Consider the following 115,343-nt stretch of genomic DNA (forward strand, 5'->3'; position numbering starts at 1 on the left):
CGGCTGCGCAGCGGGTGCGGGGGCGGGGGCGGGAGCTGGTGCGGGCGCGGGAGCCGGAGCGGCGGCGGGCGCGGGAGCGGCGGCCGGGGCAGCGGCCGAGCCGGGCTCGTCGATGACACCCAGTTCGCCACCGACCTCGACGACGTCGTCCTCGTGCGCGACGATCTTGGTGAGGACACCGGCGATGGGCGAGGGGATCTCGGTGTCCACCTTGTCGGTCGACACTTCGAGCAGCGGCTCGTCGACGGCGACCGTGTCCCCTTCCTGCTTCAGCCACCTGGTGACAGTTCCCTCGGTCACGCTCTCACCAAGCGCTGGCATCTGGACTGAGAAGGTCATGTCCGTTGACTCCTATAACTGCTCGACGGGTCACAACAGTCTGTCTTCCGGTGGGCATCGGCCACGGATTGCGCGGCAGACACCCTGTGCCACCGAACCCTGCGATGGCACCGGAGCTCCTGTGGTTCTTGTTCCGGTTCACCATCCTTGCACTCGCCGCTGTGCCTTGCGGCACAGGGCTGGCCCTGTTCGCTGCTGGCACTATGGAAAGGCCGGTTCGATTCGGTTCCGGTGTGTGGCAAGGAGGCGGGCCCCGATGGGTGTGCTCGATCGTTTTCGCCGGTCGGTTTCGCGTTACGGCGGGATCGACGCGACGGACGCGCGGTATCTGCAGGAGTGGGTTCGTGCTCACAACGGCGTCGAGGCGTTCGTTGAACCGCGCACGACTGTGAGTGATGTCACTGTCGTCCTGGTCGCCGCTGATGGGGAGTGGACCCGCCGCCGGGTCGGCGAGAGCGGCGCCCGGCACCTGTCGCCGTGGTTGCAGATCCCGGTCTACGACGCCCGCCGGACCGGGTATCCGCAGCGGATGCGCGACCACGACGCCCGCCGCCGCATCGAGCAGCGACGGGCGCGGGAACGCGAATTGTTGGAGTAGCGGCCGCTATCGGCCCGCGATGTCCTCGAGGACGGCGATCAGCGTGCGGACCGGAACGCCGGTGCCGCCCTTGCCGATGTAGCCGAACGCGCCACCGGTGTTGTAGGCCGGTCCGGCGACGTCCAGGTGCGCCCACTGCACGTCGGCGGGCACGAACTCCTTGAGGAACAACCCCGCCGACAGCATGCCGCCCCAACGATGCGGCGCCACATTGGCCAGGTCGGCGATGGACGAGTTCAGGTCACCGCGCAGTTCGGCGGGCAGCGGCATCGGCCAGGCGTTCTCGCCGACGCCCTGCGAGATGCGCGCGACCCGGTCGCGGAATTCGTCGGTACCCATCACGCCGGGCGTGCGGGTGCCCAGGGCCACCATCTGCGCGCCGGTGAGCGTGGCGACGTCGATGAGGTAGCCGGGGTCGTCCTGGCTCGCGCGCACGATGGCGTCGGCCAGGATCAGCCGGCCCTCGGCGTCGGTGTTGAGCACCTCGACGGTGGTGCCGCCGTATTGGGTGAGCACGTCACCGGGTCGCTGCGCGGTGTCCGACGGCATGTTCTCGGCCATCGGCACGGTCGCGATCACCGACAGCGGCAGGTTGAGCCGGGCGGCCAGCAGGACGGTGGCGACCACGGCGGCGGCGCCGGCCATGTCCGAGGTCATGTGGTCCATGTTCGCGGCCGGCTTGATCGAGATACCGCCGGTGTCGAACGTGATTCCCTTGCCGATCAACGCGACTCGCGGGTTCTCGGCGCCACCGGAGTAGCTGATCCGCACCAGCCGGGGCGGCCGCGAGGAGCCCTTACCGACACCGAGAATGCCGCCGAAACCCTGTGCGGCCAGCTCGTTTTCGTCGAGCACCTCGACCTCGAGGCCGGCCGCTTCGGCCAACGACCGTGCGCGGTCGGCGAATTCGGCGGGAAACAGGTGGCTGGGCGGGGTGTTGACGAAATCGCGTGCGGTGGCGACGGCTTCGGCGATCGCTTGCGCGCGGAACAGGTCCTCCTCACCGAAAGCCGGGTCCGGGACCAGCAATTCGACGCGGCGCAGCGGCTGCTCGGCCGGCTTCGGCGCCGACTTACCGGACTTGAACTCGGTGAAGGTGTAGGCACCCAGATAGAAACCTTCCGCCGCGGCACCGAGATCCAGCCCGGACAGCGTGCTGACCGCGAGACCGGTCCCGCTCAGCGCGCGCCCGGCGGCACCGGCGGAGCGCCGGATCTGTTCGGCGTCGACCGCGTCCGGCGCGCCCAGCCCGACCGCGAGCACGCTGCTCGCACCCAGTCCCGTGGGGCCGGGGAGCCGAGTCAGCTCCTCGCCCTTGCCTTTCGCGCCGACCGCCCGCAGCTGCGACTCCAGTACCGCGCGCGCGTCCGCGGACAGCACGTCCTCGAAGTCGGTCTCGCCGGCCAGGGCCGGGCCGGGGACGATCGCGGGCCCGTCGTCGGTGGTGACGATGCCCACCACCAGCACATCGGTATCCGCCCCGATATCGACGGTGCGAGCCAGTTCCGGTCCGAGCGAGCGATCTGCGACAGCTGTCATGGCGAACAGGCTAACTCCCGCCGGATACAGTGTTGCGGGTGAGCGACGCGAATCTCCTCCAGGGTCCGATCCACGACGTGCACGTCGAGCTGGGTGCGACCTTCGCACCGTTCGGGGGCTGGAGCATGCCGGTGTCCTACGCCGGCACCGTCGGCGAGCACGCCGCCGTCCGGACCGCCGTCGGCCTGTTCGACGTCAGCCATCTGGGCAAGGCGTCGGTGCGCGGCCCGGGCGCGGCCGCGTTCGTGAACTCGGCGCTGACCAACGATCTGAACCGGATCCGGCCCGGCAAGGCGCAGTACACGCTGTGCTGCACGCCCGAGGGCGGTGTGATCGACGACCTGATCGCCTACTACGTCTCCGACGACGAGATCTTCCTGGTGCCCAACGCCGCCAACACCGCGGCCGTGGTCGCCGAACTGCAGAAGGCGGCGCCCGAGGGGATCACCGTCACCGACGAGCACCGGGAGTTCGCGGTGTTCGCGGTGCAGGGCCCGAAGTCGACGGAGGTGCTCGCCGCGCTGGACCTGCCCACCGACATGGAGTACATGGCCTACGCCGACGCCGAGTGGGCGGGCCGCCCGGTCCGGGTGTGCCGCACCGGCTACACCGGTGAGCACGGCTACGAACTGTTGCCGCGCTGGGCGGACGCCGAGGCGCTGTTCCGCGCCCTGCTCGACCCGCTGCGGGCAGTCGGCGGTGAACCGGCCGGTCTCGGCGCCCGCGACACCCTGCGCACCGAGATGGGCTACCCGCTGCACGGGCACGAGCTGTCCACCGAGATCTCGCCGCTGCAGGCGCGGGTCGGCTGGGCGGTCGGCTGGAAGAAGCCCGAGTTCTGGGGCAAGGCCGCCTTGGACGCGGAGAAGGCGGCGGGCCCCCGCCGTCAGCTGCTGGGTTTGAAGGCGATCGACCGCGGTGTGCTGCGGCAGGGGCAAACCGTCCTGCTGGGTGACCGTGCGGTGGGGGAGACCACCTCGGGCACGTTCTCGCCCACGCTGAAGGTCGGCATCGCGCTGGCGCTGCTGGACACCGACGCCGGACTCGAGCCGGGCGCCGAGGTCGCCGTCGACGTCCGCGGCCGCCGCTTGCGCGCCGAGGTGGTCAAGCCGCCGTTCGTGACGGCCCACACGGGGTAAGGACCCGGCCTGACCGGGACTCCGGGACCTGATGTGGCCCGCCGGCACTACCCGGCACACCGGGAACAGCGCCCAGCGACGGGGCTGTTCCCGCCCTCGACCGGCGCGGACTACGATCTGGGCATGACCGTTGCTGCCCAGTTCGCCCGCATTCCGCATCCCGCGCCCACCTCGGCTGCGCGGCGGGAAGAGATTCTGAGCGCGCCCGGGTTCGGCCGGTTCTTCACCGACCACATGGTGTCGGTCGACTACGCCGACGGCGAGTGGCGGGACCCGCGGGTCGAGCCGTACGGGCCGCTGACCATGGACCCGTCGACCATGGTGCTGCACTACGGCCAGGCCATCTTCGAGGGCCTCAAGGCGTACCGGCAGGGCGACGGCAGCATCGCCACGTTCCGGGCGGACGCGAACGCGGCCCGCTTCCAGCGGTCGGCCCGCCGGCTGGCCATGGCCGAACTGCCGCAGGAGATGTTCGTCGAGTCGATCCGCCAGCTGCTGCTGGCCGACGGCGACTGGGTGCCCGCGGCCGGCGGCGAGGAGTCGCTGTACCTGCGCCCGTTCCTGTTCGCCACCGAGGCCGGTCTCGGCGTGCGTCCGGCCGGTAAGTACCGCTATCTGCTGCTGGGTTCGCCTGCGGGAGCGTACTTCTCGGGTGGCGCCAAGCCGGTGACGGTGTGGCTGTCCACCGAGTTCGTGCGTGCGGCGCCCGGCGGCACCGGTGAGGCGAAGGTGGCCGGCAACTACGCCGCCTCGCTGCTGGCCCAACAGCGCGCCACCGAGAACGGCTGCGACCAGGTGATGTGGCTGGACGCCTGCGAGCGTCGCTACATCGAGGAGATGGGTACCAACAACCTGTTCTTCGTCTTCGGTTCCGGTTCCGGCGCCCGCCTGGTGACCCCGGAACTGTCGGGTTCGCTGCTGCCCGGCATCACCCGCGACTCGCTGATCACCCTGGCCGCGGACGCCGGTTACGAGGTGGAGGAGCGCAAGATCTCGGTCGACGAACTGCGGTCCGGCGCCGAATCCGGTGAAATCACCGAGGTTTTCGGTTGCGGCACCGCGGCCGTGGTGATCCCGGTGGGCACGATCCGCGACGCCGACGGCGATTTCACCATCGGCGGCGGTGAGCCGGGCGAGGTGACGATGGCGCTGCGCGAGACGTTGACCGGTATCCAGCGCGGCACCTTCTCCGACAACCACGGCTGGATGCACACGGTCGCCTGACTCCGCTTCCGGTGGCGCGGTCGCCGTCGGTCGGCCGGGACACCTCCGGGCCGGCACCGCGAGTGCGATGGCCGCCCGGATCCACTGGTCCCTCAGTCGGTTTCGAGGGCGCGGGCCGCATCCTGTTGCAGATCGCGGTAGGACTCCTTGCCGACGCTGACGGTCACGCTGTAGACGGTGCCGCCGGTGAAGGTTCCCGGGCCCCGATACTGCTGGGAGACGGTGTCGTCACTGCCGTAGCCGACGGTCAGACCGGCGCCGGACAGCCCGAAAGTGCCGGTCTGGGCGCGCATCGGGCCGGTGGCGACCGCCTTGTCGTCGACGTAGAGCGTTGTGGTGCCGAGGGATTCGCCGTTCGGGCCGAGCTTGTCGGCCTTGACGAATTCCATACCCAGGGTGTGCTTACCGGCCGGCAACGGCGGTGAGACGAAATCCTGTTCGGGCGGGATGCCGAGGAAGTTGTAAACGTAGTGCAGCACACCGTCTTTGACGAACAACGCATGGCCGCCGAACCGTGAGCCGTGTGCGAAGATCACGCCCTGCGCCTGCGGGGTGAGATCGACCTCGGCGACGATCCGGTAGGACTTGCCGCGGATGTTCACCGCGACGGCCTCGGGTACGGGTGCGGCATCCGGGTAGTAGACGTAGGTGTCGCGGGGCGGTTCCGGATTCGGCCGCTCGACGGACAGCAGTTCTACCGCGGTGCGATCGTCGAGGGGGAGGACGAAGTTGTCCCGGGCCTCCTCGTTCCAGGCGCCGATGAGCTCCTTCAGCTTGCCGGGATGCTGATCGGCGAGGTTCTCCGATTCCGAACGGTCCTCGTCGACGTGATACAGCTCCCACTCGTCCTGGTCGAAATGGCCTTTGTCGCTGATCGGTGCGTGCAGCGCCGAGGCCCGCCAGCCGTTCTCCCAGATGCCGCGGGTGCCCAGCATCTCGTAGTACTGACGCTTGCGGGTGGTGGGTGCGTCGGCGTTGTCGAAGCTGTAGCGCATGGAGACGCCGTTGAGCGGGTACTGCTTGATGCCGCGGTATTCCTTCGGCATTTCCAGCCCGATGACGTCGAGAATGGTGGGTGTGATGTCGATCGCGTGGTGGTATTGGTGCCGGATCTGACCCTTGGCCTTGATTCCTTTGGGCCAGTGGATGATCAGCGGGTCGCAGGTGCCGCCGGAGTACTCCGAGTAACGTTTGAACATCTTGAACGGGGTGGAGAAGGCCACCGCCCACCCAGTCGGATAGTGGTTGTAGGTGGCGGGGGTTCCCAATTGGTCGAGCAGCGCCATGTTCTCGGCGAGATTGTCGGGATAGCCGTTGAAGAACTTGTTCTCGTTCACCGAGCCGTTCGGTGAGCCCTCGCCGGAGGCGCCGTTGTCGGCGCAGTAGAAGATGATGGTGTTGTCCATCTGGCCGGTTTGTTCGAGATAGTCGATGATGCGCCCGATCTGCGCGTCGGTGTATTCGGAGAATCCGGCGAATACCTCGGCCATGCGGGAGAACAAGCGCTTCTCGTCGGCATTGAGGGTGTTCCACGGCCGTACCGCATCCGCGGGCACCGCCACATCCGCGGGTAACGGGTTGATCGGGGTCAGGGGTGTGCCCTTGGGCATGATGCCCTTGTCGATCATGCGGGTCAGCACCCACTCGCGGTAGGCCTCGTAGCCGTCGTCGAACTTGCCCTTGTACTTGTCGGCCCACTCCGTAGGAACCTGGTGCGGAGCGTGATTCGCGCCCGGGCAGAACCACATGTACCAGGGCTTGGACGGATTGGTCGAGCGCTGGTCGCGCAGCATCCGAAGTGCGTTGTCGGCCAAGTCCTTCGACAGGTGGTAGCCCTGTTCCGGGCTGTACGGCTGCTCGATGAACCGGTTGTCCTCGACCAGGGCCGGGTACCACTGGTTGGTTTCGCCACCGAGGAAACCGTAGAAGCGGTCGTACCCCTTCTGCAGCGGCCACTCCGACCTGCTGCCGCCACTGGAGACGTCCTCGACGGGCACGTTGTGGTCCTTGCCGAGCCAGAACGTGCTGTAGCCGTTGTCCTGCAGCACCTGCCCGATCGTGGCGCACTGGGCGGGCAGCCGCGCGGCCGAACCGGGGAATCCGGTGGAGCCCTCGGTGATCGACGCGAACCGGTTGACGTGATGATTGCGGCCCGTCAGGAAGCACGACCGCGTGGGCGAGCACAGCGCGGTGGTGTGCCATTGGGTATAGGTGAGGCCATTGTCGGCCAGTTTCTGGGCAATCGGCATGTTGATCCGGCCGCCGTACGGGGACCATGACGCAAGGCCGGTGTCGTCGTAGAGAATCACCAGGACGTTGGGCGCGCCGTCGGGAGCTTTCTTCAGCTCGAACGGTTTCCAGTCCTGCTTCGAGTCGCGGACGTCGAGTTCGATCTTGCCGTCGAAGCCGTCGTTGATTCCGGTGCCGTATCCGGGCGGCCGGTCGCCGCCGGAGTTGCCGCATGCGGCCAGCGCGGGTGCGGCGGCCGCCGCACCGGCGCCCGCGGCTGCCATACCCCGCAGCATGCCGCGCCGGGTGAGCCCGCGTTTGGGCGCGGGGTCGAATTGCGGTTCCCGGGTGTTCCCCTCTTCTTCGGTCGGCGTCATTCCCGCAGGCTAGGCGCGATTCGGCGCGATTCGGGCATGCCACACCGGTCGGACGCGTGCTCGCTGCGGCATCACACCGGTCGGGCGGGCGCGGCAACGGGGTCATAGATCACCTGCTGCGCCGACGCCGGGACGGGCAGCAGGTCGGTGGCCGCGATCGCGTCTTCGAATTCACTCGAGACAGGTCAGTCCGCCGACGTCGACAACGACCTCGCGTTCGACGGGCGATTCGGCCGACGGTCAGTCGGCGGTGACGCAGCGAAAGCCGAGATGGCCGGTGGCGGTGTCCTCGGTCTGGCTCTGGCGGGCGGCCGGGCGGTAGCGCAGGCAGTAGTTCGGGGCGCACAGGTAGGAACCGCCCTTGATCACGCGGCGGGGAAACCGTTCGCCGGAGTTGCCTGGCGCACAACAACTTCCGGCGGGCTTCGCGTGGTCCGGACGGAACGGGTCGCGCGTCCACTCCCAGACGTTGCCCGCCATATCGAACAGCCCGAAACCGTTGGGCGGATAGGTGCCGACCTTCGTCGTCCCCGGCAGTGCGGCCTGCCCCCGGCCCGGCACGAACTCCCACGGGAACCGGCCCAGCCAGGTGTTGGCCATCCGGCGCCCGCGCGGAGTGAACTCGTCACCCCAGGTGAAGATCGCGCCGTGCAGCCCGCCGCGGGCCGCGAACTCCCACTGCGCCTCGCTCGGCAGCTGCTTCCCGGCCCAGGCGGCGTAGGCGGCGGCATCCGCGTAGGCGACCTGGGTCACCGGATGATGGGTCCGCCCTTCGAGATTCGTGCCCGGGCCGCCCGGGTGCCGCCAGCTCGCACCCGGGACGTAGGACCACCACCGCTGCCAATCGTCGAGCGGGACCGGCGTGGACGGCGGGGTGAAGACCAGTGCGCCCGGTACCAGGGCCGCCGGGTCCGCACCGGGATAGTCCGCCGGATCCAGCGGCCGCTCGGCGACCGTCACGTACCCGGTGTCGCGGACGAACCGCTGGAAGGCGATAGTCGTGACCGGATGGGTGTCGATCCAGAACGGATCCACAGCCACCGCGTGCACCGGCCGCTCCTCGGGGAAGAAATCCGCCGACCCCATCGCGAACTCCCCGCCGGGCACGCGCGCCATGTTCTTGCGCGATGTCGCGATACTCGCCACCACCGGGACCTCCTGCCTCACCGACCGGATGCGCCCAGTTCAGGGCCGGGCCACCGTACTACGTCGATCGGCGCCGGGCCGTGCGTGACATCGCGGTATCTCGCACAGCTGTCTCGGGTCCGTGATACCGGCGGGTCGGTGGCGGTCCGGTGTCGTGGTCGGCCGCGACCCGGTCGTCAACAGCGCAGGCCCGACGGTCGCCGAAATGCGATCCGCCGGTCGCAGGGCGGATTCGTGCGCTGTGTGGGACTGCGTCGGTGTTAGGCTGCCACGACTCTGGCAATCGTTCGGCAATTGATTTGCGAGGAGGTCGGGTGTCCACGGTCGGGCCGATTCTCACTCACGCGCTGGCGGTCGCTGTCTATCCGTGGGCGTTGATCGTGGTCGCGATGCTGTTGACCGAGCCGGGCGGCCGAGCACGCAGTTCCGCGTTCGTGGCGGGGTGGACGGCCGGTGTCGCGGCCCTGCTGGCGGTGCTGATCGTGGTCAACGCGCTGTTCGGAGCCAATCGGCACGGGGAGCCCGCCGAGTGGGTCGGCTGGGTGAAGCTCGGCCTCGGCGTCGGGATCTTCGCCATGGCGGCAGCGCAGGCCAGGAAGATGCCCGCGGCGGTGCGGGGTGAGCTGCCGCCGCCGGGCTGGATGGCCGAGCTGCCGTCGCTGTCGCCGCGCGGTTGTGCCCGGCTCGGGGTGCGGCTGGTCCTGGGGAACCCGAAGAACGTCAGTCAGATCCTGATCGGTGCGGTGACCATCGCGTCGCTCACGCCCGGCGGCGGCGCGCGACTCAGTGCGGCCGTTGTCTTCGTGATCATCGCTTCGCTGTGTGTACTGGTACCGCTAGTGGTCCGGAGCAGCAGTGCCGACGGAAATGTCGATACGTTGAATACGTGGCGCGACTGGGTGTCGCGCAATAATCCGGCAATCATGTTCGTCCTGCTGTCGCTGCTCGGTGCGAAATCGGTGGGTGACGGCATCGCTCAGTTGACCTAGCGGCTGCCCGGCAGCGGTGGGAATCGAGGAATCGATGACGAATTCTGGTGTGCGGGAAAGCCTGTCGAAATCCGTAGCGGCCGCGCGCGCGAAACTCGGCCGCCCGCGCCGGATCGACCTCGTCGCCGGCGCCGTCACCGGGCTGTTCAGCATTCCCGAGGGCATGGCCTACGCGTCCATCGCCGGATTCGACCCGGTGGCCGGTCTGTACGCGGGCATCGTGCCCGCGGTCGTCGGCTCCCTGTTCACACCCACCGTCCTGATGATCACCACACTCACCAGCGCCATCGCCCTCACCTCCCGTTCGGTGCTCGGCGACGCCGGACTCGATGTGCTGCAGCCGGGCAACGTCTCGGCGCTGTGCCTGGTGGTGGGGATCCTGATGCTGGTGCTGGCCCTGATCCGGGCCGGGGTGGTGCTGAGTTTCGTATCCAACGCCGTCATGACCGGGTTCTCCACCGGGATCGCGCTGTCCATCATCACCGGGGTGTTCAAGGACGCCACCGGATACAAGCCGCCCGCGCACAACAAACTCGCGCAGGTCTGGCAGTGGCTCACCGGGATCGGGCACTGGGACCGCGACGCCACCCTCGTCGCGATCGCCACCGTGGTGGTCTGGGCGGCGGCGCGGACCGTGCGGCGGCTGGAACCGCTGGCGCTGCTGGTCTCGCTGGTCGTGGTGACCCTGGTCGCCACCCTGAGCGGCATCGACGTCGAGACCGTGCGCGGTATCGCCCATATCCCGGCCGCGCTCCCGGGTATCTCCACCCCCAACTGGTCGGCGATCCCGCATCTGTTCGGCGGCGGCCTGGCGGTCGCGATGGTGGCGCTGGCGCAGGGCGCGGGAGTGGCGCCGTCCATGCCGAATCCGGACGGCAGCCGCTCGAATGTGAACGGCGAGTTCGCCGCTCAGGGTTTGGCGAACGTGAGCGCGGGCCTGTTCAGTTCGATGCCGGTCGGTGGTTCGCTCTCGCGCACCGGGGTGGCGGCCTCGGTCGGCGCCCGGACCCGGTGGGCCGGAATCGTTTCCGGGCCCGTGCTGGCGATCGCGGTGCTGCTGGGCGGTTCGCTGGCGGAGAAGATCCCGATGCCGGTGATCGGCGGGCTGGTCATGGTGATCGGCCTGGAACTGATCACCGGCAAGATCGGCGACATCCGGTTGATCCTGCAGTCGTCAAAGCTGTCCGCGCTGGCCATGATCGTGACCTTCCTCGCCACTACGACCATGCCGCTGCACGAGGCGATCGTGCTGGGCGCGCTGCTGTCGCTGCTGCTGTACTGCGTGCAGTCGGCCCGCCGCGACGAACTCACCGCGCTGACCCGCGTCGACGGGGCCTGGCAGCGGGAACCGGTGCCCGCCGCCTTCACCCCGGAACAGGTTGTCGTCGTGGACTATTCGGGTCAGGGGTTCTTCGCCGAATCGTCTCGCCTGCAGGGCGAGTTCCCCGACCCGGCGACCGGGCACCGTGCGGTGCTGATCCTGGTGCTGTCGGGCAACCCGGTGCCGGGAACCTCACTGCTGAAACAGTTCCGGCGTTACGAGACGAAACTGCGCGACGCCGGCGGGCACATGATCGTCGCCGGGGTCGCCCCGGGCACCGCGAAGTGGTTGCGGCGCACCGGTTTCGCCGACCGGGTCCCGATCGTGCCCGAAACCCCGGTCGTACTGGGCGGACTCGACACCGCGATGACCCAGGCCCGGGAGTGGCTGGACCGGCCGCCGGTCAGCCGGGCATGAGCGCGTGCCACTGGTCCAGGGTCCGCGGACGCAGCACATAGTTCTGCGCGCGCACGGAATCCAGTGGGGCGGAAGGCTCCTCGGAGTACCAGTGGCCGGGGAAGACCACCGGGTTGCCGGGCAGGTCGGCCAGGTTGCGCAGGCTGCGGAACATCGCCTCGGAGTCGCCGCCCGGGAAGTCGGTGCGGCCGCAGCCGTCGATGAACAGGGTGTCGCCGGCGACGAGCCGGTCGCCGACCAGGAAGCACTGGCTGCCGGGTGTGTGGCCGGGGGTGTGCAGCAGTTCCACGTCGACCGCGCCGACCGACACCACGTCACCGTGGTCGTGGCCGGTCAGCAGGCTGGGTTCGATGCCGGTCACGTTCGCCACCCAGGGCACTTCCTCGCGCTGCACATGCACCGGGACATCGACGCGCTCGAGCAGTTCCCGCACACCCTTCAAGGTGAATCCGAGCATCGAACCGCCCACATGATCGGGGTGATGGTGGGTGGCCAGCACACCCGCGACGCGCATCCCGTCGGCCTCGGCCAGATCCACCAGATCGCCTGCGGCATAAGCGGGGTCGACGAGCAGGCACTCACCGGACTCCCGGTCGCCGATCAGGTACGCGAAGTTGCGCATCTGCGTGGCGATCGGATCGCCGACGGCCCAGTCCCGGCCGGCCAGCAGTTGTCGGAAGTAGAGACGCTCTGAACCCATCCCCACACTCTAGAGGGGAACGTGTTGCGCGCCATGCCCGGCGCGAGCCGGCCGGGCGGGTGCTGCCCGCCCGGCCGAAACGGATCAGCCCAGCACCGCGGCGAGGTCGGCGGCGGCCTGCGGGCCGTAGGCGGCACCCAGGCGCGTCAGCGCCTCCTCGCGGTCCAGGCTCCAGTCCTGCGGGCCCAGGCTCTCCAGCACCAGCACCGCGATCAGCGAACCCAGCTGCGCGGACCGCTCCAGGCTCAGGCCCGAGGTGTGCGCGGACAGGAACCCGGCACGGAAACCGTCGCCGACCCCGGTCGGGTCCACCTTGCCGGTCTCCGGCACCACCTCGACCTGCAGTTCCACGCCGTCGGCGTCGGTGATGTGCACGCCCTTCTTGCCCAGTGTCGTCACCCGGATGCCGACCATGCGGCCGATCTGCTCGGCGCTCAGGCCGGTCTTCTCCCGCAGCAGGCCCCACTCGTACTCGTTGGTGAACAGGTACGCGGCGCCGTCGATGAGTTCACGCGCCTGGTCGCCGTCCAACCACGCCAGCTGTTGCGACGGGTCGGCCGCGAACGCGATGCCGTGCTCGCGGCACTCGCGGGTGTGGCGCAGCATGGCCTCCGGGTCGTTCGCGCCGATCAGCACCAGGTCGACGCCGTTCGCGGCGGCCAGTTCGGCGATCGAGATCTCGCGGGCCTCGCTCATCGCGCCCGGGTAGAACGAGGCGATCTGCGCCATCGTCGTATCAGTGGTGCACACGAAGCGGGCGGTGTGCGCGGTCTCCGACACCCGGACCGTCGAGCAGTTCACGCCGCTGGTCTCGAGCCACTCGCGGTAGTCGGTGAAGTCGCGCCCGACCGCGCCCACCAGCAGCGGATTGCGGCGCAGCAGGCCCAGCGCGTAGGCGATGTTGCCGGCGACGCCGCCGCGGCGGATCTCCAGGTCCTCGACGAGGAAGCTCAGCGACACGTGCTGGAGCTGGTCGGGCAGCAGCACCTCGGAGAACTTGCCCGGAAAGCGCATCAGATGGTCGGTCGCAATGGAAGCGGACACTGCGATGGTCACGCGGATTCCTTCGGGTCGAGCGCCGGGCGGTGCCCGATCACTCGGGTGGGTCCGGCAGGGCGGAGGCGACGGTCGGACACACGAAACCAGTTGCCGGTAACGCGTGGCGGGAGCAAGTCCGGCCCGTCCGCAGCGTGGTTACTGCGGATTCGACGTTACGCGACAACTGGTTCGGGATGTGGCCGAGCCGCCAGGTGGCGGCCCGGGCACGTTGGAGACAGTGGCGCCTGAAGTCGGTCAGCGGGCGCGTGTAACCACGCGGGCCGCCCGGTCAGGCGCGATGGAAACTGTCAGTTGAAGCTGTCGCCGCAGGCGCAGGAGCCGGTGGCGTTCGGGTTGTCGATGGTGAAACCCTGCTTCTCGATGGTGTCGACGAAGTCGATCGATGCACCCTGCACGTACGGCGCGCTCATCCGGTCGACGGCCAGCTTCACGCCGCCGAAGTCGACGACGAGGTCACCGTCGAGGCTGCGGTCGTCGAAGTACAGCTGGTAGCGCAGGCCGGCACAGCCACCGGGCTGGACCGCGATGCGCAGCGCCAGGTCGTCGCGACCTTCCTGGTCGAGCAGTGCCTTGGCCTTCGCCGACGCGGCATCGGTCATGGTGACGCCGTGGGTGGTGGTCTCGTTCTGCACAGTCATGAAGTCTCCTCGGGGACCGATGTTCAACCCGTGACCAGCGCACGGCTCCACAGCCGTCAACGTACCGTCACAGGGTGGCTATTCCCATACTGCCACTGTGGTGTGCATCGCGGACCTCAGGGGACCGAGATCGAGCGGACCGGGCATGGGAAACAGTGGGTGACAGCGGGCCGAACACCGATGCTGTGACTGCCGCCACGCACCGACCGCGACCACGGGTTTCCCAGGTGGCCTTCGATCGAATAGCCTGCTCGGCGTGAAGTTCCTCCGCCGCGGCGAAGCCACCGAGACCGCCGCCACTCCGGCAGCCGACGCCAAGGGTTCCGACGTGGCCGGGCCGACCGCCGGCAAGGGCCGCCCGACTCCGAAGCGTCGCGACGCCCAGGGCAAGCGTCGCGGCCCGGTCGCGCCGGCCCCGAAGACCGCCCGTGAGGCCCGCGAACGCCGCCGGGCGCTCAAGGGCAGCAAGGCCGACCGCAGGGAGTCCGCGGCCGACCGGCGCGCCGCCGCCGCCGACCGTCGCGCCCGCATGCTGGCCGGTGAGGACAAGTTCCTGCTGCCGCGCGACCGCGGACCGGTCCGCGCCTATGTGCGTGACCTGGTCGACGCCCGGCGCAACCTGGTCGGCCTGTTCATGCCGCTGGCGCTGGTGCTGATCCTCACCATGTTCCTGACGCCGGCGGTGCAGGCCTACATCACCCTGGGCATGCTGGTGATGATGGCGTTCATGGTCACCGAGGGCGTGCTGCTCGGCCGGATCGTCAACAAGCGGGTCCGCGAGCGCTACCCCGACCACACCGATTCGGCGATGTCGCTGGGCTGGTACGCGTTCGTCCGCGCCTCTCAGATCCGCCGCATGCGCGCGCCGAAGCCGCAGGTCTCCCCGGGTGACTCGGTGTAGAGCACACGCCTGACGCGCCGAACGCCCGGCCGGATGTTCCGGTGGGGCGTTCGTGCGTTTGTGGACAGTCGGATCGAGACTGCCGAAGAGCCGACTGGGCCGCACGATCGGTGCCCTGACGTCGCCTCGGTCGCTTTCGGTCTTGCGGTGGTTGAAGTCCGGACAGCTGGATCCGGCGTGACACGGCGACCGCTTCGGTGAACGTCGCGATCGTCACTGGCCGGTCGAGCGGCGTCGACGAACGCCCCGGCCGTCCGGCGGTGAACGGGAACCAGTGGGCCTTCACGATTCGTGGCGGGCGGCCATCGCGCGCAGTTCCGCGCTGACGCGGGGTGCGTCGGGATCGTGCGGGCTCGCGATGCGGGGTCCCAGCCAGGCGGCGGCGGTGAGCAGCAGGATCAGGGTTACGGCAAACATGGCAGTAATTCTTCGACCATCGAATTGCCGCCGAAAGTGGCAGCACTGACGTTGTTCGTCAAGATTCCGCCACGTAGACTTCCGGCATGCTGTCGAAGGTCGCGGTCGTGTGTAGCGACAACCTCGCCATGTTCGAATTCGGTGTCGTCTGTGAGGTTTTCGGCCTCGACCGCAGCGACGTCGGGCTGCCGGTCTTCGACTTCCGGGTGTGCGGCGCCGAACCGGGACGACCACTTCGGTCCAGCACCCCGGGGATCACCGTGACCCCGGAGCACGGACTCGACGAACTGGCCGGGGCCGACCTGGTCGCGATCCCCGCGTTCCCGTACCGCGGCGACGACCCGGATCAACGGCTGGTCGACGCGGTCCGGGCTGCCTACGAAGGCGGTGCCACCGTGCTGACCGTGTGCTCCGGCGCCTTCCTGGCCGGCGCGGCCGGGCTGCTGGACGGCCGCACCTGCACCACCCACTGGCGCTACACCGACATCCTCGCGCGGCTGTACCCCGCGGCGACCGTCGACCCGGACGTCCTGTTCGTCGACGCCGGCCGGTTGATCACCAGCGCCGGCACCGCCGCCGGGATCGACGCCTGCCTGCACCTGGTCCGCCGCGAACTGGGCAGCGAGATCGCCAACGCCATCGCCCGCCGCATGGTCGTGCCACCGCAGCGTGACGGCGGCCAGCGCCAGTTCATCGAACGCCCGGTCGCCGACAGCGAGGCCACCAGCCTGGGCGCCACCCTCGCCTGGATGACCGAACACCTGGACCGCGCCCACACCGTGGACGAACTCGCCGCCCGCGCCACCATGTCCGCCCGCACCTTCGCCCGCCGCTTCGTCGCCGAGACCGGCACCACCCCGGGCAAATGGCTGACCACCCAGCGCATCCACCTGGCCCGCCAACTCCTGGAAGACACCACCCTCGACCTGGAGTCCGTGGCCACCCGCTCCGGATTCGGCTCCGCCGCCCTCCTCCGCCACCACTTCCAACGCCAGGTCGGCCTGGCCCCCACCGCCTACCGACGCCGATTCGGGGGATGAGCCGCGGCGGTACCCGGCCGCTGTCGGCGTTCACCGGCTCGGGCTGTGCGTTGCGGACTCGGCGCCGTGACCTTCGCGCGAGCATTTCCGGCGCCAGGTCGGCCTGGCCCCCACCGCCTACCGACGCCGATTCGGGGGATGAGCCGCGGCGGTACCCGGCCGCTGTCGGCGTTCACCGGCTCGGGCTGTGCGTTGCGGACTCGGCGCCGTGACCTTCGCGCCAGGTCGGCCTGGCCCCCACCGCCTACCGACGCCGATTCGGGGGATGAGCCGCGGCGGTACCCGGCCGCTGTCGGCGTTCACCGGCTCGGGCTGTGCGTTGCGGACTCGGCGCCGTGACCTTCGCGCGAGCATTTCCGGCGCCAGGTCGGCCTGGCCCCCACCGCCTACCCACCCCGATTCGGGGGATGAATCCGGTGCGGGCAGACCCGGGCGTCGATACCGGTGGAGGCGGGTGATTGGTACCGTTCTCGCGTGTTGAACGATGCTGCGGGGCGGCCGATGCGGACCTTGGTACTCGGGGGGATCCGGTCCGGGAAGTCGGCGTTCGCCGAGAAGCTGGCCGCGAAGGGTGGCGCGGTGCGCTACGTCGCGACCGCGGTCCTCGACCCCGCCGACGCCGACTTCACCGAACGTGTTGCGGCGCACCGGGTCCGCCGACCCGGCGTCTGGAACGTGGTGGAGGGCGACCCGGTGGCGGTGCTGGCCGAGCGCGCGCCCGTCACCCTGATCGACGATCTGGGCACCTGGCTGACCGCCCGGATCGACGCGCGCGGCGCCTGGGAGCTGCCCCGCGGCACGGTCAAGCCCGACGCCGACGACCTGGTCGCGGCCGTGGCCGGATATCGCGACCGGCTGGTGATCGTGACCCCCGAGGTCGGGCTGGGCGTCCTGCCCGCGACCCGCTCCGGGCGGCTGTTCGCCGACGAGATCGGCGAACTCAATCAGCGGCTCGCCGAGATCTGCGACGAGGTCGTCCTGGTCGTGGCCGGCCTGCCGACCCGCATCAAGCCGGAGGCCTTCGCGGCGGGATCGGTCGGCACCAGTGCCGCGACGGCCGCGGCCGGGAGTGCGGCGGGTCTGGCGGCCGGAGTGAGTTCCGGTGCCGCGGATGTTTCGGCGCTCGCCGCGTCCGATTCGGCTGCTGCGGCAGCGGGGTCGGCCGCTGCGCAGGCGGTCAGCGCCGCGGGCCTGGCGGCTGGCGTCAGTTCCGGCGCCGCGGATGTTTCGGCGCTCGCCGCATCCGATTCGGCTGCTGCGCAGGCGGTCAGCGCTGCGGGCCTGGCGGCCGCCGCAAGTTCCGGGGCCGCGGATGTTTCGGCGCTCGCCGCGTCCGATTCGGCTGCGGGGCAAGCGGTGTCGCCCACTGCTGCCGAGGCGGTGTCCCAGCCGGGGGCGGCTGCAGCGCTGGCCGCGGGCGTAGGTTCCGGTGCCGCAGATCTTTCAGCGGCTGCCGAGTCGGATTCCGGTGCTGCGCGGGCAGGATCGTCTGCCAGTCCCTTCTGGACCACCTCTGCCGCACCGGTTTTCGGTGCCGTGCCCGCCCCGAACGCTCAGGTGCTGGCGCAGGCCAAGGAGCGGCAGCTGCAGCTGACCAAGCCGCCGGGGGCGCTGGGCCGGCTCGAGGACCTCGGCAACTGGGTGGCCGCATGCCAGGGGGTGTGCCCGCCCAAGCAGTTCGAGCGCGCCCGGGTCGTCGTGTTCGCCGGTGACCACGGGATCGCGCGGTACGGCGTCTCGGCGTTTCCGAGCGAGGTGACTGTCCAGATGGTCGCCAACTTCCTGCACGGCGGGGCCGCGATCAACGTGCTGGCCGGGCTGGCCGGCGCCACCGTGCGCGTCGCCGACATCGCCGTCGACGGCGACACCGACCCCTCCGTATCCCACTACAAGATTCGCCGTTCCAGCGGCGCCATCGACCGCGAGGACGCGCTGTCGCAGGCCGAGGTCGAGGCCGCGCTGGCCGCCGGCCGGGCCATCGCCGACGAGGAGGTCGACAGCGGCGCCGACCTGCTCGTCGCCGGTGACATGGGAATCGGGAACACCACTCCCGCAACGGTTCTCGTCGCGGGCCTGACCGACACCGAACCGGTGCGCGCGGTCGGGCGCGGTACCGGCGTCGACGACGCCGGCTGGATGCGCAAGACCGCCGCGATCCGCGACGCCATGTGGCGCGCCCGGCCGCACCGCAAGGACCCGGTCGCCCTGCTCCGCGTCGCCGGCGGCGCCGACTTCGCCGCCATGGCCGGCTATCTCGCGCAAGCCGCCGCCCGCCGCACCCCGGTGATCCTCGACGGCCTCATCGTCACCGCCGCCGCCTTGGTCGCCGAGATGCTGTCCCCGGGCGCCAAGGCCTGGTGGGTCGCCGGCCACCGCTCCGCCGAACCCGCCCACGAGCTGGCCCTCACCAAGCTGGGCCTGACCCCGCTGATCGAGCTGAACATGCGCCTCGGCGAAGGCTCGGGCGCCGTCACCGCCCTACCCGTCCTCCGCGGCGCCGTCGCCGCGCTCGCCGACATGGCCACCTTCGCCGACGCGGGCGTCAGCACCGCCGAGGAGGCCGACGCTCGCTGATCGCGACTGTCGCCGACGTGGGTGTCGGCTCTGCGCAGGAGTGGTCATCGACCACCGAAATCTGTGGGTAAGGGACCACCGTTCCGCGGGTTGTCGGGCCGTGGCCGCTCTCGAGTGGTCGGCGGCCGCCTATGGTGAACTGGCTGTGCGGAGCTCGGGCCTCAGCTCAGGTGTCGGCCGCGCTCGGGTGCGGGCGTGGCGCATGGTGTCGGCGTGGATCGGGCGGAAAGGTTGGGATGGACGCGATTCGCCTGGTGCTCTCGTGGCTGACCGTGTTGCCGGTGCGCGGGCCCGACCGTGTGGACCGCGGGTCGGCCGGGCGGGCGATCGCGCTTGCGCCGGTGGCCGGGATCCTGCTCGGGGCGATCGCGACGGGCCTGCTGTGGTCGGCGGTCGGCGCGGGGACGACCCCTGCCGTTGCGGGTCTGGTGACGGTGGGCGCGTCGGCGCTGCTCACTCGGGGGATGCACCTGGACGGGCTCGCCGACACCCTGGACGGGCTGGGCAGCTACGGGCCGCCAGAACGGGCGCGCGAGATCATGAAGAGCGGTGGGGCGGGCCCGTTCGGGGTGGCGGCGCTGATCTTCGCGGTCACGATCCAGGCGTTCGCGTTCGCGGCGCTGGCCGGCGAACATCGTTGGCTCGCAGTCGGTCTCGCGGTGGTGGTGGGGCGGGTCGCAGTCGTGTGGTCGTGCCGCCGGGGAATCGAGCCCGCGCCGGGGGCGGGATTCGGTGCGCTCGTGGCCGGAACTCAGTCGCCGGTCGCCGGCGTGGTCTGGACCGTACTCGCGCTGGCCGCGGCATTGCTCGTGACCTGGTGGGCGCCGGTGGCGGTTCTGGTCGCCCTGGCTGTCGCCGAGGTGCTCACCCGGCATTGTGTCCGGCGGTTCGGCGGGCTCAACGGGGACGTGCTGGGTGCGGTGCTGGAGGTGACGGTCACGGTCAGCGCGGTCGTCTGGACCCTGGACGGCTGAGGTGGGACCGTCTCGGGCTACCTGAACCGACACGGCTGCAATATGTTCGGAGCATGACTTCCGACGAGTGGTTCGACGAGATCGCGGCCCGGCTCGCCCCGCAGGGTGTGGTGGCCGGAAAGGTGTTCGGCAAGCGTGCGTTGAAGGCGGACAGCAAGGCATTCGCCTGTCTGAAGGGTGACCTGCTGGCCTTCCGTCTGGGCGCGGGCAGCCCCGAACACACAGCGGCGCTGGCTGTTCCGGGCGCTGAACTGTTCCTCCCGGCCGACAACGACCGGCCGTTCAAGGACTGGGTGGCGGTCCCGGTCGCGGCGGCGGACAGCTGGCCACGGTGGGCCGACGCGGCGCTCGCCGCCCTGCACGGGTGATCCGCCGGACTCCGGAGCCTTCGCGCGGTCTCGCGATCGCGGCGGCCGTCGGCCGCACGGACTCCACCCGGTCGCCCGATCCGGCCGGGTGCAGCGTTATCCGTCCGCGCGGCGCCGGGTCAACGTGAACGTGTCCACGGCCTTCAGCTCACCGGAGGCGTCCGTAGGTACGGCGTAGTAGGTGGCCTTCATGGTGGTGTTGCCGCCGCGGACGCCGGGGTCGACGTCGAAGCAGCAGAAGCCGTAGGAATGGTCGGCGTCCTTGAAGGCGGACCAGGGGGCGTCCTCCAGGACGTAGTTCGGGGTCTTCTTGCCGGTGGCGGGGTCGACGGCGCCGACGGAAGTGATCACCCGGCAGTGGTCGCCGGGGAAGAGGAGCATGTTGGAGGGGGCCGAGGTGCCGCCACCGCCGATCACCAGATGCACTGTGCCCTTGGTGGTGTCGATGGTGGTGCGGTCGGTGTTGGCGGGCTTCGGGGTGAGCGTGTCGGTGCCGAGGACGCCGCGGACCGGATGCGAGCGCTCGTAATGGTGTTCGTGCCCGCACAGCACCAAGTCGACGCCGTACTTGTCGAACAACGGCAGCCAGTCCTGCCGGATCCCCAGGTCGGCGCCGTTGGCCTTGTCGGCGCTGGAGATCGCGACCTGATGCATGAACACCACGATCCAGTCGATCTCGCGGTCGGCGCGGGCCCGCGCCAATTCGGCTTCCAGCCAGCGCTTCTGGGCGCCGCCGGAGTAGCCGTGCACGTAGCTGTTGCCGCCGTCCTGCAGGCAGATGTCGTCGTTGGCGACCGCGATCACCCGTACGCCGCCCGCCGTGAACGAGTACCACAGGCCGCGGGCCAGGTCCTCGGCCCCGGAATCCGGTACCGCGAAATAGGTTTGGAAGGCGGCGTATCCGATCGGCCCGTTGCCGCGCTCGTTCTCGTGGTTGCCGGGTGCGGGCATCCACGGCCGGTAGCGGGCGGAGCGAGAGTTGTTGGCCCACCAGTCGTTCCAGCTGCGGATGCGGTCGGTGGCGAGGTTGGCGTAGCAGAGGTCGCCGTTGACCAGGTTGAACAGCGGGGCCATCCGCTCGACCCCGGTGGTGACGTCGCCGGCGAAGGGGGAGCCGAGGTTGTCGTTGACGTATTTGCCGTTGTCCAGCTTGCCCACGGTCGGCGTCCCCTGGTCGCCGAAGCTGGTGAACCGGAACTTCGCCCGCCCGGCGGGCGCGGTGCGGATGGTGCCCAGTTCCGGTGGCGCCCCGTCGTGCCCGGCCGCGTACACGTAGTCGCTGTCGGGCGCCAGGCCGCGCAAGCGCGCGTGATGCACCTGGACCTCGTTCTTGCTCGCGGCATCGGTGTAGGTGCGGGTCTCGGCGGTCACCGTGCTGCCGAACCCTGAGGTCGAAAGGCCGTAGCGCACAGCCGGATTGCGCACCGACCCGGTGGTGTGCCAGCTGACCACGACCTCGCGGGCCGCGTCGGCTCCGAACTGCAGGTGCAGCCCGGCCACCCGCGGCGCCGCGGACCGGTCCGGCCCGGTGACCAGCTCCGCGGACCGCGGCCAGGCCGCCGCACCGTCGCCGGTACCCCGCACCGCCGCCGTCGCACCCGCGCCCACGGCGAGCCCGGCCACCGCCGCACCCGCCGCGCCGCCGAACAGCGCCCGCCGGCTCACCCCCGGCGGGGGCGCGCTCGTGCTGTCCGATTCCGGGTTCTCGGTCATTGCTGCACGCTATGCCGAGCGCATGCCGCCCTCGCGACAACACGGCGAACACCGGGTGAATTGGGTTCAGGAGCGCCGGTCGTAGCACTGGACCGGCCGCCGAGCTGACGGAAACCCGCGGAAGGTGCTCCGACCTCCGCCGCCTGGACGGCGGCCGCTCGTCGAATCCGTTGTCCGGCAACAGGACACCTATAGGTCGGCACCCGGCCCGATACGAATCTGCCGACGGCTCACAGCCGTCGGCAGGAATCGTGGTGCTGCGGGCGCTACAGCCGCACCGGATACGTGGGCTGCGCGATTTCCGGCTTGATCCGGTCCTCGACGAAGATCCCGTGCCAGATCATGAAGATCAGCACGGTCCAGATCCGCCGGCTGTGGTCGCCCTCGCCGCGGCGGTGCGCGTCGAGCATCGCCTTGACGGCCTGCTTGTTCAGCAGGTGGTCGGTCTGCGATTCCGCGATCTGGGTGGCGGCCCAGTCGTAGAGTTCCGGCCCGCGCAGCCAATGCCGCAGCGGCACCGGGAATCCCAGCTTCGGGCGGTGCAGCACGTGCGGCGGGACGATGGTCTCGAGCGCGCGGCGCAGCGCGTACTTCGTGGTCTCCGGAGTGATCTTCTGATCGAACGGGATCCGTTCGGCGATCTCGAAGACCTCGAGGTCCAGGAATGGCACGCGCAGTTCCAGCGAGTTGGCCATGGTCATCTTGTCGGCCTTGACCAGGATGTCGCCACGCAGCCAGGTGAACAGGTCCAGGTGCTGCATGCGGGCCACCGGATCCCAGCCGCGTGAGCGGGCGTAGATCGGCGCGGTGACGTCGGCGGCACCCCATTCGGGGCGGAAATCGCGCAGTACGGCCCGCAATTGGGCGTCGTTGAAGCTGCGGGCGTTGCCGTAGTAGCGCTCCTCCAGCGTGAGCGAACCGCGGTGCAGCAGGCTCTTGCCGCGCTTGCCCTCGGGGATGCGGTCGGAGATCTTGCCCGCCAGCCGGCGCACCGGCTTCGGCAGATACTCGAACGGCTTGAGCGACAACGGTTCCCGATAGATCGTGTACCCGCCGAACAGCTCGTCGGCGCCCTCGCCCGACAGCACCACCTTGACGTGCTTGCGCGCCTCCTGGGCCACGAAATACAGCGGCACCAGCGCCGGGTCGGCGACCGGATCGTCGAGATACCAGACGATTTCGGGGATCGCGGCCGCGTAGTCCTCGGGCGACACCATTCGGATGTAGTGCTTGGCGCCGATCGCCGCCGCGGTCTCGGCGGCCACGTCGGCCTCCGAGTAGCCCTCGCGCTCGAACGCCGAGGTGAACGTGAGCAGGTTCGGGTTGTGCCGGATCGCCAGTGCCGCAACGGCAGTGGAGTCGATCCCGCCGGACAGGAACGAGCCGACGGTGACATCGGCGCGCATGTGCTTGGCGACCGAATCCTCCAGCACCGCCGCGATCTCGCGGTAGCGGGCCTCCTCGGAACCGGCGGCGAACGGCCGGATCCGGAACTTCGGCTCGAAGTAGCGGGTCACCTTCGGGCGCTCACCGGCGCGCAGTGTCGCGTAGCAACCGGACTCGAGCCGAGTGATGTTCTTGTGCAACGTCTCCGGCTCGGGCACGTACTGCAGCACCGTGTAGTGCTCGACCGCGCGCACGTCTAGCTCGTCCGAGAGTCCCAGCGCCGGAAGCAGTTCCAGGATGTTCTTCTTCTCGTTGGCGAACGCCGTGCCGTTCGGGCCGGTGGCCAGGAACAGCGGCTTGATGCCGAACCGGTCGCGCGCCAGCACCAGATCCTTGGTCTCGGTGTCCCAGATGGCGATGGCGAACATCCCGCGGAAGGTGCCGATCGCGTCCAGTCCCGAGTAGTGGTACGAGGCCAGGATCGCCTCGCCCTCACCCTCGGTGTGGAACATGGGTTCGTCGCCGAACTCGGCGCCGTGCGCGGCCAGCAGCTGCTCGCGCAACTCCAGATAGTTGTAGACCTCGCCGTTGAACAGCAGCACGTAGCGCCGCGGATTGTCGGCCGGCCCCCAGAACAGCGGCTGGTGCGAGTGGTCGATGTCGACGATCGACAACCGGTTGAAACCGTAGATGATGTGGTCGTCGTGCCAGGTGCCGCGCTCGTCCGGGCCCCGGTGCCGCGAGCACTGCAGCGCCTCGTAGACCTGGTTCACGACCTCGTCGGTCGCGACGTCAGCAGAAAGAAATCCGAGCAGTCCACACACTGCGCCGAGAACCTCGTTTCGGTGTCGGGGGCGGGCGAAGATCCGGGCGTGCGAGTAGGCGCGCCGACGGCGAAAACCCGATGCCCGAGTATGCCGTATCCACTGCGAATGTGCCGAACACCGGACACGCGGTGGCCCGAAAGCCACCCGGCCACAACGGCGTGCCCGGTTTGGTCTACGCTGCGTAGTACTCGGGAACTTCCGGGGTGGATCGCGCGTTGCGCCGCCCCGGTCAGTGGCCTGAAACGTGCTGAAGTTGTGCCGTCCGGCAGTGCCGGACGGTGCCGTGTCGAGAGACGACCACAGGAAGGCGTTGAGCGTGGCGCACAAGGCGAGCGAAGCGAGAGTGGTTGGTGCCACCGGGCGGGGCCGCATCCTTCGGCGGGCCGGACTGGCGGTGTCCCTGGGGATCACCGCGCTGCTCTGCTCGGGCTGCTCGATCGACAGCCCCTGGCTGCGATTCGGCTGGCCCTCGGGTGTCACCCCGCAGGCAGCGCGGATGCGGGAACTATGGACCTGGTCCGTCCTCGCCGCCCTGGCGATGGGTGTGCTGGTCTGGGGTCTGACCTTCTGGACCGTGATGTTCCACCGCAAGAAGGCCAGCTCCCCGGAGTTCCCGCGGCAGACCGCGTACAACGTGCCGCTGGAGCTGACCTACACCGCGATCCCGTTCGTGATCATCGCGGTCCTGTTCTACTTCACCGTGGTCGTGCAGAACTACGTGCACGAGAAGGTGTCGAACCCGGACGTGACGGTCGATGTCACCGCCTTCCAGTGGAACTGGAAGTTCGGCTACCAGCACGTCACGATGGCCGACGGCAGCAGCTACGACGGCGTCGACAACACCCGTCAGGGCCTGAACCAGGAGATCCGGGACGAGTACAAGGAGCGCAAGGCCAACGGCCATGCGCAGCCCGGTCCCGACCACGGCCTGCCCGGTGAGGACATCTCCTACCTGCACTACGACAAGATCGAGACCATCGGCTCGTCCAACGAGATCCCGGTCCTGGTGCTGCCGACCAACAAGGTCATCGAGTTCCAGCTCGCCTCTGCCGACGTCATCCACTCCTTCTGGGTGCCGGAGTTCCTGTTCAAGCGCGACGTGATGCCGAACCCGGCGGAGAACCACTCCGACAACGTCTTCCAGATCACCAAGATCGAGAAGGAAGGCGCGTTCGTCGGCCGTTGCGCCGAGATGTGCGGCACGTTCCACTCGATGATGAACTTCGAGGTCCGGGCGGTGACGCCGGAGAAGTTCGACAAGTACCTCAAGGACCGTCAGGGCGGCATGAGCACGGCTCAGGCCCTGGCCGACATCCACGAGTCGCCGGTGGCCACCTCCACACACCCGTTCAACACCAGCCGTACGTCCGACGCGGCGTCCGACGACACCAAGTGAGGGACTGAACAGCTATGAAGGTCGAAGCCCGGATTTTCGAACTCCTCACGGTCTTCTTCATCCTCGTGGCGGTCGTGTACGCCTACTTCACCGGTCAGTCCCGGACCGGCGTCGAATGGGCGGGCACCACCGCGATCGTCCTGACCGCGGGTCTGACCCTGATCGTGGGCACCTACTTCCGCTTCGTGGCGCGCCGCCTCGACCTGCGGCCGGAGGACTACGAGGAGGCCGAGATCGTGGACGGCGCCGGCGACCTGGGCTTCTTCTCGCCCGGTAGCCACTGGCCCATCCTGCTGGCCGGTTCGGCCTCGGTCACCGCGCTCGGTCTGGCGTTCTTCCAGTACTGGCTGATCGGCCTGGGCGTGCTGTGCGTCCTGTCCGCGGTCGCCGGACTGGTGTTCGAGTACTACATCGGACCCGAGAAGCACTAGTACCTCGCGGTTCCACCACGAGAAAGGCCCCGACCTTAAGGTCGGGGCCTTTCTCGTTGCTCGCGGGCAGCGCTAGTACCTGCGGGCGCGCTCGTTGCGGCAGATCTCGTCGACTCCGGACTCCACATCGCGGATCAGGGCGTCGGTGTTCGACCCCGCGGGGCGCAGCCGACAGGTGAAGGTGATGAATCCGTGGTCCTCACCGGCGAGTTCGTGCAGGTACGGCGAGCGGACCCCGTAGGTCATCGCGGAGATGACGGTGAAGTACCCGCTGCGCTCGCGATGGTCGGTGAGCAGGTCGTGCAGCCGGTGCAGCGTCGAGGTGTAGGTCGACAGCGGGGCGAAGACCGCGATGCGCAGCGCCGGGCCGCGCTCGGTGGAACTGATGACGGTGTCGGCCAGGAACTCGGCGTCGCGCAGGGTCATCACCTTGGGAGAGAACATGAGCGCGCCGGCGGCGGCGTTGCGGACCGGCATGGCCGCGCGCCCGCTGGCCGCCGAGGCGATCGCGCCCAGGCCCTTGCGCGCCCGGGAGCCGAGTTCGCGCCGGGCTCGCAGCGACGGAGTCGCGGCGGTGGGGTGCAGGCTCGACCACTGGCCGAACCGCACGGTACCCAACTGCACACTGCCCGTGCCGACCGGCAGGGCGGCCCGCAGCGGTGAGGTGTCCACCCAGCGGCCCACCTGCAGCAGGGCGTCGCCCGGGCGGGTGATCTCGGCGTGCGAGTGTTCGACGAAGGTGTCGAAGTCGAGGAACCGGTGGCCGTCGCTGGTCAGCCAGGTGCGGTCCTTGTCGACCTCCACGGCTTCCAGGGTGAGGGCGGTGATGATTCCGGTCCGGCCGGCACCGCCGAGGATCCGGCGGAAGTGCTCGGCGTTGTGTGTGCGCCCGCAGGTGCCGAAGCGGCCGTCGGGGTCGACGTATTCCAGCGACACCACGTTGTCGCTGAACATCCCGTAGCGATGCGAGGCCGCGCTGAGGCCGCCGACGGCCGCGAAGCCACCCGCGGTGATCTCGCGGTGGTCGCCGACGATCGGCAGCCCCAGGCCGTGCGCGGCCAGGGTGCGGTCCACGTCGGAGAGCCGGGCACCGGCCTGCACCCGGACCAGCCGGGCGTCGGCGTCGACCGCCTGCACCCGGTTCATCCGGCGTAAGGACAGCACCACGCGACGATCGGGGAGCGGGAACTCGTCCTCGCTCCGCTCACCGCCGCGAACGGTCAATCGTTGCGGCCGGGAATCGCGCACGGTACGAACCACATCCGCGGTATCGCGGGGCAGGTACTCGTCCGAACGGGCGGCCAACGTGGTGCTCATGGCTGCGCCTCGCTGACGCTCGGCTCCGCCATGCGCAAAGCGCACAGGCACACGGTTCGCTCACTACGTTCGCTCACAGGCACACATGCTAATCACCGGGCCGCGTTTAGTCTGCCCCCTGTCCCGCCGGAGGACGCACCGCGGGAAGGCAATTCAGGCAATGGTGCGCAAACTTCGCTGAAGTGCTCTCGGTCACAGCAGGTCGGGGTCGGATATGGACGCGCGGACGCCCATCGAATGCGGGATTCGGACAACGCGCCCGAACCGCACTGGGGTGCTTGTGGTCACCCGGTCGCGCCGGTAGGCATGGATGTCATGACTACCGTTCTCGTCACCGGGGGGACCGGCGCGCTGGGCCGCCATGTGGTGGACCGGCTCCGGGTGCGCGGCCACGAGGTCCGGGTGCTGTCGCGGCACGCGGGCGCCGGCACCCACGTCGGCGAATTGCGTAGCGGCGCAGGGTTACTCGAGGCCGCCGAGGGGGCGTCGGTGATCGTGCACCTGGCGTCGGACTTCCGCGCGCGGGGCCGGCCGGACCCGATGCAGACCCGGCAGGTGCTGGCCGCGGCGGGTCAGGGCGCGCACGTGATCTACCTGTCGATCGTCGGGGTGGACCGGATCCCGCTGACCTATTACCGCCGCAAACTCGAGTGCGAGAAGCTGATCGACGGCAGCGTGGTTCCGCATACCGTCCTGCGCGCCACACAGTTCCACGACCTGATCGCCTGGGGTTTGCGCAGTGTCGAACGATGGCCGATCGCGCCGCTGCCGTTGGACTTTCGCTTCCAGCCGGTGGCGGTCGAGGATGTCGCCACCCGGATCGCGGATCTGGTCGCGGGGCCGCCGCTGGGCCGGGCCGACGACTTCGGCGGGCCGCAGGTGCTGACATTGGCCGAGCTGGCGCGGATCTGGCGGGAGGCTCGTGGCGGGCCGCGGCGGACGGTCCGGTTGCGGGTGCCGGGGGCGGTGGCCCGCGGGTTCCGGGCGGGCGAGAACACGTGCCCGGATCACGCGGACGGCACCCACACCTGGGCCGAGTACGTGGCCGCGAATCCGGAACCGGTGTACCGGCTCCGGGGCTGACCGCGATCATTTCCGTATTCGGACAACGTATTTCGGAGAAACGCCTGCGGCCGGGAGCTGGTGCTCCCGGCCGCGGTGTGGTCTGTGCCTATTTGCGCTTCTCGTCCATCCGGTGCTTGGCCTCGTCGGCCTTCTCCTTCGCCTTGTCCGCGAATTCGTGCATGTCATCCGATGCCTTGCCGACCAGGTCCTTCACGTCGCCCTTGGCCTTCTCGGCCATCTCCTTGGCCTTCTCGGAAATGCCCATCGAACACTCCTCTCGGACGGGGATATGCCGGGATCTATGGTAGCTGCAAGTTTGCTACCTGGCGCCGGCGATCAGTCGTCGCCGAGCTGGTTGCTCAGTGCGGCCCAGCGGCCGAGCAGGTCCGCCGCGGCACCGCTGTCGATCGCGGCGCTCGCCCGGTCGAGCGCGGGAACGAGCAATTCGTGGATGTCGACCGCGTCGCCGTCGAGCAGTTCCGGGCGCAGCTCGGTCGCCACGATCGCGGCCGCCGAATTCAGCACCACCGCGTCCCGGACCGGGCCGGGTCGCCCAGCCAGCAGATCCCGGGCGACCTGGGCGTTGACCTCGGCGCTCCCGCCGCGCAGCGCCTCCGGATCGACCTTCGCGATACCCAGCCGGACCGGGTCGACCGTGGTCCGCACCGCCCGGCCTCCGGTCACCACCCACACCGTGGTGGTCGCGGCCGTGGTGATCTCGTCCAAGCCGTCGTCGCCGCGCACCACGAGCGCGTTGCGTCCCCGCTCGGCGAACGTCCCGGCGATCACCGGAACCAGGCCGGGGAACGCGCAGCCGATCAGCCCCGCCGCCGGCTGGGCCGGATTGGTGAGCGGGCCGAGCACGTTGAACACGGTCGGGATCCCGATGTCCTTGCGGGCCGGGCCGGCGAACCGCAGCGCCGGATGGAACATGGGGGCGAAACAGAACCCGATCCCCACCTCGCGGACGCAGCGCGCCACCGACTCCGGGCCGAGCGCGATCCGCACGCCGAGCGCCTCCAGCACGTCCGCGCCGCCGCTCTTGGACGACATCGCCCGGCTACCGTGCTTGATCACCGGCACACCCGCCGCCGACACCACCAGCGCGGACATGGTCGAGATGTTGACCGACCCGGACCGGTCACCGCCGGTGCCGACGATGTCGACCGCCGGGCCGTCGAACCGCACCCGCCGCGCGTGCGCGAGCATGCCGTCGGCCAAGGCGCGCAATTCGCTCGGGGTCGGGCCCTTCATCTTCATGGCCACGCCGAACGCGGCGATCTGGGCCTGGCTGGCGTTGTCGGAGAAGATCTCGTCGATCACCCACGCCGCTTCCTCCGTGGTCAGCTCGACCCCGTCGGTGAGGGCGCCCAAGATCTGGGGCCACGCGTGCGTGCTCATGGAATCCGGTCCGCCTCTCGGGGGTCTTGCTGCGCTCTCGACGACAGTAGAGTATCCGGGCCGCCCAGCGGCCGCCGAACCGATTTCGGACCCCAGGCGGCGCCCTGGGCGGGTCAGCGGGCCCGCGGGGCGGGCTGCAGCGCGTCCCAGCCCAGCGCCGTGCCGCCGTGCCGGTGCGCCACGCTCGCCATCCGGGAACGCTCCTGCGAACAGTGCACGGCGTCGAGGATCTGCACCCGCTGCAGGATCAGCGGAGTGCCGGACGCGTCCGTGGCCTCCGCGTCGGCCCGGTCCGCGCCGCGTGTGTACCCCGCCTGCGCGGTCAGGGCCAGTACCGCGGACACCTGATCGGCGGGCAGCCGCAGATGATGCCGGAACAGGGCGGGCGCGTCGGGCGCGAACGAGACGGGGGAGCGCGCCGGATCCGCCCCGCGGGCCAGCGCGGCCGAACACGCTTCCGCGTCATCGAAACTCGCGACCACCACGACCAGATCCGGGTCGGCTGGATCGAGCCGCGCGACCGCGCCCGAACCCCGCAGCCGCCGCCACATCGCACCTACGCCCATACCGCCTCCGTCCTCGTCGCCGCGCCCGCGGGCGCGAGACCTGCGTGCCGTCCGTCGCGGCACCCCGAATTCCCGGCTCGCCAGGAGACGAGAACGCTTGCGCTCGCCAAGGATAGGGAGCCGCCGCGGCCCCTCGACCGCCCGGTCGGCGGGCACTCTCCCGATGATCACCACGGACACGCCGCGCCCGTCCGAGAGGTAGTCCTGCGCTGGGATTTCCGACACGGGAGGACAAGATTCGCACCCCGCTGCGCCTGTCGTACTACGAAGAGTCATACTTACCGGCGTGACGACCGCAGTAGGGACCCCAGGATCGGCCATTACCCAGCGTGTGCACTCGCTGAACCGGCCCAACATGGTCAGCGTCGGTACCATCATCTGGCTGTCGAGCGAGCTGATGTTCTTCGCCGGCCTGTTCGCCATGTACTTCGTCGCCCGCGCCCAGGCGCACGGCGTCTGGCCGCCGGAGCCGACCGAGCTGAATCTCAAGCTCGCCGTGCCGGTGACCACCGTGCTGGTGCTGTCCTCGTTCACGTGCCAGATGGGCGTGTTCGCGGCCGAGCGCGGCGACGTGTTCGGGCTGCGCCGCTGGTACGTGCTGACCTTCCTCATGGGCGCGTTCTTCGTGGGCGGCCAGGGCACCGAGTACATCAACCTGGTCAAGGAAGGCACCTCGATCTCGAGCAGCAGCTACGGCTCGGTGTTCTTCATCACCACCGGCTTCCACGGTCTGCACGTCATCGGTGGTCTGATCGCCTTCATCTTCCTGCTGATCCGCACCAAGCTCAGCAAGTTCACCCCGGCGCAGGCCACGGCGGCGATCGTAGTCTCCTACTACTGGCACTTCGTCGACATCGTGTGGATCGGGCTGTTCGCCACGATCTACTTCGTCCGATAGCGCCTCGCAGCTCCCGGACAGGCAGCGCAACAGCAACGGTTCCGTCTACTCCAAAGGGACACAGATGAGTTCATCTCCCCCGTCAGCGCCAGACCCCGCCGCCGCGGGGATCGATGAGGCCGCCACCAAGACCCGCAAGCAGCGGCGCAACCGCCGCAAGTTCGCCGGTGGTCTGGTATTGGCCCTGGGCCTCGTCGGCGCCGGCTTCGGCGCGTCCGCCCTCACCCCGCAGGCGCAGGTCGCGACGGCCAAGGACGACCAGGCCGCGCTGGTCCGCGAGGGCAAGCAGCTCTACGACACCTCGTGCATCACCTGCCACGGTGCCAACCTGCAGGGCGTACAGGACCGTGGCCCGAGCCTGATCGGCGTCGGTGACGCCGCGGTCTACTTCCAGGTCTCCACCGGCCGTATGCCCGCCGCGGCGAACGGCTCGCAGATCGCCCGCAAGGACCCGAAGTTCGACGAGCGCGCCGTCGACGCGCTCAGCGCCTACGTCGCCGCCAACGGCGGCGGCCCGTCGGTCCCGCGCGACGCGCAGGGCAACGTCGAGCAGGAAAGCCTGATCAAGGACGCCGACATCGCGCGCGGTGGCGAGCTGTTCCGCATGAACTGCGCGTCCTGCCACAACTTCACCGGTAAGGGTGGCGCGCTGTCCTCCGGTAAGTTCGCGCCGCCGCTGATCCCGCCGAACGAGGCGCAGATCTACGCCGCGATGCTCACCGGCCCGCAGAACATGCCGAAGTTCTCCGACCGGGAGATCACCCCGGAGGAGAAGCGGGACATCATCGCCTACGTCAAGGACCGCACCGAGTCGCTGCCGGAAGCCGGCTACGGCCTCGGCGGCTTCGGTCCCGCGACCGAGGGTCTGGCCATCTTCGTGGTCGGCGTGGTGGTCCTGGTTGGTTCCGCGATGTGGATCGGATCCAAATCATGAGTGAGGAGCACAGCAACATGGCGGCCGCAGGCCACAACGAGGAGCTGAATCCGACCGAGGAACAGCTCGATGCGATGTCGCAGGAAGAGCTGGTAAAGCTCGGCCTCGCAGCCGACGGTGTCGAGGTCGTCTACCGCGAGCCGCGCTGGCCGGTGCCCGGCACCAAGGCCGAGAAGCGCGCCGAGCGCGAGGTGGCCGGCTGGTTCCTCCTCTCGACCCTGTTCGGCCTCGGCCTGATCGGTGTCTTCCTGTTCTGGCCGTGGCACTACAAGAGCCGCCACCAGGACGGCAACGGCCTCTACTCGCTGTTCACCCCGATGCTCGGCATCACCATGGGTGTCGCCGTGCTGGCCATCGGTATCGCGATGGTCGTGGTCCGCAAGAAGTTCATCCCGGCCGAGATCGCCATCCAGACCCGGCACGACGGTCCCTCGCCCGAGGTCGACCGCCGCACCCTGGTCGCCGAGCTGAGCGACGCGCTGGAGACCTCCACGCTGGGCCGCCGCAAGATGATCGGCCGCACCGCCGGCCTCGCCATGGGCGTACTCGGCGTCGGCGCCCTGTTCGCCTTCGTCGGCGGCATGGTGAAGAACCCGTGGGCCAAGGGCGACAAGTCCGAGCTGTGGGTCTCGGGCTGGACCCCGGACTTCCCGGGCCAGACCATCTACCTGCGCAAGGACACCGGCCGCCCCGAGGACATCGTCCTGGTGAAGCCGGAGGACCTCGACGCCGGCGGCATGGAGACGGTCTTCCCGTGGAAGGAAGAGTGGCGCGGCAACGCCGAGGAGACGCTGCAGTCGCTGCGCGGAATCCGCAACGCCGTCATGCTGATCCGCTTCCGCACCGAGGACGCCAACAAGGCGATCAAGCGCAAGGGCCAGGAGAGCTTCAACTTCGGCGACTACTTCGCCTTCTCGAAGATCTGCACCCACCTGGGCTGCCCGACCTCGCTGTTCGAGCAGCAGACCAACCGCATCCTGTGCCCGTGCCACCAGTCGCAGTTCTCGGCGCTGGAATGGGGTAAGCCGATCTTCGGACCGGCCGCCCGTGCGCTGCCGCAGCTGCCGATCACCGTCAACACCGAGGGCTACCTCGTCGCCAACGGCGACTTCATCGAGCCCCTCGGCCCGGCCTACTGGGAGCGTCGTTCATGAGCCTGTCGGACACTCTGGCTCGCCAAGCGAGCAGCCAAGCCAACGAGATGGACGAGCGGTACCGGATGGCCCCGTTCGTCCGGCGGTCGATCAACAAGGTCTTCCCGACCCACTGGTCGTTCCTGCTGGGTGAGATCGCGCTCTACGCGTTCATCATCCTGCTGCTGTCGGGCATCTACCTGACCCTGTTCTTCGACCCGTCGATGACCGAGGTCGTGTACAACGGCGCCTACCAGCCGCTGCGTGGTGTGACCATGTCGCGGGCCTACGAGAGCGCGCTCGACATCTCCTTCCAGGTGCGCGGCGGTCTGTTCGTCCGCCAGGTGCACCACTGGGCCGCACTGCTGTTCGCGGCGTCGATCATCATCCACCTGTTCCGCATCTTCTTCACCGGCGCGTTCCGCAAGCCGCGTGAGGCGAACTGGGTGATCGGCTCGCTGCTGCTGATCCTGGCCATGTTCGAGGGCTTCTTCGGGTACTCGCTGCCCGACGACCTGCTCTCGGGTACCGGTCTGCGGGCCGCCTTCGGCGGTATCACGATGTCGATCCCGATCATCGGTACCTGGATGCACTGGCTGATCTTCGGCGGTGACTTCCCGGGCACGATCATCATCCCGCGTCTGTACATCGCGCACGTGCTGCTGCTGCCGGGCATCATCCTGGCGCTGATCGCCGCGCACGTCGCGCTGGTCTGGTACCAGAAGCACACGCAGTTCCCCGGACCGGGCCGCACCGAGAAGAACGTCGTCGGTGCCCGCATCGTGCCGGTGTTCGCCGCCGACCAGGGTTCGTTCTTCATGTTCACCCTCGGCATCGTCGCCCTCATGGGTGGTGTCCTGCAGATCAACCCGATCTGGAACCTGGGTCCGTACAACCCCTCTCAGGTCTCCGCGGGTTCGCAGCCGGACTTCTACATGATGTGGACCGACGGTATGGCGCGTCTGATGCCGCCGTGGGAGCTCTACCTGGGTCGCTACACGATCCCGGCGGTGTTCTGGGTCGCGCTGATCATGGGCCTGGTGTTCACCGTTCTGATCGCCTACCCCTGGATCGAGAAGCGCCTGACCGGTGACCACGCCGCGCACAACCTGCTGCAGCGTCCGCGCGACGTGCCGGTCCGGACCGCCATCGGTGCCATGGCCATCGCGTTCTACCTGACGCTGACCCTGGCCTGTGTCAACGACATCCTGGCGTTCAAGTTCGACATCTCGCTGAACGCGACGACCTGGATCTTCCGGATCGGTGTGCTGGTCGCCCCGCCGGTGGCCTACTACCTGGCCTACCGGTTCTGCCTGGGCCTGCAGCGCAGCGACCGGGCGGTGCTCGAGCACGGTATCGAGACCGGTGTGATCAAGCGCCTGCCGCACGGTGAGTACATCGAGATCCACCAGCCGCTGGGCCCGGTCGACCACCACGGTCACCCGATCCCGCTGGAGTACCAGGGCGCGAAGATCCCGAAGAAGATGAACCAGCTGGGTCTGGCCGGCAAGCCGGGTTCGGGTTCGTTCCTGATCGCCGACCCTGCCGACCAGCAGGCGACCAACGTCGCGGTCGAGCACGAGCAGGAGCACGAGCAGCTGACCGCTCTGGCGACCTACCAGCGCGAGATCACCGGCGGCGACAGCGATCACGGCCACGGCCACTGACAGCTGTCCCGGCGGTAACGCCGAAGGCACGGCCCCGAACCGGATTCCGGTTCGGGGCCGTTGCCGTTTCCGGCGTCGTCGTGCCGACCGGAACGGTGAAATACCGCTAGGCTCTGCAGATCGTGAAGCGGAAGACCCTGCGCCACGCCGGACGGGTGGCCGGTCGCTCGTCGGTGCTGTTGACGGCCCTCGCGACCACGACGGTCGCCCTGGCCGGCCCGGCCGCGGCCGCGCCCGGCAGGCTCGTCGTCGACAACCACGCCTATCAGCGGTCCGGTCCGGGCTGTGTGACGGTGCACGTCTTTCCGCACCGGCTGCACATCGCCAACGACACCGCGCTGCGTGCCCGGATCTACCTGCTGCCGGGCTGCAACGGTGGCATGACCACCTCGGTAGCCGCGGGGCGCGACGCGGCGCCGTTCGGCGCGTCGATCCTGCTGGGCTGAGCGACTATTCGCCGAGGTGGAACCCGGCGTCGACCTCGGCCTGCGCGTAGGACTTGAAGGCGATATGGGTGTCGGTGCGGACGACACCCGGGGTCTTGTTGATCCGCTCGGTCACCACGCGGGCGATGGCCTCGTGGTCGCGGACCTTCACGATGGCGATCAGGTCGACATCGCCCGCGCACGAGTACACCTCGGCCACACCGTCGAGATCGGCGAGGGCCTGCGCGGTTTCGGGGATGCGTGCGGTTTCGGCGTCAATCATCACGATCGCGGTAATCATGGGGCGAGTGTATTGCGCCGCCTGTGGTGGCGATCGGCGACTGGCTGCCGGGGCGGGGGAGTGTCGTGCCGGGCTGCGTCGGGCCGGACCGGCCCGGGCGAGGGCTGATCCGCGGCATGCGTGGGATCTGCAGCCGCGCGGGCCAGTTCGGCGCGTTCGGCCCAGGCCAGCCAGGCGCCCGCGCCCGCGAGCGGTTCGCAGTAACCGTCGGAGGTGGTGACGATGCGCGTGCCGGGCTGTTCCAGCCAGCGCAGCACCAGTCCGGTCTCCTCGGGCGGGGCGCCGTGCAGGGGCGGGCGCTGATCCTCGGGCCCGTCGGGCAGCACGGTTTCGGCGGAGGCGACCATGGCGTCCACCACCGGCATCGGCGCGACCCCGCGGACGGCGGTCCCGGCGGCGGCGAGCCGGCCGTAGCGGACGACCGCGAAATCCCAGCCGCCGGCGCCGTCGGGCCGGGCGGCGACGAATTCGGCGATCCGGGCCAGTGCCGCGAGCCGCTGGGTCCGGCGAACCGCGCGGATGACGGCGACCGTGCGGTCCCGCAGGCGCGCGGCGGCCTCGAAATGTTCTGCGGCGCCGTAGTTGTCGACCCGGTCGGTCATGACACGAAGTGCGGTGTCGGCGCGGCCGGCGAACAGGTCGCGTGCCAGGCGCACCCGGTGCGCGTACTCGGTGCCGTCCAGCGCCAGGCCGGTGGCCGCCGCCGGGCAGCCGCCGATGACCGTGGCGGGCCGCGGCTCGGTGGGCCGGGCGGTCTCCGGGCGGATCGCCGAGCAGTCGGCGCCGTGCAGCGCAGTCCGGCGGATCCGGGTGCTGCAGGTCCGCAGGCCGCAGTGTTCGGCGACGATCGCGGCCAGTTCGGCGGCGGTGGTCCGGGAATGGAACGGGCCCAACGCGTCCGGGCCCGGTGTACGGCTGACGGTGAGCCGGGGGAAGGCCTCGTCGCTGAACACCAGCCACCAGGCGCGCTGCGGGAATTTGGAGCGGCGGTTGTAGGGCGGTGTATGCGCGACCAGCAACCGCAGCTCACGCACACCGGCCTCGAGCGCGTGCGCGCAGGTGACGTGATCGACCCGGGTGGCGAGCGCGACCATTTCCTTCATCCGGGCGCGCGGGTCGGAGCCGGTGAAGTAGGAGTGCACGCGGCGGCGCAGATTCGTCGCTGTCCCTATATAGAGGACTTCGTTCGCGGGCCCGAGGAACAGGTACACCCCGGGCGCCGTCGGCAGATCGGCTGCGAGGGTGCGTTTCTCGCGCTGTCGCCGGGTCACGGCCGGCAGGTAGCCGACCAGGTCTTCGAGGGTGTGGACACCCACATTGCCCACCCGCTCGATGAGGGCGTGCAGGACGTCGACGGTGGCGCGGGCGTCGTCGAGGGCGCGGTGGGTCGGCCGGGTGCGGGAGCCGAGGATCTGCGCGAGCATGCCCAGCTGGACCGTGGGCGCCTCGTCGCGGTCCAGTACCCGCCGCGCCAGCTGGACCGTGCACACCACGGGGAAGCCCGGCCAGGCCGTATCGCTGCGCGCGGCAGCGGCTTTCAGGAAACCCAGGTCGAATCGCGCGTTGTGGGCGACCAGGACGGCGCCGGCCGCGAACTCCAGAAATCCCGGCAGCACCGACTCGATCCGCGGTGCGTCGATCACCATGGCTGTCGTAATGCCGGTGACCTGCACGATCTTCGGCGGCACGGCGCAGCCGGGGTTCACCAGCGTGGCGAACTCGCCGAGGACCTGGCCGGCACGCACCTTCACCGCGCCGATCTCGGTGATCGCGTCGCCGGTCGGGCTGGTTCCGGTGGTCTCCAGGTCGACGACCACGAAAGTGACGTCGTAGAGCGGTCGTTCGGGATCGTCGGCCGCCTGTCCGTCCCAGTCGAAGGCCAGCTGGGCCGGACGGCGGGCGGGGACGGACGCGGACACGGGCGGGAGCGTAGCGGGCGGGTCCGACAGGTCCGGGGTGTCGAGGGACGGATTCTGCGAACCGGTCCGCTCAGGGGTCACCGCGGCCGGTGCGAACGGGATCCCGGACCGGGATCAGCGGGTTGCGAGGCGGGTCACGGGGCCGATTCGGGGGCCGAAAGAGCCTCAAATCGGACGGCTCGTGACCAGGGTCACAATGATTCGGGTTTCGTATCAATCTCGGGATGAATCGGGCATGGGAGTGTCGGATCGGTTCGGGATACCGGTCGGTCTGTCGCGGTCGGTTCGCGGGCAGTTCGCCGAGCGGTCCGGGGTGGGGCTGTGCGGCTGTGAAGACCAGCTCGGAAGGGTCTGTGGCGTCTCGGTGCCACGTCGCGACCCGCCCGGGCGACGCTCGCGGGGGAGGCCGGGGCGTCGCGGCGGGGATCCCGATTTCACGGGGTGTGATCTCGGCCGCAGGCGATCGGGAGCACTGATCGACTTCGGGCCTGTGACCACAAGATCAGCTTTACAAACCCCCGTTATGACTTCGTAACCTTTTCGAGACCTTGCGAAGTCCGACGTGCCACCGGGTACGGCGTCGCAGGGCGGAGGAGGAACCGCATCATGGCGATCAAGCGACAGGTCCAGGGGCTGCACCGCAACGCCCACCGTGCCGTTGCGGCCGGAGCCGTCGGCGCGGCGACCTTCGGCGCCCTGCTGGTGCCGGCCGCGACCGCCTCGGCGGCGCCCGTGGACATCCCGGGCATCGGGACCGTCGACGTTCCGGACCAGATCGCTTCGGTGCTACCGAATTCCGGCTCCGGCGGCTTCACGCTGCCGGGCGTGCCCGGCCCCGAGCAGACCGCCGGCGAGCGCGCCGCCGACGCCGCCCGCAGCCGAGTCGGCGACCCGTACGTCTACGGTGCGACCGGCCCGGACGCCTTCGACTGCTCCGGTCTCGTCCAGTGGTCCGAGGGGCAGGCCGGAAAGGACGTCCCGCGAACCAGTTACGAGCAGCTGAACTCCGGCGCCCCGGTCTCGGTGGACGAACTCCAGCCCGGCGACGTCGTGTCCTATTACGGCGGTGGCCATTCCGCGATCTACGTCGGCGACGGCACCATCGTGCACGCCTCGACCCCGGGCAGCCCGGTGGAGTACGCGCCGGTCGACTCCATGCCCATCGCCGGAGCCGTCCGCTTCTGACGGATCGGGGCCGGTCGGGGCCGGGTGCCGCCGAACGGCATAATCGGGACGAATCGAAGCGGGAATCGTGACGCATTCGTGGCCGTCTGGACACGGGGAGTCGCTGTTCCGTAATCTTATCGAGACATTCGGTGTGGTTACGGGTGACGGGAACGGGGCACAGGGCGCAGTGGATGGTTATCACCTCACCAAGACCGGCCGCCTGCTGGGCGGGACAGTCGCCGCGGGAGCGCTGCTCTTCTCCGCCTGTGTGAGTGGCGCCGCGGCCGACCCGGCCGGACCGCCCACCTCGGCCAGCGACGCGGTCGCCCGGCTCATGGACCTCTCGCACCAGTCCGAACAACTCAACCAGCAGGCGCTGGCCGTACAGGAAGATCTGAACGCCAAACAGGCCGCCGCCGACGCCGCGGACGCCAAAGAGGCGCAGACCAAGCAGGCCGCGGATGTGGCGCAAGCCGATGTGGCGCAACGACAACCGGCCTTCGACCGGGCCGTGATCGCGGCTTACGAAGGCACGCACAAAGATCCGATGTTCTCGCTGATGGTCAGCCGTTCGCCGCAGCAGATGCTGGACCAGATGTCGACGCTGAACATGCTGTCCACCCAGGCCGCCAACCGGATCGGCGTCTACAAGAAGGCCGACGATGCCGCCGACGTGGCCGAGTCCGCCGCCAAGAAGGCCGCCGACGCCGCGCACGCCGCGGCCGACGCCGTCGCGGCGACCCAGGCCGATCTGGAACGCCGCCGCGCCGACCTGCAGGGCTCGATGGCGCAGGTCATCGAGGCGTGGGGTCAGCTGTCCCGCGGCGACCAGGACAGTCTCTCCGGCGCGCTGTTCCCGCCCGGCTTCGACCGGGAGACCCTGCTCAGCGGCCTGGTGCCCGGCAGCGGCACCAGCGCACTGGCCGCCGCCCTGACCCGGGTCGGCGACCCGTACGTCTGGGGCGCCACGGGGCCCGATCAGTTCGATTGCTCCGGTCTGGTGCAATGGGCCTTCCACCACGTCGGCATCAATCTGCCGCGGACCAGCCAGCAGCAGGCCACGGTCGGCATGCCGGTGGACCGGGACTCGCTGCAGCCCGGCGACGTCGTCTTCTTCTATTCCGACGCATCACATGTCGGTATCTACGCGGGCAACGGCATGCTCCTGCACGCGTCGACGTTCGGTGTGCCGGTGCAGGTCGCCCCCATGGGGTCGACCCCGTTCTACGGTGCGCGGCGGTACCGGCTCGGCATGCAGTAACTCGCTCTACCTCATAAGGGAAGCCGATAACTTGCGCCCGAAGCGCAGGTTGTACCTTGTGCGGCGATCCGTGGTGAATAGCTCTTGACCGACCGAAGGGTGAGGATGAGCGCGTTCAGGGGGTTGCGCGGCTGGCTGGGGGTCAGGCAGCGCTTCGAGTTCATGGCGACCGCCACGATGACGGTGGCCATGATGGCGGTGGCCGGCGCGCTGCTGCTGATACCCGAGCCGGTGCTGCCTGCGCTGGCCGGGCCGCCGAGCGCGGATGTCGCGCCGCAGGCCGATCTGGCGCCGGCCGACCCGCAGATCGCGCCGCTGCACAAGCTGATGGAGTCCTACGGGCCCGTCGTGGTCCGGCAGGTGTGTTCGGAGGACGGCCGGGTCTCGGTGGTACTCGGGCACGCGCGGCAGCGACCCGATATCGAACAGCTGGCCGGTGAGGTGGAACCCGCGGTGACGGCCGTGACCGGTCTGTGGGGTCGCGGGTGGGCGCGGGCCGCGGTGCTGGTGGTGGCGTCCGGCCCGGCCGAGTTCGCGGCACTGACCCACACCACCGGCGCGGTCTCCGATCAGGTGGCGGCGGCCTCGGTATCGGATCCCTTTCCGCGCGGCGGACGACCGACCGGTCAGCGCGTGGTGTTCGCGGCCGATGCCGGTCGCCGGCTCGGCCCCGACGGCCTGCGGGACACGTTGCGGCACGAGCTGACTCATGTCGCGGCCCGGGCCGTGACGGTCGACGGTGCACCGCAGTGGGTGCTGGAGGGTTTCGCCGAGTACGCGGCGCATCGGGGTGAACAGCGCAGTTTCGCCCAGCTGGCACCGAGCCTGCTCGCCGCCGCCCGGGCCGGGCAGTTACCGGCCGAGCTGCCGAGTGACGCCGCGTTCGTGCCTGGTCCGGGAACCGACGCCGCGCTGGCCTACGAGCAGGGCTGGTCGGTGAACGCGTTCGTCGCCGACCGGTTCGGGGAGCCCGCGCTGGTGGACCTGTACCGGCGGCTGGCGACCGGTCCCGCCGACGCCGCCGCCGTCGACAGCGCGGTGCGTGCGGCACTGGGGATCGGGGCGAGCGACCTGGTCGCGCACTGGCGGGATTGGATCCGGGCCCGGGCCCAGTGAGATCCGCGGTCCGGCGCCGTCAATACACTCGGCTGCCATGGGGCGCACTCTGCTGGTCACCAACGACTTTCCGCCACGGCCCGGCGGCATCCAGAGCTATCTGCATGCCCTGGCCGGGCAACTGCCGGCCGACGACCTGGTCGTGTACGCACCGCGCTGGCGCGGTGACAGCCACCTGAAATTCGATGCCGCGCAACCGTTCCAGGTGGTCCGGCATCCCACGACGCTGATGCTGCCCACCCCGATGGTGTTGCGCCGCGCGGCATCGCTGCTGCGCAGCGAGCAGTGCGAGAGCGTGTGGTTCGGGGCGGCGGCGCCGCTGGCGCTGCTGTCGCCGTGGATGCGGCGCGCGGGCGCGCAGCGGATCTTGGCCAGCACGCACGGCCACGAGGTCGGCTGGTCGATGCTGCCGGGCGCGCGGCAGTCGCTGCGGGCGATCGGGGACTCCACCGACGTGGTCACCTACGTCAGCCGGTACACCCGCGGCCGGTTCGCCGCCGCCTTCGGCGCCGATGCCGCGCTCGAATACCTCCCGCCGGGCGTGGATTCGACGGTGTTCCGGCCCGACCCGGGCGCCCGGGCCGAACTGCGCGCCCGCTACGGACTGGGCGACCGGCCGACCGTGCTGTGCTTGTCCCGGCTGGTCCCGCGCAAGGGGCAGGACATGCTCATCCTGGCCATGCGGGAGATCCGGAGCCGGATCGACGGCGCGGTGCTGGTGATCGCCGGCGGCGGCCCGGACGAGCAGCGGCTGCGCCGGCTGGCCGGCGCCCTCGAACTGGACCGCGACGTCGTGTTCACCGGCCGGGTGCCCAGCGCCGAGCTCGCCGCCCATCACACGCTGGCCGACGTGTTCGCCATGCCCAGCCGCACCCGCGGCGCCGGCCTGGACGTGGAGGGGCTGGGCATCGTCTACCTGGAGGCCTCCGCCGCCGGGGTGCCGGTGGTGGCGGGCAACTCCGGTGGCGCGCCGGAAACCGTGCGGGAGGGGCAGACCGGCACGGTCGTCGACGGGCGCTCCGAACAGCAGATCGCGGACGCGATCGTCGCGATCCTGTCCGACCGGGACGCCGCGGCCGCCATGGGCGCCGCCGGGCGGGCGTGGGTGAGCGAGAGCTGGCGTTGGGACGCGATGGGCGCTCGACTGGGTGAGCTGCTGCGCGCGGAAGGCCGGGCGCGCTCGGTGTGAGATTCGGCTGTGCGGCTGGTCGGCTCGAACACCCCGCTCGCTCGGCTCTGGGTTAGGCTCAGCCCCGTGAGCAGTATCCAGATCGCGGACCAGACGTTCCTGGCCGCGCCCGGGGCCGTCGTCGCCGAGCTGACCAACGATCCGGCCCGCTGGCGGCGCTGGTGGCCCGACCTCGAGCTGCAGGTGCGAGAAGACCGGGCGGACAAGGGAATTCGCTGGACTGTTACCGGCGCGCTGACCGGCACCATGGAGATCTGGCTCGAGGAGTGCATGGACGGCGTGATCATGCACTACTTCCTGCATGCCGAACCGTCCGACGGTGTGGTGCCGCCGCTGCGGCAACTGCTGGCGGTCAACCGCACCCGGCGCGTGGCCGGGCGGAACATGTCGTTCGAGATCAAGGCACGAGTCGAGGCCGGGCGACCGGCCGGTGTCGCACCCGCTGCGGTCGCCTGACACTCGGCTCGGGGAGAAAGGAACAGCTGGCGGTCATGCCCGACCGGACTCAGAGGACGATCACCATCGACGCCCCCGCCGACCAGGTGATGGCTGTCATCGCCGACCTGCGGTCCTATCCGGAATGGGTGTCGGCAGCGCGATCGGTCGAGGTGCTCACCGAATTCCCCGACGGCCGCGCGAAGACCGCGCGGTTCGTGCTGGACGCCGGCGTGGTGAAGGACTCCTACGTGCTCGCCTACACCTGGCGGCCGGACGGCAAGGCCGTGAGCTGGCAGCTGGTCAGCGGTGAGCTGCAGAAGGCCCAGGACGGCAGCTACGAGCTGGTGGCCCAGCCCGACGGCGCGACCCAGGTGATCTACGAGCTCACCGTCGACCTCACCATTCCGATGATCGGCATGTTCAAACGCAAGGCGGAGAAGGTCATCACCGACACCGCCCTCAAGGAACTCAAGAAGCGGGTCGAAGGCTGAGCGCGACTCGCCTCGAACTTTTCATCGGCAAGGGTGGAGTCGGTAAGACCACCCTCGCCTGTGCGACCGCGATGGCGCACGCGCGCGCCGGGCAGCGGGTACTGGTCGCCTCGCTCGACCAGGCCCATTCTTTGGGTGACGCGCTCGGCACCGCGTTCCCGCACGGCGGCGGGGTGTCCACGGTGACATCCGATCTCGATGTGGTCGAGGTCGATTCGCTGGCCCTGCTGGAGGAACGGTTCCGCGGGGTGGCCGGTGCGCTCGCGGGTGCCGGGCACGATCACGGATTCGACCCGGGCGCACTGGATCCCGCCGAACTGACCGGCCTACCCGGTGTGCAGGAACTGTTGATGCTGGTGGAGATCGCGGGGTTCGCGCGGCGCGGCAGCTGGGACGTGATCGTCCTGGACTGTCCGCCCTCGGCGGACATGCTGCGCATCGTCACCGCGCCGGAGACGCTGCTCGGCTATCTGGACCGGATCTGGCCGGCGCCGGTGCGGTCCCGGAGCCTGGTGGGCGGCGATCTGCGGCGCGCGGTGCTGGCCGTGGTGGTCGACCGGATCGCCGAGGCGGTGGGCGAGGTGCGGGATCTGCTGGCCGATCACCGCCGGACCGGGGTGCGGCTGGTGACCGGCGCGGAACGGGTCGCGGTCGCCGAATCGGCCCGGGTGCGTTCGGCGGCGGCGCTGCTCGGGCTGCGCCTGGACGAGGTGGTGGTGAACAAAGTGCTGCCGCCGCTGCCGTCGGCGGGCGGGCCGCAACATCCGGCGGCACAGTGGTATTCGAGCCGCCGGGCCGAGCAGCTCGCGGTGATCGCCGAGCTGCGCCGCCGGTGCGCGGGGGTGCCTGTGACGATCGCGCACCACAGCGGGCCCGAACCGGTCGGGCTGGATTGTCTTGCGGCGCTGTCCCACGCGGTCGGTACCCGTGCTCCCGCCGGATCCGGCGATGCGGACCCTATGATGCTGGGCATCGATGCGGACGACGCCTCCGGTGCGGCCGATGCCGGTCACCCGCAGGTCCGGCTGGAGTCGGGTACCGGCCTGGCGTCGGTCTTCACGATGCGGCTGGACCTGCCGGTGGTGGACCCGTCGACGCTGCGACTCGGACGAGTGGAGGACGATTTGATCGTGGGAGCGGACGGGGTGCGGCGCCGGTTGCGGCTGGCGCCGGAGTTGCGGCAGTGCACGGTCGACGCCGCGGAGCTGACGGGCGACCAGCTGGTGCTCCGGTTCCGGCCGGACCCGCAGGTGTGGGCGCAATGACCTCGGCGAGCGCGCGCTCGACGGGACCGTCGGCCGAGCACGTCCACGGTGACGGATTCGGCGAGTTCACCGAAGAACTGCGGCTGCTCGCCGAGACCCTGCTCGAGCGGGTCGAACCGGTCTTGCGCCGCGCCGCCGCGGAGTCCGGCGCGGACGCCGGGCCGTGCGCGTGGTGCCCGATGTGTGCGGCGGCGGCGTTGCTCAAGGGCGACCACCACGACGTGGTCGCGGCTATCGCCGGGCACGGCACCGCGATCGTGACTGTCCTGCGCGAGGCCCTGGCGGGTGTACCCGTGGAACCCGTGCTACCACCGGAATTCGGGGCCGGGTCCGCCGCGCCCCGCGAATCCGCTGTGCCGGAGCCGGATTCGGCATCCGCGCCGAAAGCCGGTGCGACGCCTGCCGGATCCGCGGCGCACCGGCCGCCGCGCGGCACATCCGGATACGTCTCCATCCCGGTGACGATCAAGGTATGACCAGCACCGTCGGCCGGCAACTGCCGCTGACCGCCGGGATCGACGTGGGCGGGACCAATATTCGCGCCTCGGTCGTCGACGGCGCCGGTGAGGTGCTCGACACCGTGACCGCGCAGACCCCGCATTCCGCGGCGGCCCTCGAGGACGCGATCGAGCGGGTCGTGGGCGAGCTGCGCGCCGGGCACGCGATCGACGCGGTCGGCCTGGCCGTCGCCGGCTTCGTGGACGAGCAGCGCTCGGCGGTGCGGTTCGCGCCGCATCTGCCCTGGGAGGACACCCCGGTCGCGCGGCGGCTCGGTGCGCGGCTGGGTCTGCCGGTGATCCTCGAACACGACGCGAACGCGGCCATGTGGGCCGAGTACCGGTTCGGTGCCGCCTCCGGCGCGCACAACGGCGTACTGGTCGCGATCGGGACCGGGATCGGTGCCGCGCTGCTGGTCGAGGGCCGGCTGTACCGGGGCAGTTTCGGGGTGGCGCCCGAGCTCGGGCATCTGCGGGTGGTGCCGAACGGGCGCGCCTGCCCGTGCGGGAAGCGCGGTTGCTGGGAGCGGTACTGCAGTGGAACCGCCTTGGTCGACACCGCGATCGAGGCGCTCGCGACCGTGCCCGGCCGGGCGACGCCGCTGGCCCGCGAGGTGGTGCGCGACCCGGGTTCGCTGACCGGTCGCCGGGTCGCCGGTGCGGCGCAGGACGGTGATCCGGTGGCGCTGGCCGTGATCGCGGATTTCGCGCGCTGGCTCGGGCTCGGACTGGCGTTCGTGGGCGACATCTTCGATCCTGATCTGATCGTGATCGCCGGTGGCGTGAGTTCGTCGGCGCCGCTGTTCCTCGACGCCGCCCGCGAGCACTACGCGGCCGCGGTCACCGGCGGCCGGCATCGGCCGCTGGCCCGGATCCGCACGACCCAGCTCGGGGAGGCGGCGGGGATGATCGGCGCCGCGGAACTGGCGCGTGCCGCGCTCACCTCGGCTGGTGAAGCACGTGTTTCACCACTGTGAAATCGGTCCTGCGAGGTTTGTCGCGCCTGATGGCGGACGGTAGAGTCGCTAACGGATACCGCCGCGCGGAGTCGGAGGTCCACGGGTGCACGGGGAAAGGACGCGATGTTCTACTGGCTGTTGAAGTACGTGCTGGTCGGACCGTTCATGCACATGTACAACCGGCCCGAAGTCGAAGGTGTGGAACACATTCCGGCTGACGGCCCGGCGATCCTGGCGGGCAATCACCTGTCGTTCACCGACTGGCTGTTCACCCCGTTGCTGAGCCCGCGGCGCATCACGTACCTGGCCAAGTCGGAGTACTTCACCACCCCGGGCGTGAAGGGGCGGCTGCAGAAGTTCTTCTTCGCCGGCACCGGCCAGTACCCGATCGACCGCAGCGGCGCCTCGGCCGCCGAGGACGCGCTCAACACCGCTCGCAAGCTGCTCGCGGAGGGCCGCCTGGTCGGGCTGTACCCGGAGGGCACCCGCTCGCCGGACGGCCGCCTGTACAAGGGCAAGACCGGTGTGGCCCGGCTGGCGCTGGAGACCGGTGTCCCGGTGATCCCGGTCGCGCTGATCGGCACCAACGAGGTCTGCCCGCCCGGACCGTTCCGGTGGCGGCGCAAGAAGGTGATCGTCAAGTTCGGTAAACCGATCGACTTCTCCCGGTACGAGGGGATGAGCGGTAACCGGTTCGTCGAGCGCGCGGTCACCGACGAGATCATCTACGAGCTGATGCAGCTGTCGGGCCAGGAGTACGTCGACGTGTACGCGCACGGCCTGCGCAAGGGCGCGACCGACGAGCCCGAGGCCGCGCGGATCCCGGAGACCCTCGCGAGCTGATCGCCACGGATTCGACAACGGCCCCCGCCTGATCCCAGGTGGGGGCCGTTTCGTTGTCCCGAGCCGGGGGCCGCCGCGGCCGCGCGACACGAACGCCACGCGCCTGTCCGGCCGTCCGCCGAGGGAACCGGTGGTTCAGGCCGTCCGGCGCAGATGAGCTTCCACGGCCTCGAACTTGGCCAGGTTGTGGCGGGCGTCGGTCAGCGCGTCGTGCGCGCCCTTCGGGACGGGCGGCAGTGGTGGTCGGCCGGACATGTCCCAGTACTGGCGCAGTTCGTTGGTGTAGCGGGGCAGGTTGCCGGGCAGATCGACCATCGAACCCCACAGCTGGCAGAGCGCGACATGGTCGTACGCGCCGACCCAGGCCCACAGCTGCGGTTCGACCGCCGGGCGGGGGACCAGGAAGCGGTACAGCTCGTCCCGGATGGTCGCGCGGTCGCGCCACAGCGGTGACGCGGGGGCGGGCAGTTTGGGCAGCACGTTGCGCCGCACCCAGGGGCCGGCTTTGCGTTCGTCGAATTCCGTGGACACCGCGTAATATTCGCGCCCGTCCTCGCAGACCACGCCGATCGAGACCAGGTCGATGGTGACCCCGTCTTCGATGAACTCGCAGTCGTAAAAGTATCTGAGCGTGATCGCGGTGCTCCTTCTGGTGGCCGCGGGCGGGGTGCCCTCGGCATCGGTCGTCGATCCGCCCGATCCGGAACGCCGCGCGTGGTTGCCGACCGGATCGGGCGGTGTGGCCCGGCTATTCTCCCGTATCTATTCTGGGCAGGTGAACTGGACCGTGGACGTACCGATCGACCGCCTGCCGGAACTCCCTCCGCTGCCCGACGAGCTGCGCCGCCGGCTCGACGACGCGCTGGCCCGCCCGGCCCTGCAGCAGCCCTCCTGGGACCCGGTCCTGGCCGCGAACATGCGTACGGTGCTGGAGAGTGTCCCGCCGATCTGTGTCCCGGCGGAGGTCGACGAGCTGCGCACCGAGCTCGCCGAGGTGGCGCTGGGCAATGCCTTCCTGATGCAGGGCGGTGACTGCGCGGAGACCTTCGCCGACAACACCGAGCCGCACATCCGCGGCAATATCCGCACGCTGCTGCAGATGGCGGTGGTGCTCACCTACGGCGCGAGCCTGCCGGTGGTGAAGGTCGCGCGCATCGCGGGCCAGTACGCCAAGCCGCGCTCGTCCGACATCGACGCCATGGGCCTGAAGTCCTACCGGGGCGACATGGTGAACGGCCTGGCGGCCGACCCGGCCGCGCGGGAGCACGATCCGTCGCGGCTGGTGCGCGCCTACGCCAACGCCAGCGCCGCCATGAACCTGGTGCGCGCGCTGACCAACGCCGGCATGGCCGACCTGCACCGGTTGCACGACTGGAACCGTGACTTCGTCGCCAAGTCCCCGGCCGGCGCCCGCTACGAGCAGATGGCCGAGGAGATCGACCGCGGCCTGCGGTTCATGAGCGCCTGCCGTGTGCAGGACCCGACCCTGAAGGCCGCCAAGATCTACGCCTCGCACGAGGCGCTGGTGCTCGACTACGAGCGGGCGATGCTGCGGCTGGCGGAGAACTCGGCCGGTGAGCCGGCCCTCTACGACCTGTCGGCGCATTTCGTCTGGATCGGCGAGCGGACCCGTCAGCTCGACGGCGCGCACATCGCGTTCGCCGAGCTGCTGGCCAACCCGATCGGGCTCAAGATCGGCCCGACCACCACTCCGGAACAGGCCGTGGAGTACGTCGAGCGGCTGGACCCGCGCAACGAGCCCGGCCGGTTGACGCTGGTGGCGCGAATGGGCAACAGCAAGGTGCGTGAGGTGCTGCCCGGGATCATCCAGAAGGTCCAGGCCACCGGCCATCACGTGATCTGGCAGTGCGACCCGATGCACGGCAACACCCACGAATCGTCGACCGGTTACAAGACGCGGCACTTCGACCGCGTCATCGACGAGGTGCAGGGCTTCTTCGAGGTGCATCACGCGCTGGGCACCCACCCGGGCGGCCTGCACATCGAGCTGACCGGCGAGAACGTCACCGAATGTCTCGGCGGCGCGCAGGACATCTCGGATCTGGATCTGGAGGACCGCTACGAGACCGCGTGCGACCCGCGCCTGAACACCCAGCAGTCGCTGGAGCTGGCGTTCCTGGTCGCTGAGATGTTGCGGTGATACCCGACATGTCGGTGGTGTTCCGTGGGGCCGGTGCGTTGCGCGTCGACCCCGCGGATCGCACGATTCTGCGCCTGCTGCGTGATCGGGACCGGGAGGGGTATCCGTCGGAGGTCGTGCTGCGCGACGGCAGCCGGCTGCTGATCTACAACATCTCCTGGGGTTACGACCCGGTGACGGTTGCTGCCCAGGTCACCACCAATATCAGTCCGAGTGTGCGAGGTGCGCTGGTCGAGGTGTTCTCCACGCACGCGGTGGTCGCGGTGAACGATCCGGAGACGGGGGATCCGTTGCTGGCTGTCGCGTGACGGTGCGGCTACGGTCGATGCCGGGCTGAAACCGATTCTCCACCTGTGACAGGCGGTTCTCCGCTAGTGTTAGCTGATCAGTTGCTAATTATCGTCGATCGGGTAACATTTCCTCAATGGTTTCAAACGGGAGGAACCAGTGAGGCTTCTGGAGGCAGCATGCAGACCGTTTCGGTGACCGCCGGCCAGTCAATGGTCGTCAATCGGCACTCCGCACCACAGCTCGCACCGGTACTCGCACAGCACGACTTCGTGCAGGACGGTGTCCGCATCCGCGTCGCCATCGACCGGCCCATGGTCGACCGCGTCCGCGGCACCTGGCGCTGCCGGCTGGCCGTCACCCGCGGTGAGGGCGAGCTGGAACAGAGCCACGTGGTCGGCGCCAGCTCCGGCGCCGTCCTGGAAGAGGCCCTGAACCTCGCCGCGGCCACCCTCGGGGTCTCCGCGATCCAGCTGCTCAGCGACGCCCGCGTGGGCCTGGTCAGCCGGTAGGTCAGAAGGGCAGAACGGTCAGCACCACCTGGGTGCCGGGCTCCAGGCGAGTCCCGGCCGCGACGGACTGGATCCGCACGGTGCCACGATCGTTGCTCAGGATCTGGCTGATATTGACCTTCAGTCCCAGCGCCTCGAGCTGACCGCGCGCCGAACCGGCCGGCTGACCGGTCACGTCCGGCATCTTCACGGCGTTGGAGATCAGCAGGGTGACCGCGTTCCCGGACAGCACCGACGTGCCGGCGCCGGGATCGGTACCCACCACGACACCCCCGTCGATCTTCGAGTCGAACTGGGTTCGGGTGTCCTTCACCGAGAGTCCGGCATTGGTGATCGCGGTGGTGGCGTCCTGCTCGGTCCTGCCCCGGACATCGGGGATCGGGACCGGGGTCGAGCCCTTGCTGGTGTACATCTTCACCATCGCGCCACCGGGCAGTTCGGTACCCGGCGCGGGATCGAGTTGGGCGACAGTGCCTTTCGGTACCTGACTGGCGATGTCGCCGCCGCGCACCGGAATCAGGCCGGCGTCGCGGATCGCCTGCTCGACGGCGGTCACCTGGGCGCCCGGCTGCAGCGCCGGCACCTTCGGCTTGCCGCTGGAGACCAGCACCGCCACCGTCGAACCCTTGGCGACGTGCGCGCCCGCGGCCGGATCGGTGCCGACCACACCACCCACCGGAACCGTCTCCGACGCCTTGTCGCGGGTCGAGGTCTTGAAACCGGCGCTCTGCAGTTCCGCGGCGGCTCGGTCGACTGTCATGCCGGCGGTGGACGGCACCGAGGTGTACTGCCCGATGGCCGCCCACCAGGCACCCGCACCCAGCACCAGGGCGAGGACGACCACGGCGGCGGTGGCCCAGATCGCGGTCCGGCGGCGGGTCGGCTTGTCGACCGGCAAGTACTCCTGCGGGCGGCGCGGCTCGTGCGCCACCGGCCGCGCCATGCCGTGCTGGGCCGGGTCGGCGATCGGCTGCCCGGCGGTCAGCACCTGGGTGTGCGCGGGCTGCTCGAACCGATGGGTGGTGTCGTCGGCGCGCGGCGGCTGCGGCGCGGGACGGGCCGGCATCACCGTCTTGTACTTGGCCGACAGATGTTCGGCGGAATCCTTGGGGGAGGGCACGCGGTAGTCCGGCAGACCCAGGACGGCCGCGATGCGCTCGAGTTCGGCGCCCATCTCGGCGGCGTCGGCGAAGCGGTGCACGGGTTCCCGGGCGGTCGCGCGGGCCACCAACTCGTCGAACTCCGGCGGCACGCCCTCGATGAACGAGCTCGGCGGCGGCACATCCTTCTCCACCCGCTGATACGCGATCGACAGCGAGGTGTCACCGGTGAAAGGTGTTCGGCCGGTGAGCATCTCGAAGATCAGGATGCCGAACGAGTACACGTCGCTGCGCGCGTCGGCGGTGCCCTCGGTCACCTGCTCGGGGGAGAGGTAGGCGGCGGTCCCCAGGATCACGCTCGCCGACGTGGTCGACGAACCGGCCACCGCGCGGACCAAGCCGAAATCGGCGATCTTCACCTCGCCGGCATCGGAGATCAGCAGGTTCTCCGGCTTGATGTCGCGGTGGATCAGACCCGCGTGGTGGGCGACCGCCAGACCGGCCAGCGCCGGCTGGGCGACCGCGCGGACCGCGTGCGGCGGCATCGGGCCACGTTCGCGCAGCAGCTCGCGCAGGGTGCCGCCCTCGACCAGTTCCATGATCAGGAACGGGTACTCCCGGTCGACACCCTGGTCGTAGACCGCCACCAGCGACGGATGCTTCAGCTTGGCCACCGACCGGGCCTCGAATTCGAAGCGGCTGACGAACTGCGGATCGCCGGAGAACTTCGGATCCATCACCTTGATCGCGACGGGGCGGTCCAGTCGGGTGTCCTCCCCGAGGAAGACCATGGACATCCCACCTCGAGCGATCGGCGCATCGATGCGGTATCGCTCGTCCAGCATCTGGCCGATCAACTGATGTCCTCCGACTTTCACAACGCTTCCCACCTCTCGCGAGCACGGCGACACGTGGCTGTCGCCCCGGGACGACCTCCCCGATGTTATCGGGGGATACCGGCCGGGTGTCTCACGATGGGTCGTCGGCCACGGACTACGGTGTTCGGCGTGAGTGCCTTTCCTTGCAGCAGCGACGTCCTCCCGAAGGCGGTGACCCTGCTCTCGCTGCCCGATGTGGCGGAGCAACTCGGCATCGTGGTGACCAGAGTGCACCAGATGCTGCGGGATCACCAGCTGATCGCGGTACGCCGCGACGGTGTCGCCGGGATCCCGGCCGAGTTCTTCGACGAATCCGGGCAGGTCACGAAGCATTTGACCGGCCTGATCACCGTCATGCGCGACAGTAAGTACACCGACGAGGAGATCCTGGAATGGATCTACACCGTCGACGACTCCCTGCCCGGCCGGCCGATCGACGCCCTGCACGGCCCGCTGGCCCGCGAGGTCATCCGGCGAGCCGCCGCCGACCCGTTCTGAGCCGGCCACGGCCGGGGCGCGAACAGTGTCGCGGATCACATCCGGCGGGTGTCGGCGGCGTGCCGCACGCCCCGCCGCGCTGAGCCGTGCGTCCCGCCGGGTCCGCTGTCGCGACTCGGTTCGGTGAGCGAGGTCTCCGTGCGCTCGGCGCGGTAGATGTTCAGTGCGATCGGTGCACCCGGACAAGGACTCGTCCGGCCTCAGCGCACAATCTGACGCCTCTGACGGCAATATCTGCCACATGTGGGCGACCACGGTGCGCTCAGGCCGGGCCGACATCTGTGCATTCAGGCCGGTGATCGGACGGTACGGCGGCCGCGCGCCGGTGGAGTGCGCGGCTCACAGCCGGCGGACGTCACCCGCTGCGTTGTCGTGTAGGACGTTGTCGTCGAGGGTGACCGTGGCGCCGGGTTCGAGGTGTACGGCGGGTTCGTGGTCGTGGCCGGTGAGAGTGTTGCCTTCGACAGTGCCGGCGCCGCCGGCGGCGATCCAGATGCCGTAGCCGGTGTTGGCGCGGATCGTGTTGCGGCGCAAAGCCGGATTCGCGTGCCGGTAGACGCGGACGGCGGCTTCGCGGTGCTCGCTCAGGGTGTTGGATTCGATCACCGGGGCGCCCTCGAGCAGATCGATGCCGACGCCGTTGGCGCGAATCGTGTTGTGGCGCACGGTCGGATGCGCGCCGGACAGGACCGCGATCGCGCAGTCGTGCTCGGTGAGGGTGTTGTGTTCCAGTAGTCCGGCGGTGTCGGCGTCGCCGACGAGGACGCCGGTGCTGCCGCCGCGAATGTCGTTGTGGCGCACCGTGGGATGCGCGCCGTACTTGACGACCAGCGCCACCGCGTCCAGATGCGCACGCACGGTGTTGTCCTCCAGCAGCCCGGTGGTGGTCTCGTCGGCGATGTAGATCACCCCGAAGGGTGCGCCCGCGACCCCCTCGGGCCGGCCGTTGCGCCGCTGCCGTGGATCGGCGACGGTGTTGCGGCGCAGCGTGGATCCCGCGCCGGACTCCAGGCATACGGCCGGCCAGTCACTGTCGCCGGCGCCGTCCCCGAACTCGATCCGGTTGTCCGCCAACAGTCCGAGCGCACCCTCGGTCAGCCGCACCCCGATGTAGTCGCCGGCGCGCACGGTGTTGTGCCGCACGACCGGGTTCGCCCCCGTGCGCACCGTGAGTGGCACCGACGCGTGCTCGCGCCAGTTCCGGGCGCCGTGCAGCTCGTTGCGCTCCAGCACGCCGGCCGTGCCCTCGCCCTCGACGAGTACCCCGAACTGCGTGACGTCCTCGATCGTGTTCTCCCGCAACACCGGTGTGGCGCCGGACGCGATCAGCACCCCGGTGGGCTGTCCGTGGATCCGATTCGCTTCGAACGTGCCCCGGCCGCCGTCGAACACCGCGATCCCGCTCGAGCTCCCGTCCCGAATCACATTGCGGCGCAGGACCGGATCGCCGTCGTCGTGCACGGCGACGCAGGGACCGGCACTGCTGCGGAACTCGCACCCGGTCACTTCGACGCTGCCCGCCCCGATATCGAGCGCAGCCTTCGTGGACCCGGCCCCCTCCTGGATCACAGTCAAGTTCTCGAGCCTCGCCGCCGCCGTACACACGATCGTGTGACCGTCCGCCGAAATGATCACTACATCGTCCCGGCTACCCCGCCCGACCAGCGTGATCGGCTTGTCGATCCGCAGCGATTCACGGTACGTACCAGGGCAAATCGCGACGATGTCACCGTCCCCCGCACTGGAGATGGCGGCACCGATCGTGGCCGACGGGCCGGCCGGATCTACGACATGGGTGACCGAGCCGGGCGAGCCGTGAACCGTAACCGGCGGGCCGGAGACCGCGGCGCCCGATCGGTCGGCCGCGGCGGGCGGGTACACCGGGCCGGACGCTTCCGCACCCGAGCTGGCAACCGCAGCACCAGAACTGGGGGCTGCGTCGGCGCGGCCGAGCGAGTCGTCGGCTCGGTTCGGAGGGGGAGTTGCCGAGTCGGATACTGCCGCAGCTGAATTGGGAGCCGGCGGCTGCACGACGGCTGCGACTGGGCGGTTGCCTGCGGCCACCTGGCCCTGCACCGCATCAGCAGCTTCGGGGGCTGGGTCGGCGCGGCCGAGTGGGTCGACGGTTGGGTTCGGAGCCGGGGCTGCGGAGTTAGATGCTGCCGCAGCTGAATTGGGAGTCGGCGGCTGCACGACGGCTGCGACTGGGCGGTTGCCTGCGGCCACCTGGCCCTGCACCGCATCAGCAGCTTCGGGGGCTGGGTCGGCGCGGCCGAGTGGGTCGACGGCTGGGTTCGGAGCCGGGGCTGCGGAGTTAGATGCTGCCGCAGCTGAATTGGGAGTCGGCGGCTGCACGACAGGTGCCACTGGGCGGTTGCCTGCGGCCGCCTGCCCGTACATCGCGACAGCAGAATCGGGGGCGGCGTCGGCGCGGCCGAGTCGGTTGTCTGCTCGGCCCGGAGCCGCCGAATCGATCGGCGGGGCCGCTGAGTTCGGTGTTGCCGCAGCTGAATTGGGAGCCATCGGGTTCGCGCGGGCGGCCGCCGAGTTGTCGACTGCGTCCTGGCTCGGTGTGGCGGCGGCGCTGTCCTGAGCTGCCGAGGCCCGGTCTGCCGCATCGGCGGGGCCGCTCACCGCGGCGGCCGGTACACGGGTGGCGACCGGCGGCGGTGCCGCCGGTGGGGTGTGGACCGGGGGCGCGAATCTCGGGGGTGGGGGGAGGACGGCCGCGAGTGCGGCGGCGAGGGCGCCGCAGGTGGGGTAGCGGTCGGCGGGGTTCTTGGCGAGGGCTCGGGCGATCACCGCGTCGACGCCGCGGGGGAGGGCGGGATTGACCGCGCTCGCGGCCGGGGGCGGGGTGTAGAGGTGGGCGTAGATGAGTTGCGGGAGGTTGGCACCGGCGAACGGGGTTCGGCCGGTGAGGATGTGGAAGAGGGTGCAGCCGAGGGAGTAGACGTCGCTGGCGGGGGCGCCGGATGCGGTGCCGTGCAAGCGTTCCGGGGCCGCGTACTGGAAGCTGGCCAGCACCTTCCCGGTCTGGGTCAGCGAGGAGATTTCGTCGATCGGCTTGGCGATCCCGAAGTCGGTGAGCACCACCCGTTCTCGTGGTCCAGCGGTCAGCAGGATATTGGCGGGCTTGACGTCTCGGTGCAGCACCCGGGCGTCGTGCGCACAGTCGAGCGCGTCGGCGGTGGCGGTCAGGATCTTGACCGCCCGCCCGAGGTCGAGCGCGCCGGCCCGCAGCGCCTTCTCCACATCGGTGCCGTCCACGAAACCCATCGCTATCCACAGCCGCCCGCGCTCCTCACCGCGCGCGTGCACGGTCACGATGTTCGGGTGGTCGAGGCGCGCGACGATATCGGCCTCGCGCAGGAATCGGGCCCGCAGCTCGGCATCCTGCCCCGCCGCGTCGTTGAGCACCTTCAAGGCGATATAGCGCGGCAGGCTGCGGTCCTGCGCCAGGAACACCTGACCCATCCCGCCCGCCCCGAGCTCCCGCACAATCCGGAAGCCGGCGAACACGCCACCCGGTCCGATCGCGCCCATGACTGGTTGTTCCTCCCGTACCCGAATTCTGCCGACGATACCGACACCACAGGACCACACATCACGAGATCGGCGCTGCCGCACCGGCGTACCGTCGCCGGATGTGCTCGGCGCGCCGACCACACCCGCACACCGCGGGTTCGCGCGTCCACCGCACCGGTATCGGCCCGAGTCTCGGGTCCGATTCCGGTGCGGTGCAACCGTTTACGCGCTGCGGATCGTGCTGAACGGGTCCGGTTCCGCGGGCGGTTCGGCGAACAGGGCGCGCAGGCGGGTGTTGATCATCCGTAGGCGGTTGATCTCGCCGGCGCGGACCGCGGTGCGGCCCTCCTCGATCAGCTCGTCGGCCTGGTGCAGGTCGAGCATCTCGTTGCGGTCGCGGGCGAGGCGCTCGAAGATGATCACCTGGAGTTCGCCGGTGTGGTCGAGGACCCGGCGCCACAGGCTGTTCAGCTCGCCGGTGCGCTGGCGCAGCAGGTCGGGCGCGCGGCTGTCGATGGCCTCGCGCACCGAGACGTCCAGCTGGTCGTATTGGCGGCGGTAGATGTCGTCGCCCACGTCGTCGACCGCGCGCCGGACGTAGCCGAGCATCTCCTGTGCGCGGACCACCAGGCTGGGCCACATCAGCTCGTCCTCGGCCTCGTCGATGGCGGCCCGCAGATCCCGCAGGCGCTGGGCCGCGGCGACGGCGGCATCGGGGTCGGAGGCGGCCGCGTCGACCAGCTGCTGGACGTCGGTGACGGTCTGCTCGTCGTCGATGCGCATGAGCAGCAACTCCGAGGTCGGGTTGCCCACCGACTTGTGCCGGGCGCGGACGTCGGCCAGGCGCTGCAGTTCCAGATCGGTCTCCCGCCGCAGTTCGGCCGGGTCGGGCAGGGATTCGGTGCGCAGGTCGACCACGTTCTCGAACTCGGTGTCGAGGTAGGGCAGGTAGGCCCGCGCCACCATCATGCGTGACGCGTCGATCTCCAGCGTCACCTCGATCTCGCTGCCTTCGGGAACGCTGCGTTCGATCTGATCGGCGGTGATGTCGAGGCGGCCGATGATCCGGTTCCGGTCGGCGCGCGCGTGCTCGCCCTCGAGCACCGGGATGCGGATCAGGCCGGTCCGCCCGCCGCGGTGCACGGCGGCCGCGGTGCGCAGCCGCTTGCGGGCGCGCGCCGGCAGCGGCGCACCACGTTCGATCAGCTTCACCGTCGAGTTGTCGGCCAGGCCGACGCTGAGCGAGTGGATCAGCGGCGGCTGCGTCTCGACCGCACCGACGGTGTAGGACAACGTGTTCGGGCTCAGCTCGCGCCGGGTGCCGGTGGCGTCGGTGAGCTCGATCTCGAAGGTGTTGGCGGTCCCGGTCTCGGCGAACAGGTAGGTCTGGAAGGCGCCGTTCTCGCCGACCGGGACCTTGCCGCTGCGCCACGGCGGCCGCGCCGCCGAGTTGACCAGTTCGACGTTGAGCCCGGCCGGCACGGTCCCGTCGGCGCCGGCGATCACACCGATCACCAGCGGTTCCCGGTCCGGCCCGACCGGCGGGTACTCCAGCTGCACGGTGAATCCGCCCGCGACCGCGACCGGCGCCGACCCGCCCGGAATCCGTTGCGTACCGGCGAAGATCGCGGCACCGCGAGCCACGACCGTCATCGGGTCCTGGCTGAAGTCCAGCGGAATGCCCAGGCCGCGTTCGGGATCGGTGAGATGCTCGCGCAGGTAGGGCGACAGGGTAGGTCCGCCGACCAGGATCAGCTTGGCGATGTCCCCGGAACCGAGGTGTGCTTCCTCGATCGCCTTGCGGCACAGGTTCACCGAGCGGGTGAGCAGCGGTTCGGCCAGCCGCTCGACGTCCGCGCGCTGCAGTTCGTAGTAGAACTCGAACCGGTGCCGCCCGGTCCCGTCGTCGAGGTCGATCTCGATGTCGGCCGAATTACCGCGGGACAGCGCGATTTTCGCCTTCTCCGCGTGCAGCTTGAGCTTGTTCACCACCGGCCGCCAGCGGGCCGAACCGCGGGCCAGGTCGGGCAGGCCGAATTCGGTGCGAACCGCCGGGATCAGCAGCTCCTCGACGATGCGCCAGTCGATGAGTTTGCCGCCCAGGTAGTTGTCGCCGCGATGGTTGAGCACGGTGAACTCACCGTCGCGCAATTGGATCACCGCGGCGTCGAAGGTGCCGCCACCCAGGTCGTAGACCAGCCAGCGCGCGTTCTCGTCCGCGGCCTGGTAGCCGTAGGCGAGTGCCGCCGCGGTCGGTTCCTGCAGCAGGGGCGCGAACCGCAGCCCGGCGGCTTCGGCGGCGGCGCGGGTCGCCTCGCAGGAGCTCATGTCGAAGGCGGCGGGCACGGTGACCACGGCCGCTTCGATGTCTTCGCCGAGTCGCTGCGCGACATCGGCCCGCAGCGACTTGAGTACCTCGGCGGACAGTTGCGGCGGGGTGAGTTCGCGGCCGCTGGCGGCGAAGCGCACGGTCTCCTGCGCGGTGCCCATCCGCAGCTTGAACTCGGCGGCAGTGTTGTCGGGATCGGATTCGCTGCGTTCCTTCGCGGCCCGCCCGACCCGCAGTTTGTCGCGCTTGTCGATCCACACCGCGGAGGGGGTGGTGTCGGCGTCCTCGTTGTTCTTGATCACCTCGGCCTCGACGCCGCGCAGAACGGCGACGGCACTGTTGGTGGTGCCCAGGTCGATACCGAAGTCGACGGTGGTGCGAGTCATGGCTGAACCTCCGGAATCGCGACGACGATCTGACCGAGCTGGGCCAGTTTGCCGTCGAGGTACACGGTCGGCGTGATCGTCTCGGTGACGGTCTCGTGGCGCACAGCAGCCGACGGCGCGTAGGCGACGACCTCCACCGACTGGCCGGCGTCGAACCGCTCACCGGTGTGCGACTGGACCACGACCCCGGCCTCGGTGAGCGCGTCGTTGAGCGAATCCAGTTGCCGAGCCAGTGATTTCAGCAGCCGATCCGGATCCTGAGTTCCGGCTTCGACTTTGGTGCGCAACCGCCACACGCCGGTCGCGAGTTCCACCAGCAGTGGCCGGAAATCCTTGTCTGTCATCCTCTTTCCCCTCCGTCGCCGGCCGCTACGGCCTGGCGCCCTTCAACCAGCCGTCGGACATGAGTTCCAGCACGCGCGGATATTTGTAAGCCCGCTCGGGTGTCGCCCGCGCCGACGGCGACATCGCCATGGCGACCCCGATGATCGCCATCGGCACCCCGATGACCGCGGCCACGATCGCCCCCGGCGGATGCCCGTCGCTGAGCGAGATGAGACCGCCGAAGAACCCGGCGAGGAAGCCCACCAGGCCGAGCAGTGTGCCGATGGTCGACAACCGCTCACCGGGCCGGTGCTCCTCCCGGCATTCCGCGCAGCGCGGGACATCGACGTTCAGCGTCTTCCAGCTGCGGGTGTTCCCGCGCCGGACGACGTCGCGATGCAGGCCCGCCTCGAATTTCGCGGCCTCCGCGGCCGGCCGCTGCTCGCAGAACCAGCAGGTGTCCACCAGCCGCTGCGCCTCCGCCCGCCGCTGTGTGATCTTGCCCAGGGTGGAATCCTGTTCGCGGACATAGTCCTTGGTCTCGGTGCTCTGCGCCATCGGCCGGATCCGGTCCAGTAGCTCGCGGGTCGTCTCCAGCTCACCGGTCTCGTTGAAATAGCCGACCGCGCAATTGGTGACGGTGGAAGCGATCCGGTCCTGCGCCCGCACGATCAGCTCGTCGTCGGGAGCGGGGACCATGCGCATCCGGACCAGCTGCTCCCCGGCCGCGGCGAGCAGGTCCCGGGCCGCCTGGGCCGCCTGTTTCGGGTCCTCGTCGAGGGTCTTGCGGGCGGCCACGCACAGTTCGTCGACCCGGAACCGGGCCAGGATCGCCCAGTCGCCGGCCAGTTTGTCGCGTACCGCGGGCGTGGAGGCCACCACCGCGACTCGTTCCAGGATGGTGATCGTCGGTGCGGCCGAGCGGGTTTCGTTGAATTCGGCGGCGGCAGCGCTCATCGCGCTGCGAGCGATGTCGTCGTGCAGGCCGTTCACGATCGCGTCCGGCGTGGGCCGCAGCCGGTCGATGACCAGCAGCGGAAGCTGCGCGCTGTCGAGCAGCCGGTCCGCCGCCGCGACGGCCCCGGTCGGTTCGTTGTCGGCGATGCGGGCCGGTTCGGCGGTGAACGCGCCGGTGCGGGCCGCCAGTTTGCGAACGGCCGCGTCCCGCGCCGCCTCGATGGTGGCCGCGTCGAACACGCTGGGCGCGTTGCCGATCTGTTCGGCGAACCTGGTGAGCACGTCGACGTGCAGGTCGGCCCCGGCCTGATCGCCGTCGAGTGCGGCCCGCACGATCAGATCGGAGTGGATGCGCAGCAGCGCGGCCGGCAGGGCGTGCCGCAATTCCGCCAAAGCCGGTGTGCCGAGCCGGTTGTCGCCGATCTTCTCGGCGCGCTCGCGCAGCCGCTGCCAGGTGGCGGCGGCACCGATGGCCACATCCCAGGCGGTCAGGGCGTCCAGCCACGTCTCGATCCGGGTGCCCAGCTCGGATTCGAGGGCCTGGACGTGGCGCACGACGGCGATATTGTGGGCCGCGATCGGGTCCTGCCGCAGCGCGTCGAGCCAGATCCGTTCCGCGCTCTCCATATTCGCGCCCGGCGCGCCCGGGTCGACACCGTCGGTGGGCCACAGCCAGAACAGTTCCTGCACCAACCGCTGCAGCGGCTCCCGCAACTGGTTGAGCGCGGTCTTGACCTCGCCCGGGTCCGGCTCGGGAACCGGGGGCAGCAGGCCGGCTCGCGCCAGTGGCGTGCCGAGCCGCTCACTGGCCTCGAGTTCGGTGACCCGTCGGCGCAGGCCGCGGCCGTCGGCATCGGTGCGCAGCCCGGCCAGCCGGAAAGCGTTGCGCCGGTGAGGCGCATCCTCGAGCGCCGCGTCCAGCACCGCCGCCACCCCGGTCGCCGTCTCGGGTGCGGGCAGGCCCAGTTCCGCCGCCGGAACCGGGCGCGGCAACGCGGTGGCCGCGACCGTTCGGGTGCCCACGACCGGCTCCGGCGCTTCCTGGGTCGCCCCCACGATCACGAGATTGGAACGGGCAGTGTCGTTTCCACCCGCCGCCGACCGCGCGAACCACGCGGAGGCCGCGGCGGCGTTGCGTCCCGCACCGCGTGACCACAGCAGGTGGCCGATGTCGTTCATAGCGGTGGCGTGCCCGCCGGCGGCGGCCCGCTCGAACCAGATCAGCGCCATCGGATCGTTGTCCGCCTTGGCCAGCAGCCCGAGTTCGTAAGCGGCCCGGGGATATCCGGCCTCGGCCGACCGCTCGTACCAGACCCGGGCCGCGGCGAGATCCTTCGGTTCGAGGGTGAACCGGTGCAGTTGGCCGAGATTGAACATGGCGATCTTGTGACCGCTCTCGGCCGCCTTCTTGTACCACGTGCGGGCCGCGGGAACATCGCGCGGCTCGACCTTCTCGGCCAGCATGTAGGCCAGCTCGAAGGCGGCCTCGCTGTGCCCGGCGCCCGCCGCCTGCTCGTACCACGTGCGGGCGGTCGCGTAGTCGTGCGGCTCGATCACCGTCGACAGCAGGTAGCCGAGTTCGAAGGCGGCCTTGGTGTGCCCGGTGGCCGCGGCCTTCTCGTACCAGCCGCGCGCGGTCGCGGGGTCGGCCGGCGCCAGGTCGGCGAGCCGGCCCAGCTCGTAGAAGGCGTCGACGTCGTCGCCTTCGGCCGCGCGCTCGAACCAGGTGCGTGCCGTGGCCAGATCCGGCGGTTGCATCGTATAGCGGTGCAGGTGACCGAGATTGAACGCCGCGTTGGTCACGCCGGCCGCGGCGGACTTCTCGTACCAGTATTGCGCGGCGGCGAGGTCGCGCGGTTCGATCCGGTTGACGAACATATAGCCCAGCCGGAAGTAGGCCTTGGTGTTCCCGGCTTCCGCGGCCTGCTCGTACCAGCGGCGAGCGCTCGGATAGCCGGCCGGGTCCATTTCGTCGATCAGCCCGAGCTCGTAGAGCGCGTCGGTGTCGTCCTTGTCGGCGGCCCGCACGAAATATCTTCGGGCGGCGGGGATGTCCGGCGGGTCGAGGGTGTACCGGAGCAGGTGGCCGAGGTTGTACAGGGCGTTGACGTTGCCGAGTTCGGCGGCTTTCTCGTACCACCCGCGGGCGGCCTGCGGATCGCGCGGCTCCAGCTTCTGCGCGCAGAGGTAGCCGAGCCGGAAGTAGGCCTTGGTGTTCCCGGCCGCCGCGGCTTTCTCGTACCAGCGCCGGGCGGCCGGATAGTCGTTCAGGTCGAATTCGTGGATGCTGCCGAGTTCGTAGGGCGCACCGGTGTGCCCGGCCGCGGTCGCGCGCTCGTACCAGGCGCGGGCCGCGTCGAGGTCGTGCGGTTCGATCCGGAACCGCAGCAGCAGCGCGATGTTGTTCATGGCCGAGGCGTCGCCGGTGGCGGCTGCCTTCTCGTACCAGTGCACCGCGGTGACGTTGTCGCGCGGCTCGATACAGTCGCTGAGCAGGTAGGCCAGCCGGAAATAGGCGTCGGGATATTCGGCTTTCGCGGATCGTTCGAACCACGTTCGCGCGGTATCGAATTCCGGCGGGTCGAGCCGTTCGCTCGCGATGATGCCGATGTTGTACATGGCGACCGCGTCGCCGAGTTCGGCGGCCTTCTCGTACCAGCCGATCGCGGTGCGCTGGTCGCGGACGTCGTCGCTCTTGTCCAGCACGAACCCGAGTCGGAAGTAGGCCTTGGTGTTTCCGGCGGCGGCCGCCCGCTCGTACCACTCGGTGGCGCCGGCACGGTCCGGCGGATCGGACTTCTCCAGCAGATACCCGAGGTCGAACATGGCGGACGCGTCACCGGCGGCCGCGGCCCGTTCGTAGTCTGCGCGCGACTGTGGGCCGGTCCCGCCGGCCCCGGTTGGTTCCCCCACGTTGCGGTCTTTCTTCCTGCGTCCCTAGCCGATACGGCTCCTCCACCGCAAACACTACAGGGCCGCAACGGGACTCACCGCCGCCGGTGGGAGTGGTCGGGCGTGCTGCTAGGAGCGGGCGAATTCGGTTGCGGCGACCCGGAATCGGCGGTGCGCGGGCACGGTGGCGCGCCGGCTGAAGATCGCGTAGCCGGAGCGTTCGATCTCGTCGAGAATGCCGGCGTAGAGCCGGGACGCGGTACGGATGGCGGGCCGCACCCGGGGGCGCAGCAGCTCGATCCCCGGATCGGCGACGCGGTAGCCGGCGCGGTTCACCGCGATCAGGTCGGCCAGCGCGCGCCGCACCCGCCGGTCGGTGTGCCCGGTCCGGTGGCAGAACGCGAGCAACTCGTCGTCTACACCGAACGCCGCCAGGTGGTCACCCGGCAGATAGACGCGGCCGCGCTCCAGGTCCTCGGCGACGTCCCGCAGAAAGTTGGTGAGCTGGAACGCTTCTCCGAGCGCGGCCGCCGCCGGCTCGGCCTCGGCGAGCGGCACCACCGTCCCCAGGATCGGCAGCAGCTGCAGCCCGATCGCCGCCGCCGAACCGTGCATGTAGGTGCGCAGTTCGGCCAGGTCGGTGTAGCGGGTGCGGAACTGCGGTGTGCCCGGCACGTCCATGCGCATGGCGTCGAGGAAGGCCCAGAAGTGCCGGTGCGGGATGCGGTAGCGCGTGATGGTCGCGGCCACCGCGTACAGCACCGGATCGTCGCCGATCGGGCCCGGATGGTCGAGTCGTTCGCGCAGCAGTTTCTCCAGTCGGTCCAGTTCGCCGGGCGCGTCGTCGTGCGGGTGGTCGACGATGTCGTCGACGGTCCGGGCGAACGCGTACAGCGCGTGCACCGCGCGCCGGTCCGGGGGCGCCAGCAGCCGGGTCGCCAGATGGTAGGTGCGGCCGTGCTCGGCGGCGATCCGTTCGCAGTGCCGGAAGGCGTCCGTCGCAGTCACGGGCATGCCGGGCAACGCGACCGCGGGTGCGGTGCTCACGGGGAGACGACGGCCGGGACCGCCGGGCGGCGCGGCGCGAGGCGGACCTCGGCGCGCAACCGCAGCGGATCCACGTGCCGCAGCGAGACCGCCGCCAGCACCGCGACCGCGGTGGCGGCGGCCACGTGCCACACGTTGTACAACCCGATCGAACCGTTGGGCTGGAACACCAGCATCAGCCACGTGCACAGCCCGACCAGGACCTGCAGCGTGGTGGTGGACAGCGCGAATCCGGCCGCCAGCGCCAGCGGCCACGAGTAGTACCAGGGCAGCGCGGCGGGGGACAGGATGACGATCGCGATGAAGGTGATCAGGATGCCGGCCACCGCTTCGCGTTCGGTGTGCTTGAACCGCCACCAGGTCCACACCACGGTGACGGCGAGCGCGGCCGCGCACAGCGGGCGGGTGATGCCGTTGAGCACCCATTCCAGCCGGAAGTGGGTCAGCCCGGTGACATTGAGCCAGGTGGACATGTGCGCCAGGATCGTGGGCAGCGACAACCAGTTGATGATCTTGTTCGATCCCTGCAGCGCGCTGATCCAGCCCAGGTCCACATGCCCCAGCGCCAGCACCGAGGTGGCAGCGAACACCACCCCGAACACCACCACGCCCAGACCGCCGATCTGCGCGAACGTCCACAGCGGATGCGGCAGGTCACCCTCGTCCTGCTCGGCGCGGCGCTCCCGTTCGTGGATCATCCAGATCCACACCAGGAACGGCAGAGCCACACCCGCGGTCGCCTTGATCGCGACCGCGATCGCGATCACCACGATGCCGGCCACGTGATGGCGTTCGAGTACGAGCGCGATCCCGGCCGCCATCAGGCCGACCATCAGCATCTCGTTGTGCACGCCACCGATCAGATGGATCAACACCAGCGGATTGAGCACCGCCAGCCACAGCGCGACGGTCGGCTTCCCGCCGAGATGCTTGGTCAGATGCGGTACCGCCCAGACCATCAGGATCAGGCCGGGCAGCATCACCAATCGCATGGCGATCGTGCCGGCCACCACGTTCGAGCCGGTGACGGTCGTGATCGCGCGGCCCAACAGCAGGAAGAACGGGCCGTAGGGCGCGGTCGTGTTGGTCCACACCGGGCTGACGTTGTCCAGCAGCACCCCGCTCTTGAACACCGCCGGCGGATCGACGTACGGGTTGTGCCCGTCGCGCAGCAGCGCGCCCTGGGCCAGATAGGAATACACGTCCTGGCTGAACATCGGGACCGCGAACAGCAGTGGAGTGATCCACAGCCCGACGATGGCCCGCAGCTCGCCCAGCGTCACCGTGCTCGTGGCCGAGCCGGTGCCGATGGTGGCGCGGCCCAGGCGCACCCACGCCATGACCATCGCGAGCACGCCCAGCCACACCAGGATCGTGGCGAGCATGATGCCGTGCCCGTACCGCAGCCACGACAGGTGCGCGCCCTCGAGCAGCGGGTCGTTGCGGCGGACCGCCCCGGCACCCATGCCGCCGACGGTGATCAGCACCGCTCCCCAGCAGCCGAGCGTGGCCGCATGTCCCTCGGCCGTGCGGAAGAAGTCACCGGACCAGCGAAGCCGATGCTGCACGCGGGTCGACGCGCCCATGACCGGAAGGCTACGGACCTCGGGGGAGATTGTGGTGTCTGACTCGCGGGCTGGCATCTCTCGGTTCTTCCCCCCGGAAGTGGTCGACGCGGACGGGTCCGCAAGGTACAGGTTGTCGGCCAGTTTAGTGTGCGCTCGAACCGATGCCCATCCGGCTTCGACGGGATCACACCGGTCGGCGCCGGTGATCACCGCGCGAACGTCGGGTCGTACCGCGCGCCGGCGACCACGCGCTGCTCGCTGCCGGTGACCGTGCCGGCGATCCGCTGGGCGGCGAGCTTGCCCGACAGCAGTGTGGTCGGCACACCCACACCGGGCGTGGTGCCGCAGCCGGCCAGCACCACGTTCTCCGCGGTCCGGGGTAGGTTCCGCGGCCGGAACGGCCCGGTCTGCCGGAGCAGGTGCGCGGCCGAGAACGGTGAGCCCGCGAGCATGCCGCGGCGCTGCCAGGTCGCCGGAGTGTCAAGGTGGTCGATCTTGAAACTTCCCGAAATGCCGTGGTAGCCACGGTCTTCCAGCTTCTCCAGCAGCTCGCCCACGTAGGCGGGACCGAGCCGGTCCCAGTCCAGCGGCGCCGCATCCAGATTCGGGCAGGGCGCCAGCAGTGACAGCGGCTCGAACGGTCCGGTGCGCCGCGTGATCAGCAGGCCCGGATCGGTGACCGCGGGCCGGGTCAGCAGCAGTGACGGATCGCTCATGACCCGGCCGCGGCCGCGCCCCGCGGTGAGTTCGGCGAAGGTGTGGTCCCAGGCGGACCCGAAGTCGATGGTGTGGTGGGCCGACACCGGCCACCGGGCGGCCACCGCCGCCGGCACCGTGCCGTGCGCGACCACCGCCGACGGGGACGCGCGCAGCGGCCGCAGCCGGCGGATCCCGAACCGGTCCAGCGAACCGAGGTCCGCGGTCAGCACCACCGCGTCGCAATCGAAGGCGCGCCCGTCCGCGGTCCGGACCCGGCGGGCCCGGCCGTGCGCGTAGTCGATGCCGGTGACCTCGGCGTTCAGTTCCAGCCGGCCGCCCGCGGCGGTGAACGCGGCCGCCAGCGCGGCCGGAATCGCCCGCATGCCGCCCTGCGGGTAGTAGACGCCGAGCGAGGTATCCATGTGCGGGATCGCGCCGTACACGCCCAGCGCCTGGGCCGGCGCCAACCCGGCGAACAACGCCTGGAAGGTGAACAGCCGGGTCAGCCGCTGATCGCGCAGTGTGCGCCGGACCCGCGGCTGGAGCCGGCCGAATGCGCCCGCCCGGGCCAGCCGGCCCAGCGCGGCCCGCGAATCCGGATCCCGGACCAGGTCCAGCGGTGAATCGAAGTTCGCGTCCATGAAGTGCGGGAACGCCGAATCGTAGATGCCGCCCAGCCATTTCCGCAGCCGCCGGTACCGGGCCGCCTCGGCGGGCCCGCAGAACCGGGTCACCTCGGCGCCCATCATCTCGGGGTCGCTGTACACCCCGATCACCGAGTCGTCGGCGAATCGGGCCCGATAGGCGGGGGAGAGCTGCAGGATCCGCAGGCCGCACCGCTCGGCGTCGGTGCCGACCGCCGCGAGCGCCTCGTCGATCAGGCCGGGAACGGTGAGAATCGTTGCGCCGGAATCGATGTCGTAGTCCGGGCCGCGATACACCCCGACCCGGCCGCCGGGATGGTCGGCCCGCTCGACAACGGTGACCTGCCGCCCGGCGCCCGTCAGATGCAGTGCCGCGGCCAGCCCGGACAGCCCGGCGCCCACGACCACCACCCGGTCGGCGGGTGACACAACAGTTCTCATGAGCCGGGACCTCTTTCGTACGCGCCGCGCGGTTATGCCACTCGGGCGGTGGCCGCGGCAGCCATCTCCCGCAGGGCCGCGGCGGCCCGCGGGGTCGTCGTACTGCCGGCCAGCGCGGCCAGGCCGCTCTCGGTCAACGCGGTGATCCGGGCCTCGACCGCGTCGACCGCGCCGAGTCCGGTGAGTATCGCCCGCAACTCGGTGACCTCGGACTCGCTCAGATCGGTACCCAGGGCGGCGCGCAGCCGGGCCGCCGCGGCGGGGTCGGTGGTGTCGGCCCGCCGCAGTGCCTCCGCGATCAGGACCGTGCGCTTGCCCTCGCGCAAGTCGTCCCCGGAGGGTTTGCCGGTGACCGCCGGGTCGCCGAACACGCCCAGCAGGTCGTCGCGCAACTGGAAGGCGATGCCGATATCGGTGCCGAAGGTCCGGTAGGCGGCGATCAGTTCCGGATCGGCGTCGGCCAGCGCCGCGCCCAGGTGCAGCGGCCGCTCGATCGTGTACGCGGCCGTCTTGTACCGGTTGATCCGCAGCGCGGCCTCGACCGATTCGTCGCCGCCGGCCTCGCCGTGGATGTCGAGCAGCTGCCCGCCGAGCACCTCGGTCCGCATGGCCGCCCAGACCGGCGCGAACCGGGCGGCGGCCGCCGGGTCCAGACCGGCCGCCGCGACCATGTCGTCGGCCCAGGCCAGGGCCAGGTCGCCGACCAGGATCGCGAACGCGGCGCCGTAGTGCGCCGCGTCACCGGACCAGGCGGCGTCGCGGTGCCGCTGCTCGAACTCGACGTGCACGGTCGGGAAGCCGCGCCGGGTCCGCGAGGAGTCGATGATGTCGTCGTGTACCAGGGCGCAGGCCTGCACCAATTCCAGTGCGGCACAGGCGCGCAGCACCGCGGGCGCGTCCGGGCCGTCGGGATCGCCGCCCGCGCCCAGCCATCCGGTCCAGGCGAACGCGGGCCGGGTGCGTTTGCCGCCACGCAGTACGAACTGTTCCAGGGCGCCGGTGGCTTCGGCGACCACCGGGCCCATGTCGGCGGCGGCGGCCGAACGTTCGGCGAAGTACTCGGTCAGTGTTCGTTGTAGCTCGGTCAGCAGGCCGGCCGCGGCGGCTCGCGCCGGGCGGGCCGTGGTGCTCGGTCCGGCGGACATGAGTACCTCCCAGATCACTCGGCGTGCGGCGCGTACCGGACGGGCCGGTGGCGCGATGTGGCTACCTAGAATTCGAACGTGACGCCGTTCGCGGATGGAAACGATACCGGTGCGATCGTGGCGGTCGTGGCCGGATCCCGTCACCGTCCGGTCTACGCTGTACGCATGTGACCCGCGTCTCCATTTACACTGGGCGAGTGAGTTTCGACAATGTGCGGGGTGCGGTCACCGGTGACGGGCAGGGGGCATCGGCCGCGCAATCCCAGCCCCGGACACCCCAGCTCTCGCGGACCCCGTCTGTCGTAGGCAGTCTCGGACCGCGCCCCGACGGCTTCGTGCCGTTCTCCGTCGAGTTCAACCCGCCCCGCGACGCCGCCGCCGAGGCGCGGCTGTGGCGGGCGGCCCGCGAGTTCGAATGCCTGCATCCCGCGTTCGCGTCGGTGACCTACGGCGCCGGCGGCTCCACCCGCGAGCGCACCGCCCGCGTCACCGGGCAGCTGGCCCGCGAGACCACACTGCTCACGGTGGCCCACCTGACCGCGGTCGGGCACAGTGTCGCCGAACTCCGCTCGATCATGGGCGCCTACGCCGACGCCGGGATCCGCAACATCCTCGCGCTGCGCGGTGACCCGCCCGGCGATGTGCTCGGCGACTGGGTGCGCCACCCGGAGGGCCTGGAGTACGCCGAACAGCTGGTCTCGATGGTGCGCGGGCTCGGCGACTTCCACGTCGGCGTCGCCTCCTTCCCGCAGGGCCACCACCGCTCACCCGACCTCGACTCCGACACCCGCTTCCTGATCGCGAAACTGCGTGCGGGCGCGGAGTATTCGATCACCCAGATGTTCTTCGAGGTGGACCACTACCTGCGCCTGCGGGATCGGGTCGCGGCCGCGGACCCGATCGAGGGCGCCAAACCGATCATCCCGGAGCTGATGCCGATCACCTCGCTGCGCACCGTCGAGCGGGCCGAGGAGCTGTCCGGCCGCCCGCTGCCGCGCCACCTCGTCGCGCGGCTGGAAAAGGCCGCGGGCAACGATCCCGAAGGCAACCGGGACGCGGTCCGCGCGGTCGGCATCGAGATCGCCACCGAGATCGGCCAGCGCCTGATCGACGAGGGCGCGCCCTGCCTGCACTTCATCACGCTGAACTTCGCCAAGGCGACGACCGAGGTGCTGACCAACCTGGGCTACCGGGTCGCACCGGCGTCCGCCCCGGCCTAGCTCACTCCACGACCGGATTGCGGCCCTTCCAGGTCAGCGTGCCTGCCGCGTGCCGCAGGTGCGAGCGAACCGACAAGGTCAGGTACGCGGCGACCGACATCGGGTGGACCACGGCGGCGGCCAGGTCGGTGGCCGCGACGGGACCGCCCGATTCGAGCGAGCGGGCCAGCAGACGGCCGGTGACCGCGCACGCGTACCCGGCCAGGCCCCACTGCCGGGTCCGGCCGGTGGCCAGCAATGCGGCCAGCGGCGGGACGCCGTAGGCCAGCAGCGCGACCGCGCCGACCGCCGCGCTGCCGGCCGGTGATCCGTACGCCGACCACAGCCAGCGGGTGTACCCGGTGTCGAGTTCGGCTGCGCCGGTGTACATCCGGGTCCGGGCCTGCCGGCCGGCGGTGACCAGGACGGTGCGGTGCCCGGCCCGGCGGACGGCCCGCGCCAGCGCCAGGTCCTCGGTGACCGCAGCGCGCACGGCGGCATGGCCGCCCGCCGCCCGGTAGGCGGTGGCGTCGAAGACCAGGAACTGTCCGCAGGCGACCGCGGTGGCGGCCGAGCCGCCACGATTGGCGGCCCGGACCGGCAGGGTGGACGCCCACGACCAGCACAGCAGTGGCTGGACCAGTGCCTCGGCCGCGGTACCGGCCAGCTGCAGCGGCCACGGCGACACCAATCCGGCTCCGGTGCGGCGCAATTCGGTGACCGCGGCGGCGATCGCGTCCGGGGCGAGCCGCACGTCGGCGTCGAGGAAGATCAGCGCACGGGGTGCGTCGGCCGCGGAATCGCCTGTGACACCGGCACATTCGGCGAGACGGGCGCAGGCCGCGGCCTTCCCGGTCCAGCCGGGCGCGGGCTCGGTCTCGGCGCTGATCACCGCGAACCGGTGGTCGTCACCGATCGCGTCGACGGCCGCCGCATACGTGCCGTCGGTCGAACGATCGTCGAGGACGAGCACCCGAAGCCGCGGAACACCTTGCTGGGCACGCAGATCCGCGATCAGCCAGGGCAACCGGGTGGCCTCGTCGCGCGCCGGTACACAGACCACGACCGGCTCGATGACCGTGGTCCGGCGGGCCCGCAGCATCGGCACCGACAGCCGATTCACCGCCGTCAGGGCGGCACCGGTCGCGGCGATCGCCGTCCCGGCCGCGACGACGGCTTTCATCGATCACCGTTCGGCGTCGGTTGGCACATGCTGGCGACAATAGCCGGGCGTGAGCGCGTCCGCGCGGGTCCGTGACGGCCGCTACATCCGCGGCCGGCTCCCGGGCAGCACGTTGCGCTGGGAGTAGGCCATGATCGCCACCAGCACGGCCACACCCAGGGTCACGCCGCCGACGATCCAGGCCCAGCCACCGAAGGACCGGGTGTTCGGGTCGGCGTAGCTGACCTCGCTGTGCAGCTTGCTGACATCACCGGCGGGCAGCTTCCAGGTGACGGTGTTGTCGTCGACCCGGGTGCCGTTGGTGGTGGCCACCCGCGCCGGGAACGCCACCGTGAACTGGACGTCGGAACCCTGCGACGGAACCGCTTTCAGATCGACCCGGCCGTTGAGCGTGACCAGGTCACCGCTGCGGGTGAACTGCAGGTCGAACATGCCCTGAGTCTGATCGGACAGGCCGCTCAGCTGCTGGACCTCGCCGAAGGTGAGATGGTCGAAGTAGACCTGGCTGCCGACGTACCCGTCCTCGTTGTACGGCTCGACCCGGACTTCCTTGCTTTCCAGCGAGCCGGGCACCTTCAGCTGCGGCCCCTTGTCCTTGTCGTCGGTCGGCACGGCCGCCGCGACGATGTGCCCCGACACCTGGTCGTTGGACGACACACCCATCGTCACCTGGACCCGCAGGCACCCGGCCAGGAACGGCAACAGCAGCAGCGCCAGCAGCGCCATCGGGACCGCGCGCCGGCGGCGCGGCCGCCCGGCCGGCTCGCTGCCCGGGGTCGCGGCATCGCGACACGGCGCGGCGGCGGGCTTGCGCCCAGACGGGGTGACGGGCATGTGAGGTGTCGAAACCGGCTGCACGCGCAGAGCATATATGGGCCGATCACGCTCGCGACGCTGCCTCACGAGCGCGTCGCTTGTCCGGCATGTCGGGATCACCGCCGCCGGGTGCGACAGCACCGAACCGGATCGTCCACGGTCCGGGCGCAGCCGATTCCGGCCGCCCGACCGGCAGCACCACCCGCTGCCACGGCGGATCGTCAGCGACGGCGGCAACCGATGCGGGCGAGCAGCGGGATGCCGAGCGCTCCGAGCCCCGCGAACCCGTAACCGGCCGAGGCGGGCAGCCCCAGGAACACGGCATGAGCGAGCGTGGAACCCAGCCAGGTCCACAGAAATACGGCGACCGGCAGCGCATCTCGTGTCTCGTTCACGACGGGAACGTCGAACCGCGTCCGGTACCCGTCGACCGGCCCGGCGTCTGCTGTCCCGCGCACCGGCCCGGGCACGGTCTCTCGCGTTCCGCGCACCGGGCGGGGCCCGGCATCTCGGGTTCCGTGCACCGGGCGGGGCACGGTCTCTCGGGTTCCGCGCACCTGGCGGGGCACGGTCTCTGGGGTTCCGCGCACCGGCCCGGGCACGGTCTCTGGGGTTCCGCGCACCGGCCCCGGCGCGGCCTCTTGCGTTCTGCGCACGGTGTCCGGCAGGGATTCTCGGCTCCCGCGGTCCGGCCTGCCGGCCAGCTCCAGGAGACCGGCCAGCACCAGCGCCACGGCGAACCAGCCCAGGTAGTTGGTCCACGGAATCGCGGCGAGTCCCGGCAACCCGGAATGCGCTGCGCACCAATGCCATTGGCCGTCGGCGACCATCTGCGGGTCGAGGAACAGGTCCCACCCGACCGCCCCCACGGCGGTCACGACGATCCGGCCCGGCATCGACCCGGCCAGCCGCCGCGCCACCACCCACACCGGATACAACCCGCCCGTCCACGCGAGCGGCACCACCAGCGGCACCCCGGCCACCGCCGGCCCGAGCCGCCCGACCGCGTAGTCGTAGCACCCGAACGGATACCCGGTCGCCGTCCCCACGATCTCCGCCAGTATTCCCACGCCCGCAAGGATCGCGAATACCGCTCCGGCCCAACGGAACCCACGCACCGACCACGCGTGCAGCAACGCCGTCGCCGCCGCCAGCAACACCACGACCACGGTCACCCGATCCCGCGCGACACCCGTGGTCAGCGGATACGCGATCTGCGCCGGCACCCACAACCCGGCCGCGACCACGGCGGGCACCATCGTCCGGGTGCGATCGGCCACCGCGCCGTGCACGCTCGCCACTGTCGCACTACCCGGTCGTGGCTGCGCAGTGCCCGCCGCGGGTCGGCCGCGGCGGCGGCGCGAATCGACTGCTGTCCGCGGGGCGCGCGGTTCGGCACCGGCCGGGGCATGGCGTGATCGCGGTTCGGCGGCTGGGCCGCTCGGACCGGTCGCGGCGCGGCGGTGCTGTGAATCGGCCACCGCCGCAGGGTTGTCGGCTTCGGTCCCGGCGGCCGCGTCGCCGCGTCGTGATTCGGCCGTCGGCGTATTCGGCCCGGCGCTGGTCGGCGGGGCGTGTGGTTCGGTCCCGGTCCGAGCGTCCTCGATCCCGGTCACGGGCGGCGGAGCCGGCGGACGGCGGGTGGGAGGAAACGCCGGCGGTTCAGGTCGCGCAGCAGGAGGCGGGCGGCGGTGCGGCCGCTGGCTCCGCTCACGCCGCCACCGGGGTGGGTGGAGGCGCCGGTGAGATAGAGGCCGGGGGCGCCTGGGACGGTCTGGCCGGAGAGCTCCGGCAGCGGGCGCCAGAAGAACATGGTGTCCAGCGCCATTTCGACGTGCATGACGTTGCCGCCGATCAGGCCCAGTTCGCGTTCCAGGTCGGCGGGGGTCTGGACGTACCGGTCGCGCACGGTGGCGGCGAAACCCGGTGCGTAGGAATCGACTTCGGCGACGATCCGGTCGGCTTCGGAGTCGCGGTGCGCCGCCCAGTCGCTGCCGTCGGCCAGCTGCCTGGGGTGCCACTGTGCCCACAGCGACAGCTGGTGTTCCCCGGGCGGCGCGATGGACGGGTCCAGGGCGCTGAAGCTCATCGCCAGCACCGCCGGCCGCGGCGGCAACTGCCCGGCGAGGGCGGCGCCGTGCGCGGCATACAGCTGCCGCCGGTCGGTGACCAGCAGTTGCAGGCCGGTCGCGGATTCGCCGGTCTCCGCGCCGGCATAGCGGGGGAGTCCGGTGGTGGCGGCGCGCACGACCATGCCGATCCCGGGCCCGACCCGGATCCGGCGGCGCCAGCCGGCCAGGACGGTCTCGTCGAAATCACCGCGGCCCAGCAGGTCCAGTGTGGTCAGGATGTGGGTGCCCGCCACCACCCGGTCCGCGGACAGCGTGCGGCCGGATTCGGTGCGCACCCGCCAGCCGTCGCCGGTGGCCCGCAGCTCGGTGACCGCGTCGCCGGTGGCGACGGTGCCGCCGTCACCGCGCAGCCGCGCGATCAGCGCCGCGGTCAGCGCGCCGCTGCCGCCGACCGCCCGGCCCGGCGGCAGGGTGTGCATCAGCGCGGCGAAGCCGACCATCGGCGCGGTGCCCGGTTCCGACATCGGCGGCCCGGACTGGGCGCCGAACCAGGCCAGCGCGGCCTTGAGCGGCTCGTCGTCGAACCAGCTGTCCAGCAGCGCGTCCCCGGACTGCAGGAACTCCTGGGACAGGGCGCTGCCACCGGCCCGCGCGTCGAGTCCCCAGAACGACCGCAGCAGGTGCCCGGGAGCGGGCGCCCCGGTGAAGGCGCGCATCACCCGGCTGCTGCGCGGCCCCCACACCGACACGAACCGGCGGTAGGCGTCGGCGTCGCGCGCACCGCACGCGGCCTCGATCGAGGCGCAGGTGCGGTCCAGATCCCGGTGGAACACCAGCGGCGGGCGGTCACTGCCCGGCGGCGCCGGAGCGAAAGCCCAAGGGTCGCAATCGATATAGCGCAGCCCGAACCGCTCCAGGCCCAGCTCCTCGACGATGCCGGTGTGCCGGACCATCAGGTGTGCCGAGGACCCTCGGTCGACCAGATGACCGGGAAACCGCTCCACCGTCGACACCGCCCCACCGGGCACCACATCGCGCTCGAGCACCTCCACCCGCTGCCCGGCCCGCGCCAGATAGCAGGCCGCGACCAGCGCGTTGTGCCCGGAGCCGACGACGACAACGGTCACTGCGGCGAACCGCTCTCGGGCGCCCGCGGCCCACCGAGCCCGTATCCCGACGGTTCGGCGGGCATCGGCAGTGTCCGCCCGAGTACCGCGAACGCCCGGGTGTCACCGGCGAACACGAAGTGCCGCACCACGTCGGTGAAGCCCCGGCGCCGATACAACTTCCATGCCCGGTTGCTCTCCCGCGGCACCTCGGGCGTGGACAGCAGTACCGACCGCTCCGGCCGCTCGGCCAGCAGCCGGCCGAGCAGGACCTCGCCGAGCCCGCGGCCCTGGGCGCTCGGATGCACGTGCAGTTCGGTCAGTTCGAAGTAGTCCGAGAGCAACTCCCGGGCGGCGCGTTCGGACCACCCGCAGCGCCGCATCCCGGTGTGCACCTGCTGGTGCCACCACTGCTGGGGTGCGCCGTGGTAGCCGTAGGCGATCGCGACCAGTGGCGCGGTGGCCAGGTCGACCCGGCCGTGCTCGTCGGGTAGCACCGCGGCGACCGCCTGCCAGCCGGGCCGGGTGGTGTGCTCGGACCACATCGGCGCCCGGTGGTGTTCGGTGCCGCGGGGGTAGGCCATGGCCGCGACGTACACCGAGAGGGCGTCCGGTAGCCGGGAGCGCATGGCGGCGGCCGGGAGGTCTACGACGACGGGTGCGGGGGTGAGGTGGGGTCTGAGGGCGGTCATGGCTGCGCGAACACGGCTCTCGATCGATGGCGGTGCCCGGGTCGCGGGCGCGGAAGTTGTCGGTGGTGCTCTCTATATTGAAGCTCGAGTGGATCGTTCGAATATGTGTTCGGTTGATGCTTTCTTGTGGGGAGGTTCGACAATGACTGGTCGGATGGCACATCCGGGGCGTTCGGGGCGGGCCGGCGGCCTGTTGGACCGGGCCGAGGTGCTGCTGGTGCAGGCCGCCGCCGAACCCGATCCGCGGGAGCGGCTGCGCACCGCGTATCTGGCGGCACTGCGCGGCGCCGGCGCGGTCCTGGCCTTCACCGGCGCGGACCGGGCGCCGCGGGCCCGCTCGCGCAATGCCTGGGTGCTCATGCAGCAGTCCGCCCCCGAGTTCGTCATGTGGGCCGACTACTTCAGTTCCTTCTCCGAACTGCGCGCCGCCATCGAGGCCGGCCTGGATCGGCCGGTGTCACCGGAGCGGGCTGCCGAGTTCGCCTCCCGCGTAGGTGCTTTCCTGCGCGATGTGGAAGACCTGGTCGATGCCGTCGCCCGGCTGCGGCCCGGTGACGGCTGGGCGGCCGCCGGCGAGGCGTGAACCCGCCGAACATCGCGGAGTAGGTGGTAGTGCACTGATCGAACTCGTATTATTGGATTAGGTAGCCGCCAAGGTCGGCTACTAGTCGTCTACCCGGAGGCGACATCGCCCACTAGTGCCGGGGGAGGTACCGTGCCACTCTCCGAGCACGAGCAGCGCATGCTCGAACAGATCGAGAGCGCGCTCTACGCTGAGGATCCCAAATTCGCCTCGACCGTTCGTGGCGGGCGGCTTCGTTCGGCTACAGGTCGGCGTCGATTGCAGGCTGCGGGATTGTTCCTGCTCGGCTTGGTTCTGCTGGTCGCGGGCATTGCGCTTCCCTTCAAACCTGGCAACTTCCCGGTTATCAGTCTGATCGGTTTCCTCGTGATGTTCGGCGCGGGCATGCTGTTGCTGCTCGGCGGTTCCGCCCTGGGGCACGGCGCCAAGGCGATGGAGGGTCACCCGTCCGCGGGCGGTGCGGCCGGCAAGGGCAAGCAGCGCAAGTCCGGCGGCTTCTCCAGCCGTATGGAGGACCGTTTCCGCCGCAGATTCGACCAGGGCAATTGACCGTGCGGGCCGCCGGGCCGTAACCGGCGCCCGGATCCGGTCCGAATAGAGCGACACGCCGCATTATGTGCGGCGTGTCTTTTTTGTGTCAGTGGTCACCCGGCGCCACGACCACCTCCGGTGGCGCGTCGGCCGCCCCGCTGTCCTCCACCGCGCCCCACCGCGGCGCCCCACCGCGCCCCACCGCTCGGCCGGGGCCCATGTGAGCTGCGGATTTGCTGGCACCCGCGACCGCGGTGCTTTCCGGCGACGCGCGGAACCGGAGAAGTAGGAAAAAACCCCCCACTCGGACGGTGGTCCATACGACCTGGGCATTTGATCATCGGCGGGGGTCCGATCGGGCCGTCTTTCGATTGAAAGTGGGGGAAAGTGGGGTAATGTGGGTCCCGCACCACAGAGGCCGGCCAGACGAGGCGAATCCCGAGCGGGAGGTGTCGAGTGTTTCTCGGTACCTACACGCCACGCCTGGACGACAAGGGGCGTCTGACGTTGCCTGCGAAGTTTCGGGACGAGTTGGCGGGAGGGTTGATGGTCACCAAAGGTCAAGACCACAGCCTTGCCGTGTATCCCAAGGAGGAGTTCACCGCGCTCGCGCGGCGAGCGGCCGCCGCGTCCCGGACCAACCCGCAGGCACGAGCTTTCGTCCGAGCCCTCGCGGCGTCGACGGACGAACAACGTCCGGACGCGCAGGGCCGCATCACGTTGTCGGCCGACCATCGGCGCTACGCGAACCTCAGCAAGGACTGCGTGGTGATCGGCTCGGTCGACTTCCTCGAGATATGGGACATGCAGGCGTGGGAGTCGTACCTCGCCGCCAACGAGGAGGACTACTCGCTCGCCGGAGACGAGTCACTGGGCGGCATCTTCTGACGCCCCGGGCCGGTGCCCTGCGGCCTCTGTCCGACGGACCCTGACGTACTTCCCCAACGCCAGGTGCCGATCGGACAGAGACCCCGGGACATCAGCCATCGGATCAGTGAGTATCGAATTTTCCATTCAGCTTCTCAGCAGCGCACAAGAGGCGAACCGCAGCGTGCGACAGGATCGACGGAGGCCGAGGTGAACCATGGGAACCACACGCCCCGGCACGTGCCGGTACTGCTCACCCGGGCGGACGAAATCCTCGGTCCCGCACTGGCTTCCGGCGGCATCCTGATCGATGCGACCCTCGGGCTGGGTGGCCACTCCGAGCATTTCCTGCGGACCTATCCCGACATCCGGCTCGTCGGCCTCGACCGCGACACCACCGCGCTGCGGCTGGCGGGCGAGCGGCTGGCGCCGTACGCGGACCGAATCACGTTGGTGCACACCAGGTACGACGGAATACCCGCCGCGCTCGAACAGGCTGGGTTGCCGGCGACCGGTTCGGTGCGCGCGGTCCTGATGGACCTGGGCGTCTCGTCGATGCAACTCGACGAGTCCGACCGGGGTTTCGCGTATTCCGTCGACGCGCCGCTGGACATGCGGATGGACCCGACCACCGGGATCACCGCCGCCGACATCCTCAACACCTACGACCACGGTGATCTGGCCCGGGTGCTGAAAACCTATGGGGACGAACGGTTCGCGGGCAAGATCGCCAGCGCGGTCCTGCGGCGCCGGCAGCAGAAGCCGTTCACGCACAGCGCCGAACTGGTCGAACTGCTCTACGCCACGATCCCGGCCGCCACCCGCCGCACCGGCGGCCACCCGGCCAAGCGCACCTTCCAGGCGCTGCGGGTCGAAGTGAACCGAGAGCTGGAGTCGCTGGAGGCCGCGCTGCCCGCGGCCCTGGACGCGCTCGAGGTCGGTGGCCGGATCGTCGTCATGTCCTATCAATCCCTGGAGGACAAGGTCGTCAAGCAGGTGCTCGCCCAGCGGACCGCGTCGCGGACGCCGATGGACCTGCCCGTCGAATTGCCCGGTATGGGACCGGAATTCGCCATGCTGACCCGCGGCGCCGAGAAGGCGACCGAGCGCGAGATCGAGGAGAACCCGCGTGCCGCACCGGTACGGATGCGGGCCGCCGAGAGGATCACAGGGGAGGAGAGCCGATGACCGTGCGGACGAGGGTGGACGCACCGGGCAAGACCACTGCCGTGCCGGGGGCGGCACCGCGCCGCGCGCAGAGCGCCGATCGGGTGAAAACCGGTGCCGCGCAACGGGCCTACGCCCGCCGCCGGAACCGGATCGGCGGCGGTGAACTGCGGCTGCCGGGGGGCACCTCGATCATGGGCGGTCGGATCCCGTTCGTCACCGCCATCCTGGTACTGCTCGGGTGCGGTCTCGCGCTGACCCTGGTCCTCACCACACGTTCGGCCGAGGACAGCTATCAGCTCGGTGACGCCCGCCGGCTGAACCGGCAGCTGACCGACGAGCGGGCGGAACTGCAGCGGGAGGTGGCGGCGGCCGACTCGGCGCCGGAGCTGGCAAACCGGGCCCGCGAGCTGGGCATGATCCCGGCCAAGGATCCGGCGCGCCTGCTGGTCGCCCCGGATGGCACGGTCACCGTGGTCGGCAAGGAGGTGCCCGCCGACGGCACCCCGGTGCCGCCGCTGAACGGCGCGCCCAGCACGCTGCCGCCGAATAACCTGCCAGCGAAGGGTGAGCGGCTGGTGCCGGTCAACCCGCCGCCGCCGAACCCGTCGGTGCCGCCGGCCGGTCCGCAGAACCTCCCCGCCGCGCCGCAGGTCACCCTTACCATGCCGCAGCAGGTCGCCGGTCCGGCCACCGCGCCGCAACCGGCTCCGGCCGGTCAGTCGGCGAACCCGGTCGGCGCGAATCCGGTTGTCCCGACGGCGAATCCGACGGCTCCGGCCGCGCCTGCGCCCGCTGCGACGATGGTGCCCGCCCCGGCCCCGGTCGTCCCGGTTCCGGTCGCGCCGATCGCCGTGCCGCAGGACGTGCCGGCTCCGGCGGCGGATGTGCCTGCCGCGCAACAGTCGCCGCTGGGCGCCGACGACCCGGCCGCCGATCCCGCACCCGGCGCCGACCCCGGCCCGGGGTCGGCGCTGCCGACCCGTCCGGCGGCCCGGCCGATGGACCAGTTGGTGCCCGAGTCGCTGCCCGTCGTTCCGGCAGGGACCCGTTGAGCCGGGTGAACGCACCACGCGGACGTTCCACCGCCCGACCACCGAGACCGCGCCCGGCGCCCGTCCCCGACGGGTCGCCGCGGTTGCGTTTCGGGGCCGGGCGCTGGCTCATGTTGGGCGCGCTCGGTGTGGTGGCCTGTCAGTTGCTGTGGATCCAGACGGTGTCCGCGCCGAAGCTGTCCGCGGAGGCGGCCAGCGAGCGGACCGTGCGGCAGTCGGATCAGGCGCTGCGCGGGCCGATCACCGACCGCAACGGCAAGTCGCTGGCCTTCACCATCCCGACCAAGTCGCTGACCTTCCAGCCGGTGATCGAGCGGCGCGCACTGGCCGAGGCACACGCCAAGAGCAGTTCCGCGCCCGATCCGGAGAAGCGGCTGGCTCAGATCGCGAAGGTGGTGCACGACAAGCTCGGTGCGGGCGGCCCGGCCGAGAAGGACCTGCTCGACCAGCTCAAGAGCGACAAGACCTTCGTCTACCTGGCGCGCAACGTCGACTCCCGGGTGGCGGTCGAGATCGGCGAACAGTTCCCCGAGGTCGGCCTGGAAGCGCAGGCTATGCGGGTCTATCCGGGCGGATCGCTGGGTGCCGACATGATCGGCGCGACCGGCTGGGACGGGCACGGTCAGATCGGCCTGGAGTCGGCGATGGACTCGGTGCTGGCCGGTACCGACGGGTCGCACACCTACGACCAGGGTTCCGACGGGGCCGTGATCCCGGGCAGCCAGCGCGACGCGCAGCCCGCGGTGAACGGGTCCGGTGTGGAGCTCACCATCGACTCGGACCTGCAGTACTACGTGCAGCAGCAGGTGCAGCAGGCCAAGGACATGTCCCTCGCCCAGGACGCGTCGGCGGTGGTGTTGGACGCGAAGACCGGTCAGGTGCTGGCGATCGCCAACGACAACACCTTCAATCCCGCGCTGGGGCCGAAGTACTGGGCCAACGCGAACATGGGCGACCCGGCAGTCACCGACTCGTTCGAACCGGGATCGGTGAACAAGATCATCACCGCTGCCGGGGCCATCGAATACGGCCTGACCACGCCGGACGAGGTATTGCAGGTACCCGGCAGCATCTCCATGGGCGGGGTCACCGTCAGCGACGCCTGGACGCACGACGTCACGCCTTACACCACCACCGGAGTGTTCGGGAAGTCCTCGAACGTCGGCACCCTGATGCTGGCCCAGCGGGTCGGCGAAGACCGCTTCGCGGACCTGGTGCAGAAGTTCGGGCTCGGCCAGCGGACCGGTGTCGGCCTGCCGGGTGAGAGCTCCGGTCTCGTACCCGCGCGCGCCCAATGGTCGGGGTCCACGTTCGCGAACCTGCCCATCGGACAGGGCCTTTCGATGACGCTGCTGCAGATGACCGCGCTCTACCAGACGGTGGCCAACGACGGTGTCCGGATCCCGCCGCGCGTCATCCAGGCCACCGTCGCACCCGACGGCACCCGCACCGAGACACCCGCACCGGCCCCGGTGCGGGTGATCAGCCCACAGACCGCGCAGACCCTGCGCTCGATGTTCCAGGCGGTGACCCAGAAGGACCCGATGGGCGTTCAACAGGGGACCGGTCCGTCCGCGGCGATCGAGGGCTACCAGATCGCCGGCAAGACCGGAACCGCGCAGCAGATCGACCAGAAATGCCACTGCTACTCCGAGGACCGATACTGGATCACCTTCGCCGGCATCGCGCCCGCGGACAATCCGCGCTACGTCATCGGGATCATGCTGGACGCGCCGCAGCGCAGCTCGGACGGCAGCGGCGGCCAGTCCGCCGGGCCGCTGTTCCACAACATCGCGTCGTGGGCGTTGCAGCGCGATCGGGTGCCGCCGTCCCCCGAACCGTCGAAACATCTTGTCCTGCAGGCAACTATGTGATTCGCACCGGGTCTGACCTGCGGGTCCGGGCCGGGACCGCTACGGCCTGAACGGCCGCGGTGGCGCATCAGCTAACCTGACTCGTCCGAGCTTGCGGGCCTGGCCGCTCGGTCTCGAGTCCGTCCCCGGTAGACATGCCCACCAGGCTGAGAGGAGCTTGTGCCCGTGCAGTCCAGCCCGCAGGCGATGCGTCCGGCGGTGCCGCCGTCGACGGCCTTGCGCACGGTCGCCGAACTCACCGGGGCGTGCCCGCTCCCGCGCGCCGGACATTCCGACGCCGAACTCACCGACATCGTGGTGACCGGGATCGAGCAGCGGTCGAACGCCGTCCAGCCCGGGGACCTGTTCGCCGGACTCGCGGGCGCGAAGGCCCACGGTGCCCGCTTCGCCGCCGACGCGGTGGCACGCGGCGCGGTCGCGGTCCTGACCGACCCGGCCGGTGCCGAGTCGCTCGGCGAGCTCGGGGTACCCGTTCTGGTCCACGACACACCCCGGGCCGTGCTCGGCGAGCTGTCCGCCGCGATCTACGGCTATCCGTCCCGGCAGCTGCGGGTCGTCGGCATCACCGGAACCTCCGGCAAGACCACCACCGCCTACCTGGTGGAGGCCGGGCTCGCCGCGGCCGGTAACCGGGTGGCGCTGCTGGGCACGATCGAGACCCGGATCGGCGGCGAACGGGTGCCCAGCGCCCTGACCACGCCCGAAGCGCCGCAGCTGCACGCGCTGTTCGCGGTGATGGTCGAGCGCGGGGTCGAGGCCGTGGTCATGGAGGTGTCCAGTCACGCGCTGGCCCTGGGCCGGGTGGACGGCGTCGAGTTCGGGGTCGGGGCGTTCACCAACCTCTCGCAGGACCACCTGGACTTCCACGCCGACTTCGAGGACTATTTCGCCGCCAAGCGCCGGTTGTTCGAGCCGAGTTCGCCGGTGGCCGCCGAGATCAGCGTCCTGTGCGTCGACGACGCCTGGGGGCGGCGCCTGGCCCGCGAGATCAGCGGCCGCGCCGCCGTGGTCACCGTGGCCGGCGGCCCGGGTACCGACAGCGGGAGCGACACCCCGGACTGGTCGGTGCCCGGCCCGATCACCGTGCACGACACCGGCCAGGAGTTCACCGTCCTCGGCCCGGACGGCGAGATCGACGTGCGGCTGCGGCTGCCCGGGCGTTACAACGTCGCCAACGCGGTGCTGGCGGTGGCGGTGTGCGCGGCCGCGGGCGCGGACCCGGCGGCGGCCGCCGCCGCGCTGGCCGAGGTCGACGTGCCCGGCCGGATGCAGCGCGTCGAGGCCGGACAGGACTTCCTGGCGATCGTCGACTACGCGCACAAACCCGCCGCGATCGAGTCGGTGATCGCCACCCTGCGCAAGCACTTGGAGCACAGCGCGGGTGACGCGGAACCGGGCCGGCTGGCCGTGGTGGTGGGCGCCGGCGGCGACCGCGACACCGGCAAACGCCCGCTGATGGGCGCGGCCGCGGCCCGCGGTGCCGACCTGCTGATCATCACCGACGACAATCCGCGCAGCGAGGACGCCGCGGCCATCCGGGCCGCCGTCCGCGCGGGTGCCGAGGCACTGGCGGACGCCGAGCGCGGCGAGGTCCGCGAGATCGGTGACCGCCGTGACGCGATCGCGGCCGCGGTCGACTGGGCCCGGGCCGGTGATGTGGTGCTGGTGGCCGGTAAAGGACACGAGACCGGGCAGGAGATCGCGGGGGTGAAGCATGCGTTCGACGACCGTGAGGTGCTCGCCGCCGCCCTGTACCGCAAGAGTGCCGCACCGTCCGGGGCGGCCCATGTACCCACGGACAGCCGGCGCTCGGCGCCTGACAGCAAGGACCTGACGGTTTCATGATCGAGTTGACTCTGCGGGAGCTCGCGGACATCGTCGGCGGCACGCTGCACGATGTCGAGGACCCCGCAGTCGCGGTGACCGGTGCGGTCGAATTCGACTCGCGCCGGATCGCCGCTGGTGATCTCTTCCTGGCGCTGCCGGGCGCCCGGACCGACGGCCACGACTTCGCCGCCGGTGCCGTCGCCGCGGGCGCGGTCGCGGTGCTGGCCGCCCGGCCGGTCAGGGTACCGGCGATCGTGGTGCCGCCGGTGTCGGCGACCGATCGCCGGGCACTGGCCCTCGAACACGACACCGACGGCGCGGGCGCGGCTGTGCTGGCCGCGCTCGGCCGACTGGCCCGCGCGGTGGTCGACCGGCTGGTGGCCGGCGGGCTGACCGTCGTCGGCGTGACCGGATCGGCGGGCAAGACCTCCACGAAGGATCTGATCGCGCAGGTGCTGGCCCCGCTGGGCCCGGTCGTCGCACCGCCCGGATCGTTCAACAACGAACTCGGACACCCGTATACGGCGCTGCGCGCCACCGCCGACACCCGCTTCCTGGTGCTCGAGCTGTCGGCCCGCGGTCCCGGGCACATCGCCGCGCTCACCGAGATCGCGCCGCCCTCGATCGGCGCGGTCCTCAACGTCGGCACCGCCCACCTGGGCGAGTTCGGCAGCCGCGAGGTGATCGCGCAGGCCAAGGGCGAACTGGTGGCGGCACTGCCCCCGACCGGGGTGGCGATCCTGAATGCCGACGACCCGCGGGTCGCGGCCATGGCGGACCGCACGACGGCCCGGGTGGTCATGGTCGGGCAGGCCGCGAACGCGGACGTGCGCGCCACCGACATCCAACTCGACGACCGGGCGCGTGCCCGCTTCACCGTGCACGCGGACGGGAAGCAGCTGCCGGTCCGGCTCGCGGTGCACGGGGAACACCAGATCGGCAACGCGCTCACCGCGATCGCGGTCGCGCTGGCGTGCGGCGCCACCGTCGAGGACGCGGTCGCGGCCGTCTCCGGCGCCGAGATCGCCTCGGCCCACCGCATGGACGTGCGCACCCGCGCCGACGGCGTCACCGTCGTCAACGACTCCTACAACGCCAACCCCGATTCGGTGCGCGCCGCGCTGAAGGCACTGGTCACGATGGCCCGCGCCGGCGCCACCGACCGGCCCGGCGGCAAGCGCCGCAGCTGGGCGGTGCTGGGCGAGATGGGTGAGCTCGGCGACGAATCGGTGCTCGAACACGACGGTATCGGCCGGCTCGCGGTCCGCTTGGACGTCGATCGCCTGATCGTGATCGGCACCGGACGCCCGGCGCACGCCCTGCACCAGGGCGCGGTCCAGGAGGGTTCGTGGGGCCGGGAGGCGTTGCGCGTTCCCGATATCGCCGCGGCGCTGGAGATACTGGACGAAGAAATCGAGCCCGGCGACGTCGTCCTGGTCAAGGCGTCGAACTCGGCCGGCCTGTGGGCCGTCGCGAACCACCTGAACAGCAGTAACACCCCGGAGGCAGCCCGATGAGGCAGATCATGTTCGCGGCGGCCATCGCATTGGCGGTGTCGATCTTGTTGACGCCGGTGCTGATCCGGATGTTCGCGCGGCGCGGGTTCGGCCAGGAGATCCGCATCGACGGCCCGGCCAGCCACCAGGCCAAGCGCGGCACACCGACCATGGGTGGTGTCGCCATCCTCGCCGGTCTGTGGGCCGGCTATCTGGGTTCGCACCTGATCGGGATCGGTTACCACGCCGAGGCACCCACCCCGTCGGGCCTGCTGGTGCTGGCGCTGACCACCGCGCTCGGCGTGGTCGGCTTCCTGGACGACTTCATCAAACTGCGCAAGGGCCGCAACCTCGGACTGACCGCGGCGGGCAAGTACATCGGCCAGCTGTCGGCGGCGATCGTGTTCGGCATCCTGGCGCTGCAATGGCCGGACAACAACCGGCAGACGCCGGCCAGCCGCCACCTGTCCTATGTCCGCGACATCAACACGGTGTCGATGGGTGTGATCATCTTCCTGGTGTTCGTCTGCATCATCGTCGTGGCCTGGTCGAACGCGGTGAATCTCACCGACGGTCTGGACGGTCTCGCCGCCGGCTCGATGAGCCTGGTGCTGGGCGCCTATGTGATCATCACCTTCTGGCAGTACCGCAACTCCTGCGCCACGCACACCGCTCCCGGCTGCTACAACGTCCGTGACCCGCTGGACCTGGCGCTGGTGTGTGCCGCGGGTGCGGCGGCGTGCATCGGGTTCCTGTGGTGGAACGCGGCTCCCGCCAAGATCTTCATGGGGGACACCGGTTCGCTGGCGTTGGGCGGCCTGGTCGCCGGACTGTCGGTGACCACCCGCACCGAGCTGCTGATGGTCGTGATCGGCGCGCTGTTCGTGGCCGAGGCGGCGTCGGTGGTGTTGCAGGTGGCCGTGTTCCGGACGACCCGGAACCGGCTGTTCAAGATGGCACCGTTCCACCACCATTTCGAACTGAGCAAATGGGCGGAGACTACGGTGATCATCAGATTCTGGTTGCTCGCGGCCATAGCCTCGGCGATCGGATTGGGCTTGTTCTACAGCGAATACCTCTCTCAGGTCGGATGACAGGCAATGGTCGAACCTACTTCGCGGACCCTGCGCTCACCGGGGCCCATGCTCGAATTCCTTCGTGGCCGTGACGTTCTGGTCGCGGGCTGGGGTGTGTCCGGACGCTCGCTGATCGAGCCGCTGCGCGATATCGGCGCGCGGCCGGTGGTCACCGACTCCGGCCAGAAGGCGCTCGCCGAGGCCGCCGAACTCGGGCTCGAGACCGCCACCGGCGACGATCTGTCGAATCCGGGCGCACTGGCACGCTTCGCGCTGGTCATCACCAGCCCGGGCTGGCGGCCGGATTCGCCGGTGCTGGTGTCGGCGGTGACCGAGGGTATTCCGGTCTGGGGCGACGTCGAATTCGCCTGGTGGGTGGATCAGGCGCGGTTGTACGGGCCGGTCCGCAAGTGGCTGGTGATCACCGGTACGAACGGCAAGACCACCACGACCCAGATGACGCATTCGATCCTGCGGGCCGCCGGTATTCCCAGTGTGGCGTGCGGCAATATCGGCCTGCCGATCCTGGATGCGTTGCGGCGCAGTCCCGGTCCGCAGATCCTGGCGGTGGAGCTGTCCTCGTTCCAGCTGCACTGGGCGCCGTCGGTGCGCCCGGAGGCGGGCGTGGTGCTCAATGTGGCCGAGGACCACCTGGATTGGCACGGTGGCCTGGACGCGTACGCCGCGGCGAAGGCGCGCGCCCTGATGGGCCGGGTCGGCATCGTCGGCCTGGACGACCCGGTGGCGGCCTCGCTGGCGCGAAAGTCCAAGGCGCGCAGGACGGTCGGGTTCCGGATCAGTGTCCCCGCCGACGGCGAACTCGGTGTGGTGGACGGCAAGCTGCTGGACCGGGCCTTCACCAAGGCCGCGATCCTGGCCGAGGTGGGCGACATCAGTGCCGCGGGCCCGGCCGGGGTCGCCGACGCGCTGGCGGCCGCCGCGCTCACCCGATCCATCGATGTGGCACCGAATTTCGTCAAGGAGGGCCTACAGGACCATCGGGTCGGCCCGCACCGCTCGGCGCTGGTCCGTGAGCTCGGCGGGGTCACCTTCGTCGACGACTCGAAGGCCACCAATCCGCACGCGGCGCGTTCGTCGATCCTCGGCCACCAGCACGTCATCTGGATCGCCGGCGGTCAGCTCAAGGGCGCCCAGATCGACGATCTGGTCGAGGAAGTCGCCGAGCGGCTGGTGGCGGTCGTGCTGTTCGGCCGGGACGCGCCCGCGATCGCGACCGCTTTGGCACGACACGCGCCGGATGTCCCGGTGGTGGAGCTCGGTTCGGGTGACGATGCCGGTATGGGTGCGGAACTGACCTCTGAATTCGGCGGTGCGGAGGCGGTGATGGACCGCGCGGTGCACATCGCCGCCGGGTACGCCCGGCGCGGCGACACGGTGCTGCTGGCCCCGGCCGCGGCCTCGCTCGACATGTTCACCGATTACACGCACCGCGGCCGGGCGTTCGCCGCGGCGGTGCAGGCACTGGACGAGGGAGACATCGGGAGTCCCGCATGAACGGTCAGGCGCGGAGGCGGCAGCGGAGCGTAACCACGGAGCGCCCCGTTCATGCGGTGGGAGATACAGCGTGAGTGTCGCGGGCGAGGAGGGGGGCACGGCGTGACCACCAGCGCACGGGCCGGGAGCACCGAACGGAAAGCGGCGGGCGCCTGGTTCGGTGCCTGGCTCGCCCGCCCGCTGGCCTCGTTCCATCTGGTCGTCACCATCGCGACCCTGCTCACCGTGCTGGGCCTGGTGATGGTGCTGTCCGCGTCGAGCGTGGAAGCCTACGCCGACAAGGGTTCCGCCTATTCGCTGTTCGTGCAGCAGGTGATGTTCGTCGCGATCGGTGTGGTGCTGTTCTACCTGGCCCTGCGGATGCCGTTGCGGCTGGTGCGGCGGCTGTCGTTCCCGATCTTCGTGGCCGCGGTGCTGGCCCTGGTGCTGGTGCTGATCCCCGGGGTCGGTACTCAGGTGCAGGGTGCGCGCCGCTGGTTCGTGTTGGGGCCCTTGTCGATTCAGCCCTCGGAGCTGGCGAAGGTGGCGCTGATCGTCTGGGGCGCGCATCTGCTGGCGACCCGGCGCCCGGATCGCGCCTCCTACAAGGAGATCCTGGTCCCGCTGGTGCCGGCGGCGCTGCTCATGTGCCTGCTGGTGGTGCTGGAGCCGAACCTGTCGACGACGATCGCCATGGGCCTGATCCTGGTGGCGCTGTTGTGGTTCGGCCGGTTGCCGGTGCGGATCTTCGTGACCATCGCGGTGTCCGGCATGGTGGCGGCGATGATCCTGGCCATGTCGGCGGGTTACCGCTCCGACCGGATGCGCGCCTTCTTCGATCCGGGCGCCGACCCGCAGGGCACCGGTTATCAGGCGCGGCAGGCCCAGTTCTCGCTGGCCGACGGCGGGCTGTGGGGCCGGGGCCTGGGGCAGAGCCGTGCCAAGTGGAGCTATCTGCCCAACGCGCACAACGACTTCATCTTCGCCATCATCGGCGAGGAGCTGGGCTTCCTGGGTTGCGCGCTGGTGCTCGGGTTGTTCGCGCTGTTCGTCTATACCGGCCTGCGGATCGCATCGCGGTCGGTGGATCCGTTCCTGCGGCTGCTGACCGCGACGGCCACCACCTGGATCACCGGGCAGGCCCTGATCAATATCGGCTATGTCGTGGGATTGCTGCCGGTGACCGGTCTGCAGTTGCCGCTGGTGTCGGCCGGTGGTTCGTCGCTGGCGATCACGCTGGCCATGTTCGGCCTGGTGGCCAGTGCGGCGCGGCACGAACCGGAGGCGGTGGCGGCGTTGCACGCCGGCCAGGACGGTCCGGTCAGCCGGTTTCTGCGGTTGCCCAAGCCGGCGATCCATCCGTCGCTGCGGGCGCGCGGCGCCGGGCGGTCCCGTCGGCCCACGCCGGACGATCGTCCGGCGCAGCGGCGCCGGGGTGCGCCGGAGTCGCCGCGTCGGCGGCCGATAGATTCGGACCCGGGCCGGCGGTCCGGGCAGGCGGGCCGGCGGGAGAGCCGCAACACCGCGCCCTGGCGCCGGACCCGCGCCTGGGAGCCGAAGCTGCCCAGCACACATTCGAGAGAACGGGGTAAACCGAGGTGACAACCGGCGAGAGCCGCAAGCCCGAGAGCGGGGCGTCGTCACTGTCGGTCGTGGTCGCCGGTGGTGGTACGGCCGGGCACATCGAGCCCGCGATGGCGGTGGCGGACGCGTTGCGCGCGCTGGATCCGGCGATCCGGGTGACCGCGCTGGGCACCCAGCGTGGTCTGGAGACGAAGCTGGTGCCGGAGCGGGGGTATCCGCTGGAGCTGATTCCGCCGGTTCCGTTGCCGCGCAAGCTCACCAAGGATCTGCTGCGGTTGCCGGGCCGGGTGCGCGCGGCGGTGGCCCGTACCCGCGAGGTGATCGACATGGTGGAGGCCGATGTGATCGTCGGTTTCGGTGGTTATGTGGCGCTGCCCGCCTATCTGGCCGCGGGCCGCGGTCTGCTGTGGAGCCGGCGGCCGGTGCCGCTGGTGGTCCACGAGGCGAACGTGAAGGCGGGGATCGCGAACAAGATCGGTGCCCGGCGCGCGAACCGGGTGCTGGCCGCGGTCGCGGATTCGGGGGTGCGGGCGCGCGGGCGCGCCGACGCGGAGATCGTCGGTATCCCGGTGCGGCGCTCGATCACCACGCTGGACCGGGCGGCCCTGCGGGCGCAGGCACGGGCGCACTTCGGGCTGCCCGCCGAGGGCCCGGTGCTGCTGGTGACCGGCGGATCGCAAGGGGCGCAACGGCTCAACGAGGCGGTGTCGGGTGCGGCCGCGCAGCTGGTGGCGGCGGGGATCTCGGTGCTGCACGCGCACGGCCCGAAGAACGCCGTCGACGTCTCGGCCGCCGACCCCGCCGCTCCGGCGAAATACGTGGCGGTCCCGTATCTTTCGCGTATGGATCTGGCCTACGCCGCCGCGGACGCCACGGTGTGCCGTTCCGGGGCGATGACGGTGGCGGAGGTGTCCGCGGTCGGGCTGCCGGCCTTCTACGTCCCGCTGCCGCACGGAAACGGCGAGCAGGAGCTGAACGCCCGCCCGGTGGTGGCGCTGGGCGGCGGACGGATCGTGCCGGACGCGCAGATGACCCCGAAATATGTGATCGACGAAGTGATTCCGCTGCTCACCGCGCCGGATCGGCTGGCGGCCATGGCCGCGGCGGCCGCCGGCGCCGGGCACCGGGACGCCGCCGACGCGGTGGCGCGGATCGTGGTGGAGGTAGCACGCTCGTGAACGGATCCGATGCGGAGGAGACCACCGAGCGCAACCGGGCGCTCGGGCGGCAGGGGCTGGACGTGAGCGGCGCCGGGGAACTACCGCCGCTGTTGCGGCGGGTGCACATGGTCGGCATCGGCGGTGCCGGCATGTCGGGTATCGCCCGGATCCTGCTGGCCCGCGGCGGCGCGGTGTCCGGTTCGGACGCCAAGGAGAGCCGCGGCGTGCTGGCCCTGCGGGCGCGTGGCGCGCAGGTGCGGATCGGGCACGACGCGAGCGCCCTGGATCTGCTCGAGGGCGGTCCGACCGCGGTGGTGACCACCTACGCGGCGATCCCGAAGACGAATCCCGAACTGGTGGAAGCACATCGGCGCGGCGTGCCGGTGCTGATGCGGCCGGTGGTGCTGGCCGAGTTGATGCGCGACCACCGCACCCTGTTGGTGTCGGGTACGCACGGCAAGACCTCGACCACGTCCATGCTGGTGGTCGCTCTGCAGCACTGCGGTTTCGATCCGTCGTTCGCGGTGGGCGGGGAGCTGAACGAGGCGGGTACCAACGCCCACCACGGCACCGGTGGGGTGTTCGTGGCGGAGGCGGATGAATCCGACGGTTCGCTGCTGCAGTACGACCCGGATGTCGCGGTCATCACCAATATCGAATCCGACCACCTGGACTTCTTCGGTACCGAGGAGGCCTACGTCCAGGTCTTCGACGATTTCGTGGCCCGGCTGAAACCCGGTGGGCTGCTGGTGGTCTGCCTCGACGACCCCGGTTCCCGGGCCCTGGCGGCGCGGGTGGCGGCCCGGCAGCGCGGCGGCGAGGCCGATATCCGGGTGCTCGGTTACGGCGGCTCCGACGACGTGGTGGACGCGGACGTGCCCCTCGGTGGCCGGTTGCTGGCCTGGGAGCCGCGCGATGTCGGCGGCGTGGCGACGGTGCAGCTGTCGGGTGAGACGTCGCCGCGGACCATGCGGCTGTCGGTGCCGGGCCGGCACATGGCGCTCAACGCGCTGGCCGCGCTGCTGGCCGCCCGCGACGCGGGCGCCGACGTCGACGATGTGCTGGCCGGGCTGGCGGTGTTCGGTGGCGTGCACCGGCGCTTCCAGTTCGTGGGCCGCGAGAACGGGGTCCGGGTCTTCGACGACTACGCCCACCACCCGACCGAGGTGCGCGCGGTGCTCGGTGCCGCCGGGGAACTGGTGCGGCAGGAGGCGGCCGACGGCGCCCGGTCGGTGCCGGGCCGGGTGATCGTGGTGTTCCAGCCGCATCTCTACAGCCGGACCGCGACGTTCGCGGCGGAATTCGGTGCGGCCCTGGACCTCGCCGACGAGGTGGTCGTGCTGGACGTGTACGGCGCGCGCGAGGAGCCGCTGCCGGGGGTGAACGGCGCGCTGGTCGCGGGCGCGGTCACCAAACCGGTGCACTACCAACCGGATATGTCCCGGGTCGGTAAGCAGGTGGCGGGTCTGGCCCGCCCCGGTGACGTGGTGATCACCATGGGGGCCGGTGATGTGACGATGCTCGGCGGGCAGATCCTCGACGGGCTGCGGGTGCGGCCACCACTGGCGCGATGACCGGGCGGGACCGGGCGGGGACGGAGTCGGCGGGGACCGAGCTGGAACTGGCGGGTCCCGGTGTGCCACCGGATGATTCCGCCGGCGGCGACGGCGCGGGGTTCGAGCAAGAGCCCCGGCCCGGCGGGTTGCGCGACCGGTTCGCGAACCGGGGGCGTTGGCGGGCGCCGGAATTGGGTCCGCGGGCGCGGATCGCGATCGCGGCCGGGATGCTCACGGTGCTGACCGTGATGGCGCTGGCCTGGTTCGGCCCGCTGGTGGCGGTGCGCACGGTCGAGATCGACGGTCTGGTGGCGGTTCCCGAGCAGCAGGTCCGCGCGGCGGCCCGGATCCCGGACGGCCGCTCGATGCTGCGGGTCGACACCGACGCGATCGCCGCCCGGGTGGCGGCGCTGCCGCGGATCAAATCGGTGCAGGTGCAGCGATCGTTCCCGTCGACGGTGCGGCTGACGGTCACCGAGCGCACGGCCACGCTGTATTTCGACAGCCCGGAGGGCACGCATCTGATCGACGCCGACGGTGTGGAGTACGCGATCGAACCGGCGCCGCCGGGGATTCCGAAGTTGCTCACCGAGCATCCCGGCGGTGCCGATCCGGTGACCCGGGCGGCGATCCGGGTGCTGGCCGCCGTGCCGGACGGTTTGCGCTTCCAGGTGGGAGAGGTTGTCGCACGGTCGGTTTCGGATGTGGAGCTGAAGTTGCACGACGACCGGACCGTGTTGTGGGGCGGCGCCGACGATTCCGAGCGCAAGGCCGCGGTGGTGCTGCCGGTACTGACCAGGCCCGGTTCGACGTTCGATGTGTCGAGCCCGGACCTGGTCACTGTAAAGTGAATGACACCTCTTGCGCCCACGGCGTTTTCGGGACTTGACCAGCGGAAGCGGGTCGGGTCGTGAGAATCCGGGGGAGTCGGAACCGGTCCCGGCAATGGGCCCGGCCGGTCGCGATACAGTACGGGGCGGGGTCGAGACGACACGGATTGCCAAGAATCTGCGCTTCGTGTCGGCGCGCCTGCGCCAGGATCGCGGCAGGTGCGAATAGCGTTCCGCAGCAATCGGATACTTGACATAACGCTAACCCTGTGGTTGAGCTTGAGGGTCCCGCCCGCTCCGGCGCGCGAGACCGCCGGGCCGACCGGGCGGGCGCGCTGCCCGGGTCCGAAAACGACGACAGGCTGTAGATCTAAGGAAGGCGAGAGTCCATGACGCCCCCGCACAACTACCTTGCAGTGATCAAGGTCGTCGGTATCGGCGGCGGCGGCGTGAACGCCGTCAACCGAATGATCGAACAGGGACTCAAGGGAGTCGAGTTCATCGCCGTCAACACCGACGCGCAGGCGCTGTTGATGAGTGACGCCGACGTGAAGCTCGACGTCGGCCGCGAACTCACCCGCGGTCTGGGCGCCGGCGCCGACCCGGAGGTCGGGCGCAAGGCGGCCGAGGATCACAAGGACGAGATCGAAGAGGTCCTCAAGGGCGCCGACATGGTCTTCGTCACCGCCGGCGAGGGCGGTGGCACGGGCACCGGTGGCGCGCCGGTCGTGGCGAGCATCGCCCGCAAGCTGGGCGCCCTGACCATCGGTGTGGTGACGCGGCCGTTCTCGTTCGAGGGCAAGCGCCGCAGCAACCAGGCCGAGGCGGGGATACAGGCACTACGCGAGTCCTGCGACACGCTCATCGTCATCCCGAACGACCGCCTGCTGCAGCTCGGTGACGCGGCGGTCAGCCTGATGGACGCCTTCCGTTCGGCAGACGAGGTGCTGCTCAACGGTGTTCAGGGCATCACCGACCTGATCACCACCCCGGGTCTGATCAATGTCGACTTTGCCGACGTGAAGAGCGTCATGTCGGGTGCGGGTTCGGCGTTGATGGGTATCGGTTCCGCGCGCGGTGAGGGCCGGTCGGTGAAGGCCGCCGAGTCGGCGATCAACTCGCCGCTGCTGGAAGCGTCGATGGACGGCGCCCACGGCGTGCTGCTCTCGATCGCCGGTGGTTCGGATCTGGGACTGTTCGAGATCAACGAGGCCGCGTCGCTGGTGCAGGAAGCCGCGCACATCGAGGCGAACATCATCTTCGGGACGGTGATCGACGATTCGCTCGGCGACGAGGTCCGCGTCACAGTGATCGCGGCCGGCTTCGACGGCGGGACGCCGGCGCGCCGGATCGAGTCGCGGCACACCATCGCCGCGGCGCAGAGCGGTTCGGTGGGTACGGCGGGCCGTACCGCCCCGGTCACCGATCACGGTGCCACCCGGGTCCCGGACCCGGCTCCGGCCACCTCGATGGCTCCCGAGCGCGGCCCGGCGCCGTCGTATCAGCAGCGCACGCCGGTCGACCCGGCCGCGTCGCGGCAGCAGCCGCCGCAGTCGGACGAGCCCAACGACGACGACGATGTCGACGTGCCGAGTTTCATGCGCCGCTGACCGCGGCAGAACCTTCGAGTGGATGTCACCCGCGGCCGTGGGTGACGTCCATTCGCGTTTTCGGGTGCGGGCCTGGATCTTTCGCTGAGCCGGTGGTCCCGGTTCGTGGCCGGTGGTCGTCGCGTCGATCGGGGTAGGGGGTTCGGCCGCGGCCGAACCGCGGGCCGGAGGCCGCGGTCGCGCCCGAGTCGGACGCCGGTGAGCCCGGTTCGGATGGCTAGTGTGGGGAGCGTGAGTGTGGCAGCGGTGAAGTCGGTGGTGCGGCGGGTCACGACGACCCGGGCGGGTGGGTTCTCGGTAGCGCCCTACGACTCGTTCAATCTCGGAGATCACGTCGGTGACGATCCGGAAGCGGTCCGGCGCAACCGATTACGGCTGGCCGAGGGGATCGGGCTGCCGCCGGAGCGGCTGGTGTGGATGGAACAGGTGCACAGCCGGACCGTCGAGATCGTGGACGGCCCGCGTGCCGAGCCGGTTCCGGTGACCGACGCGCTGGTGACCGCGCAGCCCGATTTGGCGCTGGTGGTCCTGACCGCGGACTGTGTACCGATCCTGCTGTCCGACGACGAGGCCGGTGTGATCGCGGCGGTCCACGCGGGCCGGGTGGGCGCCCGGATCGGGATCGTGCCCCGGGTGCTGGAGGCCATGATCTCGCTGGGCGCGAAGCCCGAACGGATCGGCGCGTTCCTGGGCCCGGCCGCGTCCGGCAAACACTACGAGGTGCCGGCCGCGATGCGGGCCGATGTGGAGGCGCACCTGCCGGGCAGTGCCACCACCACCGCGAAGGGCACCCCGGGCCTCGATCTACGGGCGGGCATCCGGCGGCAGTTGGAGGCGGCGGGTGTCACCGGGATCGCGGTGGATCCGCGCTGCACCATCGAGGACCGGACGCTGTTCAGCCACCGCCGGGAGTCTCCGACCGGCCGGATCGCCGGCGTGATCTGGCGGGAGACACTGCCGGGCGACGCGCTGTCGACGGGATCGGCGCGGTGATCGTCGACGCGAACAGCGTGGTCGGTTCCCGTGGGGCCGGCACCGTGATCTTCGGCGCGGTGCGTTCCGCTGCTCCCGCGGGAGTGATTATCGACGCGAATCCCGGTCTCCATGCCCTCCGGGGCGGCACGGTGATCCTCGCCGCATTCGGGCCGGTCCGCGCATGAGTGGCGAATTCGCTGTCGGCGCACCGGTTTCCGCGGCCCGGATCGCCGAGCTGAGCACCGCGCTGACCGGATTGCGCGAGCGCATCACGGCAGCCTGCGCGGCCGCCGGGCGGTCGCCCGATTCGGTGGCATTGTTGCCGGTCACGAAGTATTTCCCGGCTTCGGACGTGGCCGCGCTGTACGGCCTGGGCTGCCGCGACTTCGGTGAGTCCCGGGAGCAGGAGGCAACGGCCAAGGTCGCGGCACTAGCGTTGGGGCACAAGGACATTCGCTGGCACATGATCGGCCGGTTGCAGCGCAACAAGGTCAAATCGGTTGCTGGGTGGGCGTATTCGGTCCATTCGGTCGACAGCGACCGGCTGTTGACCGCACTTGACACCGCCGCCGCGGCCGCGCTGGACACGGGCCGGCGCGCCGGCCCGCTGCGAGTGTTGCTCCAGGTGAGCCTCGATGCGGATCCCACGCGTGGCGGACTGGCATCCGAGGAGCTGTCCGGGCTCGCCGATCGGGTGGCCGAATCCGCATCGTTGCAGCTTGCCGGGCTGATGGCAGTGCCACCTATAGATGTAGAACCCGATCGTGCGTTCGCGGAATTGGCGGAAATCCATGATCGGCTACTCCGCGTTCATCCGGCTGCCACGGAATTGTCCGCGGGAATGTCGAGTGATCTGGAGGCGGCGATCCGACACGGCTCTACGTGCGTGCGTGTCGGTACCGCCTTGATGGGCGCCCGACCGATAACCTCTGGTTAGCAAACGAACCTCACCAGTAACATTCGAAACATATGCTTGTTGCCGAAGAGGACTGAGCAGGCTTCACCCCAGACCATGTGGGGCCGTAGGAAGGTCGACCAGATGAGCACGCTGCACAGGTTCAAGGCGTACTTCGGGATGGTTCCGCTCGAGGACTACGAAGATGACTACGTCGACGACCGCGGAGCTCGGGGTGCACAGGACCACGGCTCGCGACGTCGCGACTATGCAGAGCCCAGGTACGAGCCCGCCCGGTCCGGCCGGTTCGACGACGGGTACGACGACTCCGGATACCCGGAACCGGCGTACAAGTCGGCCTACCAGCCGTCTTACGGTTCGAGTCGCCGCGACGACTACGCCGGCGACGGCTACGGCGAGGACCGCTACGAGCCGGCCCGCCGTCCCACTCGGCTCGACTCCGCGCCCCCGGTGCGGTCGCGCGGCCTGGGTGCCGGACCGTCGATGGTGCGTGGCGCGCTGGCCGTGGATCCCGAGGCCGAGCGCAGGATGGAGGAGCGACGGCTCGAGGAGCAGCGGGCACGGGTCGAACCGGCCCGGCGTCCGTCGGCGCTCGAGGACGGAGGCACCTTGTCCAAGATCACCACTCTGCGACCGCGAACCTACGCGGAAGCGGCCATCATCGGTGAGCGATTCCGTGACGGCACCCCGGTGATCATGGATCTGGTCGAGATGAGCAACGCCGATGCGCGTCGGCTGGTGGATTTCGCGGCCGGACTGGCGTTCGCGCTGCGGGGTTCGTTCGACAAGGTCGCCACGAAGGTGTTCCTGCTCTCGCCGGCCGACGTCGACGTCTCGGCCGAGGAGCGCCGCCGGATCGCGGAGACCGGTTTCTATCAGCAGTGAGTCGTGACCGAAAGGCCGTGTGTGCCGCTTTTCTCGCGGCGCACACGGCCTTCGGCGTTCCCGGGCATCGGCCGAAACGGTGCTGGTAGGCGACCGATTTGCCGAGTGTGTTGTCTACGTACGTGTTTGCGCAGCGTTGGCTCACATGCGCCGCAGCGACCTCGCTGTTCCGTGCGTCGCAATGACACGCGGCCGGTTCTCGGGCAGAGTGGAGAGTGTGGCCCTGTTCCTGGTGCTGTACTACGCACTGTTCCTGTTCTGGCTTCTGCTGATCGCGCGAATCGTCGTGGAGTTCATCCGCAACTTCGCGCGTGACTGGCACCCACGTGGCTGGGTGGCGGTCGTGTTGGAGGCGATCTTCACCGTCACGGACCCGCCGGTGAAACTGCTGAGGCGCCTGATACCTCCAGTCAACTTGGGAGGAATTCGCCTGGACCTCTCGATTATGGTCCTGCTTTTCATCATCTTCGTTCTGATGTCCATCACCGGCAGGCTCGGGCAGCCTGTGGCCCCGGTGTGACAGAATGGCCGAGAAGACGATTAGCTCGCTAGATCTGCTAGATCTCCGTACGAAGCGTGAAGGGATCCTTCCATGCCGCTGACCCCAGCCGATGTGCACAACGTCGCGTTCAGCAAACCGCCGATCGGGAAGCGCGGCTACAACGAGGACGAGGTCGACGCCTTCCTCGACCTGGTCGAGCAGGAGCTCTCGCGCCTGATCGAGGAGAACGCGGATCTGCGACAGCGAGTCGCGGAACTGGACGCCGAACTGGCCGACGCCAAGAAGGTCCGTCCCGGCGCGCAGGCCGTGAAACCGGTCGCCGCACCGGAACCGCCGAAGACGGTTCAGGTCGCGCCGCTCGCGCCGCCGGCGCCGGTGCCCGTTGCCCCGGCGATGCCGATGGACAAGGCCGCGGGCGCGGACGCGAACCTGCAGGCCGCCAAGGTGTTGAGCCTCGCGCAGGAGATGGCCGACCGGCTCACCACCGACGCCAAGTCGGAAGCCGAGCAGTTGCTGTCCAACGCGCGGGCGAACTCCGAGCGACTGGTGACCGACGCGCGCTCGCGCTCCGAGGCCATGATCACCGACGCCCGCCAGAAGGCGGAGGCGCTGCTGAACGACGCGCAGAACCGGTCCGACGGACAGCTGCGGCAGGCCAAGGAGAAGGCCGACGAGCTGCAGGCGACCGCCGAGCGCAAGCACACCGAGATCATGTCGACCATCACCCAGCAGCGCACGGTGCTGGAGAGCCGCATCGAGCAGCTCAAGACCTTCGAGCGCGAGTACCGGGTGCGGCTGAAGTCCTACCTGGAATCCCAGCTCGAGGAGCTGGAGAACCGTGGCTCCGCGGTCCCGGTCGACGGCGGCGAGGCGTTCGCCGACATCGCGGCCGGCGGGCACGGCGCGGCTTCCTTCGCCAAGGGTGGCAAGTAACCGCCGCTCGATATATCCACACCTGGCCGGCCCTGCCGCTGGACTGACCTAGGGGGTGTGCATGCTCGTTTCGACGCTGGTGTTGGCCGCGATCGGTTTCGTACTGCTGGTCGCCGCTGTGACAACGGGTTCGGTGCTGTGGGCTTGGGGCTGCATCGTGGTGTGTGTGATCGGAGCGTTGCTGCTGTTGGTGAGCGCGTTGTCGACTCGCGAGGTCGATGACGACTCCCCGCCCGGACCTGGGCGGCACGCCCGGCACTGAGCCGGGCCGGTGGTCGGTAATGGGTTTGCCCGGGCTGGCTACAATCGAGACAGAGAACATCACAGGCACCGATCCGGCAATCACCGGGGAGCCTTCGGAAGAACGGCGTCTACGCGGCGCTCAGTAGAACCGAACGGGTGAGCCCGTCACAGCTCGTATCGAGAGGTCCGGTGGACATCGGCGTGTATGCGCCGCGGTCGCCGGGCAAGCGGGGTGGTACCGCGGCTCCGGCGCATCCGTGCCGGGTTCGTCCCCGTGCCCGACAGGTGCGCGCCGCGAGCGCGCCGGCACGAGGAGAACGCAGCCGCATGGCTGATCCGACCAACGCTTCCGCGTACCCCCGGGCCGATCTGGCCGGTGGGGTCACCGCTTTCCCGGCGCTCGAGCAGCACGTGCTCGACTACTGGGCATCGGACGACACATTCCGGGCAAGCATCGAAAACCGGACGGGCAGTGAGGAATTCGTCTTCTACGACGGCCCGCCCTTCGCCAACGGATTGCCGCACTACGGTCATCTGCTCACCGGTTATGTCAAAGATGTGGTCCCGCGTTTCCAGACGATGCGCGGGAAAAAAGTCGAACGCCGATTCGGCTGGGACACCCACGGACTTCCGGCCGAAATCGAGGCCGAGAAGCAATTGGGAATCACCGACAAATCCCAGATCGAATCGATGGGCCTGGCGGAATTCAATGCCGCATGTAAGTCCTCGGTGCTGCGCTATACCGGCGAGTGGCGCACTTATGTCACGCGGCAGGCCCGCTGGGTCGATTTCGACAACGATTACAAAACCCTGGACCTCGACTTCATGGAGTCGGTCATGTGGGCGTTCAAGTCGTTGTACGACAAGGGCCTGGTCTACCAGGGCTTCCGGGTGCTGCCCTACAGCTGGTACGAGCAGACCCCGCTGTCCAACCAGGAGGCGCGCCTCGACGACGCCTACCGGATGCGGCAGGACCCGGCGGTCACCGTCGATATGCCGCTCGTCGTGCCGGCCGACCACCCGCTGGCCGCGCTCGACGGCGCCAACGCGCTGATCTGGACCACCACGCCGTGGACGCTGCCGTCCAACCTCGCGATCGCGGTCAACCCCGACATCAACTATGTGCATGTGCGGGGCAAGGACGGCAAGCGGTATGTGCTGGCGGCCGAACGGGTTTCGAATTACGCGCGCGAACTCGGTACCGACGGTGAGGGTCTCGAGGTCCTCGGTGAATTCGCCGGTGCCGCACTGGTAGGCCTGGGCTACCAGCCGCCGTTCGACTTCTTCCGCGGCCACCCGGGCGCATTCCGCGTCCTGAGCGCGGACTACGTCACCACCGAATCCGGTACCGGCGTAGTGCATCAGGCGCCGGCCTTCGGTGAGGAGGACATGGCGACCTGTGTCGAGGCGGGCATCGAGCTGGTGCAGCCGCTGGACCAGGGCGGCAAGTTCACCTCGATGGTGCCGCCGTACGAGGGCCTGATGGTCTTCGACGCCAACCCGGTCATCATCAAGGACCTCAAGGCCGCCGGAAAACTGCTGCGGCACGAGACGATCGAGCACTCGTATCCGCACAGCTGGCGGTCCGGACAGCCGCTGATCTACATGGCGGTGCCGTCCTGGTTCGTGGCGGTGACCAAGTTCAAGGACCGGATGGTCGAGCTGAACAAGCAGATCACCTGGGTGCCCGAGCACATCCGCGACGGCCAGTTCGGCAAGTGGCTGGAGAACGCCCGCGACTGGAACATCAGCCGTAATCGCTTCTGGGGCGCGCCGATCCCGGTCTGGATGTCCGACGACCCGGAGTACCCGCGGATCGACGTCTACGGCTCGCTGGATCAGCTGGAGCAGGACTTCGGCGTGCGGCCGACCAACCTGCACCGGCCTGAGATCGACGAGCTGGTTCGGCCGAATCCCGATGACCCGACCGGGAAGTCGATGATGCGGCGCGTGCCCGAGGTGCTGGACTGCTGGTTCGAGTCCGGGTCGATGCCCTACGCGCAGGTGCACTACCCGTTCGAGAACAAGGAGTGGTTCGAGGGCACTTCCGATGTGGCGCCGCACAATCCGGGTGACTTCATCGTCGAGTACAACGGGCAGACCCGCGGCTGGTTCTACAACCTGCACGTGCTCTCGACCGCGTTGTTCGACCGGCCGGCATTCAAATCCGTTGTCGCGCACGGCATCGTGCTCGGCGAGGACGGGCTGAAGATGTCGAAGTCGAAGGGCAACTACCCCGACGTCAACGAGGTCTTCGACCGCGACGGCTCCGACGCCATGCGCTGGTTCCTGATGGCCTCGCCGGTGCTGCGCGGTGGCAACCTGATCGTCACCGAACGCGGTATCCGCGAAGGGGTTTCGCAGGCGCTGCGTCCGCTGTGGAACGCGTGGACCTTCCTGCAGCTCTACGCCACCGAACCCGGTGTGTGGCGCACGGATTCGGCCCACGTGCTCGACCGTTACATCCTGGCCAAGCTGGCCGAGACCCGCGACGCCATGACCGAGGCGCTCGAGGTCTACGACATCGCCACGGCCTGCGACCAGCTGCGCACCTTCGCCGACGCGCTCACCAATTGGTATGTGCGCCGGTCGCGTTCGCGGTTCTGGAGCGAGGACCGCGACGCCATCGACACCCTGCACACGGTGCTCGAGGTGACCACCCGGCTGTCCGCGCCGCTGTTGCCGCTGATCTCCGAGGTGATCTGGCGTGGGCTGACCGGGGAGCGGTCGGTGCACCTGGCCGACTGGCCGGCCGCCGACGCGCTGCCGCACGACGCCGAGCTGGTGTCGGCGATGGACGAGGTGCGTTCGGTCTGCTCGACGGTGCTGAGCCTGCGCAAGGCGAAGAACCTGCGGGTGCGGCTGCCGCTGGCGGAGGTCACCATCGCCGCGGCCGACGCGCAGCGGCTGGCGCCGTTCGCCGCGATCGTCGCCGACGAGGTGAACGTCAAGAAAGTCGACCTGACCACCGACGTCGCCGCGCACGGCCGCTTCGAGCTGGCGGTCAACGCGCGGGCGGCCGGTCCGCGCCTGGGCAAGAACGTGCAGACCGTGATCAAGGCGGTCAAGGCCGGGGAATGGTCCGAGGACGCCGACGGTGTCGTGCGGGCGGCCGGGGTCGAGCTGCTGCCCGAGGAGTACACCCAGCGGCTGGTCGCCGCCGAGCCCGAGTCCACGGCGGCCCTGCCCGGCAATGCCGGTCTGGTGGTGTTGAACTCGGAGGTCACCGAGGAGCTGGAGGCCGAGGGCTGGGCACGCGACGTGATCCGCGACCTGCAGGAGACCCGTAAGTCGCTGGGCCTGGAGGTGTCCGACCGCATCACTGTGGTGCTGGAGGTGCCGGCCGAGCGCAAGGGCTGGGCGGAGACCCACCGCGACCTGATCGCGGGGGAGGTGCTGGCCACCACGCTGACCTTCGGCGAGGCGGGTGCGGCGGCCGCCGAGATCACCGGCGGCGTCCGGGTGGCGATCACGAAGGCGTGACCGGGACCGGATTCGTGTGAATCCGGCAAATATTCAGCGCCCGGTGGGCTGGTGGCCGAGAAATCGGTGACCGGCCCGCCGGGCGTCTCTTGTTCCTGGCGCGTAACGCGTGGGACTGCTGTTATGCGAGTGCCCAGTGTCTCGGGTGGGTCTCAACATACCAATCGGTCTTGTGTGGCTGGAGTGAAAACGGGTACAACAGCTGAATCACGGCAAATCGTCCTGATGTTGTTTGTTCCACTCGTCGGTCCAACCGGCTGCCATAGCACGTTTAAACGCGCTTCCGGGTAAGTCGGCTCGGTGCAGATGTCCGTGGGGAAGCGGTCATCCGGGCTGGTCGCCACGGAGGCGTGCTCACACCGAAGGAACAGAGAATATGACGAGCACGTCGTTTCGCCGCTCCCTGTCCCGACTAGGCCCGCTGGTGTGCGCGGTCGCCGCGACCGCGCTGACCGCGGCCGCACCCGCCGTCGCCGCACCAGCGCCCGCAACGCCGTCGGCCACCGCCCCGGATTCGGGTGTGCCGCCGCAGCTACGCGCCGCCGCACCGGGACCGGACGGGAACGCCGGTTGCCCGGCCGCCGGCCCGGCCGCCCCGAGCGTGCCGCCACTGGCTCTCGGACCCGTCGGACCGCCACCGCCGCCGGCACCCCCCGCACCCTCGGCGATGGCCCCGGCCCCCGCCGCTCCCGCGCACTCCGGCGCCGCCGCGGGCCTGTCGGGTCCTGGCGCACCCGGCCTCGCTGCAACATCGGAACCATCCGCCGGTGCGGTTCCGGCGCCGGCAGTCCCCGTGGCGCCTGCGCCTGCTGCGACGTCGCAACCGTCTGCTGTGCCTGGTGTGGTGCCAGGGCTGGCCGGTCCTGGCGCGCCTGCTGCCACGCCGTCGCCTTCCGCTGCGCCCGGTGCGGTGCCGGGTTTGGCTGCGCCTGGTGTGGTTCCGGGTCTGGCGGGTCCCGGCGCACCCAAACCCGCTGCCACGCCGTCGCCTTCCGCTGCGCCCGGTGCGGTGCCGGGTTTGGCTGCTCCGAGCGGGCCTGCGCAGGGGCTCACCGGTACGCCTGCGCCCGGGGCCGGGTCGTCCGGGCAGGCAGCGCAGGCCGCCCCGGCGGCAGCGGATGCCGAGCCGGTCGCACCGAATGCGCCGGCAGTCCGGCTGCCCGCCGCGTCGGATGTGCCGATGGCGCCCGGGGCCGCGGCGAGTCCGCCGGTCACGCCCACGACTCCGGTGGCGCCCGGCATCACGGTCCCGCGCGGGAACATCGTGCAGGCGGGGACCGGTGATTCGGCGGGTGCCGGCGTGGCGCCGGCGGCCGTGCCCCAGCCGGGCGTGAATCCGGCTGCCGCACAGCCGAAGCCGGCGATTCCCTCGGAACTCGGCGTGCGATGTGTGGCGGAGGCGCCGACACCGTGGCACAAGGCGTCCGCGCCGATGGTCCGGGCAACGGAGATCGCCGGGCTCGACGTCGCCTCGCTGGGATCCGGTTCCGACAGCGGTTCCGGGACCGGGCTGATGTCGGGGAGCGCGAACCTGATGGCGCTGCTGCCGGTTCCCAGTGCGCGCGGAGTCGCCGCCGCCGCCATCGCCGCGACCCAGGTCGGCAAGCCCTACGAGTGGGGCGGCACCGGACCCAACGCCTGGGACTGCTCGGGTCTGGTGCAGTGGGCGTACCGGATGGTGGGAATCGCGTTGCCGCGCACCACCTGGCAGCAGGCCGCCGCCGGTAGCGCGGTGCCGTTCATGTCGATGATGCCCGGGGATGTGGTGGTACTCAACGACGACGGCTCGCACGAGGGCATCTACATCGGCCTCGGGCAGGTTCTCAACGCCTACGACTACGGTGTCGGCGTCGTCACCACACCGCTGAAGAATTTCGACATCTACGCGATCCGCCGCTTCTTCTGAGAACGGCGACACGGACGCAAGGGCGGTCGGCGCAGGCCGGCCGCCCTTGTCGTCGCGGTGCCACGATTCCCGGTGTCAGACGCCGACCGCCTCCGCCATCTCGGTCTCCGCCTCGGCCTCACTGACCGCGTTGTCCGGCAACGGTTTCGGCGCGGGGGCGGGTCCGGTGTGGTGGTGTGCGCCGGTGCCGCGCCGCTCGGCCGCCGCCGCCACGGCCAGCACGACGAGGCCGACGAACAGCCAGACCACCAGGCTCGCCAGGCGGCCGCCGAATCCGGTGCCGCCGAAGTACAGCAGGCTGCGCGCGCCCTCGAGGAAACCCGCGCCGTTCCAGAAGCTGTGCAGGCTGCCGAAGAAGCCGTTCAGCAGCTCGGGGCGGTAGACCCCGCCCGCCGAGGTGAAGTTCAGCATGACGAACAACCCCATGAGCGACAGGGTGGTCCAGCGCTGCAGGAAGGTGTGCAGCCCTATCCCGATCGCCAGGATCCCGGCGGCGTACAACCAGCCCAGCGCCCAGATCTGCAGGTAGTCGTGATCGATGATGTGGTAGACGGGAACGGCCACGGCTATGGCAATCACGCTCACCACGAACGAGGTGGCCAGTCCGATCAGGGCCCGGATCCGCATCGGCAGTCCCGCGCCGGCGGCGCCGATCACCGCGACGCTCGCGTAGCCGCCGATGCTCAGCATGATCATGAGGAAGAACAGGCTCTGACCGGTCGGGTCGCCGGCGGGCAGATTCGCGAGGTCGGTGACCCGCAGCGGCACGTTCTGCTGCGCGGTGACCTCGTGGAACACCGTTTCCACGGCGGCTTCGGTGGCTTCGGAGGCGGCCTTGTTCACTACGAGTTCCGGCTGCTGCGCGTCCGGGACGAAGGCGCCCGCCAGGTCGAGCCGGCCGATGCGGTCGACGGCGGCGTCGCGGTCGGGAACCGTGATGACGTCCAGTGCGCTGCCGGCGCTGTCCTTGAGCGACTGAGCCAGCACCTTCGCCTGCGGATCGGTGCCGACGATCGCCACCTGCAGGTGGTTGGGCTGCGGCTGGTGGAACGCGCCGAGGTAGGCCAGGCCCATGCCCAGGCACATCAGCAGCGGCGTGAGCAGGTGGACGGCGACCGAGCGTAATTGAGCTTTGACCGGCATGACTGCGGCTCCATAGTTGGTAAATGCAACTGTCTGATCGTTGAACTCTACAACCATTTGGTTGTAAGATGCAACTATGAATACAGGGTCATCGGTCACATCCCGTCGCGCGGCGATCCAATCCATACAGCGGGAACTCACCGCCTTCTCCCGGCGGGCACGCGGCCGGGCGGCCGAACTCTATCCACTGCTGTCGCTGGTCTCGGCCAGCATTCTCGATCTGGTGATCGAACGCGACGGCTGCCTGTCGGTGGATATCGCCGAGCACTTCGCGCTGGACAAGTCGACGGTCAGCCGACAGGTGGCGGCGCTGGAAAAGCTCGGCTATCTGGTGCGCGAGGTGGATCCGGCCAATCGGCGCAACTACACGCTGCGCGCCACCCCGGCCGGCCGGCAAGCGGCCAAGGAGGCCGAACAGGCACGGCTGACCGCCTTCACCGACCACCTGCACCGGTGGGACGACGCCGACATTGCCACCTTCGCCGCATATCTGATGCGGTTCAACGCATCCTGAGCGGCGGGTTCACTCACACAGCCCGCGCAACCGCGGCCCGTACTGCGGATGCGACAGCGCCGAGGCGAACTGCGCGACGAGATAGTCGGCGGGGTTACCGGTGTCGTACCAGCGGCCCCGGATCACCTGGCCGAACACCGGATTCGCGGCGGCGAACACGTTGATGGCGTCGGTCAGGTACACCTCGCCGGTGCGGTGGGTGTACCAGGTGTCGACCTGCTCGCGCAGATGCTCGATGATGCCGGGCGTCACGACGTAGCCGCCGATGGCCGCGAACGAGGACGGCGCGTCCTCCGGCTTCGGCTTCTCGACCAGGCCGCTGATCCGCATCAGGCCGTCGGAGTGGGACTCCTCGACGACCGGGACGCCGTAGCGGGTGGAGTCGGCCGGTTCCATCGGCATGAGCGCCAGAACCGGTGCGCCGGTGCGGTTGTAGGCGTCGACCAGCTGCTGGGCGCGCGGCACCTCTGCAACGAAGACGTCATCGGGCCACAGCACCAGCATCGGCTCGTCGTCCAGGTGCCGGGCCGCGTTGAGCACCGGCGTGCCGTTGCCGTACGGGCCGTGCTGGTCCAGATAGGTGATGTGGCCGAGACGGCCGAGCTCGCCGACCTCCTCCACCGCGTCGGCGTAGGCGTCCTTGCCGTCGGCGCGCAACTGTTCGACGAGCGCCGGGTTCGGGCGGAAGTGGTCCTGGATCAGAGACTTTCCACCGCTGACCACGATGGTGATGTCGGTGACACCCGACTCGACCAATTCGCGGACAGTGTGTTCGATGACCGGCTTGTCGCCGACCGGCAGCATCTCTTTCGGGATCGCCTTGGTCAGCGGCAGCAGCCGGGACCCGATGCCGGCCGCGGGAATCACTGCTTTGCGGATGGTCATGTACCGAGCATCCCATATCGGGCCGACTCTGCTGGGCGCTTGTTGTCGGTGGCGCCGCGTAGATTGCCGAGTATGGACACCGTCCGGGAGCCGGCAAATTCCGGGATCTCGCCTGTTCACAGGCCTGCGGCCGCGCCGGGTGGGCACCCGGCGCGGCGCCGCGGCGCGCTCGCGGACGCACAGGAATCCGACAGCAACCGCACAGATTCGCGGCCGGATGCGGCGGTTCGCGCGCGCCGCTGGGTGCTGCACATCGATATGGACGCGTTCTTCGCCTCGGCCGAACAGCTCACCCGGCCGACCCTGCGTGGGCGGCCGGTCCTGGTGGGCGGCACCGGCGCCCGCGGCGTGGTCGCCGGCGCCAGCTACGAGGCGCGGGTCTTCGGCGCCCGGTCCGCCATGCCGATGCACCAGGCCCGGCGCCTGGTCGGCGCGTCGGCGGTGGTGGTGCCGCCGCGTGGCGTGGTGTACGGCGAGCTCAGCGCGGCGGTGTTCGACGCGCTGCGGTCCCGCATTCCGGTGCTGGAGACGCTGTCGTTCGACGAGGCGTTCGGCGAGCCGGCCGAACTGGCCGGCGCCACGGTGGCCGAGGTCGGCGAATTCTGTGCCGAACTGCGGGCCCTGGTGCGGGAGCGGACCGGCCTGGTCGCGTCGATCGGCGCCGGCACCGGCAAACAGCTGGCCAAGATCGGTTCCGGGCTCGCCAAACCCGACGGTATCCGGGTCATCTCGCCCGCCGAACAACGGGAGTTGCTGGCCGCGCTACCGGTCCGCAAGTTGTGGGGGATCGGGCCGGTGGCGGAGGGCCGGCTGCGATCGGTCGGCATCGAGACCGTCGGCGCGTTCGCCGCGCTGCCGGAATTCGAGGCGGTGTCACTGCTCGGCGGGAGTATCGGTGCGGCACTGCATCGTCTGGCCCTGGGCATCGACGACCGGGCGGTGGCCGAGCGTGCCGAGGCCAAGCAGATCAGCGCCGAAACCACCTACGAGCGTGACATTCTCACCATGGCCCAGTTGCGCCCCGCGATCGCCGCGATGGCCGGCGCCGCGCACCGCCGCCTGGCCGAGGACGGGCGCGCGGCGCGGACCGTCGTACTGAAGCTCAAGAAGTCCGACATGTCGATCGTCACCCGGTCGTTCACGCTGCCCTACGCCACCGAGGATCTCGCCACGCTGACCGCCGCCGCGCAGCGCTCGGCCGTCGACCCCGGTGTGCTGGGCGCGATCCGGCTGGTCGGAGTCGGATTCGGCGGGCTGTCCACGATCCGGCAGGAGTCGCTGTTCCCCGAGCTGGACCGCGATCTGCCCGGCGCCGACGGCGAAACCGATTCGCCGGAACCGGTTCTCGTCGCGCCACCGGCCACGGAACCGGAACTGCCGCCCGCCACCCGGTCCTACACCGCCGAGTACTGGTACCCGGGTCGCGACGTCTCGCACGCCGAGTACGGGCACGGCTGGGTGCAGGGTAGTGGCCACGGCCGGGTCACAATTCGTTTCGAGACACGCTCGACAGGGCCCGGTCCGGCGTATACGTTCTCAGCCGACGACAGCAATCTCGCGCCGGCGGACCCGCTCCTTAGTCTTCTTTGAATTTCGGCGGGTAGCGTGAGGCGACTCACGCGGTGCTGCCGGAAGGTTCGGCAGCCGCGGGTGACGAGAACACACCAACTCGAACGCAAAGGACGAGCCTTGAAGCTTCAGATGACCGGACGCATTGCGGTCGGCACGCTCGCCGTCGTGGCGGCGCTCGGCCTGTCGGCCTGCGGTAGCGGCGACAAGCCCGGTGCTTCCAAGACCACCTCGGCGGGCACGACGTCCGAATCCGGGTCGTCGGTGACCGCGCCTCCGGTGCCGTCGGTGGCCGAGCTGAACCAGGAACTGCAGCAGGTCCTGGACCCGAACACCCCCGACAGCACCAAGGTCGAGTACCTGGAGGGCGGCCAGGCCGCGCTGGCCAAGGACCCCGACATGATCAAGAAGCTGACCGAGGCCTACCAGCAGAACAACGCCACCATCACGGTCACCGACGTGACCTCGCTGGGTGACCAGCTGACCGCCACCGCCAACGCGGTGATCAACGGTGGCGCGCCGAACGTGCTGCAGGTTCCGTTCGTCGCCGAGGACGGCAAGTGGAAGCTGCAGAAGAGCTGGGCCTGCGCCGGTCTGACCAACCTCGGCCAGACCTCGCCTGCCTGCTCGTAAGCGGCCGTCACCCGTAGCGCCACCGGCACCGGAACCGACCACGGTTCCGGTGCCGGTCGCGTTCGGGGCCCGCCCGCGAGCGCTCGAACTGTCCGGGTTCGACCCGTACCCGAAGTTGGGAGCTGCCTGAGAACCGGTCCACCCTGCACGCCTGGGCAAAGTGTCCGACTACGATCGGCGACCGTGACCGACACCTTGGTGCGGGCCGATGACGTGCCCGCTGCTGACGACCGGCCTCCGGTCGCCGAACCCCGGCGGGCCGGCTGGGCCGCGCCCGTCGCCCTGATCGCAGGACTGCTCAGCGCGCTGTTCGCCATCGCTGTGCCCCTGCTCCCGATCCGGGTGGACCACACCACGGTGTCGTGGCCGCAACACGGTTCGGTGAACAGCATCTACGCGCCGCTGATGTCGTACGCCCCGATCGGCTTCGACGTCCAGGTGCCCGGCAGCGCCATCGAGCAGCTCAGCGCCAAGGGTGGTCTGGTGGCGGCGTCCATGCCGGCCGGCGCACCCGATATCGCGCACTTCGGTTTCGTGGCGCGGGTGCAGGCGGCGACCGACGAGCACCCCGCCGAACTCCAGGTCATCCTGCGAGACCAGGAGCTGTTCTCCGCGCCGGTCAGCGATATCGCCGGTGGCACGCTGACCGTGCACTCGGACCCGAAGGTGACCACCGCGTCGCTCACTGGGTCCGACCTGGCGCCGGTCACCCTGCCCGGTGACCACCGGCCGCAGCTGACCGGGATCTTCTCCGACCTGCCCACCGCCGCCGGCGCCACCGTGACCGCCCAGGTGGACAGCCGCTTCACCGTCACCCCGACGTTGCTCAAGCGGTCGAGCACCGTGCTGGCGGTGGTGTTCGGGCTGATCGCCCTGGTCGCGCTGTCCCGGCTGGACGCGCTCGACGGCCGCCGGCTGCGCCGCGTCGTCCCGCTGCGGTGGCGCCGGTTCACGCTGACCGACCTGGCGGTGCTGTCCACCCTGGTGATCTGGCACTTCATCGGCACCACCTCGTCGGATGACGGCTACCAGTTCGAGATGGCCCGCACCTCACTGAAATCGGGGTACATGGCCAACTACTTCGGCTACTTCGGTGTGCCGGAGACCCCGGTGGGCACACCCTGGTACGACGTGCTGGCCCGGATGGCGCTGGTCACCACGGCCAGCCCGTGGATGCGGCTGCTGACCCTGCTCAGCGGGGTCGCCTCCTGGCTGCTGCTGTCGCGTGAGGTGCTGCCGCGACTCGGAGTCGCGGTGCGGCGCAACAAGATCGCGGTGTGGACCGGTGCGCTCACCTTCCTGGCCGTGTGGATGCCCTACAACAACGGTCTGCGCCCGGAACCGGCCGTGGCGACCCTGGCGCTGCTGACCTGGGTGCTGGTCGAGCACGCCGTGGCCACGCGCCGGCTCACGCCGTACGCGCTCGCGATCATCGCGGCATCCTTCGCGCTCACCGCGAACCCGGAAGGCGCGGTGTGTATCGCGCCGCTGATCGCGGGTGCGCGGCCGGCCTTCCGCGCCGGGGTGGCGCGCGCCGCCGAATTGGCCGGTGCGCCCGCGGGTGCCACGGGCCGCGCCGGAATCGGCCGGTGGACCTGGATCCGCTCGTATCTGACGCTGCTGGCCCCGCTGGCGGCCGCCGGAACTCTCGTTCTCGCAATCGGTTTCGCGGTGCAGCCGCTGTCGGCGGTGCCCGAGATCAACCGCGTGCACCAGGTCGTCGGACCCTCGGTGAAGTGGTACAACGACTACATCAGCTACGAATACCTGTTCATGCCGACCGTGGACGGGTCGATGGCCCGGCGCTTCGGCATCGTGGCCATGTGGCTGGGCATGCTGGTGTGCACGTTCATGCTGCTGCGCCGGGGCGGGCGGATCCCGTTCACCGCGGCCGGTCCCGCGCGCCGGCTGCTGGGCATCACCTTCGGTGCGATGTTGCTGCTGTCGCTGTCGCCCACCAAGTTCACCCACCACGACGGTGTGTTCGCCGGGCTGGCCGGCGCGATCGGCGCGCTGACCGCGGTCACGGTGGGGACCAAGGTGCTCAAATCGCCGCGCTACCGCGCGCTGTGGGCCGCGATCGTGGCGCTGCTGATGGCGCAGGTGTGGACCAGCATCAACGGCTGGTGGTACGTGTCCAACTTCGGGATCCCGTGGCGGGACAAGATGCCATCGGTGCACGGCATCGCCTTCTTCGAAGTGTTCCTCGCGCTGGCGGTGGTGCTCGCGGCCGTGGCCCTGTGGTTGCACCTGCGGGCGCCGGAACCCGGTGAGCCGCAGCGGATCTCGCCGCTGACCTGGAAGCTGCTGCGCACCCCGCCGCTGACCGTGGCGGCGCTGCTGATGGTGCTGTTCGAGCTGGGTTCCTTCGCCAAGGGCGCCTATGTGCAGTACCCGGCGTACTCGCTGGCCCGCTCGAATGTCGATGCGGTGCTGGGCAAGCCGTGCGGGCTGGCCGAGGACGTGCTGGTCGAGACCGACCCCAGCGCGGACCTGCTGCGGCCGCTGACCGGAAACGCGTTGTCCACCTTCACCGGCACCGGAAAGGGCTTCGTGCCCAACGGTGTCGGCGACCAGACGCCCGACGACGATTTCGGGATCACCAGCAGCATCAGTTCGGTGCTGAGCCCGCCGACGGTGGCCAAGCTCGGTGAGCAGGGCGGCACGGTGCTGCCGTTCAAGCTGAACCCGTCCACCACACCGGAACTCGGTTCCGCGGGCCAGGGCCCGGCGACGCTGACCACGGGCTGGTACCGGCTGCCGGCCGCGGCGGACCGCAGCGGCCTGCTGGCCGTCGCCGCCGCCGGCCGGATCCGGACCGTCGACAAGGACGGGGTCGAGACCCCCGGCCAGTCGGTCGAGATCGAGTACGGCACAACCGATTCCGCGTCCTCGGCGCAGCCGCGCGGCCGAGTGCTGCCGATCGACATCGGCCCCGCGCCCGCGTGGCGCAACCTGCGCGTTCCCTTCGACGAGATCCCCGCCGACGCCGACGTGATCCGGATCGTGGCCGCCACCACCAGCCTCGACCCGAAGCAGTGGGTGGCGCTGACCCCGCCGCGGTTCCCCAAGACCACGCCGCTGCAGCAGGTCGTCGGCTCCGACGACGCGGTGCTGATGGACTGGGCGGTGGGCCTGCAGTTCCCGTGCCAGCGGCCGTTCGACCACCGCGACGGCATCGCCACCGTCCCGAACTGGCGCCTCATGCCCGACCGGGTCGGCGCGCACGACACCACGGCCTGGGCCAGCCATTCCGGCGGTGGCGCACTGGGCTGGTCGCAGGATCTGCTGCAGGGCCAGACCGTGCCGACGTTCCTGAAGAACGACCCGCGCCAGGACTGGGGTGAACTGCAGCAGCTGGCCATGATCGACAAGAAGGCGACGCAGGCGCAGCCGATGGTCACCCAGGACACCCACCACGGACTGTGGACACCGGGGCACATCATCACCGACTGGTGAGGTAACCCTGGTGAGGCCGGTACTGTGGCCGCGTGAGCGAACAGCACCCTGGTGAGGTACGGGCATGAGCGACAAGGCTTTTCGGTTCGGCGTGGTCGCGACTCCCGAGTCGGCGGCGCAGTGGCGCGAGCAGGCCCGCCGGATCGAAGGGCAGGGCTACTCGACCCTGCTCATGCCCGACGGGCTGCGGCTGCTGTCGCCCACCGCCGCGCTGCCGGTGGCCGCGGAGGCGACCACCGGCCTGCGGGTCGGCACGTTCGTCACCGCCGCCGCGCTGCGCCCGCCCCGGATGGCGGCCTGGGAGGCACACTCGCTGACCGTGCTGACCGAGGGTCGCTTCGAATTCGGGATCGGTACCGGCCGCGCGGATCTGGCCGAGGCGGCCGTCGAGCTGCTCGAACGACCCGCCACCACGGCGGCACAGCGGCTCGACGATGTGACCCGGACCGTCGCGGACCTGCGGGAACTCGACGGTGAACTACGCACCCCGGTCATGATGGCCGCCGGTGGACCCAAGGCGCGGGCCGTGGCGGCCACGCTGGCCGACACTGTCGCCCTGGCCTTCCCGCCGCTCACCGATCGAGCCGCGGTCGCCGAGACCGTCACCGAACTGCGGGCCGCGGCCGGGGACCGGGCGGACGACCTCGAGCTGAGCTGCAACATCTTCCTGATCGGCGACGACCTGCCGCCGTGGATCGCCGCGTTCGTCCGGACCGACGCCGCGACCCTCGCCGCTCGCGACTCACTGGTCCGGCTGCCCGCCGACGTCGACGCCATGGTCGACGAATTGCAGCGGCGCAGAACGGAACTCGGGGTCAGCTACGTGACGGTCAACGCGGCCTTCGCGGACGCGTTCGCGCCCGTGGTGGCGCGGCTGGCCGGACGCTAAGGGCCCGGCACGCCCAGCAGCCGGCGGATCTGCTTGGCCGTCAGGTCCTGCAGGGTGCCCGGGTCCACCTTGTTGGGGGACGTCACCGCCACCTGGACCACGGCGCTGCCCGTGACCGCCACGGTCGCCGCCGAATACAGTGACATGCCCGAACTGGTGGTCACCACCTGGAACGAGGCCGAGGCGTCCGCGATCGGCGGCTGGGACAGCCCGCCGATCCGGTACCGCACCGCGGTCCCGTCGGCATCGGTACCGGAATAGCTCGTGCAGCCGTGTACCAGCCGCTGGACCGCGGCGAACGCGTCGGCGGCGCCGTTGCCGGGATAGCTGGCGATATCGATGTCGACGCTGTCGAACGCCGGGGTCTCGAAATGCGCCGCCGCGTGCGCGGTGCTGCCGGGCACCTGCTGCCAGATCGCCGACAGCACATTCGCACACGCCGCCGGCTCGGTGTGCGAGCGGTCGGCCGGGTTCGCGCCCGCCGGCGCGGTACCGTCGTCGGTCGCTGTGTAACCCGACGGGAGATCCGCCGTACCGAGCAGCAGGGCGGCCAGGGCCGCCGAATCCGTCACCGGCACCGCGATCACCGAGGGAGCGACGGCCGGAGAACCCAGCGCGGGCAGCGAATCACGGTGCGAGGAACCACATCCGGCCAGCGCGACGACAGCGACCGCGGCGAGGACGCCGGTCCCGATCACTCGCCCCATTGCACCTGGGTGCTCAGATCCTGGGCGAGCAGGACGCCACTGGAACGGTCCCGATAGCTCTGGGTGCCGGCGATCGTCACCGAACCCGCCACCGGCAGCGGCTGACTCAAGTCGACGGTGATCGTGCCCGAGCCGTGCATGCCGTAGTCGACGATGTCGAGCGAACCGGCGTGGTTGGGCAGGGTCCACTCCGTCGACTTCGGGGTCTGCGTGATGTCGAGCGCGATGGTCAGCAGGTTGTCCACCCGTCGGGTGAGGGTCGCGGTGGTCACCTGGTCGAGCATGACATCACCGGCCACTTCCTGCCGCACCGTCCACACCGCGCCCTCGCCGACGGCCTCGTCGGGGAACGCGATCGACTGGTACACCGCTTGGCAGAACGCCTGCTCCAGCGCGGAACGGGCGGCGTCGGGGGTACTCGGCTTGGGGGACAGGCGCAGTGCCGTCACGGCACCGGCCGCACTCAGGTCGAATCCGGCGTGCGAACCGTCCAGCGACTTCAGTTGCCGAGACAGCGCCGGATCGGCGGAGGTGACCGTGCCCAAGGTCAGGTCGACACCGCCGATGCTGCCGCGGGCGGTGAGCGGAATCGTCACCGACGGCGGCGAGAAGTCGCGCATGCCCTGGTTGTTGATCTGCTGCTGGACGTGATGGACGGTGCGCAACGTCACCTGCTGCACTTCGTCCGGCGGGATGTCGGCGCGCAGCACGTCGCGCGGGTCGTCACCGGGATCGATCAGGGTGGTCACAGCGGTGGAGATCGGCATCGTGACCTGGCTGCCGATCGCGGCCGGTTCGGCCTCGGCCTCGGTCTGGATCGGCTCGGTCTCCGAACACGCGACGGTCAGCGCGGACAGCGCGACGGCCAGCAACACCATCAGCACACCCGAGCGCGCGGCCCGGGATCCGATCACCGGGCGCTGGCGCGAAGACAACACCGTCACGCCGAACAGCGTACGACCGGATCCTGATAAACACCTGGGACGCGGCCCGTATCAGGCGCCCGCGGGCATTGGGGGATGATGTCTGCTGTGAGTACCGACCGGCCGCGCGAGCAGCAACCCAGCCCACCCGACGACGCGTCCGCCGCGGACGCCGGTGACCAGGCACCCGGAGCGGTCGTGGTCGGCGAGCAGGGCGCAACCGCGGCCGGTGCGGCCCGTCCGGCGCCCGCGGCCGACGCCGACGCGGTGGCCGGTGCGACATCGTCGGAGGATTCCGGTGCCGCGCCGGGTGGTTCGGCGGCCGAGAGTTCGGCCGGCGGGGACGCTTCGGGGGGTTCGGCTTCGGGCGGCGATCCTTCCGGCACGGCGAGTCCGGTGGCAGGCGGGGATGTGTCCGGCGCGACAGGTTCGGCGGCGGGTGCCGACGGGGCTGGGGCGTCGGAGCCTGAATCTGCTGGGGCCGCAACGGAATCGGTTGCGGCCGATGCGGAATCGGATGTGTCCGGTGCCGGGGGAGCGGCCGCGGCTGGTTCGGGCCTGAGCCGGTTGCCGGTACTGCTGGTGGTGGCGGTCCTGGTATTCGGGCTCGACCTGCTCACCAAGTGCGTGGTGGTGGCGAATATGACTCCGGGCGAACCGATTTCGATCATCGGTGACGTGGTGCGGCTGACTCTGGTGCGCAATCCGGGCGCCGCGTTCTCCATGGCGACCGGGATGACCTGGCTGCTGACCCTGGTGGCTGCCGCGGTCGTCATCGGCGTGATCCGGATCGGCCGCACGCTGCGGTCGACGGGCTGGGCGATCGGGCTGGGCTTGGTCCTCGGTGGCGCGCTGGGCAATCTGGTGGACCGGTTGTTCCGGGCGCCGGGCCCGCTGCAGGGGCATGTGGTCGACTTCATCTCCGTGACGAAGTGGTGGCCGATATTCAACCTGGCCGACTCCGGCATCGTGTGCGGCGCGATCACCCTGGTCGCGCTCACCGTGTTCG

At 70.2% G+C, this 115,343-nt stretch carries 98 protein-coding genes and 1 pseudogene (1 of these 99 running past the window's edge); 64 read left to right on the top strand and 35 right to left on the bottom strand.

The window, feature by feature from the left end:
• A partial coding sequence (locus EBN03_RS26870; RefSeq protein ID WP_325052097.1) for a biotin/lipoyl-containing protein occupies nucleotides 1-339 on the bottom strand: 339 nt, incomplete at its 3' end.
• Nucleotides 340-595: 256 nt separating this feature from the next.
• Here EBN03_RS26870 and EBN03_RS26875 point away from each other — a divergent pair.
• Complete coding sequence (locus EBN03_RS26875; RefSeq protein ID WP_122190941.1) at nucleotides 596-937, top strand: oxidoreductase; 342 nt, start codon at nucleotides 596-598, stop codon at nucleotides 935-937.
• Nucleotides 938-943: 6 nt separating this feature from the next.
• Here EBN03_RS26875 and EBN03_RS26880 read toward each other — a convergent pair whose 3' ends face one another.
• On the bottom strand, nucleotides 944-2,476 hold the full coding sequence (locus tag EBN03_RS26880) for a leucyl aminopeptidase (protein WP_122190942.1): 1,533 nt from the start codon (nucleotides 2,474-2,476) through the stop codon (nucleotides 944-946).
• Nucleotides 2,477-2,514: 38 nt separating this feature from the next.
• Here EBN03_RS26880 and gcvT point away from each other — a divergent pair, with 38 nt between their 5' ends.
• Together gcvT and EBN03_RS26890 are read left to right on the top strand one after the other, a co-directional pair.
• The gene (gene gcvT, locus EBN03_RS26885; protein WP_122190943.1) at nucleotides 2,515-3,615 is read left to right on the top strand and encodes a glycine cleavage system aminomethyltransferase GcvT; all 1,101 of its coding nucleotides are present in this window, start codon (nucleotides 2,515-2,517) and stop codon (nucleotides 3,613-3,615) included.
• Between the two features lie 123 nt (nucleotides 3,616-3,738).
• Entirely contained in the window at nucleotides 3,739-4,839 is a 1,101-nt protein-coding gene (locus EBN03_RS26890; RefSeq protein WP_122191037.1) for a branched-chain amino acid aminotransferase, read from the top strand.
• A 92-nt stretch (nucleotides 4,840-4,931) separates the two neighbouring features.
• Here the strand turns inward: EBN03_RS26890 and EBN03_RS26895 are convergent, their stop codons facing one another.
• Together EBN03_RS26895 and EBN03_RS26900 are read right to left on the bottom strand one after the other, a co-directional pair.
• Nucleotides 4,932-7,445, bottom strand: coding sequence for an arylsulfatase (locus EBN03_RS26895; RefSeq protein ID WP_122190944.1), 2,514 nt, complete (start codon nucleotides 7,443-7,445; stop codon nucleotides 4,932-4,934).
• A gap of 240 nt (nucleotides 7,446-7,685) precedes the next feature.
• The gene (locus tag EBN03_RS26900; protein WP_122191038.1) at nucleotides 7,686-8,561 is read right to left on the bottom strand and encodes a formylglycine-generating enzyme family protein; all 876 of its coding nucleotides are present in this window, start codon (nucleotides 8,559-8,561) and stop codon (nucleotides 7,686-7,688) included.
• A 344-nt stretch (nucleotides 8,562-8,905) separates the two neighbouring features.
• On the opposite strand from EBN03_RS26900, the gene EBN03_RS26905 reads away from it, so the two are divergent.
• Entirely contained in the window at nucleotides 8,906-9,580 is a 675-nt protein-coding gene (locus tag EBN03_RS26905; RefSeq protein ID WP_158675749.1) for a GAP family protein, read from the top strand.
• A 34-nt stretch (nucleotides 9,581-9,614) separates the two neighbouring features.
• A complete protein-coding gene (locus EBN03_RS26910; protein WP_122191039.1) occupies nucleotides 9,615-11,318 on the top strand; it encodes a SulP family inorganic anion transporter in 1,704 nt (567 codons plus the stop codon).
• Here the strand turns inward: EBN03_RS26910 and EBN03_RS26915 are convergent.
• The 3 genes from EBN03_RS26915 to EBN03_RS26925 all read right to left on the bottom strand — a co-directional run bounded on the left by EBN03_RS26915 (nucleotide 11,305) and on the right by EBN03_RS26925 (nucleotide 13,715).
• A complete protein-coding gene (locus EBN03_RS26915) occupies nucleotides 11,305-12,018 on the bottom strand; it encodes an MBL fold metallo-hydrolase (protein WP_122190946.1) in 714 nt (237 codons plus the stop codon). The two genes, EBN03_RS26910 and EBN03_RS26915, sit on opposite strands and share 14 nt — an antisense overlap.
• 84 nt (nucleotides 12,019-12,102) lie before the next feature.
• Nucleotides 12,103-13,074, bottom strand: coding sequence for a carbohydrate kinase family protein (locus tag EBN03_RS26920; RefSeq protein ID WP_122190947.1), 972 nt, complete (start codon nucleotides 13,072-13,074; stop codon nucleotides 12,103-12,105).
• A 290-nt stretch (nucleotides 13,075-13,364) separates the two neighbouring features.
• A complete protein-coding gene (locus tag EBN03_RS26925) occupies nucleotides 13,365-13,715 on the bottom strand; it encodes a HesB/IscA family protein (protein ID WP_122190948.1) in 351 nt (116 codons plus the stop codon).
• A gap of 256 nt (nucleotides 13,716-13,971) precedes the next feature.
• Between EBN03_RS26925 and EBN03_RS26930 the strand changes: the two genes are divergently transcribed.
• Nucleotides 13,972-14,616: a DUF3043 domain-containing protein gene (locus EBN03_RS26930; protein ID WP_122190949.1), complete on the top strand. Its 645-nt coding sequence runs from the start codon at nucleotides 13,972-13,974 to the stop codon at nucleotides 14,614-14,616.
• A 282-nt stretch (nucleotides 14,617-14,898) separates the two neighbouring features.
• On the opposite strand, the gene EBN03_RS35630 is transcribed toward EBN03_RS26930, so the two are convergent.
• Nucleotides 14,899-15,033: a hypothetical protein gene (locus tag EBN03_RS35630; RefSeq protein ID WP_267899312.1), complete on the bottom strand. Its 135-nt coding sequence runs from the start codon at nucleotides 15,031-15,033 to the stop codon at nucleotides 14,899-14,901.
• A gap of 86 nt (nucleotides 15,034-15,119) precedes the next feature.
• Between EBN03_RS35630 and EBN03_RS26935 the strand changes: the two genes are divergently transcribed.
• From EBN03_RS26935 to EBN03_RS26950, 5 genes and pseudogenes are all read left to right on the top strand, one after another.
• Nucleotides 15,120-16,073, top strand: coding sequence for a helix-turn-helix domain-containing protein (locus EBN03_RS26935; RefSeq protein WP_122190950.1), 954 nt, complete (start codon nucleotides 15,120-15,122; stop codon nucleotides 16,071-16,073).
• A 501-nt stretch (nucleotides 16,074-16,574) separates the two neighbouring features.
• Nucleotides 16,575-17,069: pseudogene (locus tag EBN03_RS35885) on the top strand (bifunctional adenosylcobinamide kinase/adenosylcobinamide-phosphate guanylyltransferase); the annotation flags it as partial.
• Between the two features lie 411 nt (nucleotides 17,070-17,480).
• Entirely contained in the window at nucleotides 17,481-18,647 is a 1,167-nt protein-coding gene (gene cobT, locus EBN03_RS35890; protein WP_407671247.1) for a nicotinate-nucleotide--dimethylbenzimidazole phosphoribosyltransferase, read from the top strand.
• A gap of 236 nt (nucleotides 18,648-18,883) precedes the next feature.
• Complete coding sequence (locus EBN03_RS26945; RefSeq protein WP_122190952.1) at nucleotides 18,884-19,621, top strand: adenosylcobinamide-GDP ribazoletransferase; 738 nt, start codon at nucleotides 18,884-18,886, stop codon at nucleotides 19,619-19,621.
• Between the two features lie 53 nt (nucleotides 19,622-19,674).
• Nucleotides 19,675-19,989 carry a hypothetical protein gene (locus tag EBN03_RS26950; RefSeq protein WP_122190953.1) on the top strand — a complete coding sequence of 105 codons (315 nt, stop codon included), beginning with the start codon at nucleotides 19,675-19,677 and terminating at the stop codon, nucleotides 19,987-19,989.
• A gap of 96 nt (nucleotides 19,990-20,085) precedes the next feature.
• Here the strand turns inward: EBN03_RS26950 and EBN03_RS26955 are convergent, their stop codons facing one another.
• Both EBN03_RS26955 and asnB read right to left on the bottom strand, forming a co-directional pair.
• Nucleotides 20,086-21,702, bottom strand: a complete 1,617-nt coding sequence (locus EBN03_RS26955) for a purple acid phosphatase family protein (RefSeq protein WP_122190954.1) — start codon at nucleotides 21,700-21,702, stop codon at nucleotides 20,086-20,088.
• A gap of 266 nt (nucleotides 21,703-21,968) precedes the next feature.
• Nucleotides 21,969-23,912, bottom strand: coding sequence for an asparagine synthase (glutamine-hydrolyzing) (asnB, locus tag EBN03_RS26960; RefSeq protein WP_122190955.1), 1,944 nt, complete (start codon nucleotides 23,910-23,912; stop codon nucleotides 21,969-21,971).
• 319 nt (nucleotides 23,913-24,231) lie between these two features.
• Here asnB and ctaC point away from each other — a divergent pair, with 319 nt between their 5' ends.
• Both ctaC and EBN03_RS26970 read left to right on the top strand, forming a co-directional pair.
• On the top strand, nucleotides 24,232-25,311 hold the full coding sequence (gene ctaC / locus EBN03_RS26965; RefSeq protein ID WP_122190956.1) for an aa3-type cytochrome oxidase subunit II: 1,080 nt from the start codon (nucleotides 24,232-24,234) through the stop codon (nucleotides 25,309-25,311).
• Between the two features lie 14 nt (nucleotides 25,312-25,325).
• Complete coding sequence (locus EBN03_RS26970) at nucleotides 25,326-25,742, top strand: cytochrome c oxidase subunit 4 (protein ID WP_122190957.1); 417 nt, start codon at nucleotides 25,326-25,328, stop codon at nucleotides 25,740-25,742.
• A gap of 72 nt (nucleotides 25,743-25,814) precedes the next feature.
• On the opposite strand, the gene EBN03_RS26975 is transcribed toward EBN03_RS26970, so the two are convergent.
• Nucleotides 25,815-27,059 (bottom strand): FAD-binding oxidoreductase, encoded by a 1,245-nt coding sequence (locus tag EBN03_RS26975; RefSeq protein ID WP_122190958.1) that lies wholly within the window; start codon nucleotides 27,057-27,059, stop codon nucleotides 25,815-25,817.
• 315 nt (nucleotides 27,060-27,374) lie between these two features.
• Between EBN03_RS26975 and EBN03_RS26980 the strand changes: the two genes are divergently transcribed.
• Complete coding sequence (locus tag EBN03_RS26980) at nucleotides 27,375-28,142, top strand: SDR family oxidoreductase (RefSeq protein ID WP_122191040.1); 768 nt, start codon at nucleotides 27,375-27,377, stop codon at nucleotides 28,140-28,142.
• Nucleotides 28,143-28,230: 88 nt separating this feature from the next.
• Here the strand turns inward: EBN03_RS26980 and EBN03_RS26985 are convergent, their stop codons facing one another.
• The 3 genes from EBN03_RS26985 to EBN03_RS26995 form a co-directional block, all read right to left on the bottom strand.
• Nucleotides 28,231-28,389, bottom strand: a complete 159-nt coding sequence (locus EBN03_RS26985; protein WP_122190959.1) for a CsbD family protein — start codon at nucleotides 28,387-28,389, stop codon at nucleotides 28,231-28,233.
• A gap of 71 nt (nucleotides 28,390-28,460) precedes the next feature.
• Entirely contained in the window at nucleotides 28,461-29,525 is a 1,065-nt protein-coding gene (gene trpD, locus EBN03_RS26990; RefSeq protein ID WP_122190960.1) for an anthranilate phosphoribosyltransferase, read from the bottom strand.
• A gap of 113 nt (nucleotides 29,526-29,638) precedes the next feature.
• Nucleotides 29,639-30,091, bottom strand: a complete 453-nt coding sequence (locus EBN03_RS26995; protein WP_199742976.1) for a hypothetical protein — start codon at nucleotides 30,089-30,091, stop codon at nucleotides 29,639-29,641.
• 286 nt (nucleotides 30,092-30,377) lie between these two features.
• Here EBN03_RS26995 and ctaE point away from each other — a divergent pair, with 286 nt between their 5' ends.
• The 5 genes from ctaE (at nucleotide 30,378) to EBN03_RS27020 (ending at nucleotide 35,169) form a co-directional block, all read left to right on the top strand.
• On the top strand, nucleotides 30,378-30,989 hold the full coding sequence (gene ctaE, locus EBN03_RS27000; RefSeq protein WP_122190962.1) for an aa3-type cytochrome oxidase subunit III: 612 nt from the start codon (nucleotides 30,378-30,380) through the stop codon (nucleotides 30,987-30,989).
• Between the two features lie 64 nt (nucleotides 30,990-31,053).
• Nucleotides 31,054-31,923, top strand: coding sequence for a cytochrome bc1 complex diheme cytochrome c subunit (gene qcrC, locus EBN03_RS27005; RefSeq protein ID WP_122190963.1), 870 nt, complete (start codon nucleotides 31,054-31,056; stop codon nucleotides 31,921-31,923).
• Nucleotides 31,920-33,077 (top strand): cytochrome bc1 complex Rieske iron-sulfur subunit, encoded by a 1,158-nt coding sequence (gene qcrA / locus EBN03_RS27010; protein WP_122190964.1) that lies wholly within the window; start codon nucleotides 31,920-31,922, stop codon nucleotides 33,075-33,077. The genes qcrC and qcrA overlap by 4 nt, the downstream gene beginning before the upstream one ends.
• The gene (qcrB, locus tag EBN03_RS27015) at nucleotides 33,074-34,723 is read left to right on the top strand and encodes a cytochrome bc1 complex cytochrome b subunit (RefSeq protein WP_122190965.1); all 1,650 of its coding nucleotides are present in this window, start codon (nucleotides 33,074-33,076) and stop codon (nucleotides 34,721-34,723) included. Before qcrA ends, qcrB begins: the two co-directional genes overlap by 4 nt.
• A 122-nt stretch (nucleotides 34,724-34,845) precedes the next feature.
• Nucleotides 34,846-35,169, top strand: coding sequence for a hypothetical protein (locus EBN03_RS27020; protein WP_122190966.1), 324 nt, complete (start codon nucleotides 34,846-34,848; stop codon nucleotides 35,167-35,169).
• Nucleotides 35,170-35,173: 4 nt separating this feature from the next.
• Here EBN03_RS27020 and EBN03_RS27025 read toward each other — a convergent pair whose 3' ends face one another.
• Together EBN03_RS27025 and EBN03_RS27030 are read right to left on the bottom strand one after the other, a co-directional pair.
• On the bottom strand, nucleotides 35,174-35,449 hold the full coding sequence (locus EBN03_RS27025; RefSeq protein WP_122190967.1) for an Lrp/AsnC family transcriptional regulator: 276 nt from the start codon (nucleotides 35,447-35,449) through the stop codon (nucleotides 35,174-35,176).
• The gene (locus EBN03_RS27030) at nucleotides 35,446-37,368 is read right to left on the bottom strand and encodes a DEDD exonuclease domain-containing protein (protein WP_122191041.1); all 1,923 of its coding nucleotides are present in this window, start codon (nucleotides 37,366-37,368) and stop codon (nucleotides 35,446-35,448) included. Before EBN03_RS27030 ends, EBN03_RS27025 begins: the two co-directional genes overlap by 4 nt.
• A 606-nt stretch (nucleotides 37,369-37,974) precedes the next feature.
• Here EBN03_RS27030 and EBN03_RS27035 point away from each other — a divergent pair.
• The 10 genes from EBN03_RS27035 to EBN03_RS27080 all read left to right on the top strand — a co-directional run bounded on the left by EBN03_RS27035 (nucleotide 37,975) and on the right by EBN03_RS27080 (nucleotide 46,594).
• Nucleotides 37,975-38,553, top strand: a complete 579-nt coding sequence (locus EBN03_RS27035; RefSeq protein WP_122190968.1) for a C40 family peptidase — start codon at nucleotides 37,975-37,977, stop codon at nucleotides 38,551-38,553.
• A gap of 169 nt (nucleotides 38,554-38,722) precedes the next feature.
• Nucleotides 38,723-39,796 (top strand): NlpC/P60 family protein, encoded by a 1,074-nt coding sequence (locus EBN03_RS27040; RefSeq protein WP_233608669.1) that lies wholly within the window; start codon nucleotides 38,723-38,725, stop codon nucleotides 39,794-39,796.
• Nucleotides 39,797-39,901: 105 nt separating this feature from the next.
• Nucleotides 39,902-40,912: a peptidase MA family metallohydrolase gene (locus EBN03_RS27045; RefSeq protein WP_122190969.1), complete on the top strand. Its 1,011-nt coding sequence runs from the start codon at nucleotides 39,902-39,904 to the stop codon at nucleotides 40,910-40,912.
• A gap of 37 nt (nucleotides 40,913-40,949) precedes the next feature.
• Complete coding sequence (locus EBN03_RS27050; protein WP_122190970.1) at nucleotides 40,950-42,101, top strand: glycosyltransferase family 4 protein; 1,152 nt, start codon at nucleotides 40,950-40,952, stop codon at nucleotides 42,099-42,101.
• Between the two features lie 66 nt (nucleotides 42,102-42,167).
• Entirely contained in the window at nucleotides 42,168-42,557 is a 390-nt protein-coding gene (locus tag EBN03_RS27055) for a polyketide cyclase / dehydrase and lipid transport (protein WP_122190971.1), read from the top strand.
• A gap of 35 nt (nucleotides 42,558-42,592) precedes the next feature.
• Nucleotides 42,593-43,030, top strand: a complete 438-nt coding sequence (locus EBN03_RS27060; RefSeq protein ID WP_122190972.1) for an SRPBCC family protein — start codon at nucleotides 42,593-42,595, stop codon at nucleotides 43,028-43,030.
• Between the two features lie 23 nt (nucleotides 43,031-43,053).
• On the top strand, nucleotides 43,054-44,295 hold the full coding sequence (locus EBN03_RS27065) for an ArsA family ATPase (RefSeq protein ID WP_122190973.1): 1,242 nt from the start codon (nucleotides 43,054-43,056) through the stop codon (nucleotides 44,293-44,295).
• Nucleotides 44,292-44,771: a hypothetical protein gene (locus EBN03_RS27070; protein WP_233608671.1), complete on the top strand. Its 480-nt coding sequence runs from the start codon at nucleotides 44,292-44,294 to the stop codon at nucleotides 44,769-44,771. The genes EBN03_RS27065 and EBN03_RS27070 overlap by 4 nt, the downstream gene beginning before the upstream one ends.
• Nucleotides 44,768-45,769, top strand: a complete 1,002-nt coding sequence (locus EBN03_RS27075) for an ROK family protein (protein WP_122190974.1) — start codon at nucleotides 44,768-44,770, stop codon at nucleotides 45,767-45,769. The genes EBN03_RS27070 and EBN03_RS27075 overlap by 4 nt, the downstream gene beginning before the upstream one ends.
• A gap of 105 nt (nucleotides 45,770-45,874) precedes the next feature.
• The gene (locus EBN03_RS27080) at nucleotides 45,875-46,594 is read left to right on the top strand and encodes a lysophospholipid acyltransferase family protein (protein ID WP_122190975.1); all 720 of its coding nucleotides are present in this window, start codon (nucleotides 45,875-45,877) and stop codon (nucleotides 46,592-46,594) included.
• Between the two features lie 135 nt (nucleotides 46,595-46,729).
• On the opposite strand, the gene EBN03_RS27085 is transcribed toward EBN03_RS27080, so the two are convergent.
• On the bottom strand, nucleotides 46,730-47,230 hold the full coding sequence (locus EBN03_RS27085; RefSeq protein ID WP_122190976.1) for a polyadenylate-specific 3'-exoribonuclease AS: 501 nt from the start codon (nucleotides 47,228-47,230) through the stop codon (nucleotides 46,730-46,732).
• Between the two features lie 139 nt (nucleotides 47,231-47,369).
• On the opposite strand from EBN03_RS27085, the gene EBN03_RS27090 reads away from it, so the two are divergent.
• From EBN03_RS27090 to EBN03_RS27100, 3 genes are all read left to right on the top strand, one after another.
• The gene (locus tag EBN03_RS27090; protein WP_122191043.1) at nucleotides 47,370-48,755 is read left to right on the top strand and encodes a class II 3-deoxy-7-phosphoheptulonate synthase; all 1,386 of its coding nucleotides are present in this window, start codon (nucleotides 47,370-47,372) and stop codon (nucleotides 48,753-48,755) included.
• Nucleotides 48,756-48,763: 8 nt separating this feature from the next.
• On the top strand, nucleotides 48,764-49,063 hold the full coding sequence (locus tag EBN03_RS27095; RefSeq protein WP_122190977.1) for a hypothetical protein: 300 nt from the start codon (nucleotides 48,764-48,766) through the stop codon (nucleotides 49,061-49,063).
• A gap of 159 nt (nucleotides 49,064-49,222) precedes the next feature.
• On the top strand, nucleotides 49,223-49,555 hold the full coding sequence (locus tag EBN03_RS27100; protein ID WP_147471717.1) for a hypothetical protein: 333 nt from the start codon (nucleotides 49,223-49,225) through the stop codon (nucleotides 49,553-49,555).
• A 1-nt stretch (nucleotide 49,556) separates the two neighbouring features.
• Here the strand turns inward: EBN03_RS27100 and pknB are convergent, their stop codons facing one another.
• Nucleotides 49,557-51,500 carry a Stk1 family PASTA domain-containing Ser/Thr kinase gene (gene pknB, locus EBN03_RS27105; protein ID WP_122191044.1) on the bottom strand — a complete coding sequence of 648 codons (1,944 nt, stop codon included), beginning with the start codon at nucleotides 51,498-51,500 and terminating at the stop codon, nucleotides 49,557-49,559.
• A 162-nt stretch (nucleotides 51,501-51,662) separates the two neighbouring features.
• Between pknB and EBN03_RS27110 the strand changes: the two genes are divergently transcribed.
• Nucleotides 51,663-52,031, top strand: coding sequence for an Rv2175c family DNA-binding protein (locus tag EBN03_RS27110; RefSeq protein ID WP_122191045.1), 369 nt, complete (start codon nucleotides 51,663-51,665; stop codon nucleotides 52,029-52,031).
• 339 nt (nucleotides 52,032-52,370) lie between these two features.
• Here EBN03_RS27110 and EBN03_RS27115 read toward each other — a convergent pair whose 3' ends face one another.
• The 8 genes from EBN03_RS27115 to EBN03_RS27150 all read right to left on the bottom strand — a co-directional run bounded on the left by EBN03_RS27115 (nucleotide 52,371) and on the right by EBN03_RS27150 (nucleotide 67,991).
• Complete coding sequence (locus tag EBN03_RS27115; protein ID WP_122190979.1) at nucleotides 52,371-55,577, bottom strand: protein kinase domain-containing protein; 3,207 nt, start codon at nucleotides 55,575-55,577, stop codon at nucleotides 52,371-52,373.
• A gap of 204 nt (nucleotides 55,578-55,781) precedes the next feature.
• Nucleotides 55,782-58,274, bottom strand: a complete 2,493-nt coding sequence (locus EBN03_RS27120) for an Hsp70 family protein (RefSeq protein ID WP_122190980.1) — start codon at nucleotides 58,272-58,274, stop codon at nucleotides 55,782-55,784.
• The gene (locus EBN03_RS27125) at nucleotides 58,271-58,618 is read right to left on the bottom strand and encodes a hypothetical protein (protein WP_122190981.1); all 348 of its coding nucleotides are present in this window, start codon (nucleotides 58,616-58,618) and stop codon (nucleotides 58,271-58,273) included. Before EBN03_RS27125 ends, EBN03_RS27120 begins: the two co-directional genes overlap by 4 nt.
• A 25-nt stretch (nucleotides 58,619-58,643) precedes the next feature.
• On the bottom strand, nucleotides 58,644-62,468 hold the full coding sequence (locus EBN03_RS27130) for a tetratricopeptide repeat protein (RefSeq protein ID WP_122190982.1): 3,825 nt from the start codon (nucleotides 62,466-62,468) through the stop codon (nucleotides 58,644-58,646).
• Nucleotides 62,469-62,576: 108 nt separating this feature from the next.
• Nucleotides 62,577-63,461, bottom strand: a complete 885-nt coding sequence (locus EBN03_RS27135) for a phytoene/squalene synthase family protein (RefSeq protein ID WP_122191046.1) — start codon at nucleotides 63,459-63,461, stop codon at nucleotides 62,577-62,579.
• A 29-nt stretch (nucleotides 63,462-63,490) separates the two neighbouring features.
• On the bottom strand, nucleotides 63,491-65,080 hold the full coding sequence (locus tag EBN03_RS27140; RefSeq protein WP_199742978.1) for an alpha-(1->6)-mannopyranosyltransferase A: 1,590 nt from the start codon (nucleotides 65,078-65,080) through the stop codon (nucleotides 63,491-63,493).
• 188 nt (nucleotides 65,081-65,268) lie between these two features.
• On the bottom strand, nucleotides 65,269-66,882 hold the full coding sequence (gene crtI, locus EBN03_RS27145; protein ID WP_325052100.1) for a phytoene desaturase family protein: 1,614 nt from the start codon (nucleotides 66,880-66,882) through the stop codon (nucleotides 65,269-65,271).
• Nucleotides 66,879-67,991 carry a polyprenyl synthetase family protein gene (locus tag EBN03_RS27150; protein ID WP_122191048.1) on the bottom strand — a complete coding sequence of 371 codons (1,113 nt, stop codon included), beginning with the start codon at nucleotides 67,989-67,991 and terminating at the stop codon, nucleotides 66,879-66,881. Before EBN03_RS27150 ends, crtI begins: the two co-directional genes overlap by 4 nt.
• A gap of 335 nt (nucleotides 67,992-68,326) precedes the next feature.
• Here EBN03_RS27150 and EBN03_RS27155 point away from each other — a divergent pair, with 335 nt between their 5' ends.
• Entirely contained in the window at nucleotides 68,327-69,211 is an 885-nt protein-coding gene (locus tag EBN03_RS27155) for a methylenetetrahydrofolate reductase (RefSeq protein WP_122190984.1), read from the top strand.
• Between the two features lies 1 nt (nucleotide 69,212).
• Here EBN03_RS27155 and EBN03_RS27160 read toward each other — a convergent pair whose 3' ends face one another.
• The 5 genes from EBN03_RS27160 to EBN03_RS27185 form a co-directional block, all read right to left on the bottom strand.
• Nucleotides 69,213-70,373, bottom strand: coding sequence for a glycosyltransferase (locus EBN03_RS27160; protein WP_122190985.1), 1,161 nt, complete (start codon nucleotides 70,371-70,373; stop codon nucleotides 69,213-69,215).
• 81 nt (nucleotides 70,374-70,454) lie between these two features.
• Nucleotides 70,455-71,099, bottom strand: a complete 645-nt coding sequence (locus tag EBN03_RS27165) for an LppM family (lipo)protein (RefSeq protein WP_122191049.1) — start codon at nucleotides 71,097-71,099, stop codon at nucleotides 70,455-70,457.
• A 311-nt stretch (nucleotides 71,100-71,410) separates the two neighbouring features.
• The gene (locus EBN03_RS35270; RefSeq protein ID WP_233608672.1) at nucleotides 71,411-72,490 is read right to left on the bottom strand and encodes a carotenoid biosynthesis protein; all 1,080 of its coding nucleotides are present in this window, start codon (nucleotides 72,488-72,490) and stop codon (nucleotides 71,411-71,413) included.
• Between the two features lie 311 nt (nucleotides 72,491-72,801).
• Complete coding sequence (locus EBN03_RS34660; protein WP_199742979.1) at nucleotides 72,802-74,388, bottom strand: phytoene desaturase family protein; 1,587 nt, start codon at nucleotides 74,386-74,388, stop codon at nucleotides 72,802-72,804.
• A complete protein-coding gene (locus tag EBN03_RS27185) occupies nucleotides 74,385-75,059 on the bottom strand; it encodes a GNAT family N-acetyltransferase (RefSeq protein WP_122190986.1) in 675 nt (224 codons plus the stop codon). Before EBN03_RS27185 ends, EBN03_RS34660 begins: the two co-directional genes overlap by 4 nt.
• 142 nt (nucleotides 75,060-75,201) lie before the next feature.
• Between EBN03_RS27185 and EBN03_RS27190 the strand changes: the two genes are divergently transcribed.
• The 24 genes from EBN03_RS27190 to EBN03_RS35710 all read left to right on the top strand — a co-directional run bounded on the left by EBN03_RS27190 (nucleotide 75,202) and on the right by EBN03_RS35710 (nucleotide 103,612).
• A complete protein-coding gene (locus tag EBN03_RS27190) occupies nucleotides 75,202-75,642 on the top strand; it encodes an SAV_6107 family HEPN domain-containing protein (RefSeq protein ID WP_122190987.1) in 441 nt (146 codons plus the stop codon).
• Nucleotides 75,643-75,774: 132 nt separating this feature from the next.
• The gene (locus tag EBN03_RS27195; RefSeq protein ID WP_122190988.1) at nucleotides 75,775-76,191 is read left to right on the top strand and encodes a DUF3040 domain-containing protein; all 417 of its coding nucleotides are present in this window, start codon (nucleotides 75,775-75,777) and stop codon (nucleotides 76,189-76,191) included.
• 438 nt (nucleotides 76,192-76,629) lie between these two features.
• On the top strand, nucleotides 76,630-77,061 hold the full coding sequence (mraZ, locus tag EBN03_RS27200) for a division/cell wall cluster transcriptional repressor MraZ (RefSeq protein WP_122190989.1): 432 nt from the start codon (nucleotides 76,630-76,632) through the stop codon (nucleotides 77,059-77,061).
• Between the two features lie 189 nt (nucleotides 77,062-77,250).
• Entirely contained in the window at nucleotides 77,251-78,228 is a 978-nt protein-coding gene (gene rsmH, locus EBN03_RS27205) for a 16S rRNA (cytosine(1402)-N(4))-methyltransferase RsmH (protein ID WP_122190990.1), read from the top strand.
• Nucleotides 78,225-79,262, top strand: coding sequence for a hypothetical protein (locus EBN03_RS27210; protein WP_147471718.1), 1,038 nt, complete (start codon nucleotides 78,225-78,227; stop codon nucleotides 79,260-79,262). Before rsmH ends, EBN03_RS27210 begins: the two co-directional genes overlap by 4 nt.
• Nucleotides 79,259-81,136: a peptidoglycan D,D-transpeptidase FtsI family protein gene (locus EBN03_RS27215; protein ID WP_233608673.1), complete on the top strand. Its 1,878-nt coding sequence runs from the start codon at nucleotides 79,259-79,261 to the stop codon at nucleotides 81,134-81,136. The genes EBN03_RS27210 and EBN03_RS27215 overlap by 4 nt, the downstream gene beginning before the upstream one ends.
• A gap of 159 nt (nucleotides 81,137-81,295) precedes the next feature.
• Nucleotides 81,296-82,981 (top strand): UDP-N-acetylmuramoyl-L-alanyl-D-glutamate--2,6-diaminopimelate ligase, encoded by a 1,686-nt coding sequence (locus EBN03_RS27220; RefSeq protein ID WP_407671246.1) that lies wholly within the window; start codon nucleotides 81,296-81,298, stop codon nucleotides 82,979-82,981.
• Nucleotides 82,978-84,480, top strand: a complete 1,503-nt coding sequence (locus tag EBN03_RS27225) for a UDP-N-acetylmuramoyl-tripeptide--D-alanyl-D-alanine ligase (RefSeq protein WP_122190993.1) — start codon at nucleotides 82,978-82,980, stop codon at nucleotides 84,478-84,480. Before EBN03_RS27220 ends, EBN03_RS27225 begins: the two co-directional genes overlap by 4 nt.
• Nucleotides 84,477-85,553, top strand: coding sequence for a phospho-N-acetylmuramoyl-pentapeptide-transferase (gene mraY / locus EBN03_RS27230; protein WP_122190994.1), 1,077 nt, complete (start codon nucleotides 84,477-84,479; stop codon nucleotides 85,551-85,553). Before EBN03_RS27225 ends, mraY begins: the two co-directional genes overlap by 4 nt.
• 48 nt (nucleotides 85,554-85,601) lie before the next feature.
• Nucleotides 85,602-87,050 carry a UDP-N-acetylmuramoyl-L-alanine--D-glutamate ligase gene (gene murD / locus EBN03_RS27235; protein WP_122190995.1) on the top strand — a complete coding sequence of 483 codons (1,449 nt, stop codon included), beginning with the start codon at nucleotides 85,602-85,604 and terminating at the stop codon, nucleotides 87,048-87,050.
• A 51-nt stretch (nucleotides 87,051-87,101) separates the two neighbouring features.
• Nucleotides 87,102-88,631, top strand: a complete 1,530-nt coding sequence (ftsW, locus tag EBN03_RS27240; protein ID WP_122190996.1) for a putative lipid II flippase FtsW — start codon at nucleotides 87,102-87,104, stop codon at nucleotides 88,629-88,631.
• Nucleotides 88,628-89,791 (top strand): undecaprenyldiphospho-muramoylpentapeptide beta-N-acetylglucosaminyltransferase, encoded by a 1,164-nt coding sequence (gene murG, locus EBN03_RS27245; protein ID WP_122190997.1) that lies wholly within the window; start codon nucleotides 88,628-88,630, stop codon nucleotides 89,789-89,791. Before ftsW ends, murG begins: the two co-directional genes overlap by 4 nt.
• Nucleotides 89,792-89,898: 107 nt before the next feature.
• Nucleotides 89,899-91,347 (top strand): UDP-N-acetylmuramate--L-alanine ligase, encoded by a 1,449-nt coding sequence (murC, locus tag EBN03_RS27250; RefSeq protein ID WP_122191051.1) that lies wholly within the window; start codon nucleotides 89,899-89,901, stop codon nucleotides 91,345-91,347.
• Nucleotides 91,344-92,180: a cell division protein FtsQ/DivIB gene (locus EBN03_RS27255; RefSeq protein ID WP_325052098.1), complete on the top strand. Its 837-nt coding sequence runs from the start codon at nucleotides 91,344-91,346 to the stop codon at nucleotides 92,178-92,180. The genes murC and EBN03_RS27255 overlap by 4 nt, the downstream gene beginning before the upstream one ends.
• Before the next feature lie 368 nt (nucleotides 92,181-92,548).
• Complete coding sequence (gene ftsZ / locus EBN03_RS27260; protein ID WP_122190998.1) at nucleotides 92,549-93,769, top strand: cell division protein FtsZ; 1,221 nt, start codon at nucleotides 92,549-92,551, stop codon at nucleotides 93,767-93,769.
• A gap of 231 nt (nucleotides 93,770-94,000) precedes the next feature.
• Complete coding sequence (gene pgeF / locus EBN03_RS27265) at nucleotides 94,001-94,762, top strand: peptidoglycan editing factor PgeF (RefSeq protein WP_233608675.1); 762 nt, start codon at nucleotides 94,001-94,003, stop codon at nucleotides 94,760-94,762.
• Nucleotides 94,759-94,929, top strand: a complete 171-nt coding sequence (locus EBN03_RS34335) for a hypothetical protein (protein WP_158675750.1) — start codon at nucleotides 94,759-94,761, stop codon at nucleotides 94,927-94,929. Before pgeF ends, EBN03_RS34335 begins: the two co-directional genes overlap by 4 nt.
• Nucleotides 94,926-95,681 carry a YggS family pyridoxal phosphate-dependent enzyme gene (locus EBN03_RS27270; protein ID WP_122191000.1) on the top strand — a complete coding sequence of 252 codons (756 nt, stop codon included), beginning with the start codon at nucleotides 94,926-94,928 and terminating at the stop codon, nucleotides 95,679-95,681. Before EBN03_RS34335 ends, EBN03_RS27270 begins: the two co-directional genes overlap by 4 nt.
• Nucleotides 95,682-95,783: 102 nt before the next feature.
• Nucleotides 95,784-96,545, top strand: a complete 762-nt coding sequence (locus EBN03_RS27275) for a cell division protein SepF (protein ID WP_122191001.1) — start codon at nucleotides 95,784-95,786, stop codon at nucleotides 96,543-96,545.
• 217 nt (nucleotides 96,546-96,762) lie between these two features.
• Nucleotides 96,763-97,065, top strand: coding sequence for a YggT family protein (locus tag EBN03_RS27280; RefSeq protein WP_122191053.1), 303 nt, complete (start codon nucleotides 96,763-96,765; stop codon nucleotides 97,063-97,065).
• Between the two features lie 72 nt (nucleotides 97,066-97,137).
• Nucleotides 97,138-97,980 (top strand): DivIVA-like cell division protein Wag31, encoded by an 843-nt coding sequence (wag31, locus tag EBN03_RS27285; protein WP_122191002.1) that lies wholly within the window; start codon nucleotides 97,138-97,140, stop codon nucleotides 97,978-97,980.
• A gap of 61 nt (nucleotides 97,981-98,041) precedes the next feature.
• Nucleotides 98,042-98,242 carry a hypothetical protein gene (locus EBN03_RS27290; protein ID WP_122191003.1) on the top strand — a complete coding sequence of 67 codons (201 nt, stop codon included), beginning with the start codon at nucleotides 98,042-98,044 and terminating at the stop codon, nucleotides 98,240-98,242.
• A 308-nt stretch (nucleotides 98,243-98,550) separates the two neighbouring features.
• A complete protein-coding gene (gene ileS, locus EBN03_RS27295; protein ID WP_122191004.1) occupies nucleotides 98,551-101,706 on the top strand; it encodes an isoleucine--tRNA ligase in 3,156 nt (1,051 codons plus the stop codon).
• Between the two features lie 1,018 nt (nucleotides 101,707-102,724).
• Nucleotides 102,725-103,612 carry an NlpC/P60 family protein gene (locus tag EBN03_RS35710; protein ID WP_325052099.1) on the top strand — a complete coding sequence of 296 codons (888 nt, stop codon included), beginning with the start codon at nucleotides 102,725-102,727 and terminating at the stop codon, nucleotides 103,610-103,612.
• A gap of 75 nt (nucleotides 103,613-103,687) precedes the next feature.
• Here the strand turns inward: EBN03_RS35710 and EBN03_RS27305 are convergent, their stop codons facing one another.
• Nucleotides 103,688-104,755, bottom strand: coding sequence for a hypothetical protein (locus EBN03_RS27305; protein WP_122191005.1), 1,068 nt, complete (start codon nucleotides 104,753-104,755; stop codon nucleotides 103,688-103,690).
• Nucleotides 104,756-104,831: 76 nt separating this feature from the next.
• Here EBN03_RS27305 and EBN03_RS27310 point away from each other — a divergent pair, with 76 nt between their 5' ends.
• Entirely contained in the window at nucleotides 104,832-105,269 is a 438-nt protein-coding gene (locus tag EBN03_RS27310; protein ID WP_122191006.1) for a MarR family winged helix-turn-helix transcriptional regulator, read from the top strand.
• Nucleotides 105,270-105,278: 9 nt separating this feature from the next.
• Here the strand turns inward: EBN03_RS27310 and EBN03_RS27315 are convergent, their stop codons facing one another.
• Complete coding sequence (locus EBN03_RS27315) at nucleotides 105,279-106,154, bottom strand: UTP--glucose-1-phosphate uridylyltransferase (RefSeq protein WP_122191007.1); 876 nt, start codon at nucleotides 106,152-106,154, stop codon at nucleotides 105,279-105,281.
• Between the two features lie 258 nt (nucleotides 106,155-106,412).
• Here EBN03_RS27315 and EBN03_RS27320 point away from each other — a divergent pair, with 258 nt between their 5' ends.
• From EBN03_RS27320 to EBN03_RS27335, 4 genes are all read left to right on the top strand, one after another.
• Nucleotides 106,413-107,744 (top strand): DNA polymerase IV, encoded by a 1,332-nt coding sequence (locus EBN03_RS27320; protein ID WP_233608684.1) that lies wholly within the window; start codon nucleotides 106,413-106,415, stop codon nucleotides 107,742-107,744.
• Nucleotides 107,745-107,855: 111 nt separating this feature from the next.
• Nucleotides 107,856-108,356, top strand: coding sequence for a hypothetical protein (locus EBN03_RS27325; RefSeq protein ID WP_233608676.1), 501 nt, complete (start codon nucleotides 107,856-107,858; stop codon nucleotides 108,354-108,356).
• A gap of 183 nt (nucleotides 108,357-108,539) precedes the next feature.
• Nucleotides 108,540-111,815, top strand: a complete 3,276-nt coding sequence (locus EBN03_RS27330) for an arabinosyltransferase domain-containing protein (protein WP_122191010.1) — start codon at nucleotides 108,540-108,542, stop codon at nucleotides 111,813-111,815.
• A gap of 64 nt (nucleotides 111,816-111,879) precedes the next feature.
• The gene (locus EBN03_RS27335) at nucleotides 111,880-112,704 is read left to right on the top strand and encodes an LLM class flavin-dependent oxidoreductase (RefSeq protein WP_122191011.1); all 825 of its coding nucleotides are present in this window, start codon (nucleotides 111,880-111,882) and stop codon (nucleotides 112,702-112,704) included.
• Here EBN03_RS27335 and EBN03_RS27340 read toward each other — a convergent pair.
• The gene (locus tag EBN03_RS27340; RefSeq protein ID WP_147471719.1) at nucleotides 112,701-113,411 is read right to left on the bottom strand and encodes a hypothetical protein; all 711 of its coding nucleotides are present in this window, start codon (nucleotides 113,409-113,411) and stop codon (nucleotides 112,701-112,703) included. The genes EBN03_RS27335 and EBN03_RS27340 overlap by 4 nt on opposite strands.
• Entirely contained in the window at nucleotides 113,399-114,355 is a 957-nt protein-coding gene (locus EBN03_RS27345; RefSeq protein WP_233608677.1) for a hypothetical protein, read from the bottom strand. The genes EBN03_RS27340 and EBN03_RS27345 overlap by 13 nt, the downstream gene beginning before the upstream one ends.
• A 498-nt stretch (nucleotides 114,356-114,853) precedes the next feature.
• Between EBN03_RS27345 and lspA the strand changes: the two genes are divergently transcribed.
• Nucleotides 114,854-115,343, top strand: the 5' portion of a protein-coding gene (lspA, locus tag EBN03_RS27350) for a signal peptidase II (protein WP_233608685.1). 50 nt of this gene lie beyond the right edge of the window; the window shows 490 of its 540 coding nt (coding positions 1-490); it begins with the start codon at nucleotides 114,854-114,856; its stop codon lies off the right edge, out of view.

This window comes from Nocardia stercoris (assembly GCF_003696265.1).
GTDB classification, from domain to species: domain Bacteria; phylum Actinomycetota; class Actinomycetes; order Mycobacteriales; family Mycobacteriaceae; genus Nocardia; species Nocardia stercoris.

Excerpts from the sequence above, each read along its gene's own strand:
- EBN03_RS26890 (WP_122191037.1), top strand. The coding sequence starts at position 3,739 with ATGACCGTTGCTGCCCAGTTCGCCCGCATTCCGCATCCCGCGCCCACC.
- EBN03_RS27225 (WP_122190993.1), top strand. The coding sequence starts at position 82,978 with ATGATCGAGTTGACTCTGCGGGAGCTCGCGGACATCGTCGGCGGCACG.
- EBN03_RS27270 (WP_122191000.1), top strand. The coding sequence starts at position 94,926 with ATGAGTGGCGAATTCGCTGTCGGCGCACCGGTTTCCGCGGCCCGGATC.
- EBN03_RS27275 (WP_122191001.1), top strand. The coding sequence starts at position 95,784 with ATGAGCACGCTGCACAGGTTCAAGGCGTACTTCGGGATGGTTCCGCTC.
- EBN03_RS27305 (WP_122191005.1), bottom strand. The coding sequence starts at position 104,755 with ATGCCGGTCAAAGCTCAATTACGCTCGGTCGCCGTCCACCTGCTCACG.
- wag31 (WP_122191002.1), top strand. The coding sequence starts at position 97,138 with ATGCCGCTGACCCCAGCCGATGTGCACAACGTCGCGTTCAGCAAACCG.
- qcrC (WP_122190963.1), top strand. The coding sequence starts at position 31,054 with ATGAGTTCATCTCCCCCGTCAGCGCCAGACCCCGCCGCCGCGGGGATC.
- EBN03_RS27125 (WP_122190981.1), bottom strand. The coding sequence starts at position 58,618 with ATGACAGACAAGGATTTCCGGCCACTGCTGGTGGAACTCGCGACCGGC.
- EBN03_RS27310 (WP_122191006.1), top strand. The coding sequence starts at position 104,832 with ATGAATACAGGGTCATCGGTCACATCCCGTCGCGCGGCGATCCAATCC.
- EBN03_RS26970 (WP_122190957.1), top strand. The coding sequence starts at position 25,326 with ATGAAGGTCGAAGCCCGGATTTTCGAACTCCTCACGGTCTTCTTCATC.
- EBN03_RS27190 (WP_122190987.1), top strand. The coding sequence starts at position 75,202 with ATGACTGGTCGGATGGCACATCCGGGGCGTTCGGGGCGGGCCGGCGGC.
- EBN03_RS35630 (WP_267899312.1), bottom strand. The coding sequence starts at position 15,033 with ATGTTTGCCGTAACCCTGATCCTGCTGCTCACCGCCGCCGCCTGGCTG.
- EBN03_RS26980 (WP_122191040.1), top strand. The coding sequence starts at position 27,375 with ATGACTACCGTTCTCGTCACCGGGGGGACCGGCGCGCTGGGCCGCCAT.
- EBN03_RS27255 (WP_325052098.1), top strand. The coding sequence starts at position 91,344 with ATGACCGGGCGGGACCGGGCGGGGACGGAGTCGGCGGGGACCGAGCTG.
- EBN03_RS27080 (WP_122190975.1), top strand. The coding sequence starts at position 45,875 with ATGTTCTACTGGCTGTTGAAGTACGTGCTGGTCGGACCGTTCATGCAC.
- trpD (WP_122190960.1), bottom strand. The coding sequence starts at position 29,525 with ATGAGCACGCACGCGTGGCCCCAGATCTTGGGCGCCCTCACCGACGGG.
- EBN03_RS26880 (WP_122190942.1), bottom strand. The coding sequence starts at position 2,476 with ATGACAGCTGTCGCAGATCGCTCGCTCGGACCGGAACTGGCTCGCACC.
- EBN03_RS27290 (WP_122191003.1), top strand. The coding sequence starts at position 98,042 with ATGCTCGTTTCGACGCTGGTGTTGGCCGCGATCGGTTTCGTACTGCTG.
- mraY (WP_122190994.1), top strand. The coding sequence starts at position 84,477 with ATGAGGCAGATCATGTTCGCGGCGGCCATCGCATTGGCGGTGTCGATC.
- EBN03_RS26935 (WP_122190950.1), top strand. The coding sequence starts at position 15,120 with ATGCTGTCGAAGGTCGCGGTCGTGTGTAGCGACAACCTCGCCATGTTC.
- EBN03_RS26895 (WP_122190944.1), bottom strand. The coding sequence starts at position 7,445 with ATGACGCCGACCGAAGAAGAGGGGAACACCCGGGAACCGCAATTCGAC.
- EBN03_RS26910 (WP_122191039.1), top strand. The coding sequence starts at position 9,615 with ATGACGAATTCTGGTGTGCGGGAAAGCCTGTCGAAATCCGTAGCGGCC.
- EBN03_RS27025 (WP_122190967.1), bottom strand. The coding sequence starts at position 35,449 with ATGATTACCGCGATCGTGATGATTGACGCCGAAACCGCACGCATCCCC.
- EBN03_RS26975 (WP_122190958.1), bottom strand. The coding sequence starts at position 27,059 with ATGAGCACCACGTTGGCCGCCCGTTCGGACGAGTACCTGCCCCGCGAT.
- qcrB (WP_122190965.1), top strand. The coding sequence starts at position 33,074 with ATGAGCCTGTCGGACACTCTGGCTCGCCAAGCGAGCAGCCAAGCCAAC.
- EBN03_RS26915 (WP_122190946.1), bottom strand. The coding sequence starts at position 12,018 with ATGGGTTCAGAGCGTCTCTACTTCCGACAACTGCTGGCCGGCCGGGAC.
- EBN03_RS27095 (WP_122190977.1), top strand. The coding sequence starts at position 48,764 with ATGTCGGTGGTGTTCCGTGGGGCCGGTGCGTTGCGCGTCGACCCCGCG.
- EBN03_RS26875 (WP_122190941.1), top strand. The coding sequence starts at position 596 with ATGGGTGTGCTCGATCGTTTTCGCCGGTCGGTTTCGCGTTACGGCGGG.
- EBN03_RS27320 (WP_233608684.1), top strand. The coding sequence starts at position 106,413 with ATGGACGCGTTCTTCGCCTCGGCCGAACAGCTCACCCGGCCGACCCTG.
- EBN03_RS27325 (WP_233608676.1), top strand. The coding sequence starts at position 107,856 with ATGACCGGACGCATTGCGGTCGGCACGCTCGCCGTCGTGGCGGCGCTC.
- EBN03_RS26900 (WP_122191038.1), bottom strand. The coding sequence starts at position 8,561 with ATGGCGCGCGTGCCCGGCGGGGAGTTCGCGATGGGGTCGGCGGATTTC.
- qcrA (WP_122190964.1), top strand. The coding sequence starts at position 31,920 with ATGAGTGAGGAGCACAGCAACATGGCGGCCGCAGGCCACAACGAGGAG.
- EBN03_RS27335 (WP_122191011.1), top strand. The coding sequence starts at position 111,880 with ATGAGCGACAAGGCTTTTCGGTTCGGCGTGGTCGCGACTCCCGAGTCG.
- EBN03_RS27045 (WP_122190969.1), top strand. The coding sequence starts at position 39,902 with ATGAGCGCGTTCAGGGGGTTGCGCGGCTGGCTGGGGGTCAGGCAGCGC.
- murC (WP_122191051.1), top strand. The coding sequence starts at position 89,899 with ATGGTCGGCATCGGCGGTGCCGGCATGTCGGGTATCGCCCGGATCCTG.
- EBN03_RS27060 (WP_122190972.1), top strand. The coding sequence starts at position 42,593 with ATGCCCGACCGGACTCAGAGGACGATCACCATCGACGCCCCCGCCGAC.
- EBN03_RS27070 (WP_233608671.1), top strand. The coding sequence starts at position 44,292 with ATGACCTCGGCGAGCGCGCGCTCGACGGGACCGTCGGCCGAGCACGTC.
- EBN03_RS26985 (WP_122190959.1), bottom strand. The coding sequence starts at position 28,389 with ATGGGCATTTCCGAGAAGGCCAAGGAGATGGCCGAGAAGGCCAAGGGC.
- EBN03_RS27185 (WP_122190986.1), bottom strand. The coding sequence starts at position 75,059 with ATGACCGCCCTCAGACCCCACCTCACCCCCGCACCCGTCGTCGTAGAC.
- EBN03_RS27140 (WP_199742978.1), bottom strand. The coding sequence starts at position 65,080 with ATGGGCGCGTCGACCCGCGTGCAGCATCGGCTTCGCTGGTCCGGTGAC.
- EBN03_RS26955 (WP_122190954.1), bottom strand. The coding sequence starts at position 21,702 with ATGACCGAGAACCCGGAATCGGACAGCACGAGCGCGCCCCCGCCGGGG.
- EBN03_RS26945 (WP_122190952.1), top strand. The coding sequence starts at position 18,884 with ATGGACGCGATTCGCCTGGTGCTCTCGTGGCTGACCGTGTTGCCGGTG.
- EBN03_RS27210 (WP_147471718.1), top strand. The coding sequence starts at position 78,225 with ATGACCGTGCGGACGAGGGTGGACGCACCGGGCAAGACCACTGCCGTG.
- murD (WP_122190995.1), top strand. The coding sequence starts at position 85,602 with ATGCTCGAATTCCTTCGTGGCCGTGACGTTCTGGTCGCGGGCTGGGGT.
- EBN03_RS27075 (WP_122190974.1), top strand. The coding sequence starts at position 44,768 with ATGACCAGCACCGTCGGCCGGCAACTGCCGCTGACCGCCGGGATCGAC.
- EBN03_RS26925 (WP_122190948.1), bottom strand. The coding sequence starts at position 13,715 with ATGACTGTGCAGAACGAGACCACCACCCACGGCGTCACCATGACCGAT.
- EBN03_RS27135 (WP_122191046.1), bottom strand. The coding sequence starts at position 63,461 with ATGCCCGTGACTGCGACGGACGCCTTCCGGCACTGCGAACGGATCGCC.
- ftsZ (WP_122190998.1), top strand. The coding sequence starts at position 92,549 with ATGACGCCCCCGCACAACTACCTTGCAGTGATCAAGGTCGTCGGTATC.
- pknB (WP_122191044.1), bottom strand. The coding sequence starts at position 51,500 with ATGCTGGACGAGCGATACCGCATCGATGCGCCGATCGCTCGAGGTGGG.
- ileS (WP_122191004.1), top strand. The coding sequence starts at position 98,551 with ATGGCTGATCCGACCAACGCTTCCGCGTACCCCCGGGCCGATCTGGCC.
- EBN03_RS27035 (WP_122190968.1), top strand. The coding sequence starts at position 37,975 with ATGGCGATCAAGCGACAGGTCCAGGGGCTGCACCGCAACGCCCACCGT.
- EBN03_RS27340 (WP_147471719.1), bottom strand. The coding sequence starts at position 113,411 with ATGGGGCGAGTGATCGGGACCGGCGTCCTCGCCGCGGTCGCTGTCGTC.
- EBN03_RS27050 (WP_122190970.1), top strand. The coding sequence starts at position 40,950 with ATGGGGCGCACTCTGCTGGTCACCAACGACTTTCCGCCACGGCCCGGC.
- EBN03_RS27150 (WP_122191048.1), bottom strand. The coding sequence starts at position 67,991 with ATGTCCGCCGGACCGAGCACCACGGCCCGCCCGGCGCGAGCCGCCGCG.
- EBN03_RS27165 (WP_122191049.1), bottom strand. The coding sequence starts at position 71,099 with ATGGCGCTGCTGGCGCTGCTGCTGTTGCCGTTCCTGGCCGGGTGCCTG.
- EBN03_RS27315 (WP_122191007.1), bottom strand. The coding sequence starts at position 106,154 with ATGACCATCCGCAAAGCAGTGATTCCCGCGGCCGGCATCGGGTCCCGG.
- EBN03_RS27160 (WP_122190985.1), bottom strand. The coding sequence starts at position 70,373 with ATGAAAGCCGTCGTCGCGGCCGGGACGGCGATCGCCGCGACCGGTGCC.
- EBN03_RS27120 (WP_122190980.1), bottom strand. The coding sequence starts at position 58,274 with ATGACTCGCACCACCGTCGACTTCGGTATCGACCTGGGCACCACCAAC.
- ftsW (WP_122190996.1), top strand. The coding sequence starts at position 87,102 with ATGCGGTGGGAGATACAGCGTGAGTGTCGCGGGCGAGGAGGGGGGCAC.
- EBN03_RS27100 (WP_147471717.1), top strand. The coding sequence starts at position 49,223 with ATGCAGACCGTTTCGGTGACCGCCGGCCAGTCAATGGTCGTCAATCGG.
- EBN03_RS27115 (WP_122190979.1), bottom strand. The coding sequence starts at position 55,577 with ATGGGCGCGATCGGACCGGGTGGCGTGTTCGCCGGCTTCCGGATTGTG.
- EBN03_RS26950 (WP_122190953.1), top strand. The coding sequence starts at position 19,675 with ATGACTTCCGACGAGTGGTTCGACGAGATCGCGGCCCGGCTCGCCCCG.
- EBN03_RS26995 (WP_199742976.1), bottom strand. The coding sequence starts at position 30,091 with ATGGGCGTAGGTGCGATGTGGCGGCGGCTGCGGGGTTCGGGCGCGGTC.